Origin of the sequence: Bacillus sp. TH22 (assembly GCF_016651015.1) — a bacterium.
In the GTDB taxonomy this organism is placed as follows: Bacteria; Bacillota; Bacilli; order Bacillales; family Bacillaceae_G; genus Bacillus_A; species Bacillus_A mycoides.
In genome coordinates this window covers 5,084,809-5,200,151 of sequence record NZ_JAEKER010000001.1, presented here as the reverse complement: position 1 = coordinate 5,200,151, position 115,343 = coordinate 5,084,809, and the positions used below count along the sequence as shown (strand labels likewise).

Annotated in this window: 103 protein-coding genes and 25 pseudogenes (1 of these 128 running past the window's edge); 22 read left to right on the top strand and 106 right to left on the bottom strand. The window is 34.1% G+C overall.

Annotated elements, in window-relative coordinates:
• A protein-coding gene (locus JFU18_RS26515) for a phosphotransferase family protein (RefSeq protein WP_002128328.1) crosses the window boundary here: on the bottom strand, positions 1-407 show its beginning. 433 nt of this gene lie to the left of the window's left edge; the window shows 407 of its 840 coding nt (coding positions 1-407); its start codon is at positions 405-407; the stop codon falls past the left edge of the window.
• A gap of 175 nt (positions 408-582) precedes the next feature.
• On the opposite strand from JFU18_RS26515, the gene JFU18_RS26510 reads away from it, so the two are divergent.
• On the top strand, positions 583-792 hold the full coding sequence (locus JFU18_RS26510; protein ID WP_000801641.1) for a hypothetical protein: 210 nt from the start codon (positions 583-585) through the stop codon (positions 790-792).
• A gap of 136 nt (positions 793-928) precedes the next feature.
• On the opposite strand, the gene JFU18_RS26505 is transcribed toward JFU18_RS26510, so the two are convergent.
• The 4 genes from JFU18_RS26505 to JFU18_RS26490 all read right to left on the bottom strand — a co-directional run bounded on the left by JFU18_RS26505 (position 929) and on the right by JFU18_RS26490 (position 4,794).
• On the bottom strand, positions 929-1,828 hold the full coding sequence (locus JFU18_RS26505) for a PhzF family phenazine biosynthesis protein (RefSeq protein ID WP_201034133.1): 900 nt from the start codon (positions 1,826-1,828) through the stop codon (positions 929-931).
• A gap of 11 nt (positions 1,829-1,839) precedes the next feature.
• Positions 1,840-2,403 (bottom strand): GNAT family N-acetyltransferase, encoded by a 564-nt coding sequence (locus JFU18_RS26500; RefSeq protein ID WP_201034134.1) that lies wholly within the window; start codon positions 2,401-2,403, stop codon positions 1,840-1,842.
• Between the two features lie 144 nt (positions 2,404-2,547).
• On the bottom strand, positions 2,548-4,050 hold the full coding sequence (locus tag JFU18_RS26495; protein WP_201034135.1) for a class I adenylate-forming enzyme family protein: 1,503 nt from the start codon (positions 4,048-4,050) through the stop codon (positions 2,548-2,550).
• A 210-nt stretch (positions 4,051-4,260) separates the two neighbouring features.
• Positions 4,261-4,794 carry an NAD(P)H-dependent oxidoreductase gene (locus tag JFU18_RS26490; RefSeq protein ID WP_050001052.1) on the bottom strand — a complete coding sequence of 178 codons (534 nt, stop codon included), beginning with the start codon at positions 4,792-4,794 and terminating at the stop codon, positions 4,261-4,263.
• A gap of 124 nt (positions 4,795-4,918) precedes the next feature.
• Between JFU18_RS26490 and JFU18_RS26485 the strand changes: the two genes are divergently transcribed.
• Positions 4,919-5,242, top strand: coding sequence for a winged helix-turn-helix transcriptional regulator (locus JFU18_RS26485; RefSeq protein WP_002033301.1), 324 nt, complete (start codon positions 4,919-4,921; stop codon positions 5,240-5,242).
• Between the two features lie 247 nt (positions 5,243-5,489).
• Here the strand turns inward: JFU18_RS26485 and JFU18_RS26480 are convergent, their stop codons facing one another.
• The 3 genes from JFU18_RS26480 to sigI form a co-directional block, all read right to left on the bottom strand.
• The gene (locus JFU18_RS26480; RefSeq protein WP_000661861.1) at positions 5,490-5,756 is read right to left on the bottom strand and encodes an ArsR/SmtB family transcription factor; all 267 of its coding nucleotides are present in this window, start codon (positions 5,754-5,756) and stop codon (positions 5,490-5,492) included.
• A gap of 184 nt (positions 5,757-5,940) precedes the next feature.
• Positions 5,941-7,290 (bottom strand): anti-sigma factor domain-containing protein, encoded by a 1,350-nt coding sequence (locus JFU18_RS26475; RefSeq protein ID WP_274606772.1) that lies wholly within the window; start codon positions 7,288-7,290, stop codon positions 5,941-5,943.
• Positions 7,283-8,005, bottom strand: a complete 723-nt coding sequence (gene sigI, locus JFU18_RS26470) for an RNA polymerase sigma factor SigI (protein ID WP_002128341.1) — start codon at positions 8,003-8,005, stop codon at positions 7,283-7,285. The genes JFU18_RS26475 and sigI overlap by 8 nt, the downstream gene beginning before the upstream one ends.
• Positions 8,006-8,498: 493 nt before the next feature.
• Here sigI and JFU18_RS26465 point away from each other — a divergent pair, with 493 nt between their 5' ends.
• Positions 8,499-8,687: a hypothetical protein gene (locus JFU18_RS26465; RefSeq protein WP_242488459.1), complete on the top strand. Its 189-nt coding sequence runs from the start codon at positions 8,499-8,501 to the stop codon at positions 8,685-8,687.
• Between the two features lie 85 nt (positions 8,688-8,772).
• Here JFU18_RS26465 and JFU18_RS26460 read toward each other — a convergent pair.
• The 3 pseudogenes from JFU18_RS26460 to JFU18_RS29985 form a co-directional block, all read right to left on the bottom strand.
• Positions 8,773-9,136, bottom strand: a pseudogene (locus tag JFU18_RS26460) (hypothetical protein).
• A 61-nt stretch (positions 9,137-9,197) separates the two neighbouring features.
• Positions 9,198-9,557 (bottom strand): annotated as a pseudogene (locus JFU18_RS26455) (recombinase family protein); the annotation flags it as partial.
• Positions 9,550-9,618, bottom strand: a pseudogene (locus JFU18_RS29985) (Holliday junction resolvase RecU); the annotation flags it as partial. The pseudogenes JFU18_RS26455 and JFU18_RS29985, both read right to left, overlap by 8 nt.
• Positions 9,619-9,747: 129 nt before the next feature.
• Between JFU18_RS29985 and JFU18_RS29980 the strand changes: the two are divergent.
• Positions 9,748-10,044: a hypothetical protein gene (locus JFU18_RS29980; RefSeq protein ID WP_242488458.1), complete on the top strand. Its 297-nt coding sequence runs from the start codon at positions 9,748-9,750 to the stop codon at positions 10,042-10,044.
• A 1,398-nt stretch (positions 10,045-11,442) separates the two neighbouring features.
• Here the strand turns inward: JFU18_RS29980 and JFU18_RS26450 are convergent.
• Positions 11,443-12,186: a M15 family metallopeptidase gene (locus tag JFU18_RS26450; protein ID WP_201034610.1), complete on the bottom strand. Its 744-nt coding sequence runs from the start codon at positions 12,184-12,186 to the stop codon at positions 11,443-11,445.
• A gap of 244 nt (positions 12,187-12,430) precedes the next feature.
• Between JFU18_RS26450 and JFU18_RS26445 the strand changes: the two genes are divergently transcribed.
• Complete coding sequence (locus tag JFU18_RS26445; protein WP_002165351.1) at positions 12,431-12,685, top strand: SunI/YnzG family protein; 255 nt, start codon at positions 12,431-12,433, stop codon at positions 12,683-12,685.
• Between the two features lie 541 nt (positions 12,686-13,226).
• Positions 13,227-13,508, top strand: a pseudogene (locus JFU18_RS26440) (hypothetical protein); the annotation flags it as partial.
• Positions 13,509-13,699: 191 nt separating this feature from the next.
• Here JFU18_RS26440 and JFU18_RS26435 read toward each other — a convergent pair.
• Positions 13,700-13,981: a hypothetical protein gene (locus tag JFU18_RS26435; protein ID WP_085311974.1), complete on the bottom strand. Its 282-nt coding sequence runs from the start codon at positions 13,979-13,981 to the stop codon at positions 13,700-13,702.
• Between the two features lie 586 nt (positions 13,982-14,567).
• On the opposite strand from JFU18_RS26435, the gene JFU18_RS26430 reads away from it, so the two are divergent.
• On the top strand, positions 14,568-15,950 hold the full coding sequence (locus tag JFU18_RS26430) for an alpha/beta hydrolase family protein (protein WP_201034137.1): 1,383 nt from the start codon (positions 14,568-14,570) through the stop codon (positions 15,948-15,950).
• 27 nt (positions 15,951-15,977) lie between these two features.
• Positions 15,978-16,361 (top strand): annotated as a pseudogene (locus tag JFU18_RS26425) (DinB family protein); the annotation flags it as partial.
• A 473-nt stretch (positions 16,362-16,834) separates the two neighbouring features.
• On the opposite strand, the gene JFU18_RS26420 reads toward JFU18_RS26425, so the two are convergent.
• Positions 16,835-18,628: a helix-turn-helix transcriptional regulator gene (locus JFU18_RS26420; protein WP_201034138.1), complete on the bottom strand. Its 1,794-nt coding sequence runs from the start codon at positions 18,626-18,628 to the stop codon at positions 16,835-16,837.
• A 422-nt stretch (positions 18,629-19,050) separates the two neighbouring features.
• On the opposite strand from JFU18_RS26420, the pseudogene JFU18_RS26415 reads away from it, so the two are divergent.
• The 3 genes and pseudogenes from JFU18_RS26415 to JFU18_RS26405 form a co-directional block, all read left to right on the top strand.
• Positions 19,051-20,091 (top strand): annotated as a pseudogene (locus JFU18_RS26415) (serine hydrolase domain-containing protein); the annotation flags it as partial.
• A gap of 34 nt (positions 20,092-20,125) precedes the next feature.
• Positions 20,126-20,335: pseudogene (locus tag JFU18_RS26410) on the top strand (hypothetical protein); the annotation flags it as partial.
• 236 nt (positions 20,336-20,571) lie between these two features.
• On the top strand, positions 20,572-21,429 hold the full coding sequence (locus JFU18_RS26405; protein WP_085311978.1) for an MBL fold metallo-hydrolase: 858 nt from the start codon (positions 20,572-20,574) through the stop codon (positions 21,427-21,429).
• 178 nt (positions 21,430-21,607) lie between these two features.
• Here JFU18_RS26405 and JFU18_RS26400 read toward each other — a convergent pair.
• The 5 genes and pseudogenes from JFU18_RS26400 to JFU18_RS26380 form a co-directional block, all read right to left on the bottom strand.
• Positions 21,608-21,820: pseudogene (locus JFU18_RS26400) on the bottom strand (spore coat protein); the annotation flags it as partial.
• Positions 21,821-22,053: 233 nt separating this feature from the next.
• Positions 22,054-22,215 (bottom strand): hypothetical protein, encoded by a 162-nt coding sequence (locus JFU18_RS26395; protein WP_201034139.1) that lies wholly within the window; start codon positions 22,213-22,215, stop codon positions 22,054-22,056.
• Between the two features lie 249 nt (positions 22,216-22,464).
• On the bottom strand, positions 22,465-22,779 hold the full coding sequence (locus JFU18_RS26390) for a DMT family transporter (protein WP_085311979.1): 315 nt from the start codon (positions 22,777-22,779) through the stop codon (positions 22,465-22,467).
• Positions 22,779-23,120, bottom strand: a complete 342-nt coding sequence (locus JFU18_RS26385) for a DMT family transporter (protein WP_002090534.1) — start codon at positions 23,118-23,120, stop codon at positions 22,779-22,781. Before JFU18_RS26385 ends, JFU18_RS26390 begins: the two co-directional genes overlap by 1 nt.
• Positions 23,121-23,263: 143 nt before the next feature.
• Positions 23,264-23,857 carry a TasA family protein gene (locus tag JFU18_RS26380; protein ID WP_085311980.1) on the bottom strand — a complete coding sequence of 198 codons (594 nt, stop codon included), beginning with the start codon at positions 23,855-23,857 and terminating at the stop codon, positions 23,264-23,266.
• 437 nt (positions 23,858-24,294) lie between these two features.
• Here JFU18_RS26380 and JFU18_RS26375 point away from each other — a divergent pair, with 437 nt between their 5' ends.
• Positions 24,295-24,432 (top strand): hypothetical protein, encoded by a 138-nt coding sequence (locus tag JFU18_RS26375; RefSeq protein WP_157404913.1) that lies wholly within the window; start codon positions 24,295-24,297, stop codon positions 24,430-24,432.
• Between the two features lie 54 nt (positions 24,433-24,486).
• Here JFU18_RS26375 and JFU18_RS26370 read toward each other — a convergent pair whose 3' ends face one another.
• Positions 24,487-27,744, bottom strand: coding sequence for a VaFE repeat-containing surface-anchored protein (locus JFU18_RS26370; RefSeq protein WP_201034140.1), 3,258 nt, complete (start codon positions 27,742-27,744; stop codon positions 24,487-24,489).
• A gap of 1,006 nt (positions 27,745-28,750) precedes the next feature.
• Here JFU18_RS26370 and JFU18_RS26365 point away from each other — a divergent pair.
• On the top strand, positions 28,751-30,007 hold the full coding sequence (locus JFU18_RS26365) for an ATP-binding protein (RefSeq protein WP_201050374.1): 1,257 nt from the start codon (positions 28,751-28,753) through the stop codon (positions 30,005-30,007).
• Positions 30,008-30,129: 122 nt separating this feature from the next.
• On the opposite strand, the pseudogene JFU18_RS26360 reads toward JFU18_RS26365, so the two are convergent.
• Positions 30,130-30,345, bottom strand: a pseudogene (locus JFU18_RS26360) (hypothetical protein); the annotation flags it as partial.
• A gap of 465 nt (positions 30,346-30,810) precedes the next feature.
• Complete coding sequence (locus JFU18_RS26355) at positions 30,811-31,029, bottom strand: hypothetical protein (RefSeq protein WP_085311983.1); 219 nt, start codon at positions 31,027-31,029, stop codon at positions 30,811-30,813.
• Between the two features lie 365 nt (positions 31,030-31,394).
• On the opposite strand from JFU18_RS26355, the gene JFU18_RS26350 reads away from it, so the two are divergent.
• Together JFU18_RS26350 and JFU18_RS26345 are read left to right on the top strand one after the other, a co-directional pair.
• Positions 31,395-32,495, top strand: coding sequence for a response regulator aspartate phosphatase (locus tag JFU18_RS26350; protein WP_085311984.1), 1,101 nt, complete (start codon positions 31,395-31,397; stop codon positions 32,493-32,495).
• Positions 32,495-32,654: pseudogene (locus tag JFU18_RS26345) on the top strand (Phr family secreted Rap phosphatase inhibitor). The gene JFU18_RS26350 and the pseudogene JFU18_RS26345 overlap by 1 nt, the downstream one beginning before the upstream one ends.
• 291 nt (positions 32,655-32,945) lie before the next feature.
• Here the strand turns inward: JFU18_RS26345 and JFU18_RS26340 are convergent.
• From JFU18_RS26340 to JFU18_RS26095, 51 genes and pseudogenes are all read right to left on the bottom strand, one after another.
• A pseudogene (locus JFU18_RS26340) lies at positions 32,946-33,823 on the bottom strand (Rpn family recombination-promoting nuclease/putative transposase).
• A 117-nt stretch (positions 33,824-33,940) separates the two neighbouring features.
• Positions 33,941-34,102 (bottom strand): annotated as a pseudogene (locus JFU18_RS26335) (LacI family transcriptional regulator); the annotation flags it as partial.
• Between the two features lie 119 nt (positions 34,103-34,221).
• Positions 34,222-34,449 carry a zinc ribbon domain-containing protein gene (locus JFU18_RS26330; RefSeq protein ID WP_242486455.1) on the bottom strand — a complete coding sequence of 76 codons (228 nt, stop codon included), beginning with the start codon at positions 34,447-34,449 and terminating at the stop codon, positions 34,222-34,224.
• Between the two features lie 28 nt (positions 34,450-34,477).
• Positions 34,478-35,163, bottom strand: a protein-coding gene (locus tag JFU18_RS26325; protein WP_242486456.1) for an IS6 family transposase whose coding sequence is annotated in 2 segments (ribosomal slippage) — positions 34,478-34,866 and positions 34,866-35,163 — 687 coding nt in all. Because the reading frame shifts where the segments join, the coding sequence is not laid out codon by codon here.
• Positions 35,164-35,459: 296 nt separating this feature from the next.
• Positions 35,460-36,323 carry a GH25 family lysozyme gene (locus tag JFU18_RS26320; RefSeq protein ID WP_201034142.1) on the bottom strand — a complete coding sequence of 288 codons (864 nt, stop codon included), beginning with the start codon at positions 36,321-36,323 and terminating at the stop codon, positions 35,460-35,462.
• Positions 36,323-36,562 (bottom strand): annotated as a pseudogene (locus JFU18_RS26315) (BhlA/UviB family holin-like peptide). Before JFU18_RS26315 ends, JFU18_RS26320 begins: the two are co-directional and overlap by 1 nt.
• 44 nt (positions 36,563-36,606) lie before the next feature.
• Positions 36,607-37,095, bottom strand: a complete 489-nt coding sequence (locus JFU18_RS26310) for a phage holin family protein (protein ID WP_071731740.1) — start codon at positions 37,093-37,095, stop codon at positions 36,607-36,609.
• A 180-nt stretch (positions 37,096-37,275) separates the two neighbouring features.
• On the bottom strand, positions 37,276-38,580 hold the full coding sequence (ltrA, locus tag JFU18_RS26305; protein WP_201034143.1) for a group II intron reverse transcriptase/maturase: 1,305 nt from the start codon (positions 38,578-38,580) through the stop codon (positions 37,276-37,278).
• A gap of 557 nt (positions 38,581-39,137) precedes the next feature.
• Positions 39,138-39,518, bottom strand: a complete 381-nt coding sequence (locus JFU18_RS26300; RefSeq protein ID WP_236571845.1) for a hypothetical protein — start codon at positions 39,516-39,518, stop codon at positions 39,138-39,140.
• A gap of 15 nt (positions 39,519-39,533) precedes the next feature.
• Positions 39,534-40,469, bottom strand: coding sequence for a hypothetical protein (locus JFU18_RS26295; protein ID WP_201050373.1), 936 nt, complete (start codon positions 40,467-40,469; stop codon positions 39,534-39,536).
• A gap of 15 nt (positions 40,470-40,484) precedes the next feature.
• The gene (locus JFU18_RS26290; RefSeq protein WP_201034145.1) at positions 40,485-40,865 is read right to left on the bottom strand and encodes a hypothetical protein; all 381 of its coding nucleotides are present in this window, start codon (positions 40,863-40,865) and stop codon (positions 40,485-40,487) included.
• Positions 40,866-41,001: 136 nt separating this feature from the next.
• Positions 41,002-41,490 (bottom strand): annotated as a pseudogene (locus JFU18_RS26285) (phage holin family protein).
• A gap of 79 nt (positions 41,491-41,569) precedes the next feature.
• Positions 41,570-41,941, bottom strand: a complete 372-nt coding sequence (locus tag JFU18_RS26280) for a hypothetical protein (RefSeq protein WP_201034146.1) — start codon at positions 41,939-41,941, stop codon at positions 41,570-41,572.
• A gap of 10 nt (positions 41,942-41,951) precedes the next feature.
• Positions 41,952-42,953 (bottom strand): hypothetical protein, encoded by a 1,002-nt coding sequence (locus tag JFU18_RS26275; protein WP_201034147.1) that lies wholly within the window; start codon positions 42,951-42,953, stop codon positions 41,952-41,954.
• Positions 42,954-42,964: 11 nt separating this feature from the next.
• A complete protein-coding gene (locus JFU18_RS30245; RefSeq protein WP_274606771.1) occupies positions 42,965-43,096 on the bottom strand; it encodes a hypothetical protein in 132 nt (43 codons plus the stop codon).
• A gap of 188 nt (positions 43,097-43,284) precedes the next feature.
• Entirely contained in the window at positions 43,285-43,902 is a 618-nt protein-coding gene (locus JFU18_RS26270) for a hypothetical protein (protein WP_242488457.1), read from the bottom strand.
• Between the two features lie 62 nt (positions 43,903-43,964).
• Entirely contained in the window at positions 43,965-44,354 is a 390-nt protein-coding gene (locus JFU18_RS26265; RefSeq protein ID WP_201034149.1) for a hypothetical protein, read from the bottom strand.
• Between the two features lie 14 nt (positions 44,355-44,368).
• Positions 44,369-50,605: a hypothetical protein gene (locus JFU18_RS26260; RefSeq protein WP_201050372.1), complete on the bottom strand. Its 6,237-nt coding sequence runs from the start codon at positions 50,603-50,605 to the stop codon at positions 44,369-44,371.
• A gap of 292 nt (positions 50,606-50,897) precedes the next feature.
• Positions 50,898-54,746, bottom strand: a complete 3,849-nt coding sequence (locus JFU18_RS26255) for a hypothetical protein (RefSeq protein WP_207192164.1) — start codon at positions 54,744-54,746, stop codon at positions 50,898-50,900.
• Between the two features lie 21 nt (positions 54,747-54,767).
• Positions 54,768-56,504, bottom strand: coding sequence for a hypothetical protein (locus tag JFU18_RS26250; protein WP_201034152.1), 1,737 nt, complete (start codon positions 56,502-56,504; stop codon positions 54,768-54,770).
• A 15-nt stretch (positions 56,505-56,519) separates the two neighbouring features.
• Positions 56,520-57,851, bottom strand: a complete 1,332-nt coding sequence (locus JFU18_RS26245) for a hypothetical protein (protein ID WP_201031495.1) — start codon at positions 57,849-57,851, stop codon at positions 56,520-56,522.
• Between the two features lie 12 nt (positions 57,852-57,863).
• Positions 57,864-58,241 carry a Low copy number virion structural protein gene (locus JFU18_RS26240; RefSeq protein ID WP_201034153.1) on the bottom strand — a complete coding sequence of 126 codons (378 nt, stop codon included), beginning with the start codon at positions 58,239-58,241 and terminating at the stop codon, positions 57,864-57,866.
• Positions 58,242-58,254: 13 nt separating this feature from the next.
• Positions 58,255-58,629 carry a Low copy number virion structural protein gene (locus tag JFU18_RS26235; RefSeq protein WP_201031496.1) on the bottom strand — a complete coding sequence of 125 codons (375 nt, stop codon included), beginning with the start codon at positions 58,627-58,629 and terminating at the stop codon, positions 58,255-58,257.
• Between the two features lie 44 nt (positions 58,630-58,673).
• Complete coding sequence (locus JFU18_RS26230) at positions 58,674-59,057, bottom strand: hypothetical protein (protein ID WP_085311997.1); 384 nt, start codon at positions 59,055-59,057, stop codon at positions 58,674-58,676.
• A gap of 10 nt (positions 59,058-59,067) precedes the next feature.
• On the bottom strand, positions 59,068-60,612 hold the full coding sequence (locus tag JFU18_RS26225; RefSeq protein WP_201034154.1) for a hypothetical protein: 1,545 nt from the start codon (positions 60,610-60,612) through the stop codon (positions 59,068-59,070).
• Positions 60,609-61,292 (bottom strand): hypothetical protein, encoded by a 684-nt coding sequence (locus tag JFU18_RS26220; protein ID WP_201034155.1) that lies wholly within the window; start codon positions 61,290-61,292, stop codon positions 60,609-60,611. The genes JFU18_RS26225 and JFU18_RS26220 overlap by 4 nt, the downstream gene beginning before the upstream one ends.
• Positions 61,289-63,673 (bottom strand): phage tail protein, encoded by a 2,385-nt coding sequence (locus JFU18_RS26215; RefSeq protein ID WP_201050371.1) that lies wholly within the window; start codon positions 63,671-63,673, stop codon positions 61,289-61,291. Before JFU18_RS26215 ends, JFU18_RS26220 begins: the two co-directional genes overlap by 4 nt.
• A gap of 30 nt (positions 63,674-63,703) precedes the next feature.
• Positions 63,704-64,108 (bottom strand): hypothetical protein, encoded by a 405-nt coding sequence (locus JFU18_RS26210; RefSeq protein WP_201034157.1) that lies wholly within the window; start codon positions 64,106-64,108, stop codon positions 63,704-63,706.
• Positions 64,087-64,584 carry a hypothetical protein gene (locus JFU18_RS26205; RefSeq protein ID WP_000210326.1) on the bottom strand — a complete coding sequence of 166 codons (498 nt, stop codon included), beginning with the start codon at positions 64,582-64,584 and terminating at the stop codon, positions 64,087-64,089. The genes JFU18_RS26210 and JFU18_RS26205 overlap by 22 nt, the downstream gene beginning before the upstream one ends.
• A gap of 42 nt (positions 64,585-64,626) precedes the next feature.
• Positions 64,627-65,223: a hypothetical protein gene (locus tag JFU18_RS26200; RefSeq protein WP_000118567.1), complete on the bottom strand. Its 597-nt coding sequence runs from the start codon at positions 65,221-65,223 to the stop codon at positions 64,627-64,629.
• A gap of 12 nt (positions 65,224-65,235) precedes the next feature.
• Positions 65,236-65,652 carry a hypothetical protein gene (locus tag JFU18_RS26195; RefSeq protein ID WP_000208341.1) on the bottom strand — a complete coding sequence of 139 codons (417 nt, stop codon included), beginning with the start codon at positions 65,650-65,652 and terminating at the stop codon, positions 65,236-65,238.
• The gene (locus JFU18_RS26190; protein WP_002169535.1) at positions 65,649-66,065 is read right to left on the bottom strand and encodes an HK97-gp10 family putative phage morphogenesis protein; all 417 of its coding nucleotides are present in this window, start codon (positions 66,063-66,065) and stop codon (positions 65,649-65,651) included. The genes JFU18_RS26195 and JFU18_RS26190 overlap by 4 nt, the downstream gene beginning before the upstream one ends.
• A 1-nt stretch (position 66,066) precedes the next feature.
• Positions 66,067-66,393, bottom strand: coding sequence for a hypothetical protein (locus tag JFU18_RS26185; protein WP_002169536.1), 327 nt, complete (start codon positions 66,391-66,393; stop codon positions 66,067-66,069).
• Between the two features lie 28 nt (positions 66,394-66,421).
• Positions 66,422-66,955, bottom strand: coding sequence for a hypothetical protein (locus tag JFU18_RS26180; protein WP_201034158.1), 534 nt, complete (start codon positions 66,953-66,955; stop codon positions 66,422-66,424).
• A 13-nt stretch (positions 66,956-66,968) separates the two neighbouring features.
• Positions 66,969-67,133: a YqbF domain-containing protein gene (locus JFU18_RS26175; protein ID WP_000691127.1), complete on the bottom strand. Its 165-nt coding sequence runs from the start codon at positions 67,131-67,133 to the stop codon at positions 66,969-66,971.
• A 16-nt stretch (positions 67,134-67,149) separates the two neighbouring features.
• Positions 67,150-68,130, bottom strand: a complete 981-nt coding sequence (locus JFU18_RS26170; protein ID WP_002169538.1) for a phage major capsid family protein — start codon at positions 68,128-68,130, stop codon at positions 67,150-67,152.
• A gap of 20 nt (positions 68,131-68,150) precedes the next feature.
• Positions 68,151-69,341, bottom strand: a complete 1,191-nt coding sequence (locus tag JFU18_RS26165) for an XkdF-like putative serine protease domain-containing protein (protein ID WP_085312001.1) — start codon at positions 69,339-69,341, stop codon at positions 68,151-68,153.
• A gap of 28 nt (positions 69,342-69,369) precedes the next feature.
• Positions 69,370-70,710, bottom strand: a complete 1,341-nt coding sequence (locus tag JFU18_RS26160) for a phage portal protein (RefSeq protein ID WP_201034159.1) — start codon at positions 70,708-70,710, stop codon at positions 69,370-69,372.
• Between the two features lie 93 nt (positions 70,711-70,803).
• Entirely contained in the window at positions 70,804-72,051 is a 1,248-nt protein-coding gene (gene terL, locus JFU18_RS26155) for a phage terminase large subunit (protein WP_242486458.1), read from the bottom strand.
• Between the two features lie 189 nt (positions 72,052-72,240).
• Positions 72,241-72,732, bottom strand: coding sequence for a hypothetical protein (locus JFU18_RS26150; protein ID WP_000113634.1), 492 nt, complete (start codon positions 72,730-72,732; stop codon positions 72,241-72,243).
• A gap of 17 nt (positions 72,733-72,749) precedes the next feature.
• A complete protein-coding gene (locus JFU18_RS26145) occupies positions 72,750-72,935 on the bottom strand; it encodes a hypothetical protein (RefSeq protein WP_000892960.1) in 186 nt (61 codons plus the stop codon).
• Positions 72,936-73,167: 232 nt separating this feature from the next.
• Positions 73,168-73,344, bottom strand: coding sequence for an HTH domain-containing protein (locus JFU18_RS26140; protein WP_085312004.1), 177 nt, complete (start codon positions 73,342-73,344; stop codon positions 73,168-73,170).
• A 116-nt stretch (positions 73,345-73,460) separates the two neighbouring features.
• On the bottom strand, positions 73,461-73,961 hold the full coding sequence (locus JFU18_RS26135) for a sigma-70 family RNA polymerase sigma factor (RefSeq protein ID WP_085312005.1): 501 nt from the start codon (positions 73,959-73,961) through the stop codon (positions 73,461-73,463).
• Between the two features lie 270 nt (positions 73,962-74,231).
• Positions 74,232-74,612, bottom strand: a complete 381-nt coding sequence (locus tag JFU18_RS26130; RefSeq protein ID WP_085312006.1) for an ArpU family phage packaging/lysis transcriptional regulator — start codon at positions 74,610-74,612, stop codon at positions 74,232-74,234.
• 63 nt (positions 74,613-74,675) lie between these two features.
• Positions 74,676-74,852 carry a Fur-regulated basic protein FbpA gene (locus JFU18_RS26125; RefSeq protein ID WP_085312007.1) on the bottom strand — a complete coding sequence of 59 codons (177 nt, stop codon included), beginning with the start codon at positions 74,850-74,852 and terminating at the stop codon, positions 74,676-74,678.
• 4 nt (positions 74,853-74,856) lie between these two features.
• A complete protein-coding gene (locus JFU18_RS26120) occupies positions 74,857-75,471 on the bottom strand; it encodes a hypothetical protein (protein WP_201031499.1) in 615 nt (204 codons plus the stop codon).
• A gap of 236 nt (positions 75,472-75,707) precedes the next feature.
• Entirely contained in the window at positions 75,708-76,538 is an 831-nt protein-coding gene (locus JFU18_RS26115; protein ID WP_483862041.1) for an ATP-binding protein, read from the bottom strand.
• Entirely contained in the window at positions 76,474-77,238 is a 765-nt protein-coding gene (locus tag JFU18_RS26110; RefSeq protein WP_000096620.1) for a conserved phage C-terminal domain-containing protein, read from the bottom strand. The genes JFU18_RS26115 and JFU18_RS26110 overlap by 65 nt, the downstream gene beginning before the upstream one ends.
• 77 nt (positions 77,239-77,315) lie before the next feature.
• On the bottom strand, positions 77,316-77,594 hold the full coding sequence (locus JFU18_RS26105) for a hypothetical protein (protein WP_085312010.1): 279 nt from the start codon (positions 77,592-77,594) through the stop codon (positions 77,316-77,318).
• 69 nt (positions 77,595-77,663) lie between these two features.
• A pseudogene (locus tag JFU18_RS29975) lies at positions 77,664-77,908 on the bottom strand (hypothetical protein).
• A gap of 196 nt (positions 77,909-78,104) precedes the next feature.
• Positions 78,105-78,311, bottom strand: coding sequence for a helix-turn-helix transcriptional regulator (locus JFU18_RS26095; protein WP_000549412.1), 207 nt, complete (start codon positions 78,309-78,311; stop codon positions 78,105-78,107).
• A 138-nt stretch (positions 78,312-78,449) separates the two neighbouring features.
• Between JFU18_RS26095 and JFU18_RS26090 the strand changes: the two genes are divergently transcribed.
• The gene (locus JFU18_RS26090) at positions 78,450-79,010 is read left to right on the top strand and encodes a LexA family protein (protein ID WP_242483491.1); all 561 of its coding nucleotides are present in this window, start codon (positions 78,450-78,452) and stop codon (positions 79,008-79,010) included.
• A 209-nt stretch (positions 79,011-79,219) separates the two neighbouring features.
• Positions 79,220-79,333: pseudogene (locus JFU18_RS30675) on the top strand (Arm DNA-binding domain-containing protein); the annotation flags it as partial.
• 285 nt (positions 79,334-79,618) lie between these two features.
• Here JFU18_RS30675 and JFU18_RS26080 read toward each other — a convergent pair.
• The 7 genes and pseudogenes from JFU18_RS26080 to JFU18_RS26050 form a co-directional block, all read right to left on the bottom strand.
• Positions 79,619-79,948 (bottom strand): annotated as a pseudogene (locus tag JFU18_RS26080) (nuclear transport factor 2 family protein); the annotation flags it as partial.
• Positions 79,949-80,083: 135 nt separating this feature from the next.
• Positions 80,084-81,195 (bottom strand): annotated as a pseudogene (locus JFU18_RS26075) (RNA-guided endonuclease TnpB family protein).
• A 23-nt stretch (positions 81,196-81,218) separates the two neighbouring features.
• Positions 81,219-81,413 (bottom strand): transposase, encoded by a 195-nt coding sequence (locus JFU18_RS26070; protein ID WP_201031500.1) that lies wholly within the window; start codon positions 81,411-81,413, stop codon positions 81,219-81,221.
• A 279-nt stretch (positions 81,414-81,692) separates the two neighbouring features.
• On the bottom strand, positions 81,693-82,085 hold the full coding sequence (locus tag JFU18_RS26065) for a nuclear transport factor 2 family protein (RefSeq protein ID WP_201031501.1): 393 nt from the start codon (positions 82,083-82,085) through the stop codon (positions 81,693-81,695).
• A 4-nt stretch (positions 82,086-82,089) separates the two neighbouring features.
• Entirely contained in the window at positions 82,090-82,911 is an 822-nt protein-coding gene (locus tag JFU18_RS26060) for an MBL fold metallo-hydrolase (protein WP_201050370.1), read from the bottom strand.
• A 292-nt stretch (positions 82,912-83,203) separates the two neighbouring features.
• The gene (locus JFU18_RS26055; RefSeq protein ID WP_201031503.1) at positions 83,204-83,824 is read right to left on the bottom strand and encodes a DsbA family protein; all 621 of its coding nucleotides are present in this window, start codon (positions 83,822-83,824) and stop codon (positions 83,204-83,206) included.
• Between the two features lie 1,289 nt (positions 83,825-85,113).
• Positions 85,114-85,707, bottom strand: a complete 594-nt coding sequence (locus JFU18_RS26050; RefSeq protein ID WP_000053757.1) for a TasA family protein — start codon at positions 85,705-85,707, stop codon at positions 85,114-85,116.
• 1,096 nt (positions 85,708-86,803) lie between these two features.
• Between JFU18_RS26050 and JFU18_RS26045 the strand changes: the two are divergent.
• Positions 86,804-87,102, top strand: a pseudogene (locus tag JFU18_RS26045) (hypothetical protein).
• Positions 87,103-87,196: 94 nt separating this feature from the next.
• Here the strand turns inward: JFU18_RS26045 and JFU18_RS26040 are convergent.
• Together JFU18_RS26040 and JFU18_RS26035 are read right to left on the bottom strand one after the other, a co-directional pair.
• Positions 87,197-87,319 (bottom strand): annotated as a pseudogene (locus tag JFU18_RS26040) (IS3 family transposase); the annotation flags it as partial.
• A gap of 22 nt (positions 87,320-87,341) precedes the next feature.
• Complete coding sequence (locus JFU18_RS26035) at positions 87,342-87,497, bottom strand: hypothetical protein (protein ID WP_201031504.1); 156 nt, start codon at positions 87,495-87,497, stop codon at positions 87,342-87,344.
• A gap of 469 nt (positions 87,498-87,966) precedes the next feature.
• Here JFU18_RS26035 and JFU18_RS26030 point away from each other — a divergent pair, with 469 nt between their 5' ends.
• Complete coding sequence (locus tag JFU18_RS26030) at positions 87,967-88,641, top strand: hypothetical protein (protein WP_201034160.1); 675 nt, start codon at positions 87,967-87,969, stop codon at positions 88,639-88,641.
• A gap of 167 nt (positions 88,642-88,808) precedes the next feature.
• On the opposite strand, the gene JFU18_RS30570 is transcribed toward JFU18_RS26030, so the two are convergent.
• From JFU18_RS30570 to JFU18_RS26010, 4 genes are all read right to left on the bottom strand, one after another.
• A complete protein-coding gene (locus JFU18_RS30570) occupies positions 88,809-89,327 on the bottom strand; it encodes an IS3 family transposase (RefSeq protein WP_201034161.1) in 519 nt (172 codons plus the stop codon).
• 6 nt (positions 89,328-89,333) lie between these two features.
• Positions 89,334-89,528: an IS3 family transposase gene (locus JFU18_RS30565; protein WP_201034162.1), complete on the bottom strand. Its 195-nt coding sequence runs from the start codon at positions 89,526-89,528 to the stop codon at positions 89,334-89,336.
• A gap of 143 nt (positions 89,529-89,671) precedes the next feature.
• Positions 89,672-89,980 carry a helix-turn-helix domain-containing protein gene (locus JFU18_RS26015; protein ID WP_078175295.1) on the bottom strand — a complete coding sequence of 103 codons (309 nt, stop codon included), beginning with the start codon at positions 89,978-89,980 and terminating at the stop codon, positions 89,672-89,674.
• A 67-nt stretch (positions 89,981-90,047) separates the two neighbouring features.
• Positions 90,048-91,351 (bottom strand): IS3 family transposase gene (locus JFU18_RS26010; protein WP_242488455.1). Its coding sequence is split into 2 segments (ribosomal slippage): positions 90,048-90,973 and positions 90,973-91,351, totalling 1,305 coding nucleotides; the frame shifts between segments, so codons are not numbered across the junction.
• Positions 91,352-93,038: 1,687 nt separating this feature from the next.
• Between JFU18_RS26010 and JFU18_RS26005 the strand changes: the two genes are divergently transcribed.
• On the top strand, positions 93,039-93,671 hold the full coding sequence (locus tag JFU18_RS26005) for a lysozyme family protein (protein ID WP_088031856.1): 633 nt from the start codon (positions 93,039-93,041) through the stop codon (positions 93,669-93,671).
• Positions 93,672-94,451: 780 nt separating this feature from the next.
• Here JFU18_RS26005 and JFU18_RS26000 read toward each other — a convergent pair.
• The 14 genes and pseudogenes from JFU18_RS26000 to JFU18_RS25940 all read right to left on the bottom strand — a co-directional run bounded on the left by JFU18_RS26000 (position 94,452) and on the right by JFU18_RS25940 (position 107,614).
• A complete protein-coding gene (locus tag JFU18_RS26000; protein WP_201034164.1) occupies positions 94,452-94,889 on the bottom strand; it encodes an NUDIX hydrolase in 438 nt (145 codons plus the stop codon).
• A gap of 670 nt (positions 94,890-95,559) precedes the next feature.
• Complete coding sequence (locus JFU18_RS25995) at positions 95,560-96,993, bottom strand: IS4 family transposase (protein ID WP_201034165.1); 1,434 nt, start codon at positions 96,991-96,993, stop codon at positions 95,560-95,562.
• 128 nt (positions 96,994-97,121) lie between these two features.
• The gene (locus JFU18_RS25990) at positions 97,122-97,322 is read right to left on the bottom strand and encodes a helix-turn-helix transcriptional regulator (RefSeq protein WP_088106864.1); all 201 of its coding nucleotides are present in this window, start codon (positions 97,320-97,322) and stop codon (positions 97,122-97,124) included.
• Positions 97,312-97,674, bottom strand: a complete 363-nt coding sequence (locus JFU18_RS25985) for a DUF3796 domain-containing protein (protein ID WP_088291591.1) — start codon at positions 97,672-97,674, stop codon at positions 97,312-97,314. The genes JFU18_RS25990 and JFU18_RS25985 overlap by 11 nt, the downstream gene beginning before the upstream one ends.
• 433 nt (positions 97,675-98,107) lie before the next feature.
• A complete protein-coding gene (locus tag JFU18_RS25980) occupies positions 98,108-98,938 on the bottom strand; it encodes an alpha/beta fold hydrolase (protein ID WP_201034166.1) in 831 nt (276 codons plus the stop codon).
• 541 nt (positions 98,939-99,479) lie between these two features.
• The gene (locus tag JFU18_RS25975) at positions 99,480-100,457 is read right to left on the bottom strand and encodes a DUF4179 domain-containing protein (protein ID WP_201034167.1); all 978 of its coding nucleotides are present in this window, start codon (positions 100,455-100,457) and stop codon (positions 99,480-99,482) included.
• A 3-nt stretch (positions 100,458-100,460) separates the two neighbouring features.
• On the bottom strand, positions 100,461-100,991 hold the full coding sequence (locus tag JFU18_RS25970) for an RNA polymerase sigma factor SigX (RefSeq protein WP_002190245.1): 531 nt from the start codon (positions 100,989-100,991) through the stop codon (positions 100,461-100,463).
• A 426-nt stretch (positions 100,992-101,417) separates the two neighbouring features.
• Positions 101,418-101,846: pseudogene (locus tag JFU18_RS25965) on the bottom strand (CPBP family intramembrane glutamic endopeptidase); the annotation flags it as partial.
• 511 nt (positions 101,847-102,357) lie between these two features.
• A pseudogene (locus JFU18_RS25960) lies at positions 102,358-102,453 on the bottom strand (YjcZ family sporulation protein); the annotation flags it as partial.
• 293 nt (positions 102,454-102,746) lie between these two features.
• Positions 102,747-103,727: an alpha/beta hydrolase gene (locus tag JFU18_RS25955; RefSeq protein ID WP_149190772.1), complete on the bottom strand. Its 981-nt coding sequence runs from the start codon at positions 103,725-103,727 to the stop codon at positions 102,747-102,749.
• A 183-nt stretch (positions 103,728-103,910) separates the two neighbouring features.
• On the bottom strand, positions 103,911-105,278 hold the full coding sequence (locus JFU18_RS25950) for a sensor histidine kinase (protein ID WP_149190773.1): 1,368 nt from the start codon (positions 105,276-105,278) through the stop codon (positions 103,911-103,913).
• Complete coding sequence (locus tag JFU18_RS25945) at positions 105,275-105,949, bottom strand: response regulator transcription factor (protein ID WP_002084315.1); 675 nt, start codon at positions 105,947-105,949, stop codon at positions 105,275-105,277. The genes JFU18_RS25950 and JFU18_RS25945 overlap by 4 nt, the downstream gene beginning before the upstream one ends.
• 386 nt (positions 105,950-106,335) lie before the next feature.
• A pseudogene (locus JFU18_RS29965) lies at positions 106,336-106,579 on the bottom strand (GNAT family N-acetyltransferase); the annotation flags it as partial.
• 147 nt (positions 106,580-106,726) lie between these two features.
• Positions 106,727-107,614, bottom strand: a complete 888-nt coding sequence (locus tag JFU18_RS25940) for a LysR substrate-binding domain-containing protein (protein ID WP_002142572.1) — start codon at positions 107,612-107,614, stop codon at positions 106,727-106,729.
• 142 nt (positions 107,615-107,756) lie between these two features.
• Between JFU18_RS25940 and JFU18_RS25935 the strand changes: the two genes are divergently transcribed.
• On the top strand, positions 107,757-108,515 hold the full coding sequence (locus JFU18_RS25935; RefSeq protein ID WP_085312018.1) for an NAD-dependent epimerase/dehydratase family protein: 759 nt from the start codon (positions 107,757-107,759) through the stop codon (positions 108,513-108,515).
• A 1,049-nt stretch (positions 108,516-109,564) separates the two neighbouring features.
• Here JFU18_RS25935 and JFU18_RS25930 read toward each other — a convergent pair.
• The 3 genes from JFU18_RS25930 to JFU18_RS25920 all read right to left on the bottom strand — a co-directional run bounded on the left by JFU18_RS25930 (position 109,565) and on the right by JFU18_RS25920 (position 112,987).
• Positions 109,565-110,503, bottom strand: coding sequence for an alpha/beta hydrolase (locus tag JFU18_RS25930; RefSeq protein ID WP_085312019.1), 939 nt, complete (start codon positions 110,501-110,503; stop codon positions 109,565-109,567).
• Positions 110,504-110,554: 51 nt separating this feature from the next.
• Complete coding sequence (locus JFU18_RS25925; RefSeq protein ID WP_061689660.1) at positions 110,555-111,628, bottom strand: LLM class flavin-dependent oxidoreductase; 1,074 nt, start codon at positions 111,626-111,628, stop codon at positions 110,555-110,557.
• Positions 111,629-111,727: 99 nt separating this feature from the next.
• On the bottom strand, positions 111,728-112,987 hold the full coding sequence (locus JFU18_RS25920) for an MFS transporter (RefSeq protein ID WP_061689661.1): 1,260 nt from the start codon (positions 112,985-112,987) through the stop codon (positions 111,728-111,730).
• Positions 112,988-113,262: 275 nt separating this feature from the next.
• Between JFU18_RS25920 and JFU18_RS25915 the strand changes: the two genes are divergently transcribed.
• The gene (locus JFU18_RS25915; RefSeq protein WP_061689662.1) at positions 113,263-113,844 is read left to right on the top strand and encodes a TetR/AcrR family transcriptional regulator; all 582 of its coding nucleotides are present in this window, start codon (positions 113,263-113,265) and stop codon (positions 113,842-113,844) included.
• A 353-nt stretch (positions 113,845-114,197) separates the two neighbouring features.
• Here JFU18_RS25915 and JFU18_RS25910 read toward each other — a convergent pair whose 3' ends face one another.
• From JFU18_RS25910 to JFU18_RS25900, 3 genes and pseudogenes are all read right to left on the bottom strand, one after another.
• Complete coding sequence (locus JFU18_RS25910; protein WP_002137521.1) at positions 114,198-114,356, bottom strand: hypothetical protein; 159 nt, start codon at positions 114,354-114,356, stop codon at positions 114,198-114,200.
• Between the two features lie 116 nt (positions 114,357-114,472).
• A pseudogene (locus JFU18_RS30410) lies at positions 114,473-114,667 on the bottom strand (hypothetical protein).
• A gap of 294 nt (positions 114,668-114,961) precedes the next feature.
• Positions 114,962-115,240 (bottom strand): annotated as a pseudogene (locus JFU18_RS25900) (hypothetical protein); the annotation flags it as partial.
• Positions 115,241-115,343: the final 103 nt, after the last annotated feature.

Sequence of the window (115,343 nt, the reverse complement as noted above, 5' to 3'; positions counted from 1 at the left end):
GCCGTTAAAAATTCATTCCAACATTGAACCGGACTTTCTTTCCATCCCCAGCCTTCTGCCTCTGGAACCATTTTATACTTATTGATAACTTCTTTTACAAGTGTACGAAGCGTACTTCGTTTATATCCTTGTTTACACGAAGTATTACCTTCAAGGAAAGAATACACGAAATATGTATGTAAAGGTTCCTTATACAAAAGCTTTGAAAATAAACTATTCTCCTCATAAAATGAGAGAAAATTAGCTTCTTCACGTATTACTTCCGCTTCATTCAACTTTACTACATATTTTTCGTCCAACAAATATACAGTACTTGTCGTTCCTCCGTTCAACGCTTTTACGCTATTTGGATAATTTGAAATAACTTTCTCCTTAACTAGTTGTGCAGCAATTATTGAAATGTCCATTCCCTCACCCTTTAATTCCGAAGATTCCCTTAATTCAAAAGACAACTTTACTATTATTTGACAAACAAATAGGAAATAACTTCCAAAATCTTAATATAACAAAAAATCATTTACTTTTATATTTCAAAAATAAGGAAATACTAACAACAACGTTACATACATATAGGAGGACACTATGAAACCTGAATTTTTAAAAGCTGTACATGATGCCATTGGAAATATCGAACACATTCATATTGAAGAAAGCGGTGCTGACAGCTTACTTATCCATCATGATGATGCACAGCAGTTACAACAAGTCGCTAAAACGTTAGAAAACAACAATTTCCGCTCTGCTTTAAGAACAACTGGAGATGCTTCGTATATTGAAGTGTTGAACAGATAATGAAAGTCTGGATGTATTCCGGGCTTTCTTTTTTCTCCCGCTATTTGCCGGGCAGTAAGACCCCCACCTCAAAATTCAGCGGAAATAAAGAAGTTAGGTGGGGGATGAACACCCTCCCACTGATTAAAGTTTCACTTTATATTGAAACTTCAAACTCCTTCACATACACCGCTGTTCCAGCAATATCTATTTGTAACTTCTCATTTTCTACATCTTTCGTTACATAAACCGTTACACGACCATCTTTATTTATTTCCTGTCCTTGCTCAATGATTAACTCCAGTTCATGGTCAAAATTTTTCTCCAAATACGTCGCATAATACGCTCCCATTACCCCTGAAGCTGTTCCTGTCACTGGATCTTCAATCGTTCCAGAATAAGGTGATGAAAAATGACGACCGTGCATTTGCACCTGTTCATCATAAGTTTCTAGACAAACTGGATGGATAGAAGCCTTAGGTATTTCTTTTAATACCGCTGGAAACGCCTCATTTTTAGGTTTCATTCTTTCACATGCATCTAGATTTTTAATTGGTACAATTACAGTCCAGTTCCCCGTACTTCCATATACAATTGGTACACTTGCATCTAAATCAGTTACTTCTAACCCGATACTATGAGCTAATTCTTCTTTTGAACCTGCAAAATCTTTAAACTGAGGTGCTGCCTGCCTCATTTTAATAAAGGTTTCTCCATTTTCATTTGCACCTATTTGTATTGGTAAAATACCTGCCTTCGTTTCAATCGTAAGGTTTGTTTTTTCTTCTAATAAACCTCTTTCACGCAAGGCATATATAGTTCCAACTGTTCCATGACCACATAAATCCATTTCAAACCCTGGTGTAAAATAGCGCATTCTTATATCTGCTACTTCTGAAGAAAGAACGAAAGATGTTTCGTTAAATCCAACTTTTTCAGCAATACGCTGCATGTCCTCTTCCGTTAATCCATCCGCCTCTAGTACAACACCTGCTGGATTTCCCATATTTGGTTTATTCGTAAATGCGTCGTAATGAAATACGTTTATAGTCTTCATTTTTTATCCCCTTATTTGTTCGTTTCATTATTTTTATAATAAATAAGAAAATCTGCCCACTTACCATTCCCCATAGAAAATGCCTCTCTCGTACATTCAAATGAAAAACCAGCTCTTTCTGCAAGACGAACGGATGGCTCATTATCGATATGTATATGTAATTCGATTCTATGAAAGTGAAGGCCATTAAAAAATAACGGCAGCGCAGCTATTACACTTTCTGCTCCGTATCCATTTTTCCAATGTTGATTATGAATAGAGTAACCCATCATCGCCCATTGATAGTCCATACGTAAAATTTTTATAAGTTCTAGCTTTCCAATATTGGCGCCATCTTCTTTCTGAAAAATACCTAGAACGTACATTTCATCCCGTCTTGCCGCCTCATCAAATCCTCTTATCCATTCCGTAAACCATTCTTTCGTTGAAGACGACATGTCATGATAGCCATCATCGTATTTATATTGAGATGGTAACCTCTTATTGAATCCATCTAACCAACTTTCATAATCCTCTTTTTGAAATGGACGAATAATCAGTCTCTCTGTCTCTACTTGTAATAGTGGCAGCTTCATTTATATCTCTTCCTTTAATTGTTAATTGAATATTCTTTATTATCTTACACAAAATACAAAATCTAGTAAATCATTATGTTTTTTATAAACAAAAATCCAGTTATGCTTTTTACATAACTGGATTCTTCATTATTTAATAACCTTTTATTTCACAAGAAAAACATCCCTTAATTCCCTCTTCAACACTTTCCCTAAAGCGTTTTTCGGTAATTCGTCCATAAATACAACTTCTGGTATTTTATAGCTTGCTAGTTTTTCTTTACAATGCTGAATAATCTCTTCTTCTGTTAAAGACGTTTCAATGTCCTTTACAATGTAAGCTGTTGGAACCTCCCCCCAAAAGTCATTTGGAATCCCAACTACTGCAACTTCTAAAACGCCATTTATTTCATGAATTACATCTTCTACTTGATCTGGATATACGTTGTCACCACCGCGTACGATAACGTCTTTATATCTTCCCATAATATGTAGAAATCCATCATCATCTATCATACCGGCATCACCCATGTTAAACCAATTATCTTTTACTACCTTCTTTGTTGCCTCTTCATTATTCCAATATCCTTTAAACATGTACGGGCTTTTCACGTGAATCTCTCCAACTTTATTTGTTGTTAGCTCATCACCTGTTTCTGGATGAACAATTTTCAGCTCTACATGTTTCAAAGTTTTCCCTACAGAAGACATTTTTTCTTTTCCCATATTTGGATGCCAAGAAGTTACTACCCAACCTTCTGTACTCCCATAACCTTGCACCATATAAATGCCTTTTTCCATATATTTTTGAATGAGTGTTTCTGGCACCTTTGTACCACCACTTTGCGCTACTTTAAAGGCCGAAATGTTGCGCTCTTTTTTATCTAATTCATCAAGCATGTAACTATAAACAGCTGGGAACGCAAGCATTGTAGTAATTTTCTCTTCTTCAATCTTATCCCAAATAAGAGTAGGATTCGAATCAGCTAAAAAGACCATCGTAACGCCATGATAAATACAATTTAAAATAGAAAGCACGCCACTCATATGAAACAATGGGTGCACTGATAAAAAGCGTTCACCTGCTGGAATTTCTCTTTGCCCCGCAATTTCAGTAAAATAATGGTGTAAGTTTTTATGACCAATTACACATGCTTTTGCCTGTCCAGTCGTTCCTGAAGTAAATAAGTAAATGGCATCATCATCTTCATGAACTTCCACATTCGGCTCTGTTATTGGCTGTTCCTTTAATTTTAATTCAAATGAGCCAAATCCTTCTTTTGTCGTCTCAATTACATAAGGAATTTCTTTAACTCCATTAATCTTTAATACAACTTCACTAAATTCATCATCAATAACTAATACTTTTAATCTCGCTTCTTTTACAATCGATTCTAATTCATAAGCAGTAAGTTGATGATTAAGCGGAATAAATATCGCTCCAATTTTTAAGCTTGCCATCATAACGCTTGGAAACGGATGATTATTCTTGCATAGAATTCCTATACGATCCCCTCTTTTCACACCGGTATGTAACAAATAATGTGCAAGCTGATTTACTCGTTCATTATACTGCTGAAACGAATACCTTTTCTCTCCACCGATAAGCGCTTCCAAATTTGGTGACTGCATTGCTCTTTTTTCTAATAATTGTCGCATCGTTCTCAAGTAAAACTCCCCTTTATATATGTTAGGATTTTATTTTACCAGATTAATTATTAATTCACTAAAGATTAAACTTAGTGAATTTAAATGAAGTGAATTTTTAGTCGATGTGGGGTGTTCATCCCCACTGATTATTAGTCCACACCTTACGGGCGGTTAATGCGGGATAAACAAAAATAGCCATCTACTTAACCAGTAAATGGCTATTTCTCCTTATATATTAGAAAACTCCTTATTCATCACATATTTCACATACTCAGGTGCACTTTTGTCAATCTCTTCATCACTGATTTCATATTCCGCACCATATAAATAAAATGATGGTATAAATTCCATTCCTGTATATAAGCTCGTAGCGTGGAATGGTTTCGTTAATTCATCCATTGTAATTCCGCTATTTTTATAGTCTTTTTCTAACCCACCTATAGAAATAGCTACACCAAATTCTTTCCCCTTCACTTTATCCCCTTTTGATCCGTAGGCAAATCCATATGTTAATACATCATCGAACCATTTTTTTAATAATGGTGGTGAGCTATACCAGTAGAGTGGAAATTGGAATATATATCGGTCGTGCTCTACTAACAGCTTTTGTTCTTCTTCAATATTAAACTCCCAATTTGGTGCCGCTTTATATAATTCATGCACCGTTATTTCATCCGAATGTTTCTCAAGTTCTTCGATCCATCTTTTATTAATTCGAGACTTTTCAATATCAGGATGTGCTACAATTACAAGTGTTTTCATATATTTTCTTCCCCCTTATAAATAATTCAAACGCTTTAGTATTAGTATGAATGAGTCACATATAATTGAAAAGTACGTACTTTAAAGTGCTATAGGAACCTTAAAGTACCTTTGGAGGTGTTATATGAATCAAAATGATAATTGCCCAATCGCAACGACACTCGACGTGATCGGGGGAAAATGGAAAATTCATATTTTATGTGTTTTGGCGGATGGAAAAATGCGAACAAATGAAATAAAACGAGAAATTCCAAACATTACACAAAAAGTTCTCACACAGCAACTTCGGCAACTTGAGGCTGATGGGATTATCCATCGTACTGTATATCAAGAAGTACCACCAAAGGTTGAGTACACAATAAGCGAACATGGAAAATCTTTAATGCAAATTATGGATGAACTATTTGAATGGGGAAAAGACCATCAGATCAAAAGATTACATGACTAAAAAAACTACCCAATTCTTTACATACTAGTGGGAATGGCACATCACTATCAAGCTAACAAAAAGACCCTAATAAGAAAACTTTCATTTTTATAATCCATTTAAACTTTAGCTTGATAGTGATACGGCAAGACCCTAATAAAGAAATGTATTAAACAAATTAAAAACAACAACACATACGACTAATGTTAATAAGAAAATTATAGTCGCTGAATTGCTTACTTAATTTTGAAATCTAAACAGTTACCCTTTAAGCCAAGCTTAATAATATCGCTTTTGTACGATTATCTGTTACTTCATAATAAATTTCTAATCCTTTCCGAGTACCTGTAACGACTTTAGTAGCTTTTAGTTTAGATAAATGTTGACTAATTGTACTTTGAGGCATTTGTAATGTTTCATACATTGTCGTTACGTTAATAGGACCTTTTGCAAGCATTATCTTTACTAATGATAAACGGACAGGATGCGCCAACACCTTTAATACTTCAGTGATTTCTTCATACATTTCTTTCATATTTTTTCTCCCCTTTTATATAACTATTAATGATATCCATATATATAATTCGAAAGGATATACGATTTTATGTCCGTCATTTTAAAAAAATGTTAAAAAATATCTTCAGATGGAAGGAATCTCCCCTCCGTTCAATATTCTATAGATTTTTCTTTCACTCGATATTATGTGGTAGGAGCTTTCCTTACTGAGACCCTCTACCATTGTTCCCTTGCTGATTCCCATTATTTCCTTGTGATCCTCTACCGTTGTTCTCTTGCTGATTCCCACTATTTCCTTGTGATCCTCTTCCGTTGTTCCCTTGCCCATTCCCATTATTCCCTTGCGATTCTCTTCCGTTGTTCCCTTGCCCATTCCCATTATTCCCTTGCAATTCTCTTCCGTTGTTCCCTTGCCCATTCCCATTATTCCCTTGCGATTCTCTTCCGTTGTTCCCTTGCCCATTCCCATTATTCCCTTGCGATTCTCTTCCGTTGTTCCCTTGCTGGTTTCCATTATTCCCTTGTGACCCTCTGCCGTGGTTTCCTTGCCCATTTCCATTATTTCCTTGTGACTCTCTTCCGTTGTTCCCTTGCCCATTTCCATTATTTCCCTGTGACCCTCTACCCTGGTTTCCTTGCCCATTTCCATTATTTCCTTGTGACCCTCTGCCGTGGTTTCCTTGCCCATTTCCATTATTTCCTTGTGATCCTCTTCCGTTGTTCTCTTGCTGATTCCCATTATTTTCTTTTATTTGCTTCGGTTGTTGTTCATTAGATTGCTTTTGTTCTATATGCTCTTTCTTCTCGTTGCTTTCTTCTTTTACAGGAGATGCGTCCGATGATGCATCAGAAGATGACTTTTGTTGTTCTTGATTAGACGGAGGTGCAGGTGGAGTAAGCGATTTTTGCTTCTCATTCTCTTGCTTTATATAAACGCCCGTTCCAACCCCTGCTTTCTTGGCATCCCCCCGCATTTGCATCGTACTGCTTTGATATTCAACTGTAATATGTTTTATCTCATACTCTTTCTTTAATTCCTGCATAACCTTTTCCAACTGTGGTTCTAGCGAATTGTCCTTTGTAACAGCTGTTAGCATAACTTGCTTATCATTCGTTAAGTACTTATCCTTTTGACTCTGCTTTATAATAGTACGTATTACGTCTTGCAGATGCTTATTTTCCCACCCTTTCATTTCTTTTAAAATACGCCTTCCATCATCATTACAAGCCCGCAAATCTATAACACGAAGATCTTCCGTTACGCTCGCCTCTAAACTTGGATTTATATCAACTGAGACATAAGCAAACACTTTTTCTTCCGGTTGATTGTAGAAAAACAGCAATACGCATAGAAAACCAGCAACAATTACTGTTGTAGGCTTTAAGAAAGGTGGCATTGAAAAACGCGGTGCTCTTTGCTCTTGTTCGTTAAACGAGATTTCCTCTCCGATCATGTAAGAGTGTACTTTTCTTTTAAACGTAATAAACTCTCCATTTGGAGTTAAAACAACTACGTTATGTTTCTTTATATCCATCACAATTCCTTTATTCATCATGCTTCTCCCCTCTTATATAATCCAGAATATATGTATAGTTGTTTGCAAAGATAATACACATCGCAATAATGTATTTTCGATGTCGCTCCAACGTTTTACGACTTACCCTAACACGTGGTTCAATATGTTTAAGGGGTAACTTTTTCTTTCGGAACAGCTCTTCCATCATTTTCTCGTCTTTTATAATAATCTTTACAATTTCTATTAAGTGCTCACGCGTATCACGATGCTTAGGGGATTCCTTAGCAAGCTCTGAAAATGTGATTTTAAACTCAGCTAGCACACTTTGAAAATGAAGAATTTCCTCCTTACGGTTACTATTTTCCATCTCTTTCATATACTCCGTAAGCGATACTTGTATTTCTAATATTTCCTCTTGCTTATCTTCTTTTAAAAAGACAAGATTATGCTTAGACTCCTTGCGTATATAGTCAATTACATCTCTTTTTATAAGAAGATCAGCAAACGCCAGAAAAGATTTTCCTTTTTTATATGAATACTGTTCAATTGCTTCGTTAAACGCAAACAATCCAATACTATATTCATCATCCTGTTCTGTAATGTACCTGCGGCAGACAGACGAGATTGATTTTCTAATAAACGGCTGATACTGTACGATAAAAGCTTCCTTATCTCCTCCGTTGTTTTGTATGTTAAATACGATATCTTCTATTTTCGTTTTTTTTAAGATTTTCATTACTAAACTCAACACTAGTAATCTCCCTGCCTCCTTCTGCTTCAAATAGCAAAATGGCCACTAAACAAGTGACCATTTAACCACATTTTCTTAGTACTTTTCTTTGGGCTTGTCTTCTTGCTGGTGCTCATATTTTTCGAGGCCGACTTTTTATATGACTATTTTTTCCACTTTTACTACTTTCTTGTTTTCTTTTGCAATACCACTTGTTCTTCTTGCTCTTTTCTATTTTAGCTGCAATCTTTGAATAACTCTTCGCTATATTTTTGGTAATTTTAGCTTTTTCTTTCATTTATTTTCTTCTACTTATATATATTCGAAGGAACAAATAATTTTATGGGGGTCAAAAAAATATTTTTTATAAAATAGTTATTTTTTCAAAAATAAAAACCATCAATTGGAAGAAACTCGTTATAACTCCTCCTTATGGTAATTCCTTTGTAAACCTTTTTATTTAAATGTATAATTGTATTAAAAGTCTAAAATTTCAGAATCAGAGGGCAGCGTCATGAAAAGTTTTGGTACGTTAGTAATCTCTACCGTCATTTCAGCAGGCTTAGTGTATTATAATATCGATTCCTTTTATAATAAATTTACATCCGGGAATACATATTACTGGGTAAACGGTATCCTAGCTGCTGGATTCCTTATATCCTTAATTATCAACATAAAAGATATCATCAAGAAAACTACATAACTTCTGAATCAAATTAAGGAGCCTATTATGGTTCCTTTTTCTATGCAAAATAAAAAAGCAGCTGTTAAGCTACTTTGAATTCTTCTTATCCCCAAATGAAATGATATATATATATTCTCCCGTTACACGTTCATTAATTCCAGCGATCCTAGCGAATCTCATTAAGTCCGCCCCTTGAAGAAAATACACCGAGATCGTGACTGGTACTTGTGACCACATGAATTGATAAAGCTCATTCACTCTCTGATTCGTCGAAACGATTAAATCATTTACAGGTCCATGATTCCATGCAGAGGTTTGAACGGAAGGTCTTTCCCATTAACCACTATTCTTACCACACTTTGAGTTATGTCCACAACAATCCCCTCCACCATTACAAAATTCAAGCCTGTTTCTATACTCATATTCTTGATTAATAATAAATGTTTAAGGCAAACCCCTATTTTCATTTCTACTCAAAAACAATTTATTTGATAAAATAAAAAAGCAGCGGATTCGCTGCTTTAAAATCTACATAACTCCCTTTTCTTTTGCTCTCTCATAAAGAACCGTGCGGCTTACACCTGTAACTTCACATATCTTCTTTACTGTAAACTTGTTTTCCTTTCGGTTTGCAAGCAGATCTAAAGCATGTTCCATATTAGGACTATCATCATCGTACTTCTTAGGGCGCCCTTTATAAACACCACGCTCTTTAGCTAGTTCAATACCTTCTCGTTGCCGCATTCGAATTAGGTCACGTTCTAACTGATTAACACCAGCCATTACAGTGAGTAGGAAAGTGCTGTATGGATTATCGCTTGTAGTATCAAGCCAATTGTCTTTTAACGACTTAATAGAAGCGCCTTTTTCTTTAATTGTTTCTATGATACATTTCATTCGCTAGATTGATAAGCATTTTAAATGCCATCCCACGGTTTCCGAGTCCCATTGTTATTCCTCGCTTTCTATTAAAAGGATTATTTTGTTAAAAAATTGATTCTAATTTATAACCTCTATCTTTTTCCTTCATTTCCCATTAAAATTGAGTAAAACTATTTCGAAAACATAGGAGAAAGCTATGAAGCATAACCTCAATCTATGGTCCTTTATATGCTCTTTGATTTGCGTTGGACTATTCCGTTTATATTTTGAAATTCCACTTGAATTATTCAAATTTTTCACGGATTCATTACACATTCACCCTTTATTTATATTACTAGTTTTAACAATAGGAACTTTTTCTGTCGGCATTATAGGATTTTCTAAGATGAATAATTGGATTGCGATGCTTAGGAGTGTAGCAACAGTCTTACTAACATTGTTATTATCAGTGTTTTTAACACTAACTTTGATTGTGGGTTATGCATTAAGTTAAACGTAGTTTTTTATGAGTAAAACTCAATATTCCGTCAATAATATAGATGACATTAGATTTTTCTCCTTGTTCCCCCTTGGAGATGAGCAGTTAGTTTTTGCTAACTGCTCTTATATTTATAACAAAGATAAGATTCTTTAGAATGATTCTTCTTTATTTCTCAATATAAGGAGCCTTGGATTTTCATTAAAACTCCTGTAGTATATGAACAAAGAGTAAGGTAAGAGTTACTCTTTGCCATTTTAGGAAAGGTTCTGTTGGAAACAACAGGACCTTTTTTCGTAAAGAGATGGTTTTGTTTAATTTCTCACCACTAACCACAAAAAATATCTTATAATCGTTATATACTAAATTAAAATAATAGATTAGGAGTAGATCAAATGCCAGTTACACTAGAACTTATTCTTTTCATTCTTCTAGCAATTAGCGCTATTGGCTATTTAGTAAAAGAATTTCAAAAAACTAGGAAAAAACACTTGGAATTTCACTAGAATTCTTGGTTCTTTTCTGGTCAATATGGAGAATATCGACTATCATAATCTGATTTGTAAAACATGAATTCCTTCGAATAAAAATCAATATTATGTCCATAATGTTGATAGGCTGTATGCCAAAATCCATTTAGTTTTCTCTGTATCTCCTTGTATTGAGCAGTTAGTTTTTGCTAGCTGCTCTTTTATTTATGAAAAAAGATAAAAATTTTTATAATGATTCTTCTTTATTTCTCAATATAAGGAGCCTTGGATTTTCATTAAAACTCCTGTAGTATATGAACAAAGAGTAAGGTAAGAGTTACTCTTTGCCATTTTAGGAAAGGTTCTGTTGGAAACAGCAGAACCTTTTTTCGTGATTTAAAGGTACTAAGACAAAATGAAATATTTACCATGAAGGTAATTGTTAAATATTTTACGCTTATACAGTATAATAGAATAGTTATTGTGTATTGGCATTAAGAGGAGCGTCCTGATTAAGCGCTTCTCTTTTTTTATAAAATAGCTCCAAATTACTTGGACACATTTACCAGTTTATTCAACACAAATATCATGTTAAAATCCCATGTGAATACGACATAACTCAACTTGGTGAATCCCTGTAATATTTCCTATAGGGCTTCTTTTTTACAAGCAGTTATTTCATTACGCTGACTACCTTGTTGTGCAAAATAACGATTTTGTTCACTTTTTTGATACATTTATAAAACATTCATATGTTATCTTCAGTAAGTTCTATCTCCTTTATAATATTGTGTGAAGTATACCAACGAACGAAGCCTAAAAAACTCTAATGAAGTGATGAAAAATACCTAATTTCTCTACAAAACATTGAGAAATTAGGCTTTTTAATAGAAAAAGTAGCATTCATAAACAATGAATACAGTTTAACTCTTCAATTCTATTTTCACAGATTCATATATTCTTCTAAAGTCAGTTTTTCCTTATATATATTTTCAGCAATATCTCCTACATAGCGAATATGCCAAGGTTCATATGCATAACCCGTAATACTTTCCTTCCCCTTAGGATAACGAATGATAAACCCTGCACGATGCGCGTTTTCTTTCAGCCATTTTCCTTCCTTCGTATTCGCAAAGGATAGCTCTAGTTCATTGTTCGCACTTTTAGAAGAAACATCCATCGTTAACCCTGTTTGATGTTCGCTATGCCCTGGCTTTGCAGAGAAGCGATCCGTATGCTCTTGCCCTTTCTTTTTAACATTGTTGGCATACAGGCCTTTTTGATACTCATAGGAACGAAATCCTGAAACAGCATTCAACTGGATCCCATCTTGCTTAGCTAAAAGGAATAGTTTTTCTAACGCTTCCGCTGCTTCTTTACGAAGATGACTCTTTTCTACCGTTCCACTAAATGAGAACGGTACATTTGGTACAACTAAATCCTCTGGCATATAGTCTTCGGGTAAACCATATTCCTTATTTACTACAGCCTGTATACTAGCAAAGGAACTTGCTATCTTATTTGAGGTCCCATTTTGCTTACTATTTTTTTCTTTATTTATGGAGTTTTCACTAGTTTCATGGTTTGTCTTATATGGTTCTTTACCAATAGATATATTGTTGTAAATGATAAAGATACCTAACATTACTACTATACAAGTTAAGGTTCCTACTAATTTAAGTCTCATCATTCATTTCCTTCCTGCAACTCCTACTGTTACTCATTCATCATACTTCAACCATATCAAATCCATATTAATTCCCTGTGAACTTTTCTTCATAACGTATTCCTTAATAGATTGATAGTATATCTTCCCTTTCTTTTGGCACCCTTAAAATATCAGCTCTATTCATACATGTAGAAAAACATTCTAAAAATTTGTATAATAAGATAAGAAGTGTAGCATTCTATTATAGAAAGGTCTTGGTATAATGCTAGGTATTGATGTCAAAAAAACAAAAGAAGAGTTAATTATTTCATGGCAATTTGCGGAGGTCACGATTCCATTACGTGATGTGATTGAGGTTACCGAAGATGCTACCTATGCGGGTGTTGAAGAACCAAGTGCAATCCGTATCGGAACAGCATATGGGACAACTGATCGTATATTAATTAGAACTGTAAAACAAAATTATGTATTATTTACTACGAATAAAGTGTCGATTTTAAAAGCTATTCTTGCTTAAATATGGTCATATAAATAGACTCAAACAAAGTTCGAATAAAGCAAAGGAGAGAAGTCATAGAATAGACTCCTCTCCTTTGTTTAATCGAAATAAATTTTATAATCCATACTCACTTCAGTATAGCTTTTACAACATAAGTACGTCTTACTGTTTTGATTCTAATATTACTAATCTTATTAAGACCAAATCCACACATCATCATTATTTTGAGTGTTATTGTTTACCTCATGCACTTTTTCGATATGATCAACTGTGTTGTAATTAATAGAAATGCCACCCAAGCCTACCTACTTCAAAAGCCGTTTTCACGACCCTTCCGTACAAGTTTAAAAATATCCCTTTATCCATACAACCACTTGAAAAGGTGGTTTTTTTGTCGGAATTTATATTTAGAAAATTCACATATAAAGGAGGTTTTACAAAATCTTACACAGAATTAGTCGTATATCGTATGAAATTGGTAATTTTTTACGATTCGTTTCATTTTATCTACCACGTTTAGACAAAATAGAAAAAACAGAACAAAAAGGAGAGGTATAGTTTGAAAAGAAAAATTGGTACAACAATTGTAGGATTATCTGTCTTTAGTTTTGGTCTTTTTGGCGTAAACATTGGGGATGGCGGAGTTGTAAAAGCTGAACATGGCCATACTGGCGCGCCTGCCTATAATATTGGGGATACTGGTGGCGCTCCAAAATTAGAGTCACATGGGGATTCATGGGCTCCTGCTTATGATCATGGAAGACCTCCTATTTCATCATACAATAAAGGAGATACTTGGGCACCTTCATTTACAAATACTCATGGGGAAGGTTGGGCTCCTGCTAATACAGAACCTGGCGGAGGTATCTAAGTTACCAAAAGGGGATCAAATTAGATTTTAAATGATCCGTAATCTATAAGAAAACTATTTTACGTAACAAATATGATGTATACGCATGTTTTCTAATGTGGTACACTGTAGCCGAGAGAAATCTCTACTACATAAGTGGTTTTCAAGTCTAAAAAATACACCTATGCAATAGGTGTATTTTTGTTTCCAACTCGTTTCTTTCTTCTCATCCTCTTTATGACTTCCCATTTTTCTATTGTATATACTTCTGGATTGTAGTCATGCAACATACGAAACGGATTGTTCTTCCAAAAATTATGTAAGGGCGTTGATAAGTCATTTGCAACAACCCACTTCGTATCACATGTTTGTAGTACATCTTCTTCTGCCATCTTATATTTTTCTTTCAATAATATATGTAATACCTGAAGCGCAGTTGATTTATTCCAATATCCTTTTCGCACTCTACAAAATTTCCATTATTGAAATTCACCTGAATATGCTGCATTTAAATAATGAAAAGGATTATTCCCCCAATGCTTATTGAGCGGGGGTGATAGATTATTTTTTCTAATCCATTCCATATCGAACACTTCTATTAATTTTGAATCTGTAAGCTTTTCATTTTCTTCAATCACCCATTTCAGTACTTCTATCCCTTTTTCTATACTCCATAAATTTCGCCGTGTATTCGCAAACTCCCATTCTTGAAATTTATCTAGATAGAGATCTTATATCATTTCGTATGGGCTAGCGTTCCAATACATCATGAGTGGTGTAAATAATCAGTATTTCGCGAACCATGCACGATTATAGTAGCAATTGATTTCTTCATCTGTTAATTTTTCTTCTATTGTCCACCGAAGTGCCTCAAGTGCATTTTCTTTGCTCCAATATTGGGCAGGGACTTGCTTAACTCCTCCACTCTTTCAAACTGGCTTTTTATGATATGTATGCAGGATTCCCTCTTACATGTACCGAAACCCCAACAGGGAAACATTCCACTAATTACCATCCCTATATCTATCATCACATTTTGGAGGTTAAAACATGTCGAAAAAAAAGAGCATACAAAAATCAGCACTTTCTTTTACCCTACTCTTTTCTTTAGGGATTTCTTCTTTTCCGATTACAACTATTCACGCGGATACACAAGGGGCACAAAATGCAGAAAAGAAACCAGTCTCTTTAACGGAGCGTACGTCTTTATTTTTTGACTATCTCCAGCAAGGTAAATATGCAGAGGCACTTCAGTTGACGTCTGCAGCTTTTCAATCTAAGTTTACAGCAAACATATTACAAAGTTGGTGGATACAAAGTGGCGGGAGCAGGATTACAAGCATGGGAACGCCTGAAGTAAAAGAGCGAAACTTGGTCCATCAAACGGTTGAAATTTCAGGGGCCATCGAAGGTACTACTATTCCACTACTCCTTAAATTCACGCCTGGCGGCAAAGTAGATGAAGTTAGAGTAAGAACGACGCCCGATAAATCTTATACCATCCCGCATCCTAGCTATGACCAACCTCATTCCTACCAAGAACGCGAAATCGTCATTGGAAATGCTACATACCCATTACCAGCCACATTAACGGTTCCAAAACATAAACCTGGTGAAAAAGTGCCTGTTGTTGTTCTTGTTCACGGCTCTGGTCCGCATGATCGTGACAGTACATTTATGGGAACTAAAATCTTTAGAGACCTTGCAGCTGGTCTTTCATCAAGCGGTATCGCAGTGTTACGTTACGAGAAACATTCCTTAGAACACGGTTTTAAAATGAGTGCAGAACCTGCTACATTAGACCGTGACACTACAGATGATGCCATATATGCAGCAAAATCAGCAGCGCAGCAGGAAGGCATTGACCCAGATAACATTTTCATTCTCGGACATAGCCAAGGAGCTGGCACAATGCCGCGTATATTAAGTAAAGCACCTTCATTACTTGTAAGAGGAAGTATTTTAATGGCACCACCTGCACGTCCTTTTACTGACATACTCCTTGATCAGTATCAGTACCTCGGGGCACCAAAGGAATTTATAGATGAACTAAAAAAACAATTCGCCTATATTGAGGATCCTACTTTTGATCCAGATCACCCACCAGCTGGTTATTATTATCTTTCTCCACATTTCATGTATGATGTGACTCGTTGGCGTCCAGTTGAGGAAGCGAAATCACGAAAAGAGCCATTACTGATTCTGCAAGGCGCACGTGATTATCAAGTAACAGTAAAAGATGAGTTTACGAGATGGCAAGAAGGGCTTTCAAGCCGCAGTAATGTTCAGTTCAAAGAATATCCGAAATTGAATCACTTTTTCACGGAGGGCGACGGGGAATTAAGCCACCCTAGTGAATACGAAGTCCCTTCCAATGTTCCTGCGTATGTCATCAAGGACATCGTTACATGGGTCAATGAGACAAAGAAATAAGAAAACAACAAAAGCCATCATGAATGATCTGTAAGTGAGATAATAGCCCATATTATGAATTGGGATAATTATCTATTAACAGAAATCCTTCCATCTGTTCAAAATGAAAAGGGAATGGAGTTTCCAGAATTTGATACATATAATAAAAAAGCTTCAAGTTACGCAAAATCGGGCGTATTACAACTAAAACTTCTTGAAGAAGCAAAAGATACAAGGGAATTACTTGTAAAAGAACTTAACGAATTACCAACCGAAAAGTTAATAAATCCATTAACTGCAAACGGTGTAACTCATTGTCCACATACTGAAACACCTTATTCACTTATATATATTGTTAAGGAATTCACAGACCACGACAACCACCACAAAAAACAAATTATACAATTACTAAGGGCAAACAACTTGGACTAATTCAATCACGGGTTGTAATTATAAATCATAGAAACGATTAAACTTTTTTATAAAATTTTGTAGTATAGAATAAAGAATCCCACTTATTTCGAATAATCTGTCTTCAAAATAAGTGGGATTCTTTTATAATGAAATCAATTTTTTAGCTAGTATTTAATTAAACTTAATTTCAAATCTATAGTGTTTTTTCATTTTAGGGGGCATTTCTTTATCTTAGCTTGATAGCGATGGGGTAGCACCACATCGCTCTATCAAGCTAAAAATTTATAGTACCCCCAGAACGAAAAATTGTGCTAACTTGTAACAAAAAGCTCATTTCTTCGTTTTGGGGTAATTCTGAATTCTTAAGTTGATGGTGATTTGGCGCTACCTCATTCTACGCTCTATTTTTTACTTAAAATAATGAGTGGCCCAAAAAATAGTAATTGTTGCCGTGCCCCGAATACGGAAAATGATTATATCTTGAGTACCATCTACACAATATTTTCCTTTCGGGCCCTTTTTATTGCTTCTTCGCGGTTGTTGACGCTGAGCTTCGAGTAGAGAGTCGAGCAATAATTGCGGATCGTTCCCTCCGATAAAAATAATTTGGCGGCGATCGACTTATAACGCAGTCCACCTGACAGATGCTCCAGAATCTCCATTTCACGTTTCGTAAGCCCGTACGGGAAGTTTTCCTGACTTGAGCCGATCTTCTCCAATTGCTCGCGTTGACTTTTCATCTCTTCGAAAATTCGCGTAGCGACCGATTGATCGATCCAGATTCCTCCGTTATAAATTAGTTTCAAGGCTTCCTTCATCTCTCGCGGATGAATCGACTTCAGCATGTAGCCCTCCGCCCCGTGCTCCAATGCAGTTGCTGCCTGCAAGGAATCCTCAAACGTTGTCATGAACACAACCTTCATATCAGGCCATCGTTGTTTCATCTCAAGTAAAGTTTCAATCCCGCTCATTCCCTGCATACTAATATCCATTAGCACGATATCCGGTTGGGACCGTTCACAATATTCTAATGCTTCGCCACCGTCCCTGGTTGTACCAACTACGTTAAAATCAGTATGCTGATCCAAAATTTGCTTCAAACTGTCGGTAATGATCACCTGGTCGTTAACGAGCAGCAGGCGGATTATATCATGTGCAGGCTCTGTCTGTAACGGAATATTACATATGACGAAAGTTCCTTGTTCTGGATCGGAATGCACGGACACCGTGCCGTGAAATAGCTTAAGTCGTTCCTTCATCCCATTAAGTTCAAATCCAAATTGGATTTCTTCCATTCCGGTGCCGTTATCTTCGATCTGTAACCTGAGCTGCTGACTCTCGAAATACAACTGAACGGATATCAAGCTCGCCGAACCGTGCCGAACCGCGTTGTTCAGAGACTCTTGAAGGCAACGATATAGACAAAATTTTATTTTTTGCATAACGAGAGTCTCGCTGCCGATCACACGGAATTTGACCATTATACCTGTTGACTTCATAAAATCTTCGGTAAATTGCCGTAGAGATTCACTTAATGAATGGTTCAATGGAGTATGAGAGAGCTGATGCAGATGTTTTCGGATATCAACCAGACTATGTTGGGCAATTCCGACAAGCGAATCGATCCTCTCTATCTGTGAATTCGGTACGGACGATCGCAGCGATTCGACGCCGACGATGAGTGAGGTAAGCGTATGGCCAATCGTGTCATGCAGCTCATGTGACAGCCGGCTGCGCTCCTCCATCAGCGTAAGTTCCTCAATCCGCTCAATATGCTGCTCCAGCAATAGCTTTTGCTCATGAATAATTAGGGCTTGCTTATGGGACTGAATTAATATATTAAATGTGAAGCCGATGGCGAATCCAAAACCGTTGCTAACGATAAATTCATACGGGAGACGACCAGCGATCCAACCGTTCAATGACGGCAATATGATTACACAGAGGATACCTGTCCATACATAGGTTCTTCGATTGCTCGCCAAGCCGATATTCATCACAAGTAAAACGAAAGACCAAAGTAACTCCGGTGCTGTATAGGCTAAATAAAGATGAAAAACCCCCGCTGCCATGACGTCGACTGCAAGATACCAATCTGCATTTCTACACCAGGCGATTAATGGAACGAGATAAACAACGAAAGCAAAAGAAAATAAGACCCAAAAAGACGCATCGATTAATGACGGTTTGATAAAACTAGCGCTTATGATAATGACCATCCACAGCGTTCGTATGGCCACAAATATCCAATCATACCAGAACCATTTTTTTATTATAGAGAACACGGATTATGCACACCTACTTGTATTTTTGAAAATTAATTCTGAATAAATCAAATCTATCATGCACCATAAACTTCTGATCCGTCAAGCGAAAGAAAGGATAAACAGTTAGAATTTACTGTAACAAGCACGTCACATGAGATATATGACAGTTTGTCATATATCTCATGTGACAAGTCCAATTCCGAGTGTCAACAAAAGTTTGGCGGTTTCATCACTATCCGATTTAACAATTTTGGGGATAAGGTGAGGATGTAAAGCAACACAACATTCCAAAATAATAGGAGCGATACGTTATGAAATTACTCAGGATTCAAAAAGGAGCTGTACTTGCATTAACAGCTATATCGGCGAGTACACTGGTATTTTCTGCTTATGGGTCTGTAAACCCGGTACAGAATGAAGGCGCGGTACAAGTGAAGACAGAGAAGGAAAAGAAAAGCAAACATCGGGATGAAGTCAAACGCGTCATTGATGAGGTGGTAACCATTAAAGGAGTCCCAAGTGTCATAGCTGGCGGGTTACAGAACGGGAAACGCTGGTCTTACGCTACAGGTACAGCCAGTTATGAAGTACCACACCCGGTGGAGTCCAATTTTTCATTCCGTATTGGAAGTATTTCAAAGACTTTCACAGCGTCCGTTGTATTACAGTTGGCTGACGAGAAAAAATTGAATCTGGATGATTCGGTTGAAAAATGGCTGCCAGGTGTCATAAAAGGTGAAGGGTATGATGGCAACAAAATTACGATCCGTCAGTTATTGAATCATACAAGTGGGCTTGCTAGCTATACAGATCTGGATTTCCGAGATATTACTTTGCCTCAAAATCCATACCGTTACTATTCCGTCGATGAGCTTATCGACCTTGGACTTTCAAAGCCACCTGTATTTGCACCAGGGAAGGGCTGGAATTATTCCAATATGAATACTGTACTAGCCGGTCAAATTATTCAAAAGGTAACAGGAGAAACGTATGCAGAGCAGATCAGGAAACGGTTTATCATACCGCTTGAAATGAAAGGGACATTTGTGATGGGAAATAGTCACGAAATTCCGGGTAAGCATGCCACAGGATATAATATGGATAGATCGGGTCATTTGTATGATTTAACAGAAATGAATCAATCATGGGCAAATGCGGCGGGAGATATAGTCTCAACAGTTAATGATTTGACTACCTTCTTCAGTGCGTTGTTGGGCGGGAAGCTTCTGACTCCAGAGATGATGGACCAGATGCACACAACAGTGGATGGACCTTTTGGTAAAGTCGGACTAGGGATTTATGAATTTAAAACAGCGGAGGGGCAATCTTACTGGGGGCATGCCGGAGGTACTTTCGGATATGAATCGAGAGCCGTCGGATCTCTAGACGGGAAGCATATTCTGGTAACGTGCATCAACTCGGTAGGTCCACAAGTAGCGCCAGCTCACGATAAAATAATCAATAAGGAATTTACCCATTAGGCAAGTCTAAACAGACAGTGAATTATATATGTTTGACCTGCCTGGAACCTTAATTTCTGCACTTAATATTTTTGAAGGTATTTTTAAATATGCTGATGAATGGTACTTTCTTTCTTATGAAAATAGAGTACCACTTGTAATGATTGAATTAGAAGGACATGAAAAATATAAATATGTTTATTTTGAAATCAATGACCCTACTAAAGTAGCTTCGGATATTAGAAAGCATATAAGGGATTTGTAATTATTTTTTTGTATCTAAGAGTGTATTGCTTACACTGATATAATATATATAAACTTTTGCTTGCGCTTTATATAAGTTGATGCATAGTAGCTTAAGTCCCTACCCCTGATTCTCGGAATAAGGATAATAGATTTTTGTAATACCCTGCTTGTCTCTTTTAACAAGTCCCCCAAAAATGGATTTTCAAAATTAGGGAACTATAATGTGGTATTAAAATAACTTAAGGGGGATAAAAAGTGGACAATGAAATGAATTATGGAAGTGATTACAAGTTTATTCCGGCCACTTCAATTGGAAGTGGCCATGGCATCGAGGTATTGCCTGATTTATTTTGTTACACTATTCAAATCGTCAATATCTGTTTTTGGGGAAATCCGCAGACCAATGATTTTGTTTTAGTTGATGCTGGAATGCCTAAATCTGCAAATGAAATTATCTCTGTCACTGAGAATCGATTTGGTGCAAACAGCCGTCCAAAAGCAATTATTTTAACTCATGGACATTTCGATCATGTTGGAGGAATAATTGAACTGGTCAAATATTGGGATGTTCCAGTCTATGCTCATCGAATGGAGATACCCTTCCTGACAGGTAAGCAAAGCTATCCAGAACCAGACCCTACAGTTGAAGGTGGTATGGTAGCGAAAATGTCCCCTATGTTCCCTAACGAACCGATAAACTTAGGAAATAACGTAAAAACGCTACCTGTTGATGGAACTGTTCCCCATATGCCAGGATTTAAATGGATCCATACACCAGGACATACTCCAGGTCATATTTCCTTATTCCGAGAAAAAGACCGAACTTTAATTGCTGGGGATGCATTTGTTACAGTCAAACAGGAATACCTATATAAAGTATTTACTCAGGAACAGGAAATAAGCGGACCTCCTCGTTATCTAACAACAGACTGGGAAGCTGCCAAGGAATCGGTCATTAAATTAGAAGAATTAAATCCTATGACCGCCGTTACTGGCCATGGAATACCAATGTCAGGTGAATTGCTATCAACAAGCCTCAAAACACTCGTTAATGAATTTGATAAAATTGCTGCACCTGATTATGGAAAATATGTAGACAAAAATATACATTAAACAAGGAAACACTTTGTATGTTTTTTCATATTAAAGAAATAAAGTATAAAACAAAACGTCCAAACCCTGGATATGCAGAAAACTTCAAGAGATATTAAGGTTAATATGGTAAAAACACCGTATTCAGGTAGCCTCTCTTTTCTAAGAATGGAACCATCTTAGAAAAAAGACCATGTTACGACTGAAATCCAGGAGCATAAGGATAAAATTGCACTAACTCTTGTAAATTGTTTTGTATCACATTTATAGCTTTAATATATAACGATTGGAGTGCTTTATCAGGTATATTTCGAACTGATTTTTTCAATTTGATTAAGCCGTTCGCTTGGAATGCTACTAATTCATATAAATCCAATGTTTCATGCCAAGCTAACTGATTAGGATAAGACATAGATGTTCCCCCTTAATATTCATTCATGCTACATTATGCAAAAAGTCCAAAAAGGGTCTATACTATAATAAATAAATTTATCCTAACTAATCTTTATTTTCTATTCTTCTATAGTTAATTTTAAGTATCTTTAATCGAATCATAATTATTAAATTCATTATTTTTTGATTTAAACGGGATGAAATTCAATATTCCGTCAATATTTTAGACAACCCATTTCTTAACCTGAGCAGTTAGTTTTTGCTAGCTGCTCTTTGGTTTTCTTGTTCTAACCTAAATACCAATTCAGCGATGCTGTCGTAATAACTCTCTTCAACAAGAATTACATTCCCTACGCCTTCGTGATGTTTTTTCTCCCAAAGTGATTTATCTTCTTTTATATCCTGCGCTTTCATATCCATTCCCCTTTTCTACAAAATGAAATTTTTATTAAGCTCATTTGCACAACCGCATAACATGTTTAATTCTACTTATACTATAGCTGTAACCTAAAGTTACATATCATTTACTTGTAGGGCCTAATCTTTCTTTTGTACAACAAGTAGTTAGCTAATTAAGCTGGCTGCTTTGTTGTGAAAAATGAAGAAGATAATTTGCTTAATAAAAACAGATTATCTTCTTCATAGTACAATCTAAAAAATCATTTATGAAACGAGTTTTAAACCTATTGCAGCACCTAAAACCATACCTATAAAGATAAGTCTTCTCCAGTCTTTTGATTCGCCATAAAAAATCATGCCTAAAATTGCACCTCCAGACGCACCAATTCCAGTCCAAATTGCATAAGCTGTTCCCATAGGTAGTGTTTCCATTGCGTAAGCAAGAAATATAAAACTTAATCCAAATCCGAGAATTAACAAAGCTAATGATTGCCAATTTCGATCTTTATGCAATTTATTTATCATAGCAACACCAAACATTTCAAAAAGACCTGCTAAGATTAAAGAAATCCATGCCATTAGGATTCATCACCTTTCTGAACTTTGTCATCTGTAACTAATTTTAAGCCAATTACTCCAGCTAATAAAAATAAAATCAAGAGTACTTTTCCCACTTTAAATGGTTCACCAAAGAACAGGATTTCAGAAAAGACAGTTCCAGCTGTACCTAACCCAACAAAAACAGCATAAACAGTTCCCACGGGAAGTTTTCTTCCTGCCATGATCATTAAATAAAAGCTAAAAAATATAGCAATGATAGTCCCCGTCCAAGTCCAAAAGTCATCAGCATTTTTTAAACCAATAACCCAAAAAATTTCAAAGAAAGCAGCAATAAATACTTTAATCCAGTCTTTACTCATCTAAAAGACACCTCCAATTTTATTCTTACCAAAAAAAACAAAAAAAGCCTAAGAGAAAACTGTTAAACAGTTTCTCCCAGGCTTTTATCCTTCCGTGACACAGTAAAGCTGTGAGTTTTCTCTCGGACGAGACCACATTAAATTTATCTTTCTTGTCCATCTGTTTGATTGGCTTGGAATTCCATTTTTAGCGCAATACTATCCCCTTGGAACACGTTCTGATCTGTGCCGTTGTCTTCAAATACAAACTTTATCCAAAACCAATCCATTTTCCCAGGTTTTAATCCCCCTGTTTCAGTCCACTTAGAATGAAATACTTTTTTGGAGGCAATCTCTGGGCTTTGTGATTTTAGTTCTGCAAGAGTTGTCTCGTATACAGGGCTTTTCGCAGGATCCCAATCCAAAAGAAATTGTACTTTAATATGTTTACCGAAATCTTCTGTAGTGTTATTTTGTTTTAAATCGTTTACAGTATAGTCTATTTTCATCATGATATCTTTAATATTTAATGTACCACTATTTTTTAAATTGAATTTCTTTAATATTTTGTCCCCAGGTTTTAAATTTTCTAAGTTAAGTGAAGTAGTTGGTTGCATAGCTAAATCCAATGTACCTGCAGCAAATGAATTATTTGTCACCACTTGATCGCTAAAATATGCATATGTTCCCCCACCAATTAAAGATAAGCCAAGAGCGGCTGAAACCACTCCAACACCTAATTTCTTTTTCAATGACATTTTTTGTTCCTCCCATATCATTTTTATAATCTTTCTCCCTAATCAACTGAAAAGGTCCCCTTAATACAGATATACCATGAATTGTTAAAAAATTATATTAAAAGCAAAAAATTCCTTATTGAGAAAATTATGTTATTATTTATCTTCTGTAAATGAAACGTCCCAAAATAGAAAAGTTGAATTTATAATTATCAAAACCTCCCCCAAAAACAAATTAATATTAACTACCCTTTATTTCCAATCCATATCTGCAAAATCAAATCGATGCAAACAAACAAGATAATCAAGTTTCAAAAACGCAAGCCTGGAAAGATAGAATGAACAAAAGTTATAGCGCAATTGAAAGCTTAAATACAAATTTCAAAACATATCCAGATGAAAAAATCCCCAACGATTTAAAGTAGAACCATCATATGCTGAAGGAGGGACTTGGCCTATTGGTAAAAAGTAAAGAATTTCTAATACGCGACTTTTCAGATAATGGTAAAGAAGTTATTTCCGCTGAAAATGTATTTGCAAAACAAGGAATGAATTTAATTGATCCTGCAACAAATTTCATTTTAGATCAAAAATAATGTAAGAAAATAAGCACATCTTGTAAAAAAACAGATGTGCTTATTTTTTAATTTTTATGCGTTTTTACGTTTTAAGAAAATAACTCCACCAACAATTAACAATAATGCGCCTGCAGCCATAGAGATCCAACTTGTAAGATCAGCACCTGTTTGCGGTAACCATCCAATTTTAGATTGAACTTCTTTCTTAGGTTGTGGTTGCTCTGAGGTTGGAGTATTTTTATCTTGATGCGGCTGTTCTGGTTTAGGTTGCTCCGGTTTTACTTCTTTAAATTTCACCGTTTGACCCTTATCTTCGATGTCAACGTGTATAGCTACCAAGATATTATCTTGATACAGTTCTTCAAATACTACTACTTCTTTACCTTGTAATGCAGAAGCATTAAATGTGAAATCGAGTGTGATAGAACCATTTTTCTCTTTTGCAGTAAACTTAGATTCTACTGTTACTTCTTTACCATCAACTAATAATGGTTTTTTTGTTGCTTTATCCATTAGTTTGCCTTTTACAACGTACTCTTTACCCACAATTAAGTCTTTGTATTCCACTTTATCTTGGATTGTTACAGATTTAGAAGCGTCTAACTCTTTAGAACCATCAGCTTTGTTTGTAGCTGTCGTTTTAATAGAAGGTTCTACAAATCGAACTGTTTGACCTACATCGTTAATGTCAGCATGTGTTGCAATTACTTGACCTTCATGTAATAAGTCTTCAAACACGACTACTTCTCTTCCTTGCTGTTCAGCACCAACGAAAGAAAAGTCTAATGTTACAAAACCATTCTTTTCTTTTGCAGTGAATTTAGTCTCAGCTGTTACTTCTTTACCATCAATTAATAATGGTTCGTTAATAGCTTTGTTCATTAATTTTCCTTTTACAGTGTACTCTTTACCAACAACTAAGTTAGTGTACTCCACTTTATCCTGGATAGTGATAGAATCCTTTGAATGAATCTCTTTTCCACCATCAGCTTTGTTTGTAGCAGTTGTTTTTACTGATGGCTTAACGAACTTAACTGTTTGACCTTTATCATTGATATCAGCATGTGTAGTAACAACTTTTCCGTCTTTCAGTAACTCTTCGAATACTACTACTTCTTTTTCTTCTAAACCAGTTGCATCAAAAGTGAAATCTAGTGTAATAGAACCATTTGCTTCTTTTGGTGTAAACTTAGTTTCAGCAGTTACTTCTTTACCATTTACAACTAATGGTTTATTAGTCTCTTTATCCATTAATTTACCTTTTAAAGTGTACTCTTTACCTACTTGTAGGTCTTTGTATTCCACTTTATCTTGGATTGTTACAGACTTAGAAGTGTGCATTTCTTTTGTACCATCGGTTTTATCAGTAGCTGTTGTTTTTACTGATGGAATCTTTTCATCTTTGACAATATGTTTAATGATTTGACCATTCTCTTTGATCTCAAAAGAGAATATTTCTTCATTCAATACATAACCTTTTGGTGCAACAGTTTCTTTATATGTGTATTTTCCAAATGGTAACTTTTCAAACTTCGCGATACCTTTATCGTCTGTTTTCCCTTTAACTACTTCTTTTCCTGCTTCATTATAAATAGTAAACTCTGCATTCGGAAGCTTATTGTTTCCATCAGCTACATCAACTTTTGTAATTTCTAGATCACCTTTGATAAGATGATTAACTGCTAATAGCTCAATAATTTTCCCGTGTTCCTTTATTTCGAACACAATTGGTTCTGTAATAAGAACGTAACCATTTGGAGAAGCCTTTTCTACAAATGAATATTTACCATACGCTAAATCTTTGACGTTAACTTCACCAGTTTTATCTGTCTTATATTCCCCAATTACTTTCCCGCTTGCATCTTTTAGCTCGAATACTGCACCTTCTAATTTTTTACTGATATCTTCATTATCTACTTTTAGTAATTTCACACTACCTTTCACTTCTGTATTTTCCACTGTAAAAGTAAGTGTTTTATTGTGCTCTTTAATTTCAAAAGGATACTTTGTTTTATTTCCAATATATCCATTAGGTGTTTTTGTCTCTAAGAAATAATATTTACCATACGTAAGACCATCAACATTTGCAATTCCATTTTCTTTTGTTACTACTTTTTTCACTTCTTTTCCATCTTCAGTAAAGACCGTGAATTCAACATTAGGCAACATCTTACCTGAATCACTAAGTTTTTTTATTTCGATGTTACCTTTTACTTTGTTGTTTACTACTTGAACAGCTCCTATTTCCCCTGTCTTAACTTCAATAGTTTGTGGTTTATCACCTGAAACATAACCTGTTGGTGCTTTAATTTCTTTTACTGTGTAGGTACCAATTGGTAGGTTATTTAATTCTGCAGTACCATCAGCACCCGTCGTGATTTTTCCAACTGATTCATTATTTGCATTAAAGACTTCAAATATTGCACCAGCTAATATTTCTCCATTTTCCCCAACCTTTTTAATTTTTAAAGAACCAGCAGCTTCCCAATTTACTGCAAGGTCACTACTAAGCTTTTCCTCATTTCTTTCTAGTAGCACTGTAGCATTCTGAACAGTATCAGTACCGCGATAAGCAATTGCTTGAACTTTAGTTAAATTTGCAGCAACACTTAGATTAAATTCACCTGTTTTTGTATCTTTAGGAATTTGGATACGGAATTTTTCCCCAAGTGAAAGCTGATCTTTCACTTCTCCATTTTCACTAACAATTTTAACTCCATTAGGTGCATTTTTCGCTACTACTTTATAAGAACCACTCTTAGCATTTGTTTGTACTGTGTATAGGTTTGTTTCAAAAAACTCACCCTTTAATTCTGCCTTTTGCTTTTCAGCAGGAATCACATTCATAAAAATATCTTGAGTATCTTCACTTGTATTTGCAGCATTAATAATTGTCTTAGCCGCTTTTTCAACATTTTTATTTTCATGCTTTAATTCATTTACATCAAGTTGACCTAATGCATTCCAAACCGCAAGCTGAGTTGCATAATGTGCTTCATTCTTATTATCTACTCCCAGTTGTTCTATACTTTTTTGTGGGAAACCATTTAATAGAACCCTATATACTACATTATCTGTTTTCCCCATTTCAGGAAGATCTTCACCATTTGGTGATTTTAAGCCAAGAGTTAAACAATAAGCAATTTGACCGCTTGAATTTTTGATAATTTCAGTTCGGATATCCTTTCCTAAACTGTTGCTATAACTCCAGTTCATTGAATACTTTTCATGCGTCATAACCTCCGCATTTGCCTTCGGTAGAAACACATTAAAGAATAATGCTAGTACTGATAATAATGCAAAAATTCTTTTAACAACTCTTCTCCCCAATTTTAAAACCTCCCTAGATAAAATGAACCCGATGTATTATTCAAATATTTAAAATAATCACAACGAAGATATTTCATATTATAAGACATAAAGTTACAAATATTATATTATTTTTACAAATTATTCATTTTCTCAACATCCACTATAAATTATAATATTAAAACATTACATTTCACAAAAGTAACAATATTAGGATACCTTAACAAAATAAGAAACTTGGTAAAATACTAGAATAACGGTAGTTGGAGTACGGAAACGATTCTTGGCATGAAGGACCACTACAAAGATATTTTCAGATTGAATATATGTATTAATAATGAAATTTTATTGCATTTACACCTGCAATGTTTATATAAAAGATAGTAAATTATGTTTTTATAGGATTTTTTCTATTAGTTTACTGGAAATTTGCATTATTATGTGACAATAAATATCATTGTATTTAATATAAAATGATATAAAAAAGGGGTACGTAGATAATTATTAGAACTTTCAATTAATTAATTATACTAAAATTAGTATTAAGAATATTAGTAAAAAAGGAACAACTTTATTACAAAGTTCGAATATTGGTCTAAGTACCCTAGCATCTCAATGGTAACCTCTTGAATACTTTTACGTTTTTAAATAAATTAAAATAACAAAAAAATAATAATTTTTAATTTTTTCTTTGTAATTTAATAAGTTGCATGTTAATATGGCGAAGGTTATAAAATGGATTTCGCCATACACAATGTTTTTTCGGAATATTCACTCCAGAGAAACGTAACTATTTCAGTAATTTGCTTCATCTTTTACCTATACAAGGGCTACTTTCAATTTTTTGTATAAGTAAAAGTAACTTTTTATTTCTATCTTCCTCATCGATTTTAATATAAATGGTAAAAAAGCACTTTTTCAAGTGCCCTTCCTTTTCTTTTTTAAAGATAGAAAATCTAATAAAATCAAACACCTAGATTAAACACATACATAATCCTACTTACAAACTCTCAGAGAGGTATAAACTATGGGAATTCCTACACTATTATTAAATACATTTATTATTATTATTTGTATCCTTAGTTACCAAGTATTTTGGCTAGAACATAAAGAAAAAATGGCATGTAATAATATATTAATTTCTGTACTTTCCTCCATTGCAATTAGTTTTTGTATGACTTTTCCTTTTCATTTACACGCTGGGTTCATTTATGATTTACGTTTTATTCCCATTATATTAGTTTTTCTATATGGAAATACAAAGAGCATTATTTGTATTGGAGTTTTATATCTTTCTTATAGATTTTACTTAGGTGGAAGCGGAGTCTTCCCATCATTTATTATCTTTACTATTATTTCTGTTATTACAATCATGTTTCGTTACTTGTCACCTACTTATTTCAAGGAAAAGAAGATATTATTAAGTATTCTACTTAGTCTGATATGTACAACTTCCCTTTCTATCTGCGGTATTGTAACGCAAATAAATACAGGTGGTAAAATTGACTCTACTCTCATTGAATTTTCATTCAATTATATAATCATAAATATTTTCACAGTATTATTATCAGTTTATTTAATAGAAGGAATGATCGAGAAATATAAAATAAAAGAAAGAATGCAAAGAGCAGAAAAATTTTATATAGCTAGCGAACTAGCTGCATCTATCGCGCATGAAATTCATAATCCACTGACCACGGTACGTGGATTCACTCAATTACTAAATGAAGATGAGAGTGCTAAGATGTCTCAAGATAAGTACTTAGAAATTATGTTACTTGAAATGCAGCAAATACAATCTACTATTAATAACTATTTATCTTTAACCAAACCACAAAACATTATAAAAGAGGAACTAGATATTAATTACATATTAAATCAAGTGAAAGATAATATTTCACCACTCGCTCTTTCATATAATGTTGAAATAAAACAGCATATTACAACAGATTCCCTTTACATAAATGCTAATACTGAAAAATTAAAAATATGTCTAACCAACATCATACAAAATGGAATTGAGGCTATGAAAAATGGTGGCGTATTACAAATAAATATACAAAAAATAAAAGATAATATTGTAATTGATATTATTGATACAGGAATAGGAATGTCTTCCCAACAAATAAAACGTATTGCCTTGCCATTTTATTCAACAACAGAAAAAGGTACTGGGCTTGGTACTATGATTGCGTACAGTATTATTAAAGAATTAAACGGAGATATAGAGATAGAAAGTGAACTAGGAAAAGGAACACACTTTTCTATCACTATCCCCTGCTAATATAATAGAAGATTTATTTAAATGATATTATTTTGTGGCTAATATACCCATATAAAAAGAGGACGTAACTATTCGTCCTCTTTTTGTATGGTTCTGGTTCAAAAATAAAATACAAATGAAGTTACTACAGAAAGGATAAGGAAAATAACATCAAAAAATGCAGGTACACTCGCATAGATTGCACCATCTATTTTATCTCCCCCATCTTTTATTACATCACTGCCTCCATTAAACAAAGAACCAAACCAGTCTACAATCCAATCGGTCATCCAAGAAATATCGAATGGTAAATCTTCATTTTTTATTTGTGTAGGAGCAACTGAGTTGAAAATTTTCAAATTCTCCTCCCCTTCATTAAAAATTACCCCCTTTACTTTAAGTATATAAATTTCCTTAACCAAAACTAAGAAAGTATTAAATCATACTTGATTAAATAAAAGAACCACACTTATGATTAGAAATTTCATTTGTTACATTTGTACACTCGCTTTTTGATAACTATCCGTTGCATTTAGCTTTGTCCCTATTTTGGAATAAGTAAAAAAGTACCCATCCAATTGTGATACACATAATAATTGGATGGGTACTTCATTACACATTCTTTATTCTGTTTTTATTGACATAGACGAGGTTTATACATTTCATGGTGATACAAACTGAAGTACCGAATAAAATAATTCTTAAATATTACTACATAATTCACTCGATTTAAGAAAATAAAATTTCACAAACCTTCGATGATAACTTCTTGGTTTATCGGATAGAACATATGTATGGAAAAATGCAACATAATATCGGTTTTTCTAACCTTGTAAATGACTTAATATATATCTTTGCGTATTTATGTCTTGGCGTTTTAATGCCGTTACTAATTCTCGATTAACATCTGATACAAGTAATGGTTCTCCATATATATCAAATAATCTTATACCCAATTTACTTAGAATCCGTATATTATTAAGATTCCTACTCTCTTGTGTATAACTAATAATATTGCGTAAATTAATCCCGAAACTTATCATAAATTAACGCTCCCTCTTCAATTTAAATAGATATGGATATACTTCTATTTATTTTCGAGGAATCCCTTGAAGCTTAATAAGCCCTATATATTTCTCAATACCATAACAGTATAAGCTCTCTCTTTTTCTACTATAGTGCTACGCCACCTCTTATAAGAAGTATTCAATAGGTAACAGTTAATAAATCAAAAAAATCCATTAACGAAACTTGTACTGTCTTAACTATACTTTTTCAAATTTACAAGCATGGACGATCAAATAGTTCAGAATATTCTGTATATTAATGAAAAAAATCGTAGTTAAATTTAATGTATCTATTTCCTGTTATTATCAGAATAAGCCTTTACAGAGAAATGGGGGATATTATGACTGTTCAAGAAAAAAGTAATAAGCAATTGATGGAATTATTACATGAATGGTATGAAGAAATTCGTTTATATCATGTAAAAGAAGCACAACAGACATATCTACAAATAAAAGAACGTTTAAAGGAAATAGAAATAGACCAATATGTATCATTCTATTATTCCCTACTGAATTTTAGATATAAAGTCTTGGTAGATGGAATGAGTATTACAAAAGATTCTTTTAATCAAATAGAAAAACTCCCTAATATCAAAGAGGAATTTTCATTTTTAGCTTACTATTATTATTGCTTTAAGGCAATCCACTCTACAATTTTAGCAAATTATACTGAAGCGAAAACACACTATGAAAAGGCAGAAGAACTTTTAATTGATATACCTGATGAAGTAGAAAAAGCCGAGTTTGAGTATAGATTTTCAACTTACTGTTATCAATCTTATCAACCATTCGAAGCGATTCAACATGTAGTAAAAGCCAAAGAAATATACCGGAATCATGTAGGCTATGAAATTAATATTGCTTTATGCGACAATGTATATGGACTGGCTTGTATAGATCTAAGAGAATTTGAAAGAGCGGAAGAATGTCTCAATACGGTTATTGATGTTTTTAAGAAGTATGATGAAGAACAATTATTATTACGAGTACGATCCAATTTAGGCTGGTTATATAATATTCAAGATTTATATCCATTGGCGATTAGACAGAGTTCTGAAATTATAAATACCATACCGAACCATTTTAAAGCATTATTTGTCTTAGCAAGAGCATATTATAAATTAGAAGGCGTTGAAACAGCAAAAGCATATATCGAGCAAGGAATAAAGTATACAAATGAATCAGGAAATGAGGAATATAAGCATCGTTTCGCAGTTTTAAATGAACTAATCACAGAACTACCTAGAATTAAATTAGAAAAAGTAGTTACTGATGCAATTTCTTATTTTGAAAAAGAGGACATGTGGGATTGTGTAAAAGAATATGCAGAGATTTTAGCACTCCAATTTTACGAAGCAAATAATCATGTTAAAGCGAGCAAATATTTCTATATTAGCAATAATGCTGATAAGAAACATTTGAGAAAAGGAGCGTTAAAGTAATGAAAAAAATAAAAAAAGTGTTATTAAGTATGGTAGTAGTAAGTGCATTAGCATGTAGCATGATCAGTTTAAATGTATCACAACACTCTTCGTTTAATGGTGGAGATACGCCAAGCACCAACAAAACCGATTGTCTCTAGTGGCGTATCTATTGATTAACGTAATACATTTTTCTCACTTTAAAAACCAGAAAATTCAGCCTCTTAATCTTTAAAAAATGTTGAATAAAATGGATAAAATATTGAACCCCTAGTCCGAAACATATTTGTTTCGGACTATTCACGTTCTTCTTTCAACTTTTCTATATAATTGTGAGCAGAATGAAAAATATTAAAAAGTTGATTGAGAAAAAGCACTGCTAAAATCTTCAGCAATGCTTTTCTATTAAACGTACCATGAAAATGAGCGTCTACTTTCTTTTATTCATGAGTACTATAGGTTCATATATATTTACTTTAATTTCAAGATACGTTCTATTTCCTCTACACTCAACTTACTTGCTTTTGCAATAGTTGCAAGCGGTACACCAATTTCATGCATCCCTCGAATATCTTACCTTGCTCAATGCCTTTTTCCATACCCTCTTGTTCTGCATGTGCTAGCTTAGCTTGTTCATCTAGAAGCAATTTCTCTCGAGCTTCATATGCTGTTCGGAAAGTAGAATCATGGCTCATATTTTCCCATTTATTTATTGCCTTTTGTAAAATTGGATCTTGATTCATTGCAATCTCCTCCAATGTTTGAGTTAAATGTTCATCTTCATGCGCTGGTAATAATAACATCCAACGAACAAATGTATTTTCCCAAGGGTTTACTTTTTCTTCACGCCATTGTTTTACCAATTTCGGTATCTCTACAAAATGGATTTCAATGTCGTCACTTAATAGCTGCTGCATTTTTGTATTCCATAATTGTCCGATGGTATGAAATGCATCATCCTGAGAAAATAAAATAAAATCTAGTAAGTTAATCGTAATTGTTTTTCGGAGTGAACGATATGGCATCCCTTCTTGCATTTGGGATGTATAAAGTTTACTCCAATAATATAAAGATCGCTTCACCATATCATGTGTATTTCGAAGCTGAATTTCTATATTTACTTGTGCCCCATTATCTAGTGTTGCTAATAGGCCTAAAATCGATAACTTATCATCTTCATAAGATTTATGGAGATGTGGATCATCTAGTTGTAGCGATGTAATTGGTGCATCTAAAGATTACTCTAGAATTGCATTTAAGAAACCTGTTAAAATTCCCTCATTTCCTTTTGTTCCAAATAACTGTTTAAAAGCAAAATCAATGCGTAAATTTACTAATTTAGTGGACATGGATTTTCTCTCCCTGTCTATATCATCTCTTATTCTTATTGTACATAAAAAAAGGTAGGACATGCAAACAGGCTCTTATGCTATTTCACATAAAAACCTGCCTAAATCCACAAAAAAGGGATGATCTACGGTAAATAAAACAAGCGGCAAATCTCGATTTACTATTTTTTCAACAAGTTTATGATCATTTAGTTCCGTTGCAATAATTATGCCATCTACTTGCTTTTTAAATAATAAATTGATGTATTCGTGATCACGTTTTGTTTGATGGTCTGTACTACTTGAACTACCCCCACTTACTAGCTAACGCTCCTTGAAGTGGGGGATTCCTAGATACAGAAGCCTATCGGCTTCTAATTCATTAGGCTATCCCCACCGTCCCGGCGGTTCTATTCTTTCTAGCAGCCCATTTCTACTAACACTAAATCCCGTATATTCAAAGCTGCATTCACATCTGCATTACCTTTGTAGCCACAACTTACACACTCAAACTCTGATTGACTTTTCCTATTCTCTTTAGAGACATGTTCACATTTACTACATGTTTGTGAGGTACAGTGTGGGTTTACTGCTATGACCTTCTTTCCATACCACAAGGGGTTCTGCTGCAAAGTTTGAAAAAGCATAAACAGGTTGGTAAATGAGGAACAATGTTTAGGAAGTAGCTAGTAATTGTTGAAGTTCATTGTACGTTGAAAAGGCGGAGTCTCTTTGAAGACTTCGCCTTTGTTTATATAGGGCATGAATGGTTTCGATTCCTTTGATTGTACGTGAAGCATGACGAAGATTTTGAAATCCTGCGGATTTAACAAAACGTCGCTTGATATGTCTATGGTCCTGTTCGATGAGATTATTGAAATGCTTAACGGTGCAATGTTTCGTATGCACATAAAAACCGTTATTTTTCAGTTTTTTGAGCGCACAAAGTAGGGCTGGAGCCTTGTCTGTTGTGAGAACCGTTGGTTCTCCAAAAGTTTTCACTAACCTTTTCATAAACATATAGGCGGCTTGATGATCCCTTGTTTTACGAAGTTGGATATCCAGGTGTACCCTTCTCGATCAATCGCACGATAAAGATAACACCACTCTCCTTTGACTTTGATGTAGGTCTCATCTAAATGCCATACGAAATGTGCTGATTTATTTTTCTTCTTCCAAATTTGATAAATTAAATCTCCATATTCATGAACCCAACGCATGATGGTTGTAGGATGAACCGATATTCCACGTTCTCTCAAAAGTTCAGATACATCGCGATAACTTAAAGAAAAACGACAATAGTAGCCTACGGCTACCAAAATAATACCTTTTTTAAATTGTTTTCCTTTAAAGTATCCCATGTATCATTCGCCTCATCTCAATTTCCCTACAGTTTAGCTCAGCTCAAAAAACTTTGCAACAGAACCGTCGACTAAAAGTAATTGATAAGATGAATAATTCTGGTCCAACAGAAATTAGTGCAAGTTTACCTGTTTCATTGAAAGTTATAACTAACCCTATAAATTATACATTCATTAAAGTAAAACTTATTTTGGATGATGAATTTGAAGAGAAAAAACATTGAACTACACCCCTGGAAATACTAAATTTGCAAATTAATATCAAAAAAGCCGACTCAGTTATGAAGTGACCCTTTTTATTTCATTTTAATATATTCGTAAAACCATTTTCCTTCAGGTCTATTGTCCATCCAAGCTGTAATCTTATCAAGCTCACCATTTGGTAACACTTCGGTTTGCAAGTATGCTAAACCAGTTAATGGATCAGAAATAACTTGTCCTTTAGTTCCACGCTCATTCATAGCATTTAGAGCTTCTTGAACCAATGAAATACCAAAGCCACCAGATTTAACATATTGATAGCCGCCATTAGCAACAGATTGTTTTGATTGTTTCTCTCCGGTAAACCAATCCAGCGTTTTGTTACCTTGCAATAAATTAATATCCACTTTTCCAATACCATCAATATAACCATTATCGGTATATTGCCAAATGTCACAAGTATAGGATGGTTTCTTCTGTGGACTACCGTCATTTGTTCCGTATCGTGGTAACCAAATAAAGTCAGCTTGTACACTTTGTAAATTATAGTCACCGTACATATGGTGTGCTACATAAAATCCTACTTTCCAACCTGCAGCTTTACATGTATCAATAAAAGCTTGTGATGCCTTAGCTAAATCACTAAGGTTACCTTTGCTTTTCATTGACTTTACTGTGTCATCTTCCACATCTAATACAAGGAATTTAGCATTAGGATTTACCCTTGCTAAAAAATCCTTAGCTTCCACAATTGCATCTGCTACTGATACGAAACATCCATAAGCATATGCAGCATGTGGAATACCGTATTGTTCTGATTTGGCTACATGCTCATTATATAAATGATCTACTAGATTTGAACCATATTGTACCCTAGCAATTACTAAATCTAATTGCGCTGCTGCTACATCCCAATTAATACTTCCATTCCATTTTGAAATATCTACAATGTGTCCCATTACTGAACATCTCCTCCAAATAGTTTTTGTTTAATTCCTTTTACGTCTTTAGAAATAGGTCCAAGAACTCTTGCCTATTCTTCAATAACTTCCTGTTTCTTTTGAATAACAGCTTGGTACTGCGCTTCACGCTGTTCATTCTTTTTCTGTGTAGTAAAAAGCATCCACACAAATAATGCTGCACATGCCCCTGTTGAATAACTGAAATAAAATCTTGATAAACAAAAAGAGCACCTCAATTGAGACTGCTCCTTTTGCTATCATTATTTAAATTGGTCTTTATTTAATTTTTTTCTTTTCTAGATTCCGATCTTCTAATTTTCGCTTCAATTTCTGAAGATACACTTTCTAACAACCAAGTAGGAATCCATCTATCCCAGCCAATCCGTACACAATTGGCTGTAAAGCTATTAAAAATATGATAAATCAAACCACCCGTTACCATAAAATAGAAAAACTCTGGTAGTTTAAATGCAATATCAAATAAATGCGCTAAAGAAGGTAATAAAAAAAGCACCACAGTTCGTGCAATGCCTTCAATTCCATATTGTGATGAATACGTACCATCTAATTTTGAAGCCTTACTACCAGTTATCCAATCTAATACAACTACCCATACCAAAATGATAATCCAAATTAAATTAGATTTACCATATAAAAAATTAAATATAGTTCCCAATCCCCCACTAATTACAGAAGCAACTTTAAATTGGGTGGTATTAATAACATCCAATACATTTAATGTTTTTACAAGCTCATGAATCCGTTCCAAACTTTCACCCCCTTTTTTACATTTCAAAGCGTAGAGTAGAAAACTGAAACAGATTAAATTTTCTTTAGGGATGGCTTTGCCATCCCTTTTCTGTTTCAGCTTCCCCTCATCAAACCGTACGTGAGGTTTTCCCTCATACGGCTTTCCGATGTTCTTCCTTCTTTGGCGTTCAGTTTTGTTCTATCCTCCTACTTTCACGAGTGTATATGTTGTTTTCTTCATCAAGTCCTTGATACGACCATGTTTCTTTCGAACATTTCTTTTCTTATTCCAAAAAAGGTTAAGTCGTTCTAGGACGTACCAGTCTATTTTACAGAGCCACCTCTGTCCAATTGAAGATAAGCTATAATAATTCTTGAATCCTTGCAGAATTCTATTTAAACCTTTCACCATCTCTTCCAATTGTAGATACAGTTTGTTCCTCGGCTCTGTGTATCTTTTAATGCGTTCCCGCATTTTCTTCATGGCTTTCTGGCTCGGAATATGTGCCATCACATGCACTTTCTTCCCGCCTTTCACATGTTTAGGGTATTTTCGGTGGTGAAATCCTAGAAAATCAAATCCCTCGTTTCCATCCCACGTATTCACTAGCTTCGACTTTTCTGTATGGATTGTAAGTTCTAACTTATTCATAATGGATTGTAGTATCCGAATACTCTCTAATGCTTGTTGTTTTGTTTGACATACGATGACAAAGTCATCCGCATATCGAATTAGTTCCCCCAAATGTTTACACTTCTTTTCCCAAATGGTATCCATATAGTTTAAATATATATTAGAAAGTAATGGAGATATCACGCCACCTTGTGGTGTACCTAATGTCGTTTCATGAAATTGCGCATGTTCCATGATTCCCGCTTTCAACCATTTTCTAATGAGTTTTAACACTCTTCGGTCACTGATTCTTCTTTCTACAAGCCTCATTAATTTGTCATGATTAATATTGTCAAAGTATCCTTGTATGTCTACATCTACAATCCAATGAGATGTTTTACTCGCTTTCCGTATCTTCGATATCGCTTGATGTGCGTTTCGTTTCGGGCGAAATCCATACGAACAGTCTTGAAAATCGGCTTCGAAGATGGGTTCTATCACCAATTTCGTTGCCATTTGTACAACCCTATCCTTGATCGTGGGAATTCCAAGCGGTCTTTGTTTTCCATCACCTTTTGGAATATACATTCTTCTTACAGCTTGTGGATGGTAGGATTTACTTTTCAATTCTATATATAATTCATTGAGAAAGTTTCGTTCTCCATATTGATACACGATTTCTTCAATCGTCTGTCCATCAATTCCACCGCTCCCTTGATTCCGTTTTACCCTTCTCCATGCTTCAGCCAATATGTCAGGACGATATATTTTGTCATACAACGCGTGAAACCTACGATTTGAACTTTCTTTGGCACAAAGATATAAAGTCTTCCAAAGTTCTTGAGCTTTTACATCAGTGTAGTTAGCTAGTTTTCCGAAGCATTCACTCACTCTTACCTCCTTCCAACTTATGAACAAAGTAGAGGTCCTTCCCTACATAACGTTGTGTTGTCGTTATGATATTCAGTACTATGACCTCCTCCGACTCCCTCTTTACAGTCCACCATTTCGTATATGCTTATAGGTTTCCTCTCTCCTTTCTGAAAGAAAGGGCAAAGGAGGGTCTCCCCAGTTCCAGACACTACTTTCTCAACATACCGCCCTCCGTACCCCGAGGGATTCTTCGATGTCGTATTTCCAAGTTCTTCACATCTTCCATGGTCTTCGCCCATATTCACCAGGCTCGACTTCCCTTTGTCCTATTGCTAGGTTGCTTTTAACGAGGCGGCAAGGTTCACTTTATGTTACGGTCTGTTGATTCGCTCGCACTTCTAGTAGAAGTTACTTTGTCACAGGGCTTCAACCTTAGGATTTCTCCACCAGCTGCCTGTCAGCTACTAGGCGACTTGGCTCTTACCTAGGCTGGACTTTCACCAGCAAGCAGTGCCCAGCTTAGCTGGGCACGCAAAATAAAAAAGCCTGCTTTGGCACGCTCGATTTTGATAAAGTTATATGTTCATTTTCTTCCACGCATACTCTAGTGGTTCAGTTCGTGGTGGCTTCATTACTTCTTTTTCAGTAGTTCCTTTCTTACCTTGTGATAAATTGTGCATAACACCTTGACGGGTGGAAATCTGCCTAATACCTGTTCGTATCCAATCATCGGGATTTAAAATACCCCCTTGATGTGTTAGGAGTTGCCTAACGCCTGTATGTGAAAAATCGATTGGATTAACAATAACCCCTTGACGATGTGTATTGATTTCACGTATTCCATCATGATATAGCGTTGTTGGAGATATGATTATACCCTGATGTGTATTAATTTCGCGTGTTCCCGTACGGTATAGATTTGTTGGAGATATGATCATACCTTGAAGTACTGCCATATACTTACCTCCTACTTATTCAATCCGTAAAGCTACATAGTAATCACTAAATGAATTAAATTGATTAGCTATAGGGGCCGACGTGTAAAATAATTTGTACTTATGAATTTCCCCATTTTCAACAATCTCTGTAATATCACCATAAATAAAACCGCTACCTTTATAGATGTAAAAGCCATCGTACTTCCCTCTAAATCCTTCACGACTATCTCCCATGTATAAAGGAGTGAAAACTATCTTTCCTTCATTAGAGGGTGCCTTTAGAAGGACTTTATCCCAATAAAATGTAGAGTTTGTATCAGAATATGGAACGGAACCTGAAAATTTACTTCTATCAGTTATATGTGTAGCTGTTTGACCGCGAGAACCGCAGCTAAACATAACACTGAACGGGCAAGAATACGGTGAAAATAATTCCGGTTGATAGTATTCGTCTGGAAGGCCTATAAAACCAATCACTGTCTTTCCTTTGTGAGATGGGATTTCATCATCATTTGCATATACACAATAAATAACAGTATCTTTATCGACGTATAGATATAGGTCAACCATATATTTTTCATAATTTAAAGCAATTGCCCCACTAGAATAATTTGCTTTCCCCTGATGGAATACTAAAGGGAACCAAGCTTCTTCTCCAGTTCCACTCCCACCCTCTTTATCGTAACCTCTGATTAGTCTGTAACTACCATCTGTATATTTCACATTCGGTTCTCTTATGTCATACTGACTTGATAATGAAGAATTTTTTGCAAGATTATCATAAGGACGCAGCTCAATATAATTGTTTTTGGTTCCATCATTACCTGTAGAATACATAACAAAAATATTATTCTTATCCGGTTTGTCAGCATTTAATTGCTGCCATCCAGCCTTTTTCATTTCATCGATAATCTTCATAAAGACTTCTCTGCGCTCTAGTCTGTGTAACTTACAAATTCTATTTGTCATTTTATATGTTCCTCCCTAATTTAAACGTATTGCTTTCATAGAAACATTAAAAGTAGAGTTTGCTACGTCCCTATTTTCTATATAAAGATTTACCTTGTTTGTATGATCTTTATCCTCACAAGGAATAGCCAAAATATCATATATTCTTTTTTCTGATAAGCTTTTATAAATCTGATTTCCATTCTCTTTTTGATCGTACATAAATAACATTGCTTCAACGTTTGAATCATTTGTAACTTGAATCGTACGAATATCGTATTTGTTACACCCTACATCCAGTGACGTATATAAAACTTTCCCTGGTTCAATTGTAATTTGTACATTCCTCTCAATAAGGATTGATGGTGTAATCTCACTTTCGTATGTATATCTATATAATTTCATTGCAGTTCCCATATTGTATTCACCTCAATTATGTTTTAGATGAACATTAAAATAAATTGGTTCAAATGCTAGGACATTTGTATCCTTCACAACCTTTACCCAAAAATCTCGCATACTTTGTGCAGCTACTGAATCAATCTGTATTTATTTAATTTTTTTCTTTTCTAGATTTTGATCTTCTAATTTTCGCCTCAATTTCAGAAGATACACTTTCTAACAATCAAGTAGGAATCCATTTATCCCAGACTAATCCGTACACAATTGGCTGTAAAGCTATTAAAAATATGATAAATTAAACCACCAATTACCATAAAAAAGAAAAACTCTGGTAGTTTAAATGCAATATCAAATAAATACGCTAAAGAAGGTAATAAAAAAGCACCACAGTTCGTGCAATGCCCTCAATTCCATATTGTGATGAATACGTACCATCTAATTTTGAAGCCTTACTACCAGTTATCCAATCTAATACAACTATCCATACCAAAATAATAATCCAAATTAAATTAGATTTACCATATAAAAAATTAAATATAGTGCCCAATCCCCCACTAATTACAGAAGCAACTTTAAATTGGGTGGTATTAATAACATCCAGTACATTTAACGTTTTGACAAGTTCATGAATCCGTTCCAAACTTTCACCCCCCTTTTACATTTCAAAGCAAAATAAAAAAGCCTGCTTTGGCACGCTATTGTTTTAATTTGTAATTATTTTACTTGCTATACGTTCGCTTTTTCCATGGTGATTCTAATGGTTCTTTTCTTGGTAAATTCTGCTCATAAATTTCTTCTTTTGATAAAAATGAGTTCTGCAAAAAGAATCCTTCTGTATCCCTGGGAGTTACTCGAACACCACCAAGGTAGAAAAACCGTACAAAGTAATCACCTTCCTCATTAAGCATACTGATTGCTTCACCATCACCATACCATACTGCCGGAAATTCACTCATCGTATTCTTCTGAGATAATTTATCACCAGAATAATAAGTTGTAAGAACAAACTCACTAGCTCTATTAAGATATATTTTTGAATAGTTATTTTGAACTAACAAAGGAGTGAAATACTGAGCTTTAAATACCTCCATTAATATCCCCCTACCCTATTCTAATTGCTATGTTATTACCAAAAAATGAACCTGTATATTTATAATTAGAGTCACTACCAAAATATCCAGAAGGATGGACTATATATAAATAACGTTCTATATTATTCTCAGTGGTCACCTCAATAATATCACCATTTGCTATTTTACCATTAGAAGGACACATCTTTATAAATCCTAATTTACCTCTTAATCCTTCCGTTGGTATATTTAAATAAAAGTCCGTAAGATACATCATACCTTCGGGTCCTGGACTTATCCCCATATAGTCGAACCTTGCATAATATGGACTATTATTAGTAATAACATTTGCAGGTTTATCCATTATAATATACGGATAATTGTCTGCCCCCCATTTTGAATCAACGTTGTAATAAGAAGTTGATGACGCAGCATGAATAACAAATGAGTAACTTGGTTCATTCCTCTCTTCCAAGTAAGACTCTTCTGGTATTCCAAAAAAGTTAATATGAGGTTGAATAACATACCCCCATGCCTGATAACTTGATCCCCCTGGCTTATACGTAGTAAAATCATTATTGTCAGGTACGGTTACAAATATTACTCGATCCAAATCACAATAGTAGTAGTAATCTACTTTAATATCAGAACGCATAGAGATATATCCAGACGAGGAAGTGGAAGGATATCTACCATTGAAGAAATTAAATCTTTGATAGCTAGAACCACCTACCCCCGTTTTCTTCTCGTCATCCCAGTTTGTAAAGTATCGATATAAACAGTTTGATCCATAGTTACCTCTTCTTATATCATAGCTGGTATTATCAAATACGTTAGTACCTTCATATGGAATAAATTCAATATACATAGGGGTATTTCCTAAACTACCTTTTGAGTGAAGTACTACACTACCGTCAGCCGACACCTTAATGCCTTCATTCATAACTTTCCAACCTACGTCCTTCATTATATTAATAAACGTATCAAATAACCCGGATTTTGTCGTTGAACCCTTCGTAAAAATAGCTTCCATTTTATATCACCTCATTCTACTCGAATTGCTACTGCTTGTGTAGGGAACGATGTATAGGTCTGATCAGCCGCTCCCAGTGTTGTATAGCGATATCTTTGAACTTCGCTATTAATCGTAATTTGAATAATATCACCATCAAGCATCCCCCCCGGCGGTAATGCGTATACTCTCCCTAGCCGTGCACGCATTCCGATATTGTTACCATAACTAATAAATATTTCACTTAAACAAAACTTATTATCTAGGTTTGGTGACATTTGAGGTATTAAACTGTTTACAGAATGTGGTTGGCTTGTTAAAGTAGCTAATTCTGGTAGATTTTTCGGGTTGTCTACAACCCGGATACGCTTAGAACCAATCGTTGTCCCGAAGCATGACCACTATTAGCATAAATTCCACCTGAAAATGGTTTAGTGTAGTTTCGTTGAGCTTCCTCCACAAACGACTGTTCAGGAAAGCCAAAGTACATAATAGTATTTTCTTTTCCTGTATATTTAAATGGTAAAATAACAAAGATAACACAATCCTTATCTGCATAGTAATAATAATCAATATCCCAGTTTAACTCGTAACCTGCACGATTGTAGTTACTTCCATTTTGCCACGTATCATATCTCCGCCCTGGAAAGAATGCTAATGTATCCCATTGGTCTCCACTACGGAAACCTATAGAATTGTTTGCAGGATCTTTTGTAACACAGCCTAATCTAAAAACTCCATCTGCATATGTTGTCTTTCGAATATCTGCAGCAGATACATAGCCATCCTCCCAACATAAATTAATAGCAAAATGCCTGTTACCATTTTTACCGTTTGTGTACAAAACGGGATATGAAGTTGGTGTATCTTCGTTATGGTATATCCAACCTGCATTTTTCATAATATTAATTAACATTTCAAACAATTCAGATTTCTTGCAAGTTCCTTTTGTAAAAATAGCTTTTGTCATAAATTATCCTCCTCACTGTTTCTATTGATAACCCAAAACTACTTGTATATATAAAACTTACTTTATACTAACGTCGTTACTTTTAATACCACAGTATACAACGAAGGAACATTACTAAAATTTTCAATAAACAGGTGACAAGAATTTGTTTGATCTTTATCGTCACAAGGAATATTGATTATATCGTATGTTCTTTTTTCTTTAATACTGCTGTACTGAATTTGCCCATCTTTTTGTTTATCAAAAATTGTACACTCATAATCATTATTTGCTGTATTTTCAATAAAGATTGTCCTAAGTTCATACTTGTTTATACCTAGTTCAATAGGTATATACTTCTTTTCATTACTATTAATCTCAACCTTTACTTTTTTTTCGATAAGCTTTGGAAAAATATTTTCTGTTTGTTCTTCTTGCTTGTAATATCGATTTACGACCATTGATGTTCCCATCTCTTCACCTCCAACTACTCATGTTCAAGATGTATTTGAAATTGTAATGGAGCAAGCCCAACATAATCTGTTCCCTTTGTTACTTTTAACCAAAACTTCATTGTATTTTCCGGATCTACATAAGGAATCTTGATACTATCTTGATATTGACCTGGTTTACCATTACTGTCTAACGCAAGATCCGCCCATGACCATCCAAATTTATCTTCATATTGAGCAATACTTAAATTCACATTATTCGCTCGTGCAACTGAAGGATTCACAAGTTCTAGCATAATTTCTGATTTCCCTGATATCATATCTGGCAATCGAGTTTGTGCTAATGTTGAAAGCTCCTCACCTGAAAATTTAATTTCTAAATTAGATCCGAATCCATATACATCTCCACCATAAAATGTAGTCTTAATAACACCTAATTCTTTACCTTCTACATTTGTCAAAATAACTTTACCTGTAAATTCTAGTGACGGGAGAGTAATTTGAATACCAGTGTTATACCCTGTATTTCCATTGAAAATAATTCCCCCAAATTCATCTTCCATCTGCACACTTATATTCGGCGCTATATTAGCAATGGTTAACTTTCTTCCTCTTGTAGCAATAATGGAATCAATATCAAGATTTACAAATTTTGAATTCGATCCTTTTTTTAATACAACACCAAACTTACTACAGTTCATTCTATCTGAGTCGTAAAAATTAAAACCTTCGCCATAATCAGAAAAAAACGTCCAATCTTCATTATCTTTGCACGCCATCCACTTCAATTCAGTTGTTTCTCGAGTACCATCTTCTGTTTCTAAGAACTCGATATTCTCCTCACCGTTTTTCCAAACGATAATACCGCCTTTGTCATCTTCATGGGTTGGCGTATAATCAGCAGATACTTCAAATGCAAATTCTTTCTCATTTGGAAGATCTGCAAGTAATAATGTGTCACGCGAAACATTGTGTAGCATTCTAAAATATCCTTTTCGATCAATTAAAGAATAGCTACCGACAGGAGATGCAATCCATCTGGAATCGAACGTATCAAAATCATCCTTAAAGATTAAACCACTTCTTATTTGATATGGTTTTAATTTCTCATCGGGTAGCTTTAATAGTGTTGCACCTTCTTCTAAGTCAATAGCATCGATACTGATGTATTTCCCTGACAACTCAATAACGTGAATCATATCTTCAAGGTTTTTCTTTTCATATGCAAACGTTTGATATTGCATACCTTCCCCTGAAAGTTTAAGGATCTCCTTTTGACCATCGATTTTCAATTCAATGTCTTCCGGATAAGATGGACTTGTCATACTAATTAATCGGAACTTAGTACCCTTGAATACAAATCTAGCTGATATGGTGCTATCGTTATTGTCTTCTTTACTCTTCCAATGATGAGTATTATTGTAGCAACTAACATCAGCTTCAGTTGTTTTCCAGAAACCGTTGTATTCAATATTTTTATGAGTATCATCGAAACGTACCCAACCAGGTTCCGGCTCAACTAACTTGTCACCTAATCTAGTAAGTAAGTATCCGTCAGCATCAATGTCAATGGAATCTAACGACATAGCTTTACCAATCACTTTTACAGTATGCTTGCCACGGTCTAAACCTATTTTCTCGTAACGTATGACTTGGTTACCTGAAGGACTATTGTAAACCATAGTTTCTTCTTTACCATCAATAAGCACTTTAGAAGTTGCATCGTAACCACTGTCGCCATAAGCTAGAACTCTAAGTTTAGTACCTACAAACTCAAATTCGAAACTCGTGTCAAGTTTCTTGTCGAGATTGTAATGAGTTGTCTTGTTGTAGTGCTTATCATTACCCGTGGTTAGTTTCCAGTTACCGATATAACGAATTAATGGATCAGTATCATCAATACGTCTCCAACCTTTTTCAGGCTCTGTAAGAACAGTACCTGCACCAGGTCGTGAAACAAGACTACCAGTGTCATCAATATCAATAGCATCCATTCGGAAGTCATATTCTAAAGCACCGGGTTGAGTTGTAATAACTGTTACCGTTACATCGTGCTCAATATCTTCTAAACCGAGTTTCTCATATTTCAAGACTTGGTTTGTATCTTGTGTTGCAATAGCGTCAAAATACTCTTCCGGTAAGTCATCTATTTTTACTCTGATTCTATCTGAATAATATTGATTAGTAGCACAACCAATAATGAGTCGTAACTTAGTACCTTTAAACCTGAATACCATACTTGCATTTTTACCCTTTTTAGCACAAGTACTTTTTCCGCCATAAGCACCGTTATAGGCTACGTTTTTACTCCAGTTAGCATCATATTGAATGTATGTGGAGTTGTCATCATAACGTTTCCATCCGTAATTCGGATAATTTGAAATATCACCGATACTTACAGGTAGTCTATCAATGTGTCCAGTAGCGTCGATATCAACACCAATAAATTGAGGGTTCCAACCTTCATGAGTTCCACCATTGACTGTTACCACGTGGTATCCTTCATCTAGGTTAAGTACTTCACAAGCAATTTTAGCTGGTCCGGATACAGGGAACATATTAACAGGATACTTCACTCCGTCAATTAATACGTGACCAAGTTGTTCTTCATTGGAGCCTAAGTTAGACGAATAAATCAATCTAAGTTTTGTACCGAAGAATCTAAATTGAATTTTATCAAACGAGTACTTGATTGGTGGTGTTTGATTTTGGTAATCCATGCCACCAGTATAATCGAAATACATATTCTCCTTCGTGAAACGTTTCCAACCGTCTTCTGGTGTAGCTAAGAAATCTCCAACTGTTATAGGTGGTTTTTCAATATAACCATCTGCATCAATGTCAATTGCATCAATATTAAGTCGATAAGTGCCTTTAGTTCCACACTGAATTCTAACTCTATACTTCCCTTTAGTTAAGCCTAACTTCTCATATGCAAGACCTTGATATACCTTAGCAGATGCTATCTCGCTATACTTTTCTGTCACGCCATCAATTGTAATTGATATGTCATCTGTACGATATGATGCAACATCGAAGCAAGTAATAATTCTAAGCCGAGTTCCATAAAAATCGAATTCAACTGCACCGGTAGAGTCCTTATCTGCTACATAATGGCAAGTACCGTTATACCAAGAAGAATGTGAACCTTTTTCCCAAGTACCTTGATATTTAAGTAACGAGTCGGTTCCATCAAGGCGTTTCCAACCTGCCTCTGGCTTTTTTAGTTGGTCCCCGATCTTAACTGATGGCTTACTTCCAATTGAACCAGATTCATCAATGTCAATAGCATCGAGATTTATATATTTACCTTTTATTTCAACCGTATGCAATTTATTTGATAAACCTAACTTCTCGTATATTAACGACTTGTAGACAGCAGCTAAGCCTGAAGGTCTAAAGAAGTTGATAGTTTCTTCTACTCCATCGATTAAAATCTTAGCGTCAGGGTCATATAAGGATACTCCAATTCCGATAATTCTAAGTTTCGTTCCTGTAAAGTTAAACTTTATCGAAACCGGGTTAGCATCAGCTGGTGTGTTTGAAGTTGAATGTTTATAATGAATAGTGTTCTTGTAGCATCTACCATCAGCATCGCTTGTTGCCCATACACCATTGTATTCAATATTACTATCTGTATCGTCAATTCGTTTCCATCCAGGTTGAGGCTCAAATAATATATCACGAAGGTTAGTAGAAGTTTCTACTAAATCACCGCCTTTTATATCAAAAGCGTCTACTGTCATTAACGTACCTGTGAGTTTCACTGTATGAACGCCGTCGGGTAAGTTTTTCTCGTATAATATAACCTGATACTGAGTCTTGGCCCGGTCAGTTGTAGTGTTAACCTTATATTTCTCAGTCACACCGTCAATTTCAATGGAAACATCCTCCCAAGAACTTTCGGAGTAGGTTGCTGAAATGACACGAAGACCAGTACCTTTGAAAGAGAACTCTACTGTCCCTAATGTCCTGTTCGAGTAGTCTGGAACTCTAAAGGTTGCCGTTTTATTGTATCCGCCTTCATACCCTCCGTCCTTAGCTAAAGACCAGTAATCACCTCTGTAATGAATTAGCGGATTTGTATCATCTACACGAGTCCATCCTGGTTCAGGTTGTAATAGAATGTCTCCTACTTTAGCAGGTAATTTTCCAACTGATCCTGCTTGATCAATATCGATAGCATCAAAAGTTAACGGAAAAGGCGAATTAGTTCCAGATTTAATAACCACATTGTGAACACCTTCTGCTAAACCAAGTTTCTCATAAACCAATGTTTGATAGCCAACTTTACTAGCTTGCTCACTGTAAGTTTCCTCTTTACCATCGATTATAATCTTAATATCGTTACTTCGATGCTGAGCCTCGTGTACACAACCGATAACTCTAAGTTTGGTTCCCGAAAATTGGTATCGTACTTCCCCTGAACCTCCATCAACATAGTGGAATGTATTGTTAAACCATTCAGGAGTAGAAATACCTGACTTCCACCAGTCACCAACATATTTAAAAGAATTGTCCGTATCGTCAATACGTTTCCAACCACTTTCAGGTTGAGATAACTGGTCCCCTACTTTAGCAGGTGGTTTCACTAATTCTCCACCTAGAACGTCAATAGCATCCATTATGATACCGTTAGGTGCTACTAGCTTAACCGAGTGCACTGCGTCTGGTAATCCTTGTTTCTCATATAGAAGTGTTTGCCATTGGTCTGAAGAACCTGTAATACTGTATTTCTCAGTAACCCCATCTATTAATACATCTACAGGACCATAACCAGAAGTAGTAGTAATCATTTTAGAAACAATTCGCAAACCAGTTCCTTTAAAGCTAAATTCTATGTCACAACTAAATCTAGAAAATGTATTTGTTGAATCGTAGTACCTAGAATCCGTTGCTAGCTCCCATGTACCTGAACCATATTTAATCAATGAATGTCTATCATCGAATCGAGTCCATCTACTTTCCGGTTGGAGTAAAACATCCCCTACTTTAGCAGGTGGTACCATTGATCCATTTTCATCAATATCAATTGCATCTAGGTGCATGAATACACCCTTTAACTCAACAGTATGAATTTCATCAGTTAAACCTTGCTTATCAAATAATAGTACTCTAGCCGGTGAAACATCTCTATCAGCATAAAAGCTAATTGTTTCAGGTTTACCATCAATAATTATTTGAGCTTCTCTATCGTAAGTGTTATTAGAAACACCGATAACTCGAAGTTTAGTTCCTTTAAACTTGAATGTTACAGACATAGCACTATTGTCAATCGAACTTTGCTTTGCATGCTTAAATCGAGCGGTAGAATTGTGGTATTCAGGAAGATTGTCTATTAACGTCCAATTACCTGAATACTTAATATTAACATCAGTATCATCAATTCGTTTCCAACCATCTTCAGGTTGAAGCAGAATGTCACCTACTTTAGCAGTTTTCACTAATTCTCCATCAAGAATGTCAATAGCATCCATTATAATTCCTTCAGGACCCTCAAGTTTAACTGAATGAACTTCATTTTTTAGACCCTCTTTATTGTAAAGTAGAACTTTCCAGTTATCTGAACCTAGTACTGGATTGTACGATTCTTTGACACCGTCGATCGTTACATCTACAGGACCATAACCTAGATTAACACTTTTAGAAACAAGTCTGACACCTGTACCCTTAAAAGAAAATTCTACAACTGATTTGGTAACGGAATATACCACTGTACTATTATAGTACCTATCATCAGTTACTCTATTCCAAGCACCATCACCATACTTAATTAATGAATCAGCATCATCGAAACGATTCCAACCAGGATCAGGTTTATCTAATATCTCCCCTACTTTTTTTGGTGTAAATACATAACCATCAGAATCGATATCAATTGCATCAAGATTTAAGTATATACCTCGAATCGTTACTGTATGCGGCCCTTTATTAAGATTTATTTTCTCATATATAACAGCTTGCCTTTTCCCCTCCCATGCATAGTAATCTAATCTCTCAGGATTACCATCAATAGTGATTGTTGCATAGCTATCATAACCACCATTATTGGCAAGTCCAATAATGCGAAGTTTAGTACCTACGAAAGAAAATTTAATATATACTAGGTTTGATGGGTGACTAGACTCTTTATAGTGGAATGTTTTCGAATAATCATCAGAATATTTAGAATATCCACTAAGCCAATTTTCTCCTTCAAAGATAATATTCCTATCGCTATCATCAATACGCTGCCACCCTGTTTCGGGCTGAGTTAATACTCTCACCATCATATCACCTCTCCATTTTTATCTTAAAATAATTTCAATTGCTCCATCAGTAGCAATTACTATGCCCTAACTATTTGTACTAACAGCTTGATGGATCAATAAATTTAAATATTTCATGCATAACAGAAAGGAACTAATTTACTTATTAAAAGACATTTATAATACAATTGAACTGCTTAAGCTTTTACTTTTACAACAGCTCAGCAGTTCAATTTTAGAAATTACATAATTTCATGAAAATACAAATATTCGATATCATATACTTAAATAAAAGCTAATCTAGCACTCTACTTTATTATCTCGTTTTCTTCCAATTCCAATTATTCCACCAAGATTCCCGGCTATGTTTTAACCATATTTTTGGTTCTTCTTCGATTAATATATCGCTTTCCTCAAATTCAACCGGCTCTTCTGCCTGATAGATATTTTCTAATTTAAACGTATCGTTTTCAACAAGTATACTTTCGTCGTCTACAATGCGATTAAATTGTTCTATTTCATCTATATTCGTATGAACAAGATTTCTTCTATTCACTGGAGTTGATTGGATCTCTATACTAGATAATTCTCTTACATTTTCAAACATACCGTATGTATTTATGGATGCTTTATGAGTTGATTTTCTTTCCCATTCATATAGCTCATGAATATTTGAAGCCTCTTCAATTGACTTCCGATGCATATCCTTCAATTCTAAAATATTCATCATTATATTTCGTACTGTACGTTCTACTTCTTCATTCTTCACTACATTTGTATTAAATTCTCTTATATCTTTATGAAATTGATCCGTGACTACTATATTTGCCTCTGCCTCTTTCATAAGCTTTTCCATTGGGGCAGATGTAATATTCTTTACATACCAGTTTCGATCATTCATTGCAGTTTCATATTGTTCAATACTAATCTGTAACTCTCTGTCAATGATCTTAAAATTCTCTTTATCAATCATTTTTGCAGCTAATTCTTTTACGACTTTTACATTATCTATCGTTGCAACAGTCGCATCAACTTCTTGCAAGACATTGCCAAACTGATAGAATGAACTAATTTCTGCTCTTGTTTCATTTTCTTTATTCATTATTTCATACGTATCTATATTTGTTTGTAATTCTCTTTGGATCCTTGCAAACAAATCATAATCTGGTAAATAAACTGGAATCCCTAATCCTTCGAATAGATCAAACTCTTCATACGATGCTTCTATTTCTTTTTCTTTTTCTAATACAAAAGTATCACTTTCAACAAGTATACTTTCACTGTCTACTGTTCGGCTGGATTGTTCTATGTCACCAATAGTAGTATTAAAAGTATTGTACTTATTCGTTAAAGTTGTACGGATTTCTTCACTAGCTAGTTCTCTTCCAGATTCACTTACATCATATTCATGTATTGATGCTTTATTATCTGACTTTCTTTGCCATTCCGCTGTTTCAAAAATATTTGACTCGTACTCATTATTAATATGTCGCATATCATCTAAATGCTTAATTTTCATTATGAGTTGTTTTGTAAGTCGTTCTAATTCTTCATCCTTAATTACATTTGTATTACGTTCTTTTCTTATTCTCTCGAGTTGATCAGTAGCGATTATATGCGTATCTATTTCTGGCACTTGCTTTGCCATCGGATCAAATATAATACTTTCTGCATACCAATTCCTATCATTCGTTGCGGTTTCATATTGTTCAATACTAGTTTGTAACTCTTTCTCAATATGTCCTATATCATTACTATCAATTATATTAGTTGCTACTTCTTTCACTAGATTACCAATCGAATCAACCGTATTAATTTCTGCCTCTATATTATTTTCTCTATTTGCTATTTCAGCTGTCTCAATATTCGTTAGTAATTCCCTTTGAATCCTTGCAAATAAATCATACTCCGGTAAGTAAACTGGAGTTCCTATTAAATCAAAAAGATCAAATTCTTCGTAACGAGAATCCTGTTCTTTTACGTGTCTATTAACAATGTCATATCCTTCTTCATTATGTGCTATCAATTGTTCTTGCTTTGTAAACTCTACAGGACTAATACATTCTGTTACAATATCGACTTTAACTCTTTCACTTGTTATTGGTTCATTACTTTCTTCACTTATAAACAATCGATCATACAATACAGAATCCGCTACTCTATCATCCTCCACTAACAACTCGTGAAGGTTGCGCTTTGCTAATTCATAGACAATTGTACATGGAGTTTCTATTTCATCTAGAATCCGATCCATGGAAGATATATCCGCTTGAGCAGTATGATACTGTCCATTTACTCGATTAAAACGTTCATATCCATATATACCTATTGCTTCTTGCTCATCTATAACTCGATTAGAAAACTCATAAGAAGGTACATTCACTTCCATTTGTAATACTTTTCTATCTATAGCAGCTACATCAAAAAAGACTCCCTCTTTCTCTTGCATTCTTCTATCTGCTAGATCCGTATCACGAACATTACCATATACTGAACGTATGTCTCTTTTAGCTGAATCAACTGTTATTTGTTTCGCTTGTAGTTCTCTCTGTACACGAGCAAATAAATCATAGTCTGGCATATAAACTGGGATTCCTAAACTATTAAACAGATCAAATTCCTCATAAAATCCGGTCAATTTTTTGATTTGTCTACTAGCAAATTCATAGTTATCTTGAATAGTCCCCAATAATTGTTTATGTATTAGGTCCATTTCCTCATGGTGTATATATTCAGTCCATACATGTTTCGTTTTCTTATTAACTTGTTCGTCATCAGCTAATTTTATTTCTACTTCTTTTGTGAGCACATCACTCTGTATCATTTCTGGAAGATTATAATCCATGTACAAATGATTCTGACTTGATACCATCAATGTTTCTACTAAATTTACCTCATTAGAATGGTACTGTCTTTCCAATAACTCATATTCACTTATGAATTTACTTTCATATTCATGCGTTATATGATTCATGTCATTCATTTCTATGTGAGATGAATCATATTCTATTAATAGTTTTTGAGCGTTATTATATACATGGCCACCATACGTATATATGTCTTGTATTATGCGGTCCGCAAATGACACATCATATTCATTAGTTTGAAGGTCTAAATTTTTACGCTCTAAATCTTCTATATTAATAAATCTTCCATCTATCTTCAGTGCTTTTCTATTTACAAATTCAAAATAATTCATTTCACCATTTCGCTGAATGGCATTTCTATTCGCTGTATTGTAATTTATATTACGAGTCTGTATTTCTCTTTGTTTACGAGCAAACAAATCATAATCTGGCATATAAACCGGAATTCCTGTATCAGTAAATAAATCAAATTCCTCATAAGAAGTAGTTACTTCTCTTGGCATGTTATTATAAAGCTCAAAATCACTTATATCTTGTACAGGTAATTCTTTTTGGCTAATCTCTACATGATCCACATTTCTAACTACAGTACTACATACTTCTTTTTCTCTTCTTTCAGTCAATATTGTTTCATAAAATCCTTCGCCATATAAAATACGTGCAACCTGTACCCATCGCGGTATTTCATCTACATTGGTTGCAAATTCTCGTAATTTCTGTTTTACTCTCTCTTGCTCAATGGGGAGCATATTACCTGCTTTATATATCTTACGATCTGCACTAGACATTTCTGTTACATCTGCATACTTTGTATCTAATCTGCTTCCATTGTTCCCTTCCATATGTTCCATATCAAAAGTTCGGTCATGTTGCATTGCTTTCTGATAGTAATGAACATCTGCAAGAATTTCTTTAAGCGGTTTAGAATCCTGTATGCTTAACAGTTCCATGTTGATACTCCGCATTAGGTTTGCAATATCCACTTTAGCAATATTAGCAGTCACCTCAACTTGCCTTATTGCCTCTACAACAAGGTCTGTTAATATACCTTTTCCCTTTACTATTTTGGTTGCAAATACCCCAGCATCTTCTTCCTTAACAGCTTTGAATCTTGAATATGGCGGCAAACTGACTGGAAAATTATTCGCATTTTTTACAAAAGGATTTAAAACAGAAAGCGAGAGACTATACGTTTTCTTCATTGTTGATCCCAAAGGAATCGAAACAACATGACTCTTCTTTTTCATACATAAAGAAGGGGAAGCAATAGAATAAATTTTCTCACTCACTCTCTGCATTCCCCCTTATATGATTAATGATTAAATATCTTCTTTATAAATAGCTAGACCAATTGGATTAAATGGCGTTGCTTTCGCTTGTGTCATCGGAGAGACTGCGGTAGTCGGCAACGTATAACGATATAATTGTGCAAATTCATAACTTGCTGTAATCTCTACCCCGTTAATTGGGATTTCTTTAAACGTCACTGTTTTATCATCCTCATTTAAAATAAAGTCAGTATTAGGAACTAGAGTACATGCATTGAACAACTTAAGTGTTCCTGCTTTCGGTTTATGCTCTAAATGGAAAACTTTTCTCATTCCATTTCCTTTTCCTAAAGATTCACTTGTAACTTCCTTTTCAATTTCCAATTCATCTGCCTGTTGAATATTTTTTGGGTGAACAGCATAGACATCATCTAATTTCCCAACATATCCATCATTAGGATGAACGATATAAATCTGTGACAAATGATATTTCCCACTATAGACAGATGGATTAAATCGACCTTGTCCACTATCAATATCCATATCGTGAGTAATAAATGATAAATAATGTTTTTGATACATTGCACCTGTGTATGATTGAGCTAATAATACAGAATCATTTCCATTACCTGTATTTTCTCCATAGTCTAAATTTGCATTTCCTATTTTTTTATTAGGCGCATAATTATATTGATCTCCGTTACGACAACCACCTATAATTACAGTGTTTTTACGCGGTGCATTATCAAATGTGTACATTCTTCCAATATATAATGGTACAAATAATGCCCGAACAGGACTTGGTGTTGGATCTACACGCATAAACATAACAATACGGTCTTTATTTCCATTTCCATACATATAAACGACAGAATCACGTTTCCAATCTTTTGTAAAACGGGCTTCTGGTGTAAAACTAATCGGTGTATAAGGCGAAGGATTTACAAAATTAACTGTAGAATATACTTCAGCCATAATACTTTCCATTTTTTGCACGTCAAATGACGTCTTCGCTACTAAAGTATCTAACGTTCCGTCTGCCTTTGGTGCTAGAAAATACACTCCAGAAAATTTAATGTTCTCGGAACTTTTTGGGGCAGTTTGAAATTCAATTGCTGTATCTGAAATTGTATATTCCCCCGGATCAACCATCTGATTATTTCTATAAACCATAAAACGATTTTCATCAAAATTTGAAAACGGCAAATTAAATGATTTTTTCGAACCGGTACCGTTTCCTAAATCACTTTCAGAATCTGATAACTTTACTTCCTTCTCAATAAAATATTGGTTAAACGTAAAGAAAATCATATCATTATTCGGTTCGTATGCATCATTTGTTAATCGATACTCACAGGTGATTTTATCTCCTTTTGCAATCGCTTGATTAAAAATAACTTTCCCCGCTTTAGCATCAACTTTATATTTATCCTTTTCTAGTAAAATGCTATTTACATACACTAATAAAGAACTTTCAACTACAGGAAATGTCGGAATTTGAAATTCCTTTTTCACTCCATCTCCCATGCCTAGCTTTCCTAATGGAGAATCCACAGGAATAAATCTACCGTCTGTGAAATCAGAGTCGCTCGTATCATAAGCATTTGCCACTCCAAATCTGCGCCATTCTCCATCGCTACCTAACGATTCAAATAATCGCACATCAATAAATTTATTGATACCACTTCTAATTTTAAAGTATAACTTTCGACTCCATCCTCGCTCTGTAATCATTTTCTCTAATTCAACTGGTAATGTTTGTAAATAAGCTACTTTATCAAACCACATGTTTTTCTCTCCCCTTTACATTGACTTCTCATAAATTCCTAATCCAGCTGGACGATATGGTGTCGCTGGTCTTTTTGTAATTGGCGAAATCGCATCAACATTATAAAAACGATAAATATCAAATGTATCTGGACAAGTATTCTTTCGCACTTTTAACTTATCCCCATTCAATAATCCTAAAGGAGATAGTAAAACCATATGAGGTAAGAAACCTCGCACACCTTCATCTGGATGAACAATATAAGCACGAGATGTATGAACACGACCACTATATACCGAAGGATTAAATTGATACTTATATTCATCATTATCATGAGACTGCCAAGCTAGTGGATATTGACCACCATTTACTCCTTTTCTATCAGGCGGCATCTCATTTGGAGCAACATTCCAAGCAATATAATGAGCTTGATATCTAGCCCCTAATCGCGAACGCTTAATAATAACGTTATCAATACCATTACCTGGTGATTTAGGATACGTTTTTAAAATTGGCAAGCTATCATTCACATTTCTATATGGTTTCTTATCATTAAAATCAAATGCATGTGAGCTATTTTCTGTACCTGTATCAAATGCTGTCCCAGCCCAAAGTGCGTCACCAATTTGATCATCTTTCGCATAGCTTTCAATTTTGCCCATGTATAAAGGTGTAACCGGAACTACATTATTTTCAAATGCAGGTGTATTATCTGCTTGAATTAATAAAACTACACGATCCTTATCTACTTGGCCAGTCACTCTAACTAATGAATCAGGCCACCAATTTGTTTTCACATCAACCCCTTCTAAATTCGGGTTACGTAATGTAATTTTTACAAACGGTGACATCATAACATCCGTATTAGCATCAGTATATTCTATAATTGTAGAGCCATTTTTTATAACAACATCTGTTTTACTCACTTCTACATCTATTAACATTTTTAGGAAATAATCAAATGCTACTACTGTCGCTGTCCCATCTTTAAATACAGGTTCTTTTTCAATCATATAAACATAAAAACAGGAACGATCAAGATTTCTACTATATCTTAATTTTGCATCCTTAATAAACTCCGCTTTATCCTCTTCCGTATTAAATTTATACGAAATATCCTTTTTAGCAATATCCCAAGATGCGATTTGGACTAATCCATACATAGTCCCTTCTGCATTTTTAATAATTGTATGTTCCGCAATTCCAAATCGGTATAATGCGTCACTACTACCCGAATTCCTTAACAATTCTGAAGGATACCCCGCCTTTTGAAACTTTTTAACCTTTGTCCATCCGTTACTAGTTGCTAGATTTACAAGATCATCTAAAAAACTTCCTTCTTGAAATACCTTTTCAATAAACGCCACTTTACTTCACTCCTAATCTTTTAAAAATTGATAATTAAGCCAAATAGCTTTTTTCTCTAAAGATTTATTTATATATTCAAAACGGATAATTGCTTTCGCAGGAATTTGTTTAACAACAGAAAAATTAAACCCTTCGGGAACATCTTTCATATAAATTTCATCTGCTATTTTTTCATTATTAATATATAAATTCCAATAGTCATTATCGTTATATTTTGATGCACCAATGGAAAATGCAATCATTTCCATATCAACTGGTGCTATAAATTCATTATGATGAATATTTTCATAAACACCTATCCTTCTTCCTTTTATAAAAGGAATCGTTTTGGTTGGAAAGTATGGAGCATCTAATCGGCCACCGACCATATAATTTACAGCAAAACTCATAATCTCCCTCCAATTACTTCAAAAACTGTAAAGCAATCCATACTTGCTTATTATTAATTCCTTGGTTATGAAATTTAAAAATAATTTTATCTCCAACCTTTAATTGCATATAGGACATAAGACTTATACCTTCTGGTATTTTTTTTGTATAAATATCCTCACAGACAATACCGTCATTTACAATAAGCGACCATTTATCATCGATTTCATACATAGAACTACTCACACTAATGGCATAAAACTCCATGTCAATTGGTAATACGTATTCCATCTTATCTTCTGTCCATGCTTTAGAATCCATTATAAAACCTTTCATATACGGAAAAGTTTTCGTTGGATAAAATGGCGCATCTAATCGACCACCAGCTATATAAGTTGTTTCAAACAAAGGTAATCACCCTTTTTATTGTATTAAAAAATCCCCATGCATCATTACGACACATCGGGAATTGGTAAATCAGATAACATACCGCTACCTTTATTAATAAGCCTTGGTTGTACTCGATCTAATTGTTTGTTTGCGTTATAAATTAGTTGCATCTCCATCTTTTTACCCGTTATCTTATGGGATATAAGGACCTTTTCAAGCAGTGCTTGTCCATTAAAAACCAAATCGTAGTGCAGATATTTATCTCCATCAACTGCCGATAACCGAGCACCATCACGAACCAGTGTATACCCCTCGGTCATACCCTCTTTAAAAACATCATTTGGATCGTTACCAGGCATCGGTTTTCCACCGCTGTAAAATTCCCTATCAATTAACCCTTTCATTAAATACATAATAGGATCATATAAGTTCTTTTGCATTATCATAGAATCACCCCTAATTTACCCTTGTAACAGACCAAGTTTTTGCTGGCCTTTGGGTATAATAGTGATCTTTATCTTGATTTACTCGAGGAAATGATAAATCTGGTAAGGAACCATAATCGAACAAGATATTATTCTTGGTATCTAGTACTTGCAAACGGCCTGTAAGAATCCCTTTAGGATTTCGAACCGCTTCAAATACAATGATATTTACTCCATATTCAAGCGAAATATCAACGTATGTAGGATTGTTCCGAATGAAATAATTTTCTTCGACTAATTTATTGTTACAATAAATATTTAATAAATCTCCATCCTCTACATCCCAATCCCAAAGCTTTAATCTTAATGTATCTACATTTACTGTGATTCCTGCTATATCTGTATACGGGGTAGGTTCATACCCATAGTTAACAGATAAATCTAAAGTTTGATAGAATCCATCATCAGCAGAAATCATTGTGTTAATTCCTTTAACAAAGTAATTCCATTGTTGTCCAGAATCCCTATTATAGACGGAAACCACATCGAACAATTGAATTTGTGGATTCCCTATCACAGCAACTGTTAATGTTCTGAATTTTTGAATCGATTTTAAATGATAAGCTGCAGCAACTGCCCTTCTTGCAAAGAATGTTGTTGCCCAGGGTACTTCTATCATTTCCTCTCGCAAATCCCCTAAAGAGACATTTTTAAGTAAGAATGAATTAATAAAACCATTAGCATAATCTCCACATTTAATAACAATACTATTACTAATATCCTGATCTGTTAATTGCATATCTAAAGAGATAAGGTTTTCCCCTTCTCTAAAACTAAATTTGGCAAGTTCGTTAATTTCGTAGTCTGGCATTTTCATAAATGTACAACTTCCATCTGGTTCATGTTTAATGTAGTGGAATGTTGTATCTATAATATCCCGTACAATTTCATCCCACTTTTGAAACCTCTTTCCAGTTGCCCCTTCAACAATCCAACTTTCATTGGTCCCAGGAATGTTTACCCTACTTCCGTGTAATGTAACTCCTGCTTTTTCAAGGAAGAATTTCACTACATCATACACATTTCCAGTCGGTGCAACAATTTCATCTGATCCCGGCGTTGGAATTACTGATTTTTGTAGAACCTTTTTATAAGATGTTGTGCAGGTAACTGATATTGTGCCGCTTTCGGCATTCACCTTTACGTCAGATACAAAACCATGTATATACGGTAAAGCTTCTTCACCATAACCGATAGAAACCTTAAATTCAGTCTGCGGATATAGTTGGTTTGTGTTTGTTACTTCACTGTTGTAAAACCATTCTTGAATGGAAGAAAACTTACCATACCAGTTATCAGGTGCCATTTTCCCATATTCATTAGCAAAGGTAATAGAAAATGTACTTGCGAACTGATCTGCGTTCTCCTGCACTTCCAGGCTCATTACACGATGTTGTATTTGTACATAAGAAGAAGATCCTCTTTTTTTCATATAAATAATTAAATTAGGAGCATTATTCCCCACTTGGAAATAGCTCCCCAACATTCTGATTAAAGAAATAGATCCTTCTCTCACATTCCATCAACTCCAATACCTGCTTGTGACATAGATATTAATTTACACTTTGCTATTACTAGCGTTCCTTTACGTATTGCATCAACTTCATTAGGCGGTATTATACCACCATAGGTACCGTAATCACCTGTAATAATATGAGGGCGATATATTTCCCCCATGAACTCACGCCAATGGCTGATATCATTGAATAAAGCAGTAAATTCTACTTCACATCCTTTATTACCAGTACTTTGGTAACGAGGATATCCATGCATAACATTGTAATTTTTTAATCCGTTTAAGGATTTAGGCATTTTCGTTTGTTCAATCATTGCAATTGTAGGTATAGGTCCATATGCATGATAATAAACATCACGCAAATAGGCTACGTCAGAAGAACCGTAACCGATTGTTGTAAATTCAATTGTTTGTGGCCCTGCACCAACAAAAATTTCTCTTGCTTCCCAGGCATAAGCACCTCTTGCTCTAAATTTTTCAATACCATTTACTCGAACAATAAAGTATTTATCTGGTAACATACCATCAGAACCAATAGGAACTTGGGACATAAAAGAAAAATTATATGTCCCAGGCCATGAAAAATTAATAGTATATTTAATTGTACTTTTTAATTCTGTAGCATCCCAAAAGAGATGATATGAACCAGCTCTTCTATGCAATGTTTTTAATATACTCATACATTACGCACCGCCATTCCCATTAGATCGTCAGCAACTACGTTTTGTAGTAATTTTCTCATTTTCACAAAATCCTCTGCGGTTTGCAATTTTTCAACCGCAACTTTGAATGTAGCATTTTGAATTGTAACACCTTTATCTGTTTTCTTTTCAACAGAAGAGTGCCCAGCAAATGGATGTGCAGCTTTTCCAATCATATCAGCAGAATGTGCCCCCATTTGTCCAATTTGGGTAGATACATCCGTTACTAGTTGCATCGGTTTCGGTGGAACAATCGCTTTATTTAACAATCCAGAAGCCTTGTCTACAGCCGGAATCATTTTTTCCATCCCTACACCAAGACCTTCTGTAATATATCCGCCGTATTCCATCATTAGACGCGAAGGAGATTTTATACCAAAGAAACTTTTAACTGCTTTTGGTATTCCGTCTACAACGCCTTTAGCTTTATCAACAACCCAGCCAGCCATAGATGTCATACCTTTACCAATACCAGCAATAATATCTTTCCCCCAGCTTACAGCGTCGTTTGCTATCCCCTTAACTATAGAACCAACTTTACCGAATACATCCTTTACTGTATCAACAATGCCGTCAAACGCTCCGACGATAGCTTTTTTAATTGCTGCAAAGTTACTTACTATGAAATCTTTAATAGCACCAACAACACTAAATATTGTGTTTTTTATCTTATTAAAGTTATCGACCACAAAGTTAACAAATGTCCGAACAGCACCTATTATTGTATCTTTAATAAAATTCCATGCGGTTACAATAATAGACTTTACGATATCCATTACAGTCGTAATTGTGTTTTTTATAAAATGAAATGCTGTAACCACAAAATTCTTTATGGACTCTAAAACAGTTATAAAAATTGTTTTAATTACATTCCAAATCGTAGAAACAACCGTTTTTATTCCATTCATTACAGTCGTAATTATGCTATGAATTGTTTGAAACACACTACTTACAACTGATTTTAAGAAGTTTAATACAGTCGTAAAAATTACCTTTATTCCATTCCACACTGTAGAAATGACGGTTTTTATCCCATTCATCACAGTCGTAATTATGCTGCGAATTGCTTGAAATGCACCACTTATAAATGATTTCAAAAAGTTTAGCACCGTCGTAAAAACTGTTTTTATAATATCCCAGCCAGTTTTAAAAATACTTTGCCATATTTTAATAGCAGTAGAAATATAGCTTTTAATAAATTCTAAAGCAAACTTAACAACACTTTTTATTACATTTAGCACTGTATTAAATATCGTTTTAATTAAATTCCAACCAATTTCAAATGTCTTTTTCCATATGTTGATATACATTGTAATTACAGTAGTAATTATTTTCCATGCCCCGCTAAGTATTTTATCTATAAACGATACCGCAGATTGGAATACCTTTTTTGTTCCTTCCCAAAAACTTGAGAAAAACTTTGACAAGCTATCCCATACTGACTTCGCAACTTTAACGATAGCATCCCAGGCTTTAGAACAAATATCACCGATCCATTGCACTGCCTGCTTTGTATATTTCACAATTGAATCCCAATTTTTATACAGCACATATACTAAAGCAACCATTGCAATTATTGCAATGCCCCATGGGCTTAATACTAATGAAAACATTGATTTTCCAAGACCAGTCAATATCTGTGCAAACTCACCAAAAACTTTAATAAGTTTTAAGGCATCTTTAATAATCGCCGTAATTGCACCTGGTATTTGCATCAATGTTTTAACTATATTTACAAGGCCACCAATGATTTCACTCGCCTTAGATATAAGACTAGAAACAGATTTTATTAACTCAACCGTTTGTTTCAAAGATGGTATTACTATATTGGAAATCTTCACGACTTGTTGAGCGATAGGTTGAATAGTTCCAGCCAAACTCTTTGCATCTTTTTCAGTTAACCCGAGCATATCCTGTAGTTTTTTTTGAGAGCCTTCCAAATCATTAGCAAATTGTAAAGCTTTGCTATTGACTTGTTCTATCGGTTTTGTGACTTTATTTGAAATAGTGTCACCAAACGTTTGCATTTGCTTGCTAATATTCCCAAGAGAATCTGCTGATTTTTGGATTTTTTCTTGCATTGTATTAGAGGCTTTTTGCACTCTCTCTTCAAACTTTTCTACACCTTTATATGCCTGATCCGCTTTGTTACCAATCTTCCCAAAAACATTGGTCGCCCCGCTACCAAATTTTTGAATTTGGCCATTTATTTGATTAAGTACTTCTGCTGGTTTTTGAAATTTTTCTTGTATGTTCTTAGAAGCCTTTTGTAAACTTTCCTCAAACTTTGCTAAATCCTTATAAGCTTCATCTGCTTTAATTCCAATTGTGCCGAACAACTGGAATACTTCTGTAAACATTCACTCCCCCCTTTCTAACTAGGAAGTTTTTTATTCCTTATCGTCTTCAAACTGAAACTCTGCAATCAGCTTATTTGCATGGTCGATACATTCCTCTTTGGACCAAACTTCCATAGTCTCATTTTCTTCCCCATCCGACGTAGATTCCGTAAGTCCAAAAGCTTGCAAATAGTCATGAAAAGTTGTTCCTTCTTCTAATTGCCTTGTTTGAAATCCGATAAAGGCCATCTTTTTCCATTCATTTAATTCTTCTTGCTGCTCTTCCTGACTAATAAAAGAAAATAAGTCCATTAAACGAGAATACGGTATGGATAAGACATAATCATCTGTCCATCCATACCGTTTTTGGACTTTATCAAAAGCCCTTAGCATATTTTGCTCTGTTTCTTCTATGTATTTATTAGATTCATTTTCTACATTTCTTGTTTGTTCCATTTGAGACTTTGAGATTTGATTAGACCCTTGACCTGATTGAAAAAAGACATTAAATCTTCACTTTCTAATAATCCTTCAATAACTGCTACCATGGCTTCTGGTGGTAACTGATCGAATTCTTCACGCTTAATCTGTAATAGACTAGAGAAAAATTCCGAAAACTCATCTTCACATTCCGGAATCATAGACAATAATTGAAAGACAAACTCTAAACCCTTTTCTTTTTTTTGTTTTTCAATTTCATTTAACTGTTCTTGTTGCTCTTCATTCATTTGGGCCAATTGGATTTTTTCATCGATTTCATTCTTTTCTTTCCCAAACTCCATAAAATCAGTCATTGCATGACGACCAACTTTAGAAATAATCTTAGTAAAACGCCAAACATCTTTTACATTTAAACGTCTCATCTTCATCTTCTGACCTGAAATTGTAATTTCTGTACTATTATGCATCATTTTTTCTAGCATTGTTGTCATATTTAATATCTCCTTTTATGACCTAAAAATAAAACCTACAACTTATTTACTTGTTGTAGGTAATTTAGGTGCTTTTTTCTTTGGTAAATAAATTTCATAAGGGGGTGTATTAGGCGAACTTTCGCTATAATGACCAATAAATTTGCATTTAAGTCCTACAGTTCCTTTACCATCTTTTAAATCAATTTCTACAGAAGAAACAACCATTGCATTTCGGATAACAAAAATAACCGGAATATCACTTCCTGAAACTACACCTACTATTGCAATATCACTATAACTTGTGTCTTTAATTTCATTGGTTGGTTTTACAATGTTATAATCGTTATCAGTCGTACTATCTACATCTACGCCTGGTAGAGCTAACTCTAAATTTTCTTTCGTAAATTCTACAAGTGTAACCTCCATATGTGGTTCATCTTTTAATAGCCATTTTCCGCGAACTAGTTTTCCTAAAACACCATCAATATCAGCATCATAGTATTCTCTAGTAAACCCCACTTTACAGCCACCTGTAGTAGCTCCTAACATCTCACCTAGGTCTTTTACACTTTTAAAACCTTTATACATTACACCCGGTCCAATAACAAAATTATCAGTTGTACCCTCACGTACACCATTAATAAGCTTCCAACTCATTTTTTTCCCTCCTTAATATAATTCCATTCTTCCTACCCGTACAAGAAACTTAATACTAATATGAATAATTGATGGATCTTCATCCGGAACTGCAACACTGCCTGCTCGATGAATTGTAATAATACCAGAATCTCTTAACAATCCCGCTTCTCTGTCTAACAAATGTTCTATTCGCCTTGAAATTACATCCGCTTTTTCATAATCACCTTGGCCACAATATATATCAAAAGTGAGAATCATCCGATCAATTACCTCTATATCATCCGGATTATTAGATTCAATTCTCATTACCGCATAAGGCATTTTCATATCTTTTTGTGCAGTTTGAAATGTAAGAGCGGGCTCTCCTTCATATTTCGATAGGTTACTTTGCACAATTGTATCTTTTTCAATAATATTTCTGATTGTTGCAATCGCTTTTGTCGTCATTGTTCTCCTCCCAATGTCCTTTTTAATTCCCCACGCTCTTTTTCAAACGTTTTTAAGAAAAAAGGTCGGGCTTCTACAGTACTTGTACCATTTTCGACATACACCGCTCTTTTTAATTGACTTCCAATCGTTCCTACTACTTCAGTATCTGTAATATGTAAGCCATATTTAATGGAATCTTGTAATTCTCCCGTTCTAGAAGCAAATGTCTCTCCTGGTTTTGAAGCAATATATGTGCGACTCGATCGTGGAATTTTATACTTCACACCATTGTGACTACCTGATACTGTTTGTTTCATTTCTCGTTGAAGTTGATTACAAGCACTTATAATTCTTTCTACCATTATTTTATCAAGTTGTTCTTTAACCTGTTCTACATTACGTGTAACCATGAATTCCGATGTATTCGTCATTTTACTCCAACAACTCACAATACAATTCAATATGGTGATTTAAAAATGATGGATTTCTTGGTTCTCCTCTTACCTCAAATACATAATCATGAAAATAGATTACATCATTTGTATGGATGTTATGTTCTGCAGAAGTATAAATTTTAAAATTCGGCTCAAAATTTTGTTTATTTCTTTTTAACCTTTCATTATCTACCGCTGTGTGTGTTGTTACACGACACTTCATTCTTTCATAAACAATGACAGGCTCTTCTTTAAAATTTCCTGCCGGCTGTTTTACCTTTTGATTCCTTTTCACAGTTACTTCATGTATATATAATTCTTCCATATCTAATGTTCACAGCCTATTCTTTCATTCATAATGCTATTAAAGGGTTTCTACTTCGGTATTTTTTTAATACTTTTAAAACCTTTTTATTAACAGTTTCCTCATCTAGCGATTCAATATTTATTTCATATGAATAATCTCCGATATTTGCTGATTTTTTCATATTTTCATATTGTAGATTTGTTCGAATTACCGCATAGCACGTCATATCGATGATGCATTTTTTCATTAAAGTCAAAAGCCCATCATAATCTTGTATTGTATACTCAAATTCATATAATTGATTCTCACTTAAACCATATACAGTGCAACCATCAGAAAAAACTGAATTGGTAACTTCTTCTCCAGAACCAATATGGATTACCTTGTTCAAATTTTCTGCTCGAAAAGAAAGCCAAGCCAATTTACTTGTTCTAACTTTCTCTTTCATTGGGTTACTTGGCTTACTCATCAAATAGTTTTTAGTAATCAATTCATATTGACTAATGAGCTCCTGGATTACCGTATCGGGCATTCGTTGAACATTCACCCTGTTCTTTATGTCCTGTACAGTAATTTCCATCCTTCCACCTCTTTTACTTCTCTTTCTTTTTAACCTCTATACTATCTATTAACTTAAAATGTCCTGTACTCAGTAAATAGTTTGCTTTTTCATTTGCAACCTTTTCCTTTACTCCGTTAAAAAAAGTATAGCCATATGCAGTATATGTACCGCCTAATTTTAATTCTATAATCTTCATATGCAAATTACCTTACTTAATTCCCAAATTTATCAGGTATATTAGTAAGAATTGCTACTGCGTCCATTTCTTGAATAACTGCATCATCATCCAAATGAATTACATAGAATCGCTTATCTTCCATAACAGCAGATTTACCTTCTACAGTCTTACGAACTCGCGTGTCATACGTATTTACCGCAATAAAGTTTTTAGGATCTGCAAAAATAATTACATCATCTTGAAGAGAAGGAACTGTGACAATCTCATACCCCAACGGCTTATTAACTTGATCCCCTGCACCTAATAATGCAGCATCGCCTAAGCCAGTTGAACGAGTTGTTAAATATTCAATCCACTTCTCTCTACGAGCAGGTGACATAATCCACTTTAAACCTTCATTTTTATATTTATTAGGCATCGCCTTAGATAAATTAAAGATTGAGTCTTTACTAAACCCGGCGCTAGCTTCAGCATCTCCCGTTCCCGTCACTAATTTAAAATGATCGACAATATGAGATTTACTTGATTGTTTAATTAGTTTTAACCAGCCATCATTAATTTGAAGAAATGGGTCCTCTGAAGTTACATCCCCATTCCAATGCAGATCTTCAAGGTCAATACCTAACTGAGTTGACATTAATGTCATAACAGTATCTTCATATCCTTCACCTTCGATATTTTCTCGAAGTAGCTCCTCCGTTATCTCCCATGGTAAACGAATAGAAACTGTATCATATTCAACTTTCGACGTTTCTACACCTGCTCGATAGCCATCATCACTATTTTCCATTTTCCTACGTAAAATTCGACCACCGATTGCAATTTTATCTAATTCACCTTTTTTCGCTTTACGAATCTCTTTGCGATGCAATTGAGAAAATGGAGTTGCATCAAATACCATTCGGAAAAATTCTTTACTTTGTTCCGGATATAATAGCCCCGCTTTCATTCCTCCCGTTGTCATTGTACTCTTTTCAATTCGTTCAATACGTGCTAATAATTCTTTATTATTCATAGATTCATTTCTCCTTATCTTTATAGATCTAATCCTACCCATTTATTTACTGGTTTTCTCATCTCATTTGTTGGTTTGGCATCGGCCCCAAGACTTTTACGAACCTGTGCTGATTGCTCAATTACTTCAAGTCTCTTTGAAATGGGATCTATTACCTTCTGAATAAATTCACTAGTCTTTTTAGATTCTCTGTCATTTCCTAATTCATTAGTATCATGAGTTGACTCAAGTTCTTTATTTAACTGTTCTTCCAACTCCTGTAACCTCTCGAGAAAAGGACCCATTTCTCTCTTTACAATGTCTTTAATTTCATCTAAATTTTGGTCTATGTTTTTTTGCAGCTTATTTTCTTTAATTTGGTTCATCAAAGAAATCATTTCATCAAATTTTTTATCATTTTTCTTATATAAGATTGTGCCCGCTTCATTTATGGAATTAATTGTAATATCTTCCGGTGAGAAATCTGTATCACCACCCTTCATTGTATTTAAAATGTCCTTCATTTCATCTAAGGTGGAAACCATACGCTTAATATCTACATTTCCCTCCCAAATCCCAACATAAAATACATCTTCAAACAAATTAAATACCTTTTGCATCTTAGAGTTATGTTTATTATTTAATGACTGATTATCCATCTCCTGAGTTTGTTCCTCGTCACAATGTGACTTAAAAAAACTAAACATCTTACGAATTACACCTTTCTCATCTTGTGTAAACTCATCCATTTGTGGCATCTGCATTCTTTCTCCAACCCCTCCCATCGAAAAGCCTGTGATTTTCCCTTTTTTAATTTCTTTCCATGTTTCACTATCGTCTACTCGAACAGTCATAAGCCATGTTCCTTTTTTAATATTTTGTTTTCCAACAACCGTATTATTTTTAGTAATCCAGCTTTCTACTACTGTTCCTTTTCCTGCCAACTCGTCATGGTTTTTATCTATGTATCTATATTTCTCTAAAAAATTATAAGCCGCTCTTTCAATTTCTTCAGCCGTCATGATATCACCATGTGCATCTTCTATATTGGGTTCATAAACAACCCCTGTTACAAGTTGTTTTTCATCTTCCCTCTTTAAAATAGGAACATTTTTCAAAACATTAGAGCCATTCATGTTCATACCCTTCATAATTGCAAATGGCCTACCATTAGCCCCTTTTGTTACTAATGAAACATAATTAATTTCTACATTTTTCAATTCATTTGGCATAATATATTCCTACTTTCTAGCAAGACTACTAAATCGAATTTGAATCTTCATTTAAAAATTTATCTCCTTCTAGAACTGGTTCGTATCCAATGACTTTTCGGCATTCATTTCTTGTTAATATACTCTTGTCGTATCCATCTATTGCATATTGCATATCACTCGCTCGATCATCCGTATCAATTTCATTTAATTGAAACTGCCAGTCCAATTCCCCTAATGTTCCTGTAAACTCTTTAAATAATTGTGTATTTAATCGATGTTCTAAAATTTGTTGACCTGGTTCAATAATTGATCGTTTATACATTTCATTCATTTCTTTTGCTGTCGTCTGCCCAAGTGATCCTGTCATAGCCCAACCAATCCTATATGGTGGCACCCGATGAGCTATACAAATTTCCATGGCATTATCTTGACGATATAAACGAAAGCTCGCTTCTTTGACATCTGGCCCTAATTTCTCTAAGCGAGCTTTTGCTCCTTCAGGAACAGGAACAACTGCTAACTTATGATGTTCTCCTTTTGTTTCGACAGAGAAAAAAGTTTTTAATTCTCTTTCAACTGAATCATCTATTTCATCAACACCCTCAACAAACAAAACAGCATCTGGAATTGTTTTACCAGTAAAATAATTAATATTGTAATCTCTTACAGCTTGTGATCCTACAATTGAACCAATTGAACTCACATAATCCGGAATACCATAGTATGATGATCTAGAACCAAATTTACGAATTACAATAACTTCACCAGCTTTTTCTTCAGTGTCTAATAACGAGTTTTCATCTAAGCTATCACTAATTATTTCTCCATCTATCAACCTAAAATCATATGGATAACTAAATCTTTTAAACCATCTCTCCTCATTATTTACAATCTGTGCAAATCGAATCTTATCTTTGTGCGCACGTACCGTATGTGCTGGAATATGATGAAGCTGCGCTGGTTCTCCTTTCAAATTACGAACAACTTCTATAATTCCCCAACCTACAGTTTCATAATCCTCCCAAACTGCCCTAAGTATTTCGCTACTTGTCATTTCATTGTTGCAATATCTCATAAAACGCTTTAATTCTTTATATTGTTCTTGATTTGCCTCTGTCACTTCATCTAGCGGTGCAAAGTCAAATCCTATACCAGCAATATCATTTACTTTTGCACTAATACATGCCGAGTGAATAGGGTTACTTTCTCTCAAATTTAATAATACTTGCATATCATATGGAGGCTTTACTAGTTCTTTATCACCGTACACTTGTGCAAATGGATCAATTGTCATTTGTTTACTTTGCAGTTCCTCATTCCGTAAATTCATCTCACGATTTTGTAATTTAAGTACTTTCACATTCTTAATTGCTTTCTTCTCAGCCATAAAACCTACGCCCCCTTTCATATACAAATCATTTATTCAATGTATTTCATAAAAACTTTACCAATACAAAAAAGCTGAACAATACATGTTCAGCTAAACTCTTTTTATTTTTCCACCCATTATTTTTTTTTGCTTAGTAAAAAAGTATTCTAAGGCTTGTGACGTTGTATCTACTTGATCATTATGCTTACCAGATGGGAAAGACGCTAATTCATCTATATAATCATATACCCAGGATTGTATTTTAGGATTAGGTATATATACATTCCCAGATTGAAATTCAGGGGATATCGCCTCAGCACGTGTCTCTTTTGAACCCTGTGGGTTTATAGGAATAATTCCACTTATTTCATTCTTCAATGAACTAATAATAGCTGGACCATTTGCTTTTTTTTCAACTAATTTCGGAATGGACTTTTTAAACTCAGAATTCCGAAGAATCGACTCATATTTATGATGAAAAACAACAAATGCTTTCTTTGTTTCTAGGAAATTCATTTGCGCCCTCACTTGATCAATTAAATATTTGTCTCCATCTATTTTTCCCCAAATCTGCCCAACCACAAATGAACTTTTATTTGTAGTGTTATCAAAAGCCATATCCCAGGAAGTAATAATTTGATCAAATTGTTCCCAATTTGGTAATGCATCATAATATTGAAACCAGTGCCTTTTGAAAATATTCCCTATATCACTTGATGGTTTTTGTTGCCATAAAGATAACCATGAGCGTGCAGAGGAAAACTTCTTTTTATCTTCATAATAATTTTGGCCATAGTGTTCAACCCATAAGCCTCTACCTATTTCTCTGTTCAATGGATCATCCCTTGACTCTGCTATAGCAGGAATTGATAACACAGTCCATTTCTCCTGTTCTTTCTCTAACAATCTACCAGCTAAATCGTCCTCATGCCATCGCGTCAAAATTAGAATTACCTTTGCACCTTTTTGTAAACGTGTAGATAAAGTATCTTCCCATTCATCCCATAGTCTATTTCGGTATGTAATTGATTCGGCCTCTTGGCGATTTTTAATAGGGTCATCAATAATTAATAAATCTGCTCCTTCCCCTGTAATCGAACCACCAACTCCTACAGACAACATTCCACCAGAGTGGTTATGTAGTGCCCAATCTGTTACGGAACCTTGCCGCTCATCAATTCTAATGTTAAATATTTCTTTACCAAACTCTTCAATTTTAGCACGATTTCTTCTACCAAACTTTTCAGCTAAACTTGATGCATAAGATACCTCTATAACTCTCCTATTTGGGTAATTTCCTAAATACCAACTTGGCAATGTTTCTGTTATAGACTGTGATTTTGAATGCCTAGGTGGCATAAACACCATTAATCTATTAGTCGATAATTTCTCTTCAATTAAATCTTGGCAAATCTTTGTTATTAATTTTGTGTGCTTTGCATGTTTATAGAATCCCTTATGTGTATACTGAACATAGAAAGGGGTAGTTCACTTTTGCCAATTCCTTAAATGTATTTTCATCTATTAACTTGTGCACATTCATCCGTGTCATGATTGTAATTCTCCTCCTTGAACTTTCTCAAATAATTTCATAGCTAAATCAAGCATTTCCTCATCACACCCAATTTTCATAGCCATTTTATTATGCTCTACTTTCATTTCTCCTGAATGATTTACGTTTGCTTGCAATTGATCTTTTCTTCCCCATTTAGTTGGGAATTTTCTTTCTAATCTCCATGCTGCAGCTTTCCAATTAGATTTTGCATGCTCCCCAATTGTTTCAACGTCTCTCGCTTCACTAAATGCTAATGCCTGATCAATTTCCATGACTAACTTTACATAAATCTTATCTTTTCTCGGTACTACTTCACCTGTCTTTTCACTTGTTTCAATTGCTCTACGCCCTTGTTTTAACCAAACATAAACTATACTTCTACTAATTCCAACTAACGCACATGCGGTTTCAATATAATTCCCTACTTTAATATATTGAGTCAACCTATTTATCAGCTCATCATTCAATTTCATTGGTCGCGCCACTAGCAGTCCCTCCCATTTTAACTCATCATTTGTACTTCTTTTTCTAAACACTCAATACATATTGTTGTTATATTGTCGTCAACTACCTCACGAATTAACATTTGTTCACAATACTGAATTGTGATTGGAAATTTCAAAACCCATAAACATTTTTCAAGGCAAATTGAACATATTGGCATTGTATCTATATCTTGTTCTAACATCTAATCGCATCCTTCTTTAGTTTTTCATGTACTACTGCCTATTTTGTAGTAAATAAAAAGATGCCGTCATTTTTAAAATTTCTCATTTAATTTATAGATACCCTTCGAATTACTCATTCTTTTTGCTAGTATCCATTCTTCATTTTTTATATTTCATTTAAACTTATTTAATTACTATCTATTTATAGGTGGCACTATGGTGACAAGAATGTATTTGCAAATAAAAAAAGCCTTAACTACTTTCGCAGAAAAGACTTTCTCTTACTTGTTTAGCAATTTTTATTTCAGATCTATATAGAATCGTTTTAATTGTACTTCTTGAAACATTTAAATATTTAGCAATTTTCTCTTGTGTAATGCCTCTTCCTCTTGACATGATTAATTTATAGATATTCTGCGAGTTACTCATTCTTTTTGCTAGTATCCATTCTTCATTTTTTATATTTCATTTGAACTTATTTTATTACTATCTATTTATAGGTGGCACTATGGTGACAAGAATGTGTTTGTAAATAAGAAAAAGCCTTAACTACTTTCGCAGAAAAGACTTTCTCTTACTTGTTTAGCAATTTTTATTTCAGATCTATATAGAATCGTTTTAATTGTACTTCTTGAAACATTTAAATATTTAGCAATTTTCTCTTGTGTAATGCCTCTTCCTCTAGACATGATATATATTTCTCTTTCATATTTTGTCAAAGTAGAGAGCGCATCTTCTAGTTTTATTCTTTCCCATTCTGAAATGATACTTTCCTTGTTTTCATCATCCCATTCATATGTTGTATCAGTACTACGAAAATACCTTTGCATTAACAAGGAATCATATGATTTTTCTCGTTGGTAAGCAGCTCTACGTTCTATTCCCCGACGATTACCCGGCATCTTTGCATTCTTCATCCACTCCAAAGCATATGTGACATCACTAATCATACTCGTTAATATTTTAATTTCTTCTTCTTTTGCACTTATTTTGGCACGCTCTAACTTACATAACGTTTCCTTATATTGGATAATTAAATCTCGCATATACTATTCCCACCCTTATAACAAAGCAAAATTGTTAAAAATAGAGACCATCTAAATCTACATTTAATTTCCATTTATTTTTTCTCACCAAAAAACTAAAATTATTAAAAAACTCTTGCTTAATACTATTTATCTTTGCTACTTTGTACTTATATGATATACGTATATAACGATTCGTTTTTATCTCTTTTTCATCATTTTTTTACATAAAAATAACCACCTGCTTGTTTACACAGGTGGTTATAATCCATATTAAAAACTTATTCATTATTAGTAATCTTTACACTCCTCAACCTCAATCCCTAATGCATATGCATAGTTGTAAAAAGCAGTATTCCTTTTTCTATAATAATCTCCCTCGGATAAATTCAACTCTTTCATAATCTCATATCTATTAACTCGATTTTTCAACAAATATATTTGAATAATTATTCTATCACTTTCAATATCTAGCTTTTCTAACCCTTTGTTCATCGCAATAATATAATTGATCCGCTCTTCTTTCGCATTTTCTTTTAATATTTTTTCTTTCGAGAGTATTGTTTCGTTAAGATAATTACACTTCATAAATAATCTGTATTTCTTTATAGCTTTCAGTACATTTTCTTTTGTAGCTTCTTTATTTAATACTGGTAATTCTATATTTAACATGTTAAGCCCCTTTCTTATCATTTATCCTTAATCATAATTTAAATTTCATATATTAATTTGCTATTAAGGCTTACATTCTTTATGTATTATTTCATACATTGTATTGCTAACATTTATTTTCTTATCATTATGATTTTTGATTAATTTTATTAACTCATCACTATTTAATTCGTACAATTGTTTATCCTTATATTTGTAAATTCCATTTTCAATAAGTTGATTAATTAAAAATAACTTCATCTTGCTACACCACCATATCTTCAACGAAAAATTGAATCTCAATATCTTTTGAATTATAATAAGAAATTTCTCCCCCATTAATCGGAACACATCCTACTACAATTTGAGATTCACTTCCACTTTTTACAATAGCCACTTTATACAATTTATTATCTCTTTCAACTACATCACCAAGTCTAAACTCATCTATTTTACGCCCTTTGATAGCGAATAATTTTGCCCGTTCAAATAATAATTTTTCACTTTTTTCAGCTTTCCTAATTTTTAATTTCGTACGCCTTTCAAAATGACCATAATTATTAGAGAACTCCTCTCCATTAATCCAGAACCAACTACCATGCTTTATTTCTTTTTCGTTTTCTTTACAATATTCAGCGATGAATTTTTCATTTTTTTCATTTTCAATATACAATAGTTCTCCTTTTCGAATAGTTTCTCTACAATCTATAAATTCATTCTCAAAAAAGAAATTAATTTGTTGATAACTTTCTTTTTTACCTAAATAATCAGCAATCACTCTTTCCCCTTCTATTTTCCAACACATCGGTGTCTCTTGTACTGTTGTAATCCAATTTGTTTTCATTCGTTTAATTACTTCAAATCCTTTATATGTTCTCATTTTCAAGATGCCTCCATTTAATTATTTAAAACATATTAAATAAACTTAAAAACTGCTTTCAATGTACATACGTGGAATTTCTGATCAAATGCTGTTTCCATTCCTCATATTCTTTCTTAACTTCCGAATCACTTCACTTACTCGCTAATTAAAAGAACTAATTCATACAGTACAAATTTCTTGAACAATATGTTTTCATCTACATCTATATTTCCTACACAATATATATTCTTTTCTTAAAAAGGTAATTTTCTCTTACGCTTATCTCTTGTTTTTTTAAATTCTATGTGTCGATATGTATTAAACATACGAGATGTAACTCTTTCATCGTACGCTTTTATAATTGCCTCACCTGTTAAATTCGTTGTGATAATTGTTTTTTTCCCTTGTCGTCCATCAAATAGTTTAAATAACACACGATTTACAAATGCTGTTGCTTTTAAATCATTAATTTCCATATCGCCTAGCTCTGCTCCTAGATCATCAATGACTAATAAATCCATAGAAATTAGCATATTTGTTATGCTATGCTCTGTTTCACAAGATTGCGTATTAAATGTCGAACGTATGAAATCAAAGAGTTCTGAACTTGTAACATACATAACTTTATCCGAACTTTGTTCATTCATTTCATGCGCTATAGAGTATGCAATATGACTTTTTCCAGCTCCAACTTTACCCACGAGAATCAAATTAAATCGAATATCATTTAAATAGTCTGTAAGAGCCTTTTTAGCTAAAATTAAATTGTTTTCATCCTCTTCACACTCTGATATAAATGTCGAAAATCTAGCTAATTTAACAGTTTCATCTTTAATAAGACTATGATCATAAAATATACTTTTACGTTTTCTTTCCTCTTTTTCATAACGAAAAACATTCATTTCTTTTTCTAACCTTCTATTTTCTTCTTCTAAACGACATACTGGACAAATCGTTTCACCCTGAATCTCCATCAATCTTACCATTCGCTTCCTCTCCTGCTTACATATCAGACATGTATCAGAAAGGAAGTTCATTCTCTTCGAAAGACTTTGTACTATATCTGTTACCTTTGTTAAAGCCATTTGATTTCACCATCTTTCTCTGCTGCAAATATCCCTCAAATTTAGTTCCAAATAAGGTTTCTGGTCTTAAATATTTTGCCTGTTCTGTATAAAGCCATTCTTTCGCCTTCGTCTCAATAACTTCTTTAAATTCATTTATATTAAATCCCTCTTGTAGTCTAGATTTAATTAACATTTGTGTCTTTTTAGTTGAAATACGATAACTTGTATTACATACACTGTTGAGATAATTAATTATCTCTACTATATCTTTTTGAGTGGTATTCTCTGAGTTAATCTTTTGTGTAGTCTCTGGTATTGGTTGAGACATATTATCATTTTCCATCATGACAATATGTTCTTTTCGTTGAGACAATTTGTCACAATCGTTATCTATTTCTAATTCAACTAGTCTGTTATAATTTATTGAATACCATTTTGTTTTATCAAACTTTAATTTGTTATAGTTACCACTTATCAATAAATTAAACTCTTCTAGATTTTTAACAATACGTTTCAACGTTCTTTCATTCCAAAATGGGAATTGTTTATGCCAATTTGTAATGCTATTATAGACCCAATAACGATCATCATAATAATGTTTCGAGCGCTTGAGCCAATAATGTATTTGTTGAAGAAAAATTGCCTCGTTCAACCCAATCTTACTTGCTAATCGAGGTAATACTAATAGTGGCTCATCCTGTATTAGCAAACTACTCATTTGATCTTCCTCCAGAACTTTTTTAAAATCTACATATTAAATTTCTTATGTATTAAAGGTTTTATTCTCCAAAACCTTTAAATTTCCCAACCTATTAATACTTTTATAGCTTGATTAGCTTGCTTCCTTGTAAGATCACTCAGTGATTGAATTTTAAGTTTTTCTTTTAATTTATTTTTGATTTCCTCTTTTGATATTACTCCATCATATTTCAATGCTATTATATGAACTTTGGCATAGATCATTTTTAACTGTTTATTCGAAAGTTTTTCTGATTCAAAACAACTAGTATTACTAAATTCTTCATTTATACTCTTGCTGACATATCCTTGTTTTTTTGTCACTTTAAAAACCATGATTAATCCGCCTCCCTACAATAGACTTTCCTATAAGGTTTGTTTTTTAAGACCATAGTCTTTCTTTTTTTACATCTCATTCTCTGTTAGCCAATTTAATAAAAATGCCTTCTTTTCTTTAGCCGGAAAATACCATTTCCCGCCCACTTTAAATTTTTGAAAACGCTGATCAAAAAAGAATTCTTTTTGAATAGTAGTCCACGACATGCACGTTCTTTTTTTAATTCGCTTGTATCCCAAAATACAAATTCTGCATCCACTTCTTTAAATTTTTCTAAATATAATCTTCTGATCGCTCTTTCATCTATTTGAATATTTCAACATTCTATACTTCACCTCAATTTTTATATTCCAAATACACTTTAGCGTTTCATTTTATGAATCTCTTTCCTTCTTTTCTAAGTGCAAATCAATATATAAAGCATCTTTAATAGTAGGATTATTAGATACTTATTTTAAAATAACCCCCAAAAACATCCTATAATCCAAACATAAGTACGTGCATTTTTGTCACAAATTATTTAAAAAAAGATCAGGGAATAACTCTTCTATAGATTTCTCTAAATAGCACGATAACATATGTGCCTCTTTCAGAGTGAATTCACTTTTATTATGTTCTTTTGCCCAATATGTACGTGGAGAAACATTAAGAAAATCAGCAACTTCTTCAATAGTTTTTCTCTTTAATTTTCTTTCTAAAAATATCATCTTGTGCATTTTTGTCACCTCTTTTCAAATTCAAATATAGTACTACGTGACAAAACAGTCAAGATTTTTTTTACCAAATAACGAAGAAAGTTGCATTTTTGTCACACCAATTATATAATCAATCAAAGACGGAGGTGACAAAAAGTCATGAAATCATTCGGTTTAAAATTATCTCAATTGATGAAGAAAAATAGTATGACAGACGAACGATTAGCTGAATTATTATCTGTTAGTAGAACTACTGTTTTACGGTGGAGAAATGGTGAAAGAAGCCCTAAAATGTCAAAAATATCACAAATCGCTAAGATGTTAAATGTCCCTGCAACCTACTTTATTGATGAAAATGAATCCTATTGTCCTGAAGATCACGCAATTACCAAACGGGATATTCCCATTTATGGTACAATCGCAGCTGGTAAACCAATTGAAGCTATAGAAAATGTAATTGGTGATATACAGGTACCTGATATTATTTTAGATAAATATGGATTTGAAAAACTATTAGCACTTCGTATAAACGGAGACAGCATGAATAGAATTGTACATGATGGACATATAGCTGTACTTGAGAGGACAACAAATATAAATAATGGCGACATAGCCGCTGTACTCATCAACGGATATGACGCCACTTTAAAAGAATTTACAAAACCAATAATAGAATTATCCTTGAACCAGATTCTTTTAATCCTAGTATACATCCATTAATGTTTGATTGTACAGATATAGAAAATTGTCCAGAAATAAAAGTAGTTGGAAAATACATTTGGAGTTGTGCACCAATTCAATAATATTTCATCAATGAATTAAGTTATTTTTTAATAAATTTTAAAGTAAGGGGGCTCTCTCCCCCTTCTTTTTTATAGGAGGAATTCATCTTGGCTAGTTTCAGGAAATTAGGAGATTTTTAGGAATTCCTGGTAAGATTTAAAGACCCTTATACTCAAAAATACAAAGAAAAATCAAGACGTGGATTTAAGTCGAAAAAAGAGGCTCAACTTGCGGCGGCTGAAGAAGAGAAAAAATTATTAAAGGTTCAATCATACTTGGTACTTCTTCAAAATCTATACTTGAATACTTTTTCTTGCTCAATATAAAATACCTTTCTTACAAATTAATACGTTAATCTAATATTAACATGGTGCAATTTCAGGGGTAAGTTATCAGAAGACATATGAAGTAAGCACTCTACAAATTATAATAAATTAAATCTTGTTAAAACAAAAAGAGATGTCTTAGTAGTATACCTAGGACATCCCCTTCATTTTATAATATCTAGATTCTATACATCTCTAACAATTAAATATTTATTCTACCTAAAACATCGTATTATCATTAGCTGCCTCATTTGGAATCTCTTGAATTACATCCCAGTGTTCGACAATCTTACCATCTTTTATACGAAATATATCCACTATTGCAACTCCCTTATCTTCGGAATTCGTACGAGAATATACATGAAGAGCAACTGTATCTCCTACTACTACTACTACACGTTTGATCTCTGCAGAGGAATTAGGATTTTTAACATAATCCTCCTTAAAGAAATCTATGAAGGCTTTTCATCCATCAGCAACAAAAGGATTATGTTGCTGATAATCTTCGCTTACATATTTAGGGATAATATCGATATTATGTTTGGTGAACTACCCACCACTTTACGTCCTAATGGACTGTTTGAAGTGGGGGCTTCTCGGTTAGTCGTTACTTTTGATAGCTAACGAATTCGTCCTAAGACAGCCGAGCTAACTCCCTTGTTCCAAGGGTTATTTTATTGCTATCTATGCTAACGCTAATAGGCGTATTGCTTCATTTTTGATATTGATAGCTGCGTTATAATCTCTATCGAGATTTACACCGCATATACAAGAATATACTCTCTCAGACAATGACATTTTTTTCACATTTCCACAACTGCTACATGCTTTTGTGGAAGGAAACCATTTGTCTATTTTCACAAGCTGTTTTCCTTGTTCATTTAGTTTATAAGCTAAGAAAGAAGTGAACATACCCCAACCATTATCAGCGACATTTTTTCCAAAATGAAGTGCTTGCGACATTCCTTTCATATTTAGATCTTCAATAGCTACAATATCAAAATGAGTAGCTAACTCTTTAGACTTATGATGAAGGAAGTTCTTACGTTGGTTTGCTACTTTTTCATGTAACTTAGCTACACGGATACGTTGTTTATTCCAACGAATAGAACCTTTTGTTCTTCTTGATAATACTCGTTGTGCTTTTGCTAATCGGTCTAACATTTCACGGTAGAACTTAGGATAATTGGCTTTCTTATCCTCAGAACTGACGTATAATCCATCCATCGCAAAGTCTAATCCAACAACTGTTTCTACTTCTTTTTGTACAATCTCTTTTCGTATTCAGTCAAAATGGACACATAGTATTTACCAGTAGGTGTCATAGAAATCGTACATGACTTGATTATATGGTCTTGTGGTATTTCTCTATGCTGTTTGATATGTACCATTTTCAGTTTTGGTAATTTGATATGACCGTTAAGCAACATAATATTTCCGTTCACTACATTCGTTGTATAAGACTTTCTGTCTTTTTTGCTTTTGAATGTTGGGAAGTCATTTTGACCACTAAAGAAATTCTTATAGGCAGTTTGCAAGTTTAGTTGAGCATTTGCCAAAGCTAATGAATCAACTTCTTTTAACCACTCAAATTCTGATTTGTATTTCGCAGGAGTGGGAAGCTTTTGTTTCTTTAGTTGTTCCTTATCATCTTTGTGTTTTTCATAGGCTTCTTTCCGTTCAGCTAACATTCTGTTATACACGAAACGTACACAGCCGAAGGTTTTACGCATAAGATGTGCTTGGTCTTCTGTTGGATACAAACGGAATTTATATGCTTTATTATGCTTTGTCATATCATTTCACCTCACTTTTCATCTTAATTTTCAATATATTTTTTTACTGCGTCTATTGGTGAACCACCAGTAGTTAGTAAACAAAAACTTCTTGACCAAAACATATCTTTTGCATAGTCTGACATATCATCATCAAACACATTTCTTCTGTATTTCACGACCAACACAAGGTGATAATACAACGAGAATACTGAATGATTATTACTATCTAATTTCATTAATATACCAACCTTTATAATTTAAAAGACTGATTATATCTGAGACAAAATAACAAAGAAAACCTTTTGGCTCGCCAAACCGAAATTCATCTCCCACCTACCGTTGGGCTACGCCCTTCACACGTTTGAGGAAAGAGAATTTTTCCGGGGAATTCGTTAAATTTTTCTCTAATTTCATATATACCTACCTCTTCTAATCATATAAATTATATTCCATAACACGCTTGTAGAAACCTTCCCCAATATGTAATGTCTGGGGTATGTTAGAAGCTATTAACTCTAACTTAATACCTCATTAACAGTTGCACTATCCACAATTTGAATAAACTTCTTAACCTTATCGTTCTCATCAAACTCATACAGATGACAGAAATCTGCTACAAATGATTTCCCTGTTGCTTTATATGTTCCTCTATATTTTCCATACACGATAACAGTATTATTATTAAACGCATAAATTTCATCTTTTGCGCAATAGTTATCCCATTCCGTGGCAAGACGTTCATGTACATTTTTCACTACTTCATCTGGGCCTATATAAGTACCTGCATATGGAAACCCAGCAGCTTCTGTCCATGATACATTTTCACTTAAATACGTTTTGAAAGCATCCAATTTTCCTTCGCCAGTTAACACATACGTTTCATGTAATAGTTTCTGATATTTATTCATAGCATTAACCCCAAGGCATTTCTTTTGTTACAACTTTTGCACTTAATTCTAATACACCTTTATTTGCATAGCCTGGATATGCTGCTTCAAGTTTCGCTACAAAATCTTTTGAAGTCTTACTTTCCTCAGAAGCTTGAACCGCAGTTCTTAGGTAATCCATAGTTGCAGTAAGTGCCTGATTATTTAAGGATTTTTCAATTGATCCATGGCTAGGTACAATTATGTCAGCATTTAATGCTTGTAATACTTTCAAGTTCTCAATCCATGCCTCCATAGCCGCTTTTGAGCTAGTATCCGCTAAGAATACATGTATTTCGTTAAATACATCAATACCACCAATTAATAATTTTAGCTCTTTATTAAATAAGCTAGTTCTGTAATGATCTAAGCCTACTAGTTCAAATGTTAATCCCTGAAAATCAATCGTTTTTTCTTTAAACACTTGAGGTAATACTACGTTGCTTGGTGCGTTTTCTCCTAGGGCGCCTTTCCAAACTTTTAATTTACCTAAGACAGAATGAGCAATATGTTCAACAGTAGACTCTGTAGCATACGCTATAGCTTCTGGGTAAGCAGCCTTAATACTTTCTAATCCAAAGTAGTAATCAGGATCCCCATGAATAATAAAGATTTTATCTAAAGATAAGTCGTTTTTTTTCAGATACTCAACAATTTCTTTCGAATCAGATTGAGTAAATTTTGAGTTTATTAAAAATGCATGTCCCGCTTTCTCAACTAAGGTTGCAGTGACCATGAAACTTTTTTCGTCTGAACTAAACACTGTCAATTTTACATCTTTTTGATTTGTATCAATTGTTTTAAACATAGAATGTTATTCTCCTTTTGTTAAAGTTATTAACTAGTTAACATATTTTTATCTTGTTCCGACAGAAGCACCCTTTTCACTTTACCTGAAAGTGTGATAGCACCAACAAATAGGCGAAAGATGAATGTCCGTTGGCTTAAGCTAACATGTTTGCTACTATAGCTGATAGTAAAATTAAAATTGGACTCTTTTTAAAAACAAATTGAAACCGACTGTTATAAAAAGGTTTAAGTCCATCCAATTCTAGTCTTTTTTAAAACGTTAAATGTTATATACTGTAACTTAAAATCCATTAATATAAATTTTTAAAACGCGCTTCAATTTTATCTGGCGTCATTACCCCACCACCAATAGGGATAATTTGATTATCCTTTTGTAAAAGTAATGAAGGATAACTATTAACACCAAGCTGTCGCACCTTATTGAAATCGTTTTGGACATCTATTATTGTTTCTTGAGCGTTTAATCGTTCTAATACTTGTTCAGGGTCCAAACCATGCTCGATTGCAATCTTACGATATGTTTCAGGATCACTCAGACTTTGGCCCTCATAATAAAACGCTTTTTGCATAGCCGAAGTGAATTCTAACAAACGGTCTGGTGCTAATGAGCGTAAAGCTGAAAAGCCAATTGCAGCATCTTTCGAATTCATTTTAAAAGTCCCTTCTTCCACCAATTTTTGATATGAAGGACCAAATTCTGCACCTGTAAGTTGATTAATTCTTTTATTTCCCTCTTCTATATATGAGAAGTTTTTCATTGGTAAATTATTTAAAAATAACCCTCCACATAAAACCGTTAACGGCACTTCAGTGTGATTTTTGTAAAATCCTTTAATACTTTCTGAAAAGCCATAGCACCATCCACAATAAGCGTCCCATACATAAATAAGGTTATCTTGTTTCGTCTCCATTTATATCTCCTACCTTTATTTTTAGTATCCAGCTCAGCTACCACTTAAAATTCTCAGCTAACTTTCTGGTTTATATAAGTACGTCTTTTTTTATATCTTGTTCTTTTTTGAGTTACCTTACTATATTTTTCAAAACTAACCCTTCCCAAAAAGATTAGATAAGATTTCTAATGAAAGATAGCGCTGCACATCATTGCTCCAAAATAGAAGATACTAAAATTCGGAATATATCTTGATTTAAATATGTTAGTAACTTTCTACACCGGGCGATAACATGTGGACTACCATCCTTAATTGAATATATAAACCTTATTTTCATTTTAAATAGTCATAAGTTGTAACTAATTCAACTACAACATTATGTAACCGTATCAGTTACAACTATAGTAGAAGTCAATTCTTTTTTAACAAAAACAATAAATTTCTACCCTAACGCTTTTAGAATTCTATTATTAAAAACTGGCTTCTTGTTCTTAAATTTGTTAAAAAGCTTAGTAATTCCCTAAAAACATCACTAGTAAATATGGAACAACAAATTCAAGATAATTTACAAAACAAATAATATAAGTACCTCTTTCATGGCTTACCGACAGAGTACCAGTTCTAGTACATAGTTTTTTCAAAGCATTACATCTTGTTTTTATTTTTAATAGAAACTATCTGATTAACTAAAACAGGAACTGTCCCACCATGACTTATAATTTTTTATCCCTGTACATTATGCGGGGATTTTTTTCATAAAGAAAAGACACCCTAAAGTGCCTTCTTCCAACATGAACCCTCACAATTTCAATAGTAAGTATTGGACTCTCATCCAAATATACTTTTACCATGTTAAATTGTTTGATTCATTGAGGAATAGGGTTCAAATTTGGGTTAGCATCACATCGCTAACATACTAAGGTTTTATGCTACCGAGAAACAATGATTTTTACTCTTGGGATCTCAATTTTACTATTTGGGGATTTATGCTTTTCTTAGCTTGATTGCAGCGTGGGGATTTCCTTATTCGATGTATATGGATACCCTTAAAAATACAAAACCAAAAAAAGAGAGTCGTTATTTACTCTCTTAAACGTTCTACGACTTTTGGCTATTTTTTTCTTCTATTTATAAATTAAATGTTAGTTTTACAAAACATTCAAAATGTTAAACTTACAAAAGCCATTAATATCATGCGCAAATGCTGATATCAATGGCTTTTGGTATAGATATGTTGTAATCATTCTTTTAAATTATTAAAAGGCATAAGCTCAGTTTTACTTTTTACCAGTATTATGCTCTTAAATTTATCTTTCTTGTCCATCTGTTTGATTGGCTTGGAACTCCATTTTTAGCGCAATACTATCCCCTTGGAACACGTTTTGATCTGTTCCGTTGTCTTCAAATATAAACTTTATCCAAAACCAATCCATTTTCCTAGGTTTTAATCCTCCTGTTTCAGTCCACTTAGAATGAAATACTTTTTTGGAGGCAATCTCTGGGCTTTGTGATTTTAGTTCTGCAAGAGTTGTTTCGTATACAGGGCTTTTTGCAGGATCCCAATCCCAAAGAAATTGTACTTTAATATGTTTACCTAAATCTTCTGTAGTGTTATTTTGTTTTAAATCGTTTACAGTATAGTCTATTTTCATCATGATATCTTTAATATCTAATGTACCACTATTTGTTAAATTGAATTTCTTTAATATTTTGTCCCCAGGTTTTAAATTTTCTAAGTTAAGTGAAGTAGTTGGTTGCATAGCTAAATCCAACGTACCTGCAGCAAATGAATTATTTGTCACCACTTGATCGCTAAAATATGCATATGTTCCCCCACCAATTAAAGATAAGCCAAGAGCGGCTGAAACCACTCCAACACCTAATTTCTTTTTCAATGACATTTTTTGTTCCTCCCATATCATTTTTATAATCTTTCTCCCTAATCAACCGAAAAGGTCCCCTTAATACAGATATACCATGAATTGTGAAAAAATTATATTAAAAGCAGAAAATTCCTTATTGAGAAAATTATGTTATTATCTATCTTCTGTAAATGAAACGTCCCAAAAATAGAAAAGTTGAATTTATAATTATCAAAACCTCTGCCAAAAACAAATTAATATTAACTACCCTTTATGATTAGAATTATTTATTTCTTCCGGAGTATTCTAACACTTCAAAAGGTACACTTTTTGGGAGTATAACTAAGCTACTAAAATCCCCTTTTCAAAAGGTATAAAAAATATTTCTGGTACACTTCAAAATTTACGTATACCTTTTGATTTTTTCTAAAAATGTATCATTTACATCTACTATTAAATACTACCCCAAAGTTCTGGCAAAACTATAAATAACCAAGTCTCAAATTCCCCTGGAGCTGAGCAGTTAGTTTATTCTAACTGCTCTTTTTCTTTTTATCGTCACCTTTCCATTGCACCTCCATATGCTGTATAGAAATATCTCCTTTTAAATTGTCATTGGTGCCTCTTTCAAGTCCTAATGCACATCTTAAAAAGAGCACTTTACAAAAGTTCTCTTTTTACTTTGCCAGCCACTGACCCTATAATGAAGTAAGATTTTAACTTATGAATAATTTATGGAATCCTTTCCGATAATAAGAATAGATTGGTAACAGCCAATCTGTATCCATAATGAATCTCTGATTTTCTTGAATTTTCCCTGAGGCAAGGTAGCTATTTTTTAGCTACCTTCTTGTATGAACTGCAAATATATGCACATGCTATTAACGGAATGCTTGAATCATTGTCATTGAAAATGTTCAGCACTTCCGCTCCTTAGGAGAACAGTCTACGCAGCTGTTCTCTTTTTTATTTTCTTTTTTTAAATATAAAATGAAAAAGTATAATTAAATCCTCAACAATCAATAGCATTGCAACATTCTCAACGTTCCCTCAACAATTTCTCCATATTTTCCATGGACAATAGCACACTTTTTCGGCAGTTTTAATATTAAATACTGCAAGGAGGTGCTGAAAAATGACTTGGTTTATTATCTTAGGATTTTTGCTTATTTTAATTATAAAAGCGGTTTTCATGCACATAGTATTCATATCATTTTCAAAATAGGTTCAGATACAAAAGCTGTGCCAAGTTGGTCTTTCATTAATAGAATAAACTTCGAAACATTTAAAGAATTAATAAAAAAACCAAATAGTAATAAACTTAAAATCCTTACAATAGGAGAACTTGTTATTCCTTTAAGTTTCTTTAACAGATTATTTGGCAAAACATTAGTTTTTCTATTCCTATTCTTTTACTCTCAATACTTAAACTAAACGCAATATGAAATGAGTTAAAAACTAACAATCGCTAAGCGTAACAAACAACCGGCCACCTATTATGAACTGGTTCCAAAATTTAGACAAAAAATTAAGCGGCTATTTGAATGTGAGTCCGGTATTGTACTGGACTCATTCCTTTTAACTTTGCTTTAATTCTTTTGTGATTATAAAAATCTATATAGTTATCTGATTCCATCTTATAATGTTCCATACTTCAAATTCTTTAAGATAACTTACATTCGCCTTGTCTTGTTCTGTAATTTCTTCTCTTTTTGAACTAAGGCCTTTAACTTTTTTAAATAATCAATATTCATACGTAAACGTGCATTTTCTTCTTGTAATGCCTCTACTTCAATATTTAACTTTGATTTTGTATTTATATTTTCCATAGCTGGACCTCCCTTCTTCTCTTCATATAGGAAATCCACGCCTTTTAAATCAAATATTTCCTTCCACCTACGAACCAATAAACTCCTTAACAAAAACTGTTTATTTATTTCATTTATCGTTATTCTATATCTAAAAATTCCAGATATATTCTTTGAAAAATCCTCTCTGTATTCATTCCATATTTATCTCTCGCAAATAAATCGTAGTACATATTATATCCAACACATTTATAGTTCTTAATAGTATTTTTAACAAAATCTTCTTGAATTTAAATAGACATGCCACTTTAAACTGTCAACTCCATCTATATTGATAAATATGAAACATCTAATATATTTGACATTTCAATGACTTATAACAGGAAAATATATACATTCAATAAAACCTGATGTATCTTTGCTTTGTAAGTCATAGTTAGTTGGCCAACTTTCAATGCAATTTAACAATAAAAAGTAAGGAGGACCTAAAATGAATCAAGCATTAAAGAAAAGTAAGAAAAAAATGATGTATCTAGTTGGTTCACTTCTAATTTCTCTATCAATGTTTTCAACTACAAGCTTTGCAGCTACAGAAGGTGCTGTAAAAAGTGTTACAAATAGTAATTATACCGGGATTGCAGCAGATATAAATCTACCAAAGTCAGTTGTTGTTAAGGATGGATATGTAAATTGGTATTTAGGTATTGGATCATCTAAAGTTGAAGGGGGTATTTCAAAAACACCAAGTGGATATAAAGTATTTCTTAATTCAGGATATAATGAATCAGGTCAAAACAGTAAGTATTGGAATACACAGTATGATACATCAATTAAAGATGGTGATCGAGTAAATCTTAAATTAGTTAATAACGGAAATGGTACGGTTACTATGTATGTAAATGGAAGCCCTAGATACGCAAATCAGCCTGTATATGGTACATTTTCTCAATATGAACCAGTAAAAATGGTTCAGGGTGTGGAGGACACTGGACGTAATTCTTTTAGCCAATCTAGCTTTTCAAACGTGCTACTAAGAGCAGATATGTCTGGATCTACCTACAAAAGTTGGAACAGTTCAATTTCTTCTTCATTCTCTAGACACGGTACTTATGGTAGCAATTTCACAATTTATTCACAAGTACCGTTAAGCGCAAGTTTACGTTAAGTATGCTATTTGCATAATAATGTTTTCAAGGAAAAAGTAGCTGTACTTTTAATCTGTACCCTTTGTAAAGGACATCTTGAAAAAAGTTAGGCAACATCAAGAAGATGATTTCTGTATCCTGGTCTTACCCCTGTCAAGTAGACAGTAATAGATTAGGTGCCTTTTCATTAAGCAGCCTTAGTTCCAAATTCAATAGGACTAGGGTTGTTTAATCTTTTTTGGAATCTTTTGTTATTGTAATAGCTTATATATCTTTTAGTAGCCTTAAAGACTTCTGTCTTTTCATAAAAGGTATGTCTATAAAAGCATTCTGCCTTAAAATGACTAAAAAAGCTCTCTATACATGCATTATCGTAACAATTTCCCTTCCTAGACATACTCACAGTTATTTTGTGCTTTTTAAGTAATTGGTTATATTTTTTTGACGTATACTGATAACCTCGGTCGCTATGTAATACTGTTTCGTGGGCTTTTCTTTTTCTTAAGGCTTTATTGACTGTATCTGTAACTAATTTCAAATTGTTGTATTCGCTCATTCGGTAGGCCACAACTTCGTTATTGTAAAGGTCTAGTATCACTGAAAGATATATGCGCTTATTATTAAAGGTAAGATAGGTTATATCTGTAACCCATTTTTCATTTGGCCTTGTAGTTGAAAACTCTCTGTTTAACAGATTTTCCGACACGATGCATTATTCTTTCAAACCAAAATGCCGCCACTTTTTCTTTCGAATCTTAGCTTGTACCCCTATTCTCCTCATTAAACGATATACTCTTTTGTGATTTACCTGTAAACCATAATACTTTTTGAGCCATATACAAATTCTTCGGTAACCATAGCTACCATTTATATCTGGATCTCGTTCGCATTCTCCTATTTTAGACATGATAAATTGGTCCTCTTTCATCTTTTCAGAGGGATTGTTGATTCTTTTTTCCCACTTATAATATCCACTTCTTGAAACACCTGCAATTTCACAAAGCAATACAATTGAAAAATTCTGTTTTAAGGTATAAATGACCTCATATTCTACTGATTTACTTTTTTTGATCTCATCCCCCTTTTCGTATCTAATAGCTTTTTTAAGTATGCATTTTCCGCTTCTAATCGTTGTATTCTAGCATCTTGACTTATTTCATTTGTTTGTTTAGATCTTCCCCGTTTTTCTTGTAGGCCCAGAATACCTTCATTTTTATATTTTTTAATCCATCTATCTACAACTGAATATGTAACTCCTAATTCCTTTCCGATTAGCTTGCTTCCAATTCCTCTATGTAAGTACAATTCAATAGCTTTCATTTTAAAATCAATTGAAAAAGTTCTTCTAATTTTCCCCATAAAAAATCCCCTCCATAATAAACAGTAAAGTAACTTTCTTTCAACTGTCTACTATAAGGGGATCATATTATCCAACAGGAGTCATCTTTTTTAAATTCCATTGATATCTATAGTGATTATAGTACGTCATATATTTCTTAATCTCTTGTTTCAACTCAGTAAAAGACTCGCAAGGTTTTATATGTGCTTCATCTTTCAGATGACCAAAAAATGATTCTTGTGGAGCGTTATCCCAACAGTTCCCTCTTCTTGACATAGATTGTCCGAGCTTTAGCTTTTTGACTAATTTTTGGTAGGTAGGGCTTGTGTAGTGGGCTCCTTGATCTGAATGAATATATGCACCTTCAGTCAATCGAATCCTCTTATTCCGTTTTAGTTTATGAAGAGTTGTTGTTACGAGGTCTAATGTCATCTGTTCTGAAACATGGTAAGCTAAAATTTCATTGGTTGAGCCGTCTAAAATTGTAGATAAATAAGCTCTTTTATTCTTACCGTAAACTAAATAAGTGATATCTGTAAGAAGCGTTTTTCCTGGGGTGTTTTGTTTAAATTCTCGATTTAATTGATTCGGCACTACTCGATGTTCTTTTGAAGCTTTCAGCATTCTTTTATAAGGATTTGCTTTCCGAATCGGACAGACAATCTCATATTTTTTCATGATTCTACGGATACGCTTTAAATTGTAGACAACTTGAAAATGACCCACCAATGTCATTTTTATTTGACGAGCCCCTTTCTTTCGATTTCTAAATCGAAGTGCTTTTAATATGATTTCTTTCACGATTTCATCTTGATTGTTCTTTTGTTTCCGTTGTTCTTGAGATGAAATGGAAAAATAATTATAGTATCCCGAACGGGATACACCGACTACTTTACACAAATAACTCACCATATTTCTTAAGTTATATTTTATGATGACAGAACGAATCAGGATATATTTCTGACTAGGTGATAAAGTTATTTCCTTCTCATCCTCCCTTCCATAAGTTTGATCTTTTTTAACAATTCATTTTCTGCCTTTAGTAAGTTCCGTTCGGCTTCTAAACGAGCATACTTCTCTTCTAACGTAAGCTCTCTCTCAAGAGTTCTTCCCGCGTTTTGGCGTGTATCTCGCAAACCAAATACACCATTTTTTCTGTAAGCAGCACGCCATCTACTTCCTGATGACATAATTCGTTTCATTCCAATCATATCTATATCAAAACCACATTCTTCAAAAATATTTCGAGGTAGTTTTCCTTTTTCATTTTCCTCAATAAAAATACGCTTAAATTCATCTGTATAAGTGATACCTTTCTGACTTACAGATTTTATGTAGGGGTTATTTGATAGAATTTGAATGTCTCTTTCTGTAAATAGCTTTTTTGTCATTTTGAACTTTCTCCGATCCCAATTTTCTCTCATTATACAAGAAATACCCTATAGAATAGACTTTTTTTCAGTGTCTATTCTATAGGGTACATTTTATTTTGTACAGCTACTTTTTTATGCAATAAATCAGTAATAGATATTCGAGCTGCAATAAATGCCCCTTTTATACTTTGAAATGTAATTTGCAAACTACAATTTGACATAATTCTAATAGTATGGGATGTATATTTCTCCATAAAAGCAACTTATTTTTATCTCTTTTAAACAATTTATCATATTATTTTCATCTAATTAGGCACAGAAACGTTTTGCAAAATCTTACTACTTTTAGGAAAAACGTTTTTAGGGTACATTTTAAAATAGCTCTTTTTCTTTGAAATGTTTCTGTGCTTAATATTTAAAATATCTTATGTCAAAATTTCCCGCAACAAATATGTTAAATGATTCATAATTATATATAATGTGGAATATTAAAGTTAAATATTCCATATTATACTCCATTAAATATAGCGTATTTAATTTATTAGTAATTAATTTATTAGTCTAAGTATGAATTATAAAGTATGTTCGTTTAAAATTGTCACAATATAATTTTATATTCGACGTTTTTAATTACTCGTGAAACATTTGCAAATGTTTTAACCGTTATGTATAAGGTAAATATCCCCTCTAAATATAAGATTTACTTAATTTAGATTCTTTCTCTCATAGTCGTAATGTCGAAAAAAGTCGAATTTTTATATTTTTTCTTTATTTTCTAGTTGTAAACGTTTTATTTTCATGTTACCATCTTAATCAAACATTAGATGGTAATAAAACTTAAAGTATTTCTTTCCCTTAGAGACATATAAACGTTCGGTAATACCATGAAAATAAGGCCAAAGAAATATGAGTTACCTGATAAAAGATTTAATAGGATTTTTACCACTTTAATTTTCTGTTAATTCAGAATGTAACACTTTAACATTTTGTCCCTAAACAAAATTTAAATTTTAGTGTGGTAAACTCAAAAAGCTAAATCACCCACCCAAATTAATAAATGATATATCCTGTTATATCTAACGATCAGTCATGAGAAATAGATTTCTTCCTAAGAAAACTTAGCCCATTAATAAAAAGTGTCTAAATTTCTATCTTTATTACCATCTATTGTTGATAACATATTTACCAACTATAAAAAAGAACCTATTGAAGGTTCTTTTTTATTATAATCATTAGCACTTCAATTATTGATAATCATTGGTGTTGAATCTTTATTCCCTCACCTTATATAGTTTTCTTTTATTAACACTTGAAGACTTATTGAGGTACGGTTCTGATTTTAATTTTTTTTTATTTTTAAGCGACTAATTTCCGAATGATGGGCCATCCACAGTTTTATATCTAATAAAGAAAGAATTATGTCTGTTTCAAGTGACATTTTGCTTACCTCCTTCTCTCTTATGGGTTATGTAGATAATATATCTCTTGAATCTGGAGCCTTTAGAACACATAATGGATACCCTAAAAAATGGACTTTATTTTATCTTTATCTTATCTTTACCTTATCTTTAAATTTTTCTATTAAACTTAGCATTTAGAAAAAAATTTTCGAGTCTAAAAAAGCTGGGAAATAGAGAATTATTGAATTTTTTTAATAACCAGTCACCATTGAAAATAGGGTTTCTTGTAAAAGGAGGAGTAATATTTGAAGAATAAGAGAAAAGTACAAACTATTATATTATTCTTTATTAGTATTTTAGGGTTAGGAACAATAATCGGGATACTATATTTTAATGACAAAACCAATACTCAAAAAAATAAAGCGTTTGCTACCGAGGAACGTTTATTGCAATATGAGCCCATCATGAAAAAAGAATTAGAAAAATATAATTTGGGAGAAAAAACAGCAATTTTACTAGGAATTATGTACCACGAGAGTAGGGGTGAGGGCAACGACCCTATGCAATCTTCCGAATCACTTGGATTAAAGCCAAATGAAATCCAAGTGATAAACTTGAGCATTAAACAAGGGGTAAAGCACTTTGTTCAAATGTATAGATATGGAGAAGAAAAAGGTGTTAGCATGGATACAATTATTCAAAGCTATAATATGGGGCCAGGCTATATTGATTTTATTGCCAATCAAGAAGCTAAACAACACTCGGAAGATACAGCTAAACAGTTTTCTAAGTTGAAAGTTGATCAGAATCCAGCTACATACACTTGTGGTGGAAATAAACAAAATTTTAGATATCCATATTGTTACGGTGATTTCACATATACAACAAAAGTGAATGAAAAAGCAAAACTTATTGAAGAACGCCTCCAAAAAAATTAAAATTGTATATATTTGTTTGAAGGAGTTTTCCATTTACTTTTATATGGTTTTCCATCAACTTTTATCCCCTCTTACCATCTAAATGTATATATACAACTATCGTATCATATTTCAATTTAAATACGGCTCTAGTTACATATTTCGCAAAAAATCTATCCAGAATATAAATAAAATCACCATTTCACATGAAATAGTATCCACTTAGCGAATTCATTAGGCATAAAAATAAATGTAGATTCAATAAAAAGAGAGTACCCTCGCTATTGGTGCTCTCAATGTGAATTGGGGTTTATCCTGAGCATTGAATAGGACACGAAGAACTCGTCCTGTTACATAATATTATGCTTGTCCATATTATAAATGTGCAATAAAAAAGCACCCTCGCCCAGGCGCCAAGAGATACATATACGTTGAGGTAACTAACACGTTAGAAAAGGCCCTTCCATATCATTGTATGATTATCAATTATCTTTATACCTAGCAGACTCATTAAATACGTTTAATGTATCATTTCTATTAGTTTAACCATGCCTAATGTCATCCAATTCATGGTTAGTATTCTAAATAGACCAACGATGTATTATAATACTTTATATATCCAAGGAGGTTTACTATGCTTAATTTTCATAAAACATTCCCCATCTTAGGATTCTTTTGGTTTTTATATAGTTTTATCGGCATCATCTTTTTATTACTATTCCTTAGCGTGTAGTAACGACGCGTATAAATATATGTTTAATGTGTGATTTCTATTATCGGCTTTGTTAACTAACACTTAAATTATTTTAACAGCCTTTTGTTTAATTCCCACAAAGCTGTTTTGTTACTATCCCATTTTAAAAGCGTTACGGCTTCCTCAAAGCACAACCATTTATACTTCAAGTGTTCTTTAGATAATTTAATATTTTTTGTAGGAACTTTAACTCCAAAAGAAAATTCTTTTATTACATAGACATCTTCTCCCCAAAGAAATTCACCAACTACATCCTCTACTGGTAGTGAAGACACAGAATCTAGTTTTATATATGGACATTCTCTTATAATACCAGCCTCTTCAAACGCTTCCCGTTTTGCTGATTCAATAGGAGTCTCACCATCTTCTCCACCACCAGCTATTCCTTGCCAATAACCATAATCACTTCGATTAAAAATGCCATATTGAATGGACTCATCAGTTTTTATATAAGGAAATATCAATACTTGATACGGCGCTCTCATTGCTTAACCTCCTCTCGAAAAAATATGAACAATTTATTCACTAACTTGCTATTTTAGTAAATAAAGAGCCAACATCAAAATTCTACATTAATAATGCAGGTTTATGGTATCGGCTCTCCATTTTTTAAGAATTTTATTTTTCATAAATAGGTTTACTCTTAACGTGATAAAAACCTGCTTATTTCTTATTTAATTTGCTTAGCGTGTTTTTTTCGAAATGTCTGGCTGTATCACATGTTGACTAACCAGTCCAAATAGTCCCTAAAACGGTCGTTTAAGGAACTTTATTTATATCTATCAAAACTGACTGAAATATGTTTAAAATTCAGTTCAAAAACTCATTACCAAAAACAAAGTTTTATATCAAACATCAAATACCGTTTATGGAACACTCTTAATGTACGGAAAACCAAGTTTTTTAAATAAAAAATTCCTTAGCGTACGAAATTCGCGTTATGTTGGCGGGACCCCATCGCCATCAAGTTAAGGTTTTGAAGTACCCCCTAAACGAAAAAATTCTTTCTCTATAGGGGCACCATACATTGCCATCAAGCTAAGGTTAGGTATTCCATGAGCTTCCGTTCTTGTTGCCTACATGCTTGCTATTTTGTTTATTTGTTTTTAAAAATACGCATTCCAAATAAACCTTGATAAGGTGTATTTTTAAAGGTTATGCAGTTTTCTGCTTTAGATTGGATACAGTGCACTGATAAACAACGCCTAAAATATCAAAGACTGTCTTTTTCTCATATCGATGGGATTTTCGTCCGTTTTTCTGTAAGAGATCAAACAGACGAAGGAAAATTTTTGATACTTCTTGGGTGTCTTTTTGTATAGCTTCATATACTAAGTACAGATGATCTTGAATCATATAAATTGCTTTATATTCACTTAATTCTTTTTGTTTTTTCTGTAGTAACAGCTGTCGCATTTTGAACATAGTGGAAGAACAAAGAAAAATAGCGATTAACTGTCCATAAAGATGACATTCTAGACGCTCTCGCTTAATATTGTGACAATGATTGACACCAAAAAGAGATTTCCATGTTTTAAATACAATCTCTATTTGCCAACGTAGTGAGTAGATATAATGAATCTGTTCCATCGGAACAATTTCCCATGGTATGTTGGTAATATAAATATTGATTTCTGTTAAACGTTTACTTTTTTCAGAGTATGTAACTCCTTTTTTCTTTTCAACATAATATTGCTGTTTCCTACGCTTTTGAATTTGAGTTGATGTAAGTCTGTATATTACAACTCGTGAGGGTAATTTTTGTTGTCCAATATAGGCATTCCGAATTTCATAAGTGTCCCCTGGTTTTATCTGATGCATGATATCTTCAAGGTTAAGTAAAACATATAAAGATTGCTTTTTTACTGTCCCATCCCGAAAGAATTCTGGAGATTCATTTTTTACATATACTCTATTATTTAATTTCAACCGTGAAACATAGAATACCCCTCGTTGATCCATCTGGTCTAAATCTTTTAGAGAAAAGTATCCTAAATCTCGAATACATAAATCTCCTGGTCGTAAGGTATCCAAACACTCTGTTCCAAAGGTTTTATCATTATTTTTACCTGGTTCCATTTGAAAATTGAGGAATTTCCCACTATGTAAATCATACTCTAGTTGAATCTTAATACCGGCTGTTTGTGCACACCCTCCTGAACCAGGATAAATAGGAGCTAAATGATTGGGTACTTGAAAAATAGTAGCATCTAAAATACGTATACGTTGAAAATAAGAGGTGTATTGGTTTGAGATTCGAGACGAATCGTTTAGTTTGCTTTTGATTAAAAGGGAAAATACACGCTGTAGAAATAAAACAGCGTATCGGTTAAAACGTTGATTAAGTCCTTCTGTACTCATAAGTGTAGCTGTATTCGCATAAAGTTGACTACATAATCGAGTGAGGGAATCGCTTGCTACATGTTGGCTGATCCAAATACATAAAGCAGCCAAATCTTGTGAGCCATATTTACTTTTACGTTTTACAAAACCTGTCTCTTGTGCAAGTTGTTGAAGAATATGTGGAGATAGATATCGCTGTAGTTCTTCAGCGAACAAATGAAATTCATCTTGAATCGAAAGATTCATAAAAAACGCCATCCTTTCCCATGATTCTACTGAAAGAATAGCGTTTTTTTAATGCTATGGATACACAATTATCTTAACTTGATAGTGACCCCTAATAGGAATGTTTACTTACTTGCACTAAAATTAACTTATTCTTCAAACCAAAACAGCACTTCAATAGGTGCTTTTAAAACTTTCGAAATATCATAAGTAAGTTTGAATGAAGGATTATATTTACCATTTTCGAGATTACCAATCGTTTCTCTTCTAACACCAACCTTGTTAGCTAAATCTTCTTGAGACATATTTAGCCTTACCCTATATTCTTTCATTCGAGTCTTAATTGGCATTTTGCATCCCTTTCTTTTCTCTATGTTCAAATATTTCAAGGCTAATTAGGAATGTACCGAATGGTATGAAAAGCGAAATTGTAACAAGGAATCTAATTACAGCTAAATTTTCCAAAATCAAAACACTTAATGTTACTATAATGCCCAGTATGAGTGCTACGAAAAAGGCTCTTGTAGCGGCGATACGAACATGCTGTATAAAGAGCTCATCGGGTACAACCTTTGCATACATAAAGAAGAAAAAGAAACCGAAAAAATAACCTACAACCGATGAATAATCACCTAAAAATGAGAACGGGCTTAAAAAGCCAAAAAAACCGAGAAACCCCAAATAAGATAATTTATTTTTCATTTAATCCCTCCTGCGTGATGTATTTCGCTCTTTATGATAAAAATATATCACATTGATTAAGAAATAAAAAGGTCCTATGGTTCATTTCTATAAAAAGGCACGATTTTTTTATACACAGTTAATCTTTTTTCAAAACGGTTAAATTTTGTTATAAACGATTCAACTTTCTTTCAAACCCACAATTACTTACTGTAAAGAGATAATAAAGTTATTGAATTTTGTTATGAAATATATAAAAGCCTTGCACATTTTATTGTACTAAGGCTCTTTAAAGTTGTTTAATTTCTATCCATTTAATTGCATTTGCACTCAAAAATTAATAATAAAGTTATTTAATCCTTATTGAACTAAAGCACCTGTTAGTTGAATAATAACAAAATGAACTGACAGGCAACAGATATGGAAATTTGGTTGAAAAAGATATTGATTGTATTTACTTGCTTGATTCGCAAACCGAATTGCTCCTAATTAGCCAGTCTTTGATTAGTTCTTGTACTATTTTACGTTTTTCTATTTGAAGCATATGACCCGCACCATCTAAAATGGAAAACGTAGCATTCGGAAATTTTTCTAGAAGAAAAAAGTGATCTTTATAACCACAGATTGAATCTTGTTTCCCTAGAATGATGAGTACAGGTTGTGTAAGTGTACTTACATCATTAAGCGGTTCTTCAGAAAGAAAATACCCTTTCTCTCTCCAATTTGACATTAAAAAATTTTTATTAGCTAATAATCGTCCAGGTTGGATTTCGTTTAAAAAGTAATTAAGGTTCTCTTTATTTTGATAATTCATTAATGTTTCAAAAGCCATTCTTATATCAGAATCCAATTCTGTTAATAAATCTTCATCTTTTGTAATAACTATTTTTTTAGGAAGATTCCTATCTTTCAAATGAAGTGAAGTGGCCAGCAAACAAATACTCTTTACATTTTTATGTCTATGGTGCAAAATACCTTGTGCCAAATATCCTCCATATGAAAAACCAATAAGAGAAAATGCTTGGTTAGGAATTGTCATATCAATAAAGTTCAAAATATTTAAAAGCATATCATCTGAAGAGTTGAAATTTTCGTCAATTAAACTTCGACCGTGAGCAGGTAAATCTATATATATCCTCTGAAAACCCTGAATCTTATCAAAAATTGGCTCTATCCAAGCTTTCATAGATTTATGGTCTGTACCCATTGAATGCATTATTAATATCGGAAAGCCATTCCCTATGATTTCATAATAAATACTACCCTTTGCAACTAAGCAATTCATTGAAATTTTTCTCCCTATTCATATCAATTTTATCCCACCTATTTTATTTCAACCTACTATGATATAGTTCTGTACTAAGTTGAAAATACCTTTTGACCACTTGATAGAAAGATTTTTAAATAACTTTATTATTCTTTAAATGACTATGTTGTGAATTAAACAACTTTATTGTCATTGTACAATTACCAAATAATTGTGGTTCACCTTGAATAGAAAGAATAACGTTTTTTTACACTTGGGGGTAGTCGGATTTCTTAAGTTGATGGGCATGGGGCACCATATCAAAAAAGAAAATTGTAAGTTTAGACACATTTTAGATACAAAATAACCGATTCCTTATACGTTAAGGGACCGGTTATTTATTTTCCTACTTTTTTAGGGAGGTTTTTCTCGTAATGGTCTTAAATGATTGATTTAAGGTTATAAACTTAAATCATAAATAAAAGATAGAGTAAAAACTATATAAGAAATAAATGTAACGAAAACAAGAAAACATATAAACTGAGCATTAGATACATATTGTCCTATTCTTTTTTTCATTTTAATTAGTATTATTTTTCAGATGTGAAGTATCAATTTGAATTTCACCTTTCCAAGATCCAATTACTTTTCCAATTCTATTTATATTTACATCTAAAGTAAGGGGCTGTTTAAAATCGTCTCTTCCCTCAGAAACTATAACAAATGTAGCAACACCTTCGGGTTTATCATTATCACGAATACCTACATCATTTAATTTTTTACCTGCTGCCATAAGTTCAAAAGGAAGACGGTCATCTGAATCATGGATAAATGATAGTCTCCCTTCATGTTTAATCTCAGGGTTTTCCTCTTGTTGCCCATTAATTTTACCATCACTTTCGAGCTCTAATCCTGATGTATCAAATTCAAATGGTACTAAACTTCCGTCAGCTTTTTCCATTCTATAATGAACTGATATACGTGAATCTGCGATATATAATTCTTTGAAATGTACAGTAATACCTTGATCTGTAATTTTTTCATCAATAGGAATATATTTACCATTCTTCATCATATCTTGTGTGACACCATTTTCATCTTGTATTCCTTCATTTACAACTTTATCATTTGTAATTGCATCAGAAAAATATGAGGCAACATTTGTAGCCGCTACTTGTACTTGTGGAATCATTGCTGTTGTGAAAAGTGCTGCTGCAGCTACTGCTGTATACATGAAACGTTTTGATTTTTTACTCATGTTTGTAAAGAGTCCCTTCTTCTGTTGTTTTTTGTGATTTATATTAGAAACATTGTCTAGCTTGGAACGAATTTCAAATATTTTCCATGCTTGTTCTATATCAATTTTGATTTCTTGTGGTGAATTTGCAGATTCTTCATCTAGCATTACGTTTTCCCATTGATTTAATTTACTGATTTCTATTAATAAATCTTGGCATGCTCCACATGTATCTAGGTGCTTTGTGAATTCCTTTCTTATATCATGAGAAAGTTCTCCATCAATATATGTTTGAATAAATCCGATATCATAACATTTCATTTGTTATGCCTCCTCCATTTGTTTATAAATCTTGCGAAATTTCATTTTGGCTCGGACCAATAATGTTCCAATAGAAGATATTTCAATTTGAAGTATTTCTGCAATTTCTTTATATTGAAAACCAGAGAATTTCATTAGTAAAAGGGTTCGTTCTCGATCATTCATTTTATTTAGTATCGTTTGTACCTTTGTAATTTCTTCTTTTCTTATCCAATCATCGTCTAATGATGAAACATTTTGTACTTCATGGTATTGTATTTCTTTATCAATCTTCGCTTGTTGCCTTTTTTCAGATCGCAAATGGTTATAAGCTACATAAGTAGAAGATTTAATCAACCATCCAGGTATGTTTTCAATTACTTTCCAGTCGCTACGATATAATTGTAAAAACACTTCTTGTGCTAACTCTTCAGCGATAGATTGATCTTTAACAATCCATATAATCTGCTTCACAGCATAAGCATAGTACTGCTTAAATAAATCTTCAAAAGGTATATCAGAAGCATGACTTTCTTCATTTTCTATGGTCAACATGTTAGTTTAAACCTCACTTTCAATTTGATGCCTGTATTATAGAGAAACCAGAAAAACGGATTTTGTGACAGTTTTTCTGGTTATTTTTTTATTATGTACTAAAAAAAGCATTCATCTGATTAAAAGATAAATGCCAAAAGGGAAATGAAAACATAAAACTATAACTCTTGCAGTAGTTTTCTATTAATGGGGTACCGCCACATCGCTATCAAGCTAATAAAAAAGAAATGCCCCCTAGAATGAAAAAAACGCCATCCTTTCCTATGATTCTACAGAAAGAATACCGTATTTTTTCATTTTAGGGGAATAATTAATCTCTTAAGTTGATGAGCATGCAGCAAGCCCCTTTAAAGGTAATATTGTGGTACCAGGCTGCCCTCTATACTGAAAAGGTAATATCACAACTCAAACTGCTATATTTATTTCCTATCGAATACACTCTTTTTTATTAGCACGTTTCCATAAATATATGGTGTAGAAGAATAAAATTGCAATAATAACATATGCAAAAAGCGACGAGACTTGAACATTCCCCATAAAATTAAAGAAATTATTAAAAGCGTGGAAAGGAATGGTGATAATAATTGATTGCTTATTTACGATAAGTAAGGACAGAACAAGTCCAACTAAAAATGCATATATGATTTGTAAAATGGTATCTTTAATAGACTGCCCACCAATTAGTTGTAATAAATGGGTGATACCAAACAAAAAACTTGAAATCAAAACTGATTTTTTTATCCCCTTTGAAAACAACATTTTGAGCATAAATCCACGAAAAAAGATTTCCTCAATAAATGCAACAACAAAAAATTGCATGATAAACATAAAAAATAAGTCAGATACCGATGTGGTGAGACCCCATAAAGAAAAGACACCCTAAGGTGCCTTCCTCCGACTTGAACCACTTTAATTTAATAATATGTATTGGACATTAAGTAAACACGTCCTATAAAACAGAATCATTTATTTTCAACAGATTGTTAGTGTACAAATACAAGAGAATCGAGATCGTTTGTTTGGCTAGATTAAAGCAACGCCACACCACACCTATATGGTTGAGATGTGTTACGCCTTCTAATCGGAGAATCAGCTTTATAGAACGTGTCCACAATTTATATTTTACTACATGTAATATTTATTTTATGTAATTTTTACAAATATGTATAATTACATAAAATTTACGAGAAAAAGAGAGTATACTTTGATATTGTGTAATAAAGATAAGGCCCACCTACGGAAATAGGTGGGTTTTTTGTTGGGCATTACTATCTCATTGCACAAAAGGGAATTTGCATTAAAATAATATCATATTCTTAGAGTTCTTATATTGAGAAAAAAGACACTCTTATGAGTGCCCCTTTTTTTAGTAACCGAATCCGCCGCTACCGCCGCCCCAACAACTACATCCTATAATGATTAACAGGATGAATAGAACGATCAGTAAAGCAAATCCGCCACCTAACTGTCTACGCTTAAAGACTAAAGTTACCTTTAGCCCTCCAAGACTCGCTACGAGCGAATGGCTAGTTCTTACTCGACGGGAATCCCACCCGTTATATGATACGACCTAGGCTTGGCCGCACACCTGCCTCGTTAGTTAATATGAAAATGAAACCCAATGTCTTTCAGGCGAAAGTATAATCTTGGTTTGGAAATATACAACTGTTTGGACATAAAAAAGACCATCGAAATGATGGTCTTGCAGACTGTAGACAAATGCATAAAATAACGGATGAACATTTCTCTGAACACTTACTTTACTTCTTTCATAAATAGTCTAACGTTTTCAGCGATTTCTTTGAATTTGGTATGGTGTAAATAATGTGATCCATCCATGGTTACTACTTTTCCATGTACCGAGTCTTTGATCTGCCCTTCATGCAGAGGTATCCATCCTGCTACATCTTCACTATTCGCTTGTACAAAGAGAAGAAGTGGAAGATATTTAGGGAAGATTAAACCTTGAGCCCCTTTAAAATTAGACGAAATATGGTCCATCTCATTCAAGGTTGTGTCATTATACATGTTTTTATTCGAAATCATTTTCATTTGCTCTACGGTTTTTTCATCAAATGCCAGTCCAGCATAGGGGTCAGCACTGATTTTCATAGCCAATCTTAAGAGGCCTGATTTTTTGAGATATGCAAACGTTTTTAATGGGAAATTGATATCCATACCCGGTTGTGTTGCAACACTGCTATCGATTCCGACAAATGCAGTCACCTCGTTTGGATATTTGTTCACATAATCAATTCCATAAATACCTGTAATGGAGTGGCCCATGAGGATGTATCTGTTAATATTAAGCTGCTGTAGAGCTTCATGAACTTCACTTACCATATTCTCCGTGGTTCGCTCTTTTACAGTTTCATCACTTAATCCATAACCGAAAGGCTCTACCACAACAACTTTGTAAAATGGAGATAATTCATCGATAAGAAGCTTAAAATCAAGCCCTGGAGTAGCTGTTCCATAACCAGGCAGGAGCACGATCGTTTCCTCGCCCTCGCCTTGAATTAACACATTCATGTTTTTCCCGTCTACAGATACGTGCTGCCCGTAGGGCACTATTCGTTTTTGCTCCGAATGACTACTCATCACATTTACGATATAAACAATACCTAAAAAAAGTACAATGGCTAGAACGATTGCTCCTATGATTTTAAGTAAGATGTTTCGCACTTTCTTTATTTTCATTCCGCTCAGCGTTTTCTTTTCCTCTTGTTGTGTCACTGTCATCTTCTCCTGTCCTGATCTGTTTGCCTTCCTTCATGTGCCTGTAATGAAAACTTAACCAATGAAGATGTACTCACCATGACGACAATATGAACTGAATATGAACTGCCAAAAAAAATGCTACGGCTCTTATATACAAGTAAGCTTGCATATGAGTCGTAGCATAGAGAATGAATCTAACTAATCTGTTGGTGTAGTGATTGGCAAGGTGACAATGAAGGTCGTTCCTTGACCAAGTTCACTTTTCACTCGGATGTCACCTTGATGAAGCGACACGATCTGTTTAACGATAGCGAGTCCCATACCACTTCCATCATACTTACGACTGTGGGAACGATCGGCCTTAAAAAAACGCTCGAATATACGCTTCTGGTCGTCAAGGTTAATACCAATACCAGTGTCGGATATTAGGATTGTGACGTTTTTGATATCTTGTTTGATGCTTACGTTAATCACGCCGGTATCCTCGGAAAATTTGATGCTATTTCTAAGGATATTCGTCCATACCTGATTTAACAGGTCATGATCAGCCGTTACTTTAACTGTCTGTAAATCAAGCTCGAAATGTATATCGCGAGCAGACCATTGTGGCTGGAGCGCCACAATTATCCGTCGGATTTGTTCATCGAGGCTGAGCGTGACGAGCCGCAGTTGCTTTGACTGCGATTCAAGAAAACTCAGCTTTAACAGGTTATCGCTCATTTTGGACATCCTTTTCGCTTCAGCGATGATAATATCAAGATAACGGCTTCGTTCGTATTCTGAAAGGTCAACTTGCTTAAGCACTAGAGCATAACCGGATATCGAAGTGAGCGGAGACTGAACCTCGTGCGACACGTTCGTTACGAATTCCCTGCGCATCTGCTCAAGTTGCTGCAGATCGTGCATCATTTCTTCGAAGCTGCGAGCCAAAGTACCCAGCTCACTCGTTTGCTTAATATTCAACTTGACGTTGAAATCTCCAGATGCTATCCGCCTGGTCGCTTTTGTCAGCTTTTTTATCGGTCTTACCAGGAATACAGAGGCAACTAGAATCAATAAGCTTCCTGCAATCAACGAACATGTTGCAAAGACCAATGCCCACTTTGTGACAAAAGAGGCTGAAGGAGGGGCGAGCGCTTCCAAAAATATCGCTTTCGTTCCCATTTCTGTTTTCAATGGCAACCCTAAGAGGACCGTGGCAATACCATTAGGAGTGTCCTGAACAACACCTCCATCTAATACTTTCTTTAGTTGCTCCATCGTCACAGGCGCAGGTTTGTGTCCGTGAATTTTACCGTAAGACTTGAACTGACCCGTTGCTTCGTAAATTCGAATATAATAAGAATCGAGCTGCTTCATTTCACTTACGAACAAGTCCGCTTCACGTAACGGAAAGGTCTTGTAAATCCGGACGATGTCTTGGCCAAAGTTACGTGAGTTGATTTGAGCGTTTTCGTTCAATTTATCTTCGAATATCCAAGTTGACACAAAAAAAGAAATGATCGTGCCCCCGATGATGGAGACTAAAAATGTCAGGACAACACGTATATATAAGGATCTGATCATTCATAAACCTCAAGCCGATACCCGAGCCCGCGCACCGTTTCGATCCGAAAATCGGGTGTTGTCGCGAACCGTTCACGCAGCCGTTTAATATGTACGTCTACCGTTCGATCATCTCCGGCGTAATCGATACCCCAAATCTGATCGATCAACTGCACGCGCGTATAGACTTGTCCGGGTGTTCCAGCGAGCTTATACAGCAATTCGAACTCCTTTAGCGGCAACTTAAGCGACTCCGTCCCGTTCATCACCTTATAGGTCTGTCGATCAAGGATGACGTTCCCGAAATGGATCTTCTGCGTGGAGCCAATCTTGTATCGTTTGAGTAGTGCCCTAACACGAACCGTCAACTCTAACGGATCGAATGGTTTGGTTAAATAATCGTCCGTCCCAAGTTCGAAACCTTTCACTTTCTCCCATGTTTCTCCTCTCGCAGTCAGCATAAGTAAAGGTAGATCAGGATTGGCTCTTCGGAGCTCCTTGCTTAACGTCCAACCATCCATAATCGGCATCATAATGTCAAGTACGACAAGATCGACATTCGTTGAGATGTAGACGGCCAGTGCTTCCTTGCCGTCCGCTGCTTCAGCTGTTGCGAATCCGTCGTTGCGTAGAAATAAACAGACGAGTTCGCGAATGTTCGCATCGTCGTCAGCAACTAGTATAGTAGGCATCGGTTCCCTCTTTTCCCTGTTTTCCACCGCATTATTTCAAGCAATCATTATACTATAAATTAACACGTATGTTGATTAACCAAAGTAATACAGTTTCTTGATTTATCGACCTGTAGAATTCAAGTGTTTCTTTCAAACTAATTTGCCACTCAATTGACAAGGCTTCACAAAGAAACAGGCATGTGAAACCTGCAAATGACAAGCGTTTATTTTGTCTTTTGGCCCTGTGCACGAAGAAATTTCAGCAAAGCATAGGCAATTATAGCTGTGAATAACTGATTGAACAACGCATTGGATGTTGTGCCAAACAATACGGGAACGTTCAAATTCAGCTAAATCCAGCGGAAAAATGATTCAATTGCCCAGCGCGATTTGTACATGGCGGCGATTCCTTCGGACAGATAGATTGATAGAACGCATATTCCCCAAACTACTCCAGTAATTACACCATCTGAAATAACACGTCCCATACCCACTAATTATTTTTCATCAAATGTGTATGGCGTATCAACTTTGATTGCACATTCGTTCCAAATCATTACTTGTTAATTTAAGTGAATTCCATCATAAAGATTCATATAGGTTTAGTAATTAGTCAAAGTTATTAGGGTGTTCTGTCGTACAATTTATATATTACTATATAATCACCTCCTGATTTTTGTATATTATAGTTCTACATCGACACATAATATATAACTTTTTCTCATTGCTTATTGAATTAATCTGCTCCGTTCAAGAAGAACCATATCAGTTTAAATAACTCAGATTTTGACAAAATTAAATTGATTCAAATGATACCCACCTTTTAGTAATCTCAGAAAATTTCTTAGTCGCGAGTGAGGTTGGTTTTCTTATAGCTAATCCAATAGTTCGATAGCTATCACTTTCAAGTGGAATGGCTGCAAAAGAAATTTTTGATGTCGGTATAATCATTTCTGGCAATATACTAATTCCTAGATTATTCTCCACCATGGAGATCACTGAGTATTCATTCATATTTTCGAATCGAATATTGGGGCTAACTTTATTCTCCCTAAATATTTTTTGAATATCATCATAACACTGATATGTTGGCATAATAAAAGGTACATTTTCTATTTGTTGCATTGATACTTGGTTTTCCTTACATAATGGGGATTGGTTAGATACAACACATAAAAGTCGATCCCTCTTCAATTGTACGATTTCAAAGGATTTTTCAAATGATTCAAAGTAAGTATCATTATTAATAAATCCACAATCTAATCTCCCGTTTTGTAACCAATTCTCAACCTCAGCATAGTTTCCTTCCAGTAATTCGATTTCAATATTTGGAAACTTTTCCTCCATTTTTTTAAGAATACCAGGAATCCAGTTTTTAGAAATACTCGAAAAAACCCCCACTCTTACTGTTCCTTTTTGGAACCCATTGATAGCGGCTACTTCCTGCTTCAGCATGTTGTTATAGTATAAAATTTTCCGAACGGTAATTAAAAGCTCCTCTGCATTTTTGGTCAATGTTAAAGTAGAGTGATTACGAATAAATAAAGGAAAGGAAAACTCTTTTTCCAAACTGCTAATTGCATGACTTACAGCAGATTGGGTGAAACCTAACACTTCTGCAGCTTTTGTAAAACTATTGAGTTCTGCCACTTTGTTAAATATTTCATATTTTGTTAAAGTCACTATGGTCCTCCTCATGAATTTTATTCATGTCTCCATTATATTTCTTCGTTTTATTTAATGCCATTACCAACATACAATAAGTGCATGCTCTATTATATGACCCTTGACAAGGGATGTATTTTTTATGGAAGGATGAAGTGAAATGCAAAAAATTTTAGTTACAGGTGCTGCAGGTAAGATTGGCCAAGATGTTACAAGATTCCTAGATAAGCAAGGGAATTACCAGTTACGGCTAGCAGATATTAACTTATCTGCTTTAGAAACTTTTAAAGATACAAATCATGAAATCATATATTTAGATGTTTCTGATTTAGCTGCTTGTCAAGAATTTACGAAAGGTATAGATATAGTTATACACTTGGCAGGTAATCCTTCGCCAAATGCTGATTTTTATGGCTCCTTATTAGAAAATCATATAAAGGGAACCTATAATATTTTTAGAGCTGCTAGTGATAATAATGTATCCAAAGTGATAGTTGCTTCCAGTGCTCAAACAATTGAAGGCTATCCTTTGGATTATCAACCACATACTTATTCACCCACGAGACCCAAAAATATGTACGGGGTAAGTAAGTGTTTTGCAGAGGCTGTTGCTTCTTATTTTGCTTATGAAGAAGGGTTACAAAGTCTTGCTATTCGTATAGGCGCATATGATGATTATAATCCATATGGTAAACCACTAACAGCTAGAGATATGAGTGCATACTTAAGCCCAGAAGATTTTATGGACCTTCTCTTAAAGTCGATGACGGCAAAGAACTTACCTCCATTTTCAATTTTACATGGTGTATCTAACAACAGGTTTAAACGAATTGATATTGAAGGAACAAGAAAGTTAGTTGGTTATAGCCCAAGTTCTGATGCTTTTGTACTAAGTGGTATTAAATTCTTTGATTCTTGATAAAGGCATATCTAGAAAAGAGATTATATTATTGTTATTTAGCTTTTATTTGTTCTATTTTCAATAGCTACAGTTTCTATAATCATAAATATTCCAATTTCCCAGATAGAGCACACTATTCTTCTGTCTCATTTGTGGAACAACTCTATTGTCACCACTAGTTCCACAGATGTTCTTTTCCTTTTCAACATAATGGGGGAGCACCATCAAAACGCGAATTTCGTACGCTAAGCAAAATTTCATAAGAAAAAGCCGATTTCCGGTACTCTAAGAGAATAATTGGCTTTTTACTGTTAAGTTGTTTGTAGTGATTGTAGGGAGTCTAATGATGCAATTTCTCTTATACTAAATCGGTATTTTCCTAGAATATTAATGTGTTCCCATTCTAATGGAGAAATATATTTCAATAATTCTTCATTAAGATGGGAATTAAATAACTCAACTTTCGCACCTATAAAATAAGCGGGGAGATTTAGCTATATTGAATTTAGAGTCTATCAATTGTGTACTGTACAACTTGAGTAAAATGAAAAACACCTCAATCCTTGGTATAGTGAGATTACCTAGAAATCACTACCACAGAAGAGGTGCCTTAACTACAATAGCTCAAAATAACCAATATCATCAACTACCAAAAGAACTTAATTCTATTTTTTCCGAGCTTGAAATGAAGATCCAGCTAAGGATGCAGTCTATCGCTTCTTATAAACAGTGCCAATGTTCAATTGGCGCCCTTTCCTGCTGCTGTTTAGTATGAATGCGATTAAAAAAGTAACTCGACTTACGAAAAAAAACGCTCCAAAGTGTTGATTGTGCTTATCATCGTAACTGCAGTAAAAAAGTTGAATTGCTAGCACACTATTTTGAAACCTTGGTTAACTATTCCAACTTTGAAGTATTTCCTGTTTTTAATCAATGAGTAAGGGGCAAAATTCAAAGTATATGGTGGCACTATTTGTACTTTGTCCTGTAATCTTTGCTCATCGAATAAACCTAGAGCTATCACTCATGCCTTCAGTTGAACACCCTGATGACTGAGCTAAGATAAATTATGGATGAAGTGCCCGTGCCATCGCATCAAAATAATTCTGACTGGCACGCTGACTTACTACGGCTTCAGGCACAAATACTTCAAAACAATGGAAGCAGCCGGGGTATAGATGAAATTCAACGTCTACTCCTGCTTGTGCAAGTCGTGTTACATATTCAATAGTTTCATCTCGAAATAAATCGAGTTGACCTACACATGTATAAGTTGGCGGTAGCCCTGCTAAGTTTTCTGCTCTCGAAGGTACGGCATAGGGAGATAGCTCGTTGGAATCTTTCTCCTTGCCCAAGTACATACTCCAAGCCGTCAAATTGTTTGCTCTATTCCATGTTGCGTGGTCTTCTGTAATCTCATAGCTTGATGGTGTTATGTTGCGGTTTTCAAGCATCGGATACAGCGGCATCTGGAATATAACAGATGGACCTCCTTTATCCCGAGCCATTAACGCAAGCGCTGCTGTTAGTCCACCGCCTCCACTTGCACCGGCGATCGCAACTCGATTCACATCAATGCCAAGCGAGTCTGCCTCATTTGTCATCCAAACCAAGCCTGCATAACAATCTTCGATAGCCGCTGGATAAGGATGTTCGGGAGCAAGTCGATAATCGACAGACACAACAACGCATTTAGCAGTCTGAACAAAGCGTTCACACAAAACATCGTCCATATCAGGGTGGCCCATTACGTATCCACCACCGTGAATCCACAGCATAGCTGGAAGTTTATCAAGATTGTTCTCAACTGGTTCGTAAACTTTAACTAACATCTCGCCGGCAGCGCGAGGAATCATTCGCTTGGTCATGTGTACAAGTTCTGATTTTTCCAAATGTGGATTCGACAAGAGACTTCGACTCGACTCTAAATTCTCCTCTAATTGAAAGCCTGGAAATTGTGAGAAAGCCTGTTTTAATTCTGGTAATACTCGACTGTCAATTTTCATATAAATTCCTCCAGGTAAATAATGAGACTTGATTCAATTCTTATGGAATGATTAACGGAATAGATGTGTCTCCTGTTCTCCTTCAGCTTCCCATTTGGCAATTTCCTCTCTTACACGAGGGGCAACTTCTGTTCCAAGCAATTCTATGGCACGCATGACTTGATCATGTGGCATGGTACTTAATGGTACATACATCATAAAGCGTGTAATCCCTACATGCTTACGAAGATGAATGATTTTTTCGGCGACTGTATCTGGATCACCAACATACAACGCCCCTTCAAAACTTCGTGCAGCATCAAAGCTGGAACGATCATAATAAGGCCACCCCCGCTCTTTACCAAGTTTATTCATGCCTGCCTGAGTGGAAGGGAAAAATGTATCTGCTGCCGATTCCGTATTCTCTCCAACAAATCCAATTGAATGAGATCCCACCTGAAGCTTTGATACATCATGACCAGCGTGAGCCGCTGCTTTCTTATATAGCTGTACAATTCGTGCAAAGTGCATTGGGCTACCACCAATAATCGCCAGCATAAGTGGTAATCCCAGAAAACCAGCACGGATAGCAGATTCCTGATTCCCACCGCTACCAACCCATATCGGTAAAGGATCTTGAACAGGTCTTGGATATACACCTAAATTATTGATTGCTGGTCTATGTCCGCCTTCCCAAGTCACTTTTTCGGACTGACGTATTTTGAGCAGTAGGTCCAAATGTTCTTCAAACAGTTCTTCATAGTCTTTCAAGTTATAGCCAAACAATGGAAAAGATTCGATAAAGGAGCCACGACCCGCCATAATCTCTGCGCGTCCATTTGAAATGCCATCCAGTGTAGAAAAATCCTGAAAAACGCGCACAGGATCAGCTGAAGAAAGCACGGTTACTGCACTCGCGAGCCGTATCTTTTTCGTTTGTGGTGCCGCCGCTGATAGAACCATCGCTGGAGAGGATGCTGCATAATCCTTCCTATGATGCTCACCAACACCAAACACATCAAGTCCTACTTGATCAGCAAGAACGATTTCTTCAACAACTTCACGTAATCGCTGTGCGTGACTTATCACTTCACCACTATGAACATCTGGTTTCGTTTCTACAAAAGACGTAATACCTATTTCCATTTGTTATCTCTCCTAGTCCAATTAGATTTAAGTCAAAAAAATTAATCATTTCCTTTATGGTAGTAACGTGTTTCTCATATTGGCTAACACACGTTTATTTCATAAAATCTTAACTCGTCTGGTCATAGCCCAAAAAAGAAGAGCTAAAACACTGACAGAGGCTCCGAGTAAGGAAACCCCTCCCCAGCCAAAGTGTACGTATATTTGAGTCGACGCAATTGAACCACCAGCACTGCCGATAGAATAAAACACCATATATCCAGCAGTAAGTCGACTCCGTGCTTCTGTATGCAATGGAAGGATCATGGTTTGATTCGTGACATGTATTGCTTGTACGGCCAAATCAAGTAAAACTATCCCTATCACTAATGCGATTAATGACTGCTCTATATAGCTGATGAACAACCATGAAATCAATAATAGAGCTAAAGCAATGCCTGTCGTTCGTTGTCCGTAACCTTGATCGGCCAATTTCCCTGCCCGTGCCGCAGCCAAGGCTCCAGCCACACCTACAAGACCGAATGCGCCAATTGCACTATGAGATAGAGCAATTGGCGGTGTACTAAGTGGCAGTACTAGTGAAGTCCACAAAATGCTGAAATCAGCAAAAATCAGCATGGCTAGAACGGAGCGAACGCGTAACGTTCGTTCTTGAATAAACAAAGCAAGCACCGATCTAATCAACTGAGGGTAAGATAGCGATTTTACCTCGCGTTCAACATTGGGCAACATCTTTATAAACATAAAAACCATCAAAAGCATGAGCGCTGCAGAAAATAGATATACAGAACGCCATCCCGCAACATCTGTTAATATACCAGCAAAAGTACGTGCGAGAAGTATGCCAATAACTATCCCACTTGTTACAATGCCAACGACACGTCCTCTTTCTGTAGGGGAAGCGATGGTCGCTGCAAACGCCACGAGAGTCTGTGTCACAACTGCAAGCAGACCCACCAAAGCCATACCTGCGAAAAGTACCATGCTGGAGGAAGCAGTACCAACTATAACCAGAGCTGTTGTAGATAATAGCATCTGACCGACAATTAGACGTCGCTGGTTTAGCAAATCTCCAAGCGGTACGAGTAGCAGTAAGCCCAATCCATAAAAAATTTGTGTAATGGTAATAACAACACCAATAATGGAATGGTTAATACCAAACTCATTAGATAGTTGATCAAGCAACGGCTGTGCAAAGTAAATATTGGCAACAGACATTCCACAGGCAGTCGCAAACAATAATGCCAAAGCGTGAGACATGGATGGCTGTTGATTCAAATTAGGTTTTGTTATGGAAGATTTATGACTTATCTTAGTGTAGAGTGGATCATCTTCTATATTTGTCTCTGTTTTGCACATACCTTAACCTCCAATCACATTAGATTTTTAATCATAACATACCGTTCAGTACAATATGATTACTGGTAAATATAACTTAGCCTTATTCATGATGTCAACGTTTTTTTGCACTAAAGTTAATATTCCATTAAATGAATGGAGCTTGATTTGACAGGAAGAATGGCTAATTATATAATAATTACATACTGTTTGGTAATAAAAACAACAATTGTAATTACCTACACACCTATCCTAAAACAATTAATAAAATCAAAGTTTGAGGAGGAGAATTCTTAATGGCAAGAACCCGTGAATTTGATGAGGATCAAGTTTTAGATGCAGCAATGCAGTTATTTTGGGAGAAGGGATATGAGGCTACCTCATTAAGTGATCTTACTTCTAGAATGGGCATTCAACGCCCTAGTATTTATTCGACTTTTGGAGATAAGAAAGAATTGTTTGAAGCCGCACTTCGCAGGTATACAATGTCTCGGGCCTCTGATATACGAAATAGGCTTCAAAGTCACTCCTCTGTAAAAGAGGCATTTTCTATTTTCTTTGCCGATGTCGTCAATGAAGAATACGCAGGGGATCTTAGTAAAGGTTGTTTTTGTATCAATACAATGGTTGAACTAGCACCTCATGATGAGAGATTTGAAATTTTGACCAGAGAACATCAAATGTACCTCGCCGTCATTTTTCAGGAGACGATCGAACGAGGAATCCAATCAGGTGAGCTGGAAGCCAACACAGATGCAAAGTCTTTGGCACAGGCACTGATTGTATCGTTAATCGGTCTAACAGTTATGATGAAATCTCGCCCCCAACGTTCATTTGTCGACAATGTAATAGCAGCGACGCTCACATTACTTAAGTGACATAATTGTATTTAAAAGTACGAAAACCATACCTTTATAGGGGTAACGTCAAATCTCCATCAAGCTACAATTTTATAGTACCCCCAGAACGAAATTTTGTGCTAACTTGTGACAAAAATGCTCATTTTTTCATTTCGGGGTAATTCTGAATTTTTAAGTTGATGGGTATGGGGGAGCACCACATGCCCATCAACTCAAAATCTCATACCACCTCCAGAACGAAAATTTTATGCATGTTGCTCGTATTTATTGTTGGGGGATAAATCGTTCTTTAAGCTTGATGGCGATTTGGTGCTATCCCTAAAACATCTGGACTGTAATAGCCAATTAAAAAAATGCAAACAAAAAGACCTTTAATCAGTCGTTTTGTTTGCATTTCCTTTTTCTAAAACCACAGAAAAGATAAGTACTATAGTTAACACCATAATAAACCCTACTTCACTTCCATCACTTACAAAAAATGAATACAAAGTATAAATTAAAATTAATATTCCATAAATAACTTTGTGCAATGAACTCCCCCCTTTTTGCCGTATATATTTTAGTGTAAAAATTTAATGCAAGCCCTATATTAAAATGAAAATAAAAAGCACCTGTGATATACACAAAGTGCTTTTCTCTTGTCAATTTATCTATTTTCACTATATTTATCTATTTTCTTTTTATAACTCAAATTTCTTCGAATCGTACTTTTCTAGAGTTTGTTACAATTCATTTTGTTCATATGGAATATGTTTATCTGTCTGTACATCTTCAACATTTTCTCCACCTGTTAATAATCTCCTGTACTTAAAAGAGTGCCCTGTTAATACTGTTTAATCATTTTGTATTGCCCTCCTTTTGTTTGATTACTTGTATCATAAAACAAGTATCTGAAGTTGATATGTAGTTTATCTAGAGTGTATGTAAATTTAAAAAATCTCTAATAAAATGTTTATGTTGTAATGTTACCATCAAAACTAGTGCTTCAAACACCCTGATTTGAAGAGACAGTAACCCATATTCTAGCCTCAATTCCTCCTACAGTTCTATATTGAATAAAACCAGTTGATCCCTATAATATAAAAAGAGCACCACTTTTTGGATGCTCTTCGTTATAACTATATAGTATTTAATTTCCTTCTTTTGTTGGTACCATTTTTCCTTCTTGAGAACCTGTACCTTCTGTTCTTTCAACAGTTTTTGCATCTCCTTTAGGAGTTGCTGGCACTGCATCTTTAGGTACATCAAAGTTTTGTGAGAAAGACGTTGTTCCATCTGCACTCCGTGTAATTACTTGATTTGAACTATCTTCATTTGATTTTAAATTGTCCATTTTCGCATCATCTGCACCTACTGCACCCCCCGCTACCAATCCTGTACTTAAAAGTGCTCCTGCTAATAATGTTTTAATCATTTTTCATTACCTCCTTGTTTTGTTTGGAACTACATTTAGCATAAGACAAGAATCTATAGTTGATATGGACTGTATCTGGAGATTATGTAAAGAAAAATAGATG

What these genes read in the sequence shown, in the direction of transcription:
- JFU18_RS26510 (WP_000801641.1), top strand. Translation starts at nt 583, where the DNA reads ATGAAACCTGAATTTTTAAAAGCTGTACATGATGCCATTGGAAATATC.
- JFU18_RS26505 (WP_201034133.1), bottom strand. Translation starts at nt 1,828, where the DNA reads ATGAAGACTATAAACGTATTTCATTACGACGCATTTACGAATAAACCA.
- JFU18_RS26500 (WP_201034134.1), bottom strand. Translation starts at nt 2,403, where the DNA reads ATGAAGCTGCCACTATTACAAGTAGAGACAGAGAGACTGATTATTCGT.
- JFU18_RS26490 (WP_050001052.1), bottom strand. Translation starts at nt 4,794, where the DNA reads ATGAAAACACTTGTAATTGTAGCACATCCTGATATTGAAAAGTCTCGA.
- JFU18_RS26485 (WP_002033301.1), top strand. Translation starts at nt 4,919, where the DNA reads ATGAATCAAAATGATAATTGCCCAATCGCAACGACACTCGACGTGATC.
- JFU18_RS26480 (WP_000661861.1), bottom strand. Translation starts at nt 5,756, where the DNA reads ATGAAAGAAATGTATGAAGAAATCACTGAAGTATTAAAGGTGTTGGCG.
- JFU18_RS26475 (WP_274606772.1), bottom strand. Translation starts at nt 7,290, where the DNA reads ATGAATAAAGGAATTGTGATGGATATAAAGAAACATAACGTAGTTGTT.
- JFU18_RS26465 (WP_242488459.1), top strand. Translation starts at nt 8,499, where the DNA reads ATGAAAAGTTTTGGTACGTTAGTAATCTCTACCGTCATTTCAGCAGGC.
- JFU18_RS29980 (WP_242488458.1), top strand. Translation starts at nt 9,748, where the DNA reads ATGAAGCATAACCTCAATCTATGGTCCTTTATATGCTCTTTGATTTGC.
- JFU18_RS26450 (WP_201034610.1), bottom strand. Translation starts at nt 12,186, where the DNA reads ATGAGACTTAAATTAGTAGGAACCTTAACTTGTATAGTAGTAATGTTA.
- JFU18_RS26445 (WP_002165351.1), top strand. Translation starts at nt 12,431, where the DNA reads ATGCTAGGTATTGATGTCAAAAAAACAAAAGAAGAGTTAATTATTTCA.
- JFU18_RS26430 (WP_201034137.1), top strand. Translation starts at nt 14,568, where the DNA reads ATGTCGAAAAAAAAGAGCATACAAAAATCAGCACTTTCTTTTACCCTA.
- JFU18_RS26395 (WP_201034139.1), bottom strand. Translation starts at nt 22,215, where the DNA reads ATGAAAGCGCAGGATATAAAAGAAGATAAATCACTTTGGGAGAAAAAA.
- JFU18_RS26390 (WP_085311979.1), bottom strand. Translation starts at nt 22,779, where the DNA reads ATGGCATGGATTTCTTTAATCTTAGCAGGTCTTTTTGAAATGTTTGGT.
- JFU18_RS26385 (WP_002090534.1), bottom strand. Translation starts at nt 23,120, where the DNA reads ATGAGTAAAGACTGGATTAAAGTATTTATTGCTGCTTTCTTTGAAATT.
- JFU18_RS26380 (WP_085311980.1), bottom strand. Translation starts at nt 23,857, where the DNA reads ATGTCATTGAAAAAGAAATTAGGTGTTGGAGTGGTTTCAGCCGCTCTT.
- JFU18_RS26365 (WP_201050374.1), top strand. Translation starts at nt 28,751, where the DNA reads ATGGGAATTCCTACACTATTATTAAATACATTTATTATTATTATTTGT.
- JFU18_RS26355 (WP_085311983.1), bottom strand. Translation starts at nt 31,029, where the DNA reads ATGATAAGTTTCGGGATTAATTTACGCAATATTATTAGTTATACACAA.
- JFU18_RS26350 (WP_085311984.1), top strand. Translation starts at nt 31,395, where the DNA reads ATGACTGTTCAAGAAAAAAGTAATAAGCAATTGATGGAATTATTACAT.
- JFU18_RS26330 (WP_242486455.1), bottom strand. Translation starts at nt 34,449, where the DNA reads ATGCTTTTTCAAACTTTGCAGCAGAACCCCTTGTGGTATGGAAAGAAG.
- JFU18_RS26320 (WP_201034142.1), bottom strand. Translation starts at nt 36,323, where the DNA reads ATGGGACACATTGTAGATATTTCAAAATGGAATGGAAGTATTAATTGG.
- JFU18_RS26300 (WP_236571845.1), bottom strand. Translation starts at nt 39,518, where the DNA reads ATGGCAGTACTTCAAGGTATGATCATATCTCCAACAAATCTATACCGT.
- JFU18_RS26295 (WP_201050373.1), bottom strand. Translation starts at nt 40,469, where the DNA reads ATGACAAATAGAATTTGTAAGTTACACAGACTAGAGCGCAGAGAAGTC.
- JFU18_RS26290 (WP_201034145.1), bottom strand. Translation starts at nt 40,865, where the DNA reads ATGGGAACTGCAATGAAATTATATAGATATACATACGAAAGTGAGATT.
- JFU18_RS26280 (WP_201034146.1), bottom strand. Translation starts at nt 41,941, where the DNA reads ATGGAGGTATTTAAAGCTCAGTATTTCACTCCTTTGTTAGTTCAAAAT.
- JFU18_RS26275 (WP_201034147.1), bottom strand. Translation starts at nt 42,953, where the DNA reads ATGGAAGCTATTTTTACGAAGGGTTCAACGACAAAATCCGGGTTATTT.
- JFU18_RS30245 (WP_274606771.1), bottom strand. Translation starts at nt 43,096, where the DNA reads ATGCTTGATGGTGATATTATTCAAATTACGATTAATAGCGAAGTTCAA.
- JFU18_RS26270 (WP_242488457.1), bottom strand. Translation starts at nt 43,902, where the DNA reads ATGACAAAAGCTATTTTTACAAAAGGAACTTGCAAGAAATCTGAATTG.
- JFU18_RS26265 (WP_201034149.1), bottom strand. Translation starts at nt 44,354, where the DNA reads ATGGGAACATCAATGGTCGTAAATCGATATTACAAGCAAGAAGAACAA.
- JFU18_RS26260 (WP_201050372.1), bottom strand. Translation starts at nt 50,605, where the DNA reads ATGATGGTGAGAGTATTAACTCAGCCCGAAACAGGGTGGCAGCGTATT.
- JFU18_RS26255 (WP_207192164.1), bottom strand. Translation starts at nt 54,746, where the DNA reads ATGCAGAGAGTGAGTGAGAAAATTTATTCTATTGCTTCCCCTTCTTTA.
- JFU18_RS26250 (WP_201034152.1), bottom strand. Translation starts at nt 56,504, where the DNA reads ATGTGGTTTGATAAAGTAGCTTATTTACAAACATTACCAGTTGAATTA.
- JFU18_RS26240 (WP_201034153.1), bottom strand. Translation starts at nt 58,241, where the DNA reads ATGAGTTTTGCTGTAAATTATATGGTCGGTGGCCGATTAGATGCTCCA.
- JFU18_RS26230 (WP_085311997.1), bottom strand. Translation starts at nt 59,057, where the DNA reads ATGATAATGCAAAAGAACTTATATGATCCTATTATGTATTTAATGAAA.
- JFU18_RS26220 (WP_201034155.1), bottom strand. Translation starts at nt 61,292, where the DNA reads ATGAGTATATTAAAAACATTGCATAGAAGAGCTGGTTCATATCATCTC.
- JFU18_RS26215 (WP_201050371.1), bottom strand. Translation starts at nt 63,673, where the DNA reads ATGTTTACAGAAGTATTCCAGTTGTTCGGCACAATTGGAATTAAAGCA.
- JFU18_RS26210 (WP_201034157.1), bottom strand. Translation starts at nt 64,108, where the DNA reads ATGGAACAAACAAGAAATGTAGAAAATGAATCTAATAAATACATAGAA.
- JFU18_RS26205 (WP_000210326.1), bottom strand. Translation starts at nt 64,584, where the DNA reads ATGACAACAATGCTAGAAAAAATGATGCATAATAGTACAGAAATTACA.
- JFU18_RS26200 (WP_000118567.1), bottom strand. Translation starts at nt 65,223, where the DNA reads ATGAGTTGGAAGCTTATTAATGGTGTACGTGAGGGTACAACTGATAAT.
- JFU18_RS26195 (WP_000208341.1), bottom strand. Translation starts at nt 65,652, where the DNA reads ATGACGACAAAAGCGATTGCAACAATCAGAAATATTATTGAAAAAGAT.
- JFU18_RS26190 (WP_002169535.1), bottom strand. Translation starts at nt 66,065, where the DNA reads ATGACGAATACATCGGAATTCATGGTTACACGTAATGTAGAACAGGTT.
- JFU18_RS26185 (WP_002169536.1), bottom strand. Translation starts at nt 66,393, where the DNA reads ATGGAAGAATTATATATACATGAAGTAACTGTGAAAAGGAATCAAAAG.
- JFU18_RS26180 (WP_201034158.1), bottom strand. Translation starts at nt 66,955, where the DNA reads ATGGAAATTACTGTACAGGACATAAAGAACAGGGTGAATGTTCAACGA.
- JFU18_RS26175 (WP_000691127.1), bottom strand. Translation starts at nt 67,133, where the DNA reads ATGAAGATTATAGAATTAAAATTAGGCGGTACATATACTGCATATGGC.
- JFU18_RS26170 (WP_002169538.1), bottom strand. Translation starts at nt 68,130, where the DNA reads ATGAATAATAAAGAATTATTAGCACGTATTGAACGAATTGAAAAGAGT.
- JFU18_RS26165 (WP_085312001.1), bottom strand. Translation starts at nt 69,341, where the DNA reads ATGCCAAATGAATTGAAAAATGTAGAAATTAATTATGTTTCATTAGTA.
- JFU18_RS26160 (WP_201034159.1), bottom strand. Translation starts at nt 70,710, where the DNA reads ATGGCTGAGAAGAAAGCAATTAAGAATGTGAAAGTACTTAAATTACAA.
- terL (WP_242486458.1), bottom strand. Translation starts at nt 72,051, where the DNA reads ATGCCACCTAGGCATTCAAAATCACAGTCTATAACAGAAACATTGCCA.
- JFU18_RS26145 (WP_000892960.1), bottom strand. Translation starts at nt 72,935, where the DNA reads ATGTTAGAACAAGATATAGATACAATGCCAATATGTTCAATTTGCCTT.
- JFU18_RS26140 (WP_085312004.1), bottom strand. Translation starts at nt 73,344, where the DNA reads ATGAGTAACTCGCAGAATATCTATAAATTAATCATGTCAAGAGGAAGA.
- JFU18_RS26135 (WP_085312005.1), bottom strand. Translation starts at nt 73,961, where the DNA reads ATGCGAGATTTAATTATCCAATATAAGGAAACGTTATGTAAGTTAGAG.
- JFU18_RS26130 (WP_085312006.1), bottom strand. Translation starts at nt 74,612, where the DNA reads ATGTTAAATATAGAATTACCAGTATTAAATAAAGAAGCTACAAAAGAA.
- JFU18_RS26125 (WP_085312007.1), bottom strand. Translation starts at nt 74,852, where the DNA reads ATGAAGTTATTTTTAATTAATCAACTTATTGAAAATGGAATTTACAAA.
- JFU18_RS26120 (WP_201031499.1), bottom strand. Translation starts at nt 75,471, where the DNA reads ATGAGAACATATAAAGGATTTGAAGTAATTAAACGAATGAAAACAAAT.
- JFU18_RS26115 (WP_483862041.1), bottom strand. Translation starts at nt 76,538, where the DNA reads ATGGCTTTAACAAAGGTAACAGATATAGTACAAAGTCTTTCGAAGAGA.
- JFU18_RS26110 (WP_000096620.1), bottom strand. Translation starts at nt 77,238, where the DNA reads ATGAGTAGTTTGCTAATACAGGATGAGCCACTATTAGTATTACCTCGA.
- JFU18_RS26105 (WP_085312010.1), bottom strand. Translation starts at nt 77,594, where the DNA reads ATGGTTTTTAAAGTGACAAAAAAACAAGGATATGTCAGCAAGAGTATA.
- JFU18_RS26095 (WP_000549412.1), bottom strand. Translation starts at nt 78,311, where the DNA reads ATGCACAAGATGATATTTTTAGAAAGAAAATTAAAGAGAAAAACTATT.
- JFU18_RS26090 (WP_242483491.1), top strand. Translation starts at nt 78,450, where the DNA reads ATGAAATCATTCGGTTTAAAATTATCTCAATTGATGAAGAAAAATAGT.
- JFU18_RS26070 (WP_201031500.1), bottom strand. Translation starts at nt 81,413, where the DNA reads ATGAAATTAGATAGTAATAATCATTCAGTATTCTCGTTGTATTATCAC.
- JFU18_RS26065 (WP_201031501.1), bottom strand. Translation starts at nt 82,085, where the DNA reads ATGAATAAATATCAGAAACTATTACATGAAACGTATGTGTTAACTGGC.
- JFU18_RS26060 (WP_201050370.1), bottom strand. Translation starts at nt 82,911, where the DNA reads ATGTTTAAAACAATTGATACAAATCAAAAAGATGTAAAATTGACAGTG.
- JFU18_RS26055 (WP_201031503.1), bottom strand. Translation starts at nt 83,824, where the DNA reads ATGGAGACGAAACAAGATAACCTTATTTATGTATGGGACGCTTATTGT.
- JFU18_RS26050 (WP_000053757.1), bottom strand. Translation starts at nt 85,707, where the DNA reads ATGTCATTGAAAAAGAAATTAGGTGTTGGAGTGGTTTCAGCCGCTCTT.
- JFU18_RS26035 (WP_201031504.1), bottom strand. Translation starts at nt 87,497, where the DNA reads ATGGAAAATATAAATACAAAATCAAAGTTAAATATTGAAGTAGAGGCA.
- JFU18_RS26030 (WP_201034160.1), top strand. Translation starts at nt 87,967, where the DNA reads ATGAATCAAGCATTAAAGAAAAGTAAGAAAAAAATGATGTATCTAGTT.
- JFU18_RS30565 (WP_201034162.1), bottom strand. Translation starts at nt 89,528, where the DNA reads ATGTCTAAAATAGGAGAATGCGAACGAGATCCAGATATAAATGGTAGC.
- JFU18_RS26015 (WP_078175295.1), bottom strand. Translation starts at nt 89,980, where the DNA reads ATGGGGAAAATTAGAAGAACTTTTTCAATTGATTTTAAAATGAAAGCT.
- JFU18_RS26000 (WP_201034164.1), bottom strand. Translation starts at nt 94,889, where the DNA reads ATGAGAGCGCCGTATCAAGTATTGATATTTCCTTATATAAAAACTGAT.
- JFU18_RS25995 (WP_201034165.1), bottom strand. Translation starts at nt 96,993, where the DNA reads ATGAATCTTTCGATTCAAGATGAATTTCATTTGTTCGCTGAAGAACTA.
- JFU18_RS25990 (WP_088106864.1), bottom strand. Translation starts at nt 97,322, where the DNA reads ATGCCAATTAAGACTCGAATGAAAGAATATAGGGTAAGGCTAAATATG.
- JFU18_RS25985 (WP_088291591.1), bottom strand. Translation starts at nt 97,674, where the DNA reads ATGAAAAATAAATTATCTTATTTGGGGTTTCTCGGTTTTTTTGGCTTT.
- JFU18_RS25980 (WP_201034166.1), bottom strand. Translation starts at nt 98,938, where the DNA reads ATGAATTGCTTAGTTGCAAAGGGTAGTATTTATTATGAAATCATAGGG.
- JFU18_RS25975 (WP_201034167.1), bottom strand. Translation starts at nt 100,457, where the DNA reads ATGAAATGTTATGATATCGGATTTATTCAAACATATATTGATGGAGAA.
- JFU18_RS25970 (WP_002190245.1), bottom strand. Translation starts at nt 100,991, where the DNA reads ATGTTGACCATAGAAAATGAAGAAAGTCATGCTTCTGATATACCTTTT.
- JFU18_RS25950 (WP_149190773.1), bottom strand. Translation starts at nt 105,278, where the DNA reads ATGATCAGATCCTTATATATACGTGTTGTCCTGACATTTTTAGTCTCC.
- JFU18_RS25945 (WP_002084315.1), bottom strand. Translation starts at nt 105,949, where the DNA reads ATGCCTACTATACTAGTTGCTGACGACGATGCGAACATTCGCGAACTC.
- JFU18_RS25935 (WP_085312018.1), top strand. Translation starts at nt 107,757, where the DNA reads ATGCAAAAAATTTTAGTTACAGGTGCTGCAGGTAAGATTGGCCAAGAT.
- JFU18_RS25930 (WP_085312019.1), bottom strand. Translation starts at nt 110,503, where the DNA reads ATGAAAATTGACAGTCGAGTATTACCAGAATTAAAACAGGCTTTCTCA.
- JFU18_RS25925 (WP_061689660.1), bottom strand. Translation starts at nt 111,628, where the DNA reads ATGGAAATAGGTATTACGTCTTTTGTAGAAACGAAACCAGATGTTCAT.
- JFU18_RS25920 (WP_061689661.1), bottom strand. Translation starts at nt 112,987, where the DNA reads ATGTGCAAAACAGAGACAAATATAGAAGATGATCCACTCTACACTAAG.
- JFU18_RS25915 (WP_061689662.1), top strand. Translation starts at nt 113,263, where the DNA reads ATGGCAAGAACCCGTGAATTTGATGAGGATCAAGTTTTAGATGCAGCA.